117 protein-coding genes and 2 tRNA genes (2 of these 119 running past the window's edge) are annotated in these 111,512 nt (G+C 67.3%); 48 read left to right on the plus strand and 71 right to left on the minus strand.

Features of this window, described 5'->3' with window-relative positions:
* On the plus strand, positions 1-165 hold the end of the coding sequence (locus tag ACAG24_RS05520; protein ID WP_370471643.1) for a KasA/KasB family beta-ketoacyl-ACP synthase. Its footprint begins 1,071 nt before the window's first position; 165 of the gene's 1,236 nt are visible here — the last part of the coding sequence; the start codon falls outside the window, past its left edge; its stop codon occupies positions 163-165.
* Between the two features lie 30 nt (positions 166-195).
* On the opposite strand, the gene ACAG24_RS05525 is transcribed toward ACAG24_RS05520, so the two are convergent.
* Together ACAG24_RS05525 and ACAG24_RS05530 are read right to left on the minus strand one after the other, a co-directional pair.
* Positions 196-1,095 carry a cyclopropane mycolic acid synthase family methyltransferase gene (locus ACAG24_RS05525; RefSeq protein ID WP_370471644.1) on the minus strand — a complete coding sequence of 300 codons (900 nt, stop codon included), beginning with the start codon at positions 1,093-1,095 and terminating at the stop codon, positions 196-198.
* A gap of 58 nt (positions 1,096-1,153) precedes the next feature.
* On the minus strand, positions 1,154-2,086 hold the full coding sequence (locus tag ACAG24_RS05530; protein WP_370471645.1) for a cyclopropane mycolic acid synthase family methyltransferase: 933 nt from the start codon (positions 2,084-2,086) through the stop codon (positions 1,154-1,156).
* A 225-nt stretch (positions 2,087-2,311) separates the two neighbouring features.
* Here ACAG24_RS05530 and ACAG24_RS05535 point away from each other — a divergent pair, with 225 nt between their 5' ends.
* A complete protein-coding gene (locus tag ACAG24_RS05535; RefSeq protein ID WP_370471646.1) occupies positions 2,312-3,058 on the plus strand; it encodes a 3-keto-5-aminohexanoate cleavage protein in 747 nt (248 codons plus the stop codon).
* Here the strand turns inward: ACAG24_RS05535 and ACAG24_RS05540 are convergent.
* Positions 3,048-3,494 carry a cupin domain-containing protein gene (locus ACAG24_RS05540; RefSeq protein WP_370471647.1) on the minus strand — a complete coding sequence of 149 codons (447 nt, stop codon included), beginning with the start codon at positions 3,492-3,494 and terminating at the stop codon, positions 3,048-3,050. The genes ACAG24_RS05535 and ACAG24_RS05540 overlap by 11 nt on opposite strands.
* 26 nt (positions 3,495-3,520) lie before the next feature.
* On the opposite strand from ACAG24_RS05540, the gene ACAG24_RS05545 reads away from it, so the two are divergent.
* Positions 3,521-3,940 carry a hypothetical protein gene (locus ACAG24_RS05545; protein ID WP_370471648.1) on the plus strand — a complete coding sequence of 140 codons (420 nt, stop codon included), beginning with the start codon at positions 3,521-3,523 and terminating at the stop codon, positions 3,938-3,940.
* On the plus strand, positions 3,925-4,539 hold the full coding sequence (locus ACAG24_RS05550) for a GNAT family N-acetyltransferase (RefSeq protein ID WP_370471649.1): 615 nt from the start codon (positions 3,925-3,927) through the stop codon (positions 4,537-4,539). Before ACAG24_RS05545 ends, ACAG24_RS05550 begins: the two co-directional genes overlap by 16 nt.
* Before the next feature lies 1 nt (position 4,540).
* On the opposite strand, the gene ACAG24_RS05555 is transcribed toward ACAG24_RS05550, so the two are convergent.
* Genes ACAG24_RS05555 through ACAG24_RS05570 form a run of 4 tightly spaced genes read right to left on the minus strand, consistent with a single transcriptional unit; the run spans position 4,541 to position 8,743 of the window.
* Positions 4,541-5,095 (minus strand): isochorismatase family protein, encoded by a 555-nt coding sequence (locus ACAG24_RS05555; protein ID WP_370471650.1) that lies wholly within the window; start codon positions 5,093-5,095, stop codon positions 4,541-4,543.
* 11 nt (positions 5,096-5,106) lie between these two features.
* Complete coding sequence (locus tag ACAG24_RS05560; RefSeq protein WP_370471800.1) at positions 5,107-5,964, minus strand: winged helix-turn-helix transcriptional regulator; 858 nt, start codon at positions 5,962-5,964, stop codon at positions 5,107-5,109.
* A 23-nt stretch (positions 5,965-5,987) separates the two neighbouring features.
* Positions 5,988-7,520: a carotenoid oxygenase family protein gene (locus ACAG24_RS05565; protein ID WP_370471651.1), complete on the minus strand. Its 1,533-nt coding sequence runs from the start codon at positions 7,518-7,520 to the stop codon at positions 5,988-5,990.
* On the minus strand, positions 7,517-8,743 hold the full coding sequence (locus ACAG24_RS05570; RefSeq protein WP_370471652.1) for an acetyl-CoA acetyltransferase: 1,227 nt from the start codon (positions 8,741-8,743) through the stop codon (positions 7,517-7,519). Before ACAG24_RS05570 ends, ACAG24_RS05565 begins: the two co-directional genes overlap by 4 nt.
* 192 nt (positions 8,744-8,935) lie before the next feature.
* Here ACAG24_RS05570 and ACAG24_RS05575 point away from each other — a divergent pair, with 192 nt between their 5' ends.
* The gene (locus ACAG24_RS05575) at positions 8,936-9,622 is read left to right on the plus strand and encodes an ANTAR domain-containing protein (RefSeq protein ID WP_370471653.1); all 687 of its coding nucleotides are present in this window, start codon (positions 8,936-8,938) and stop codon (positions 9,620-9,622) included.
* A gap of 21 nt (positions 9,623-9,643) precedes the next feature.
* Here ACAG24_RS05575 and ACAG24_RS05580 read toward each other — a convergent pair whose 3' ends face one another.
* Together ACAG24_RS05580 and ACAG24_RS05585 are read right to left on the minus strand one after the other, a co-directional pair.
* Complete coding sequence (locus tag ACAG24_RS05580) at positions 9,644-10,486, minus strand: helix-turn-helix transcriptional regulator (RefSeq protein ID WP_370471654.1); 843 nt, start codon at positions 10,484-10,486, stop codon at positions 9,644-9,646.
* A 232-nt stretch (positions 10,487-10,718) separates the two neighbouring features.
* Positions 10,719-10,791, minus strand: a tRNA-Arg gene (locus tag ACAG24_RS05585).
* A 152-nt stretch (positions 10,792-10,943) separates the two neighbouring features.
* Here ACAG24_RS05585 and ACAG24_RS05590 point away from each other — a divergent pair.
* Genes ACAG24_RS05590 through ACAG24_RS05600 form a run of 3 tightly spaced genes read left to right on the plus strand, consistent with a single transcriptional unit; the run spans position 10,944 to position 12,465 of the window.
* Positions 10,944-11,615 (plus strand): hypothetical protein, encoded by a 672-nt coding sequence (locus ACAG24_RS05590; protein ID WP_370471801.1) that lies wholly within the window; start codon positions 10,944-10,946, stop codon positions 11,613-11,615.
* Positions 11,612-12,196: a cytochrome c oxidase subunit 3 family protein gene (locus tag ACAG24_RS05595; protein WP_370471655.1), complete on the plus strand. Its 585-nt coding sequence runs from the start codon at positions 11,612-11,614 to the stop codon at positions 12,194-12,196. The genes ACAG24_RS05590 and ACAG24_RS05595 overlap by 4 nt, the downstream gene beginning before the upstream one ends.
* Positions 12,196-12,465, plus strand: a complete 270-nt coding sequence (locus tag ACAG24_RS05600; protein ID WP_370471656.1) for a cytochrome C oxidase subunit IV family protein — start codon at positions 12,196-12,198, stop codon at positions 12,463-12,465. The genes ACAG24_RS05595 and ACAG24_RS05600 overlap by 1 nt, the downstream gene beginning before the upstream one ends.
* On the opposite strand, the gene ACAG24_RS05605 is transcribed toward ACAG24_RS05600, so the two are convergent.
* Entirely contained in the window at positions 12,414-13,286 is an 873-nt protein-coding gene (locus ACAG24_RS05605) for an LLM class F420-dependent oxidoreductase (RefSeq protein ID WP_370471657.1), read from the minus strand. The genes ACAG24_RS05600 and ACAG24_RS05605 overlap by 52 nt on opposite strands.
* A gap of 131 nt (positions 13,287-13,417) precedes the next feature.
* On the opposite strand from ACAG24_RS05605, the gene ACAG24_RS05610 reads away from it, so the two are divergent.
* Positions 13,418-14,515, plus strand: a complete 1,098-nt coding sequence (locus tag ACAG24_RS05610; protein WP_370471658.1) for a glutamate--cysteine ligase 2 — start codon at positions 13,418-13,420, stop codon at positions 14,513-14,515.
* A gap of 24 nt (positions 14,516-14,539) precedes the next feature.
* Here the strand turns inward: ACAG24_RS05610 and ACAG24_RS05615 are convergent, their stop codons facing one another.
* The 13 genes from ACAG24_RS05615 to ACAG24_RS05675 all read right to left on the minus strand — a co-directional run bounded on the left by ACAG24_RS05615 (position 14,540) and on the right by ACAG24_RS05675 (position 25,046).
* The gene (locus tag ACAG24_RS05615) at positions 14,540-15,265 is read right to left on the minus strand and encodes an anti-sigma factor (protein ID WP_370471659.1); all 726 of its coding nucleotides are present in this window, start codon (positions 15,263-15,265) and stop codon (positions 14,540-14,542) included.
* Positions 15,262-15,846, minus strand: a complete 585-nt coding sequence (locus ACAG24_RS05620) for a sigma-70 family RNA polymerase sigma factor (RefSeq protein ID WP_370471802.1) — start codon at positions 15,844-15,846, stop codon at positions 15,262-15,264. The genes ACAG24_RS05615 and ACAG24_RS05620 overlap by 4 nt, the downstream gene beginning before the upstream one ends.
* Positions 15,847-15,943: 97 nt before the next feature.
* A complete protein-coding gene (locus tag ACAG24_RS05625) occupies positions 15,944-16,705 on the minus strand; it encodes a DUF1365 domain-containing protein (RefSeq protein ID WP_370471803.1) in 762 nt (253 codons plus the stop codon).
* A gap of 51 nt (positions 16,706-16,756) precedes the next feature.
* The gene (locus ACAG24_RS05630; RefSeq protein WP_370471660.1) at positions 16,757-17,848 is read right to left on the minus strand and encodes a serine hydrolase domain-containing protein; all 1,092 of its coding nucleotides are present in this window, start codon (positions 17,846-17,848) and stop codon (positions 16,757-16,759) included.
* Positions 17,848-18,918, minus strand: a complete 1,071-nt coding sequence (locus ACAG24_RS05635) for a poly-gamma-glutamate hydrolase family protein (RefSeq protein ID WP_370471661.1) — start codon at positions 18,916-18,918, stop codon at positions 17,848-17,850. Before ACAG24_RS05635 ends, ACAG24_RS05630 begins: the two co-directional genes overlap by 1 nt.
* Positions 18,919-20,142: an Nramp family divalent metal transporter gene (locus tag ACAG24_RS05640; protein WP_370471662.1), complete on the minus strand. Its 1,224-nt coding sequence runs from the start codon at positions 20,140-20,142 to the stop codon at positions 18,919-18,921.
* Between the two features lie 96 nt (positions 20,143-20,238).
* The gene (locus ACAG24_RS05645; protein ID WP_370471663.1) at positions 20,239-20,478 is read right to left on the minus strand and encodes a hypothetical protein; all 240 of its coding nucleotides are present in this window, start codon (positions 20,476-20,478) and stop codon (positions 20,239-20,241) included.
* Between the two features lie 22 nt (positions 20,479-20,500).
* Complete coding sequence (locus ACAG24_RS05650; RefSeq protein WP_370471664.1) at positions 20,501-20,749, minus strand: hypothetical protein; 249 nt, start codon at positions 20,747-20,749, stop codon at positions 20,501-20,503.
* Positions 20,750-20,868: 119 nt separating this feature from the next.
* Positions 20,869-21,114 (minus strand): hypothetical protein, encoded by a 246-nt coding sequence (locus ACAG24_RS05655; protein ID WP_370471665.1) that lies wholly within the window; start codon positions 21,112-21,114, stop codon positions 20,869-20,871.
* A 21-nt stretch (positions 21,115-21,135) separates the two neighbouring features.
* On the minus strand, positions 21,136-22,224 hold the full coding sequence (locus ACAG24_RS05660; RefSeq protein WP_370471666.1) for an NAD(P)H-dependent amine dehydrogenase family protein: 1,089 nt from the start codon (positions 22,222-22,224) through the stop codon (positions 21,136-21,138).
* Between the two features lie 11 nt (positions 22,225-22,235).
* A complete protein-coding gene (locus tag ACAG24_RS05665) occupies positions 22,236-23,027 on the minus strand; it encodes an SDR family oxidoreductase (protein WP_370471667.1) in 792 nt (263 codons plus the stop codon).
* 130 nt (positions 23,028-23,157) lie between these two features.
* Positions 23,158-24,114, minus strand: a complete 957-nt coding sequence (gene ku, locus ACAG24_RS05670) for a non-homologous end joining protein Ku (RefSeq protein ID WP_370471668.1) — start codon at positions 24,112-24,114, stop codon at positions 23,158-23,160.
* Positions 24,114-25,046 (minus strand): carbohydrate kinase family protein, encoded by a 933-nt coding sequence (locus tag ACAG24_RS05675; RefSeq protein WP_370471669.1) that lies wholly within the window; start codon positions 25,044-25,046, stop codon positions 24,114-24,116. The genes ku and ACAG24_RS05675 overlap by 1 nt, the downstream gene beginning before the upstream one ends.
* Positions 25,047-25,087: 41 nt before the next feature.
* On the opposite strand from ACAG24_RS05675, the gene ACAG24_RS05680 reads away from it, so the two are divergent.
* Positions 25,088-27,355, plus strand: coding sequence for an ATP-dependent DNA ligase (locus ACAG24_RS05680; RefSeq protein WP_370471670.1), 2,268 nt, complete (start codon positions 25,088-25,090; stop codon positions 27,353-27,355).
* Between the two features lie 18 nt (positions 27,356-27,373).
* On the opposite strand, the gene ACAG24_RS05685 is transcribed toward ACAG24_RS05680, so the two are convergent.
* From ACAG24_RS05685 to ACAG24_RS05695, 3 genes are all read right to left on the minus strand, one after another.
* Positions 27,374-28,300: an alpha/beta hydrolase gene (locus ACAG24_RS05685; RefSeq protein WP_370471671.1), complete on the minus strand. Its 927-nt coding sequence runs from the start codon at positions 28,298-28,300 to the stop codon at positions 27,374-27,376.
* A 75-nt stretch (positions 28,301-28,375) separates the two neighbouring features.
* Entirely contained in the window at positions 28,376-29,080 is a 705-nt protein-coding gene (locus ACAG24_RS05690; protein ID WP_370471672.1) for a GOLPH3/VPS74 family protein, read from the minus strand.
* Between the two features lie 41 nt (positions 29,081-29,121).
* Positions 29,122-29,865, minus strand: coding sequence for an SDR family NAD(P)-dependent oxidoreductase (locus tag ACAG24_RS05695; RefSeq protein WP_370471673.1), 744 nt, complete (start codon positions 29,863-29,865; stop codon positions 29,122-29,124).
* Positions 29,866-29,964: 99 nt separating this feature from the next.
* Between ACAG24_RS05695 and ACAG24_RS05700 the strand changes: the two genes are divergently transcribed.
* Positions 29,965-30,579, plus strand: coding sequence for a TetR/AcrR family transcriptional regulator (locus ACAG24_RS05700; RefSeq protein WP_370471674.1), 615 nt, complete (start codon positions 29,965-29,967; stop codon positions 30,577-30,579).
* 120 nt (positions 30,580-30,699) lie between these two features.
* Here ACAG24_RS05700 and ACAG24_RS05705 read toward each other — a convergent pair whose 3' ends face one another.
* The 9 genes from ACAG24_RS05705 to ACAG24_RS05745 form a co-directional block, all read right to left on the minus strand.
* Positions 30,700-31,299: a DJ-1/PfpI family protein gene (locus ACAG24_RS05705; RefSeq protein ID WP_370471675.1), complete on the minus strand. Its 600-nt coding sequence runs from the start codon at positions 31,297-31,299 to the stop codon at positions 30,700-30,702.
* Between the two features lie 19 nt (positions 31,300-31,318).
* Positions 31,319-31,960, minus strand: a complete 642-nt coding sequence (locus tag ACAG24_RS05710; protein ID WP_370471676.1) for an SRPBCC family protein — start codon at positions 31,958-31,960, stop codon at positions 31,319-31,321.
* Between the two features lie 15 nt (positions 31,961-31,975).
* Positions 31,976-32,323, minus strand: coding sequence for an ArsR/SmtB family transcription factor (locus tag ACAG24_RS05715; RefSeq protein WP_370471677.1), 348 nt, complete (start codon positions 32,321-32,323; stop codon positions 31,976-31,978).
* A 53-nt stretch (positions 32,324-32,376) separates the two neighbouring features.
* The gene (gene rnhA / locus ACAG24_RS05720) at positions 32,377-32,850 is read right to left on the minus strand and encodes a ribonuclease HI (protein WP_370471678.1); all 474 of its coding nucleotides are present in this window, start codon (positions 32,848-32,850) and stop codon (positions 32,377-32,379) included.
* Positions 32,847-33,500, minus strand: coding sequence for a glyoxalase (locus ACAG24_RS05725; RefSeq protein WP_370471679.1), 654 nt, complete (start codon positions 33,498-33,500; stop codon positions 32,847-32,849). The genes rnhA and ACAG24_RS05725 overlap by 4 nt, the downstream gene beginning before the upstream one ends.
* 8 nt (positions 33,501-33,508) lie before the next feature.
* Positions 33,509-33,991, minus strand: a complete 483-nt coding sequence (locus ACAG24_RS05730; RefSeq protein ID WP_370471680.1) for a nitroreductase/quinone reductase family protein — start codon at positions 33,989-33,991, stop codon at positions 33,509-33,511.
* A 71-nt stretch (positions 33,992-34,062) separates the two neighbouring features.
* The gene (locus ACAG24_RS05735; protein WP_370471681.1) at positions 34,063-34,404 is read right to left on the minus strand and encodes a hypothetical protein; all 342 of its coding nucleotides are present in this window, start codon (positions 34,402-34,404) and stop codon (positions 34,063-34,065) included.
* A gap of 28 nt (positions 34,405-34,432) precedes the next feature.
* On the minus strand, positions 34,433-35,674 hold the full coding sequence (locus ACAG24_RS05740) for an MFS transporter (protein WP_370471682.1): 1,242 nt from the start codon (positions 35,672-35,674) through the stop codon (positions 34,433-34,435).
* Complete coding sequence (locus tag ACAG24_RS05745) at positions 35,671-36,333, minus strand: ketohydroxyglutarate aldolase (protein WP_370471683.1); 663 nt, start codon at positions 36,331-36,333, stop codon at positions 35,671-35,673. The genes ACAG24_RS05740 and ACAG24_RS05745 overlap by 4 nt, the downstream gene beginning before the upstream one ends.
* Before the next feature lie 86 nt (positions 36,334-36,419).
* On the opposite strand from ACAG24_RS05745, the gene ACAG24_RS05750 reads away from it, so the two are divergent.
* Complete coding sequence (locus tag ACAG24_RS05750; protein ID WP_370471684.1) at positions 36,420-37,604, plus strand: ROK family transcriptional regulator; 1,185 nt, start codon at positions 36,420-36,422, stop codon at positions 37,602-37,604.
* A 6-nt stretch (positions 37,605-37,610) separates the two neighbouring features.
* Here the strand turns inward: ACAG24_RS05750 and ACAG24_RS05755 are convergent, their stop codons facing one another.
* From ACAG24_RS05755 to ACAG24_RS05805, 11 genes are all read right to left on the minus strand, one after another.
* A complete protein-coding gene (locus tag ACAG24_RS05755) occupies positions 37,611-38,666 on the minus strand; it encodes a DUF5914 domain-containing protein (protein ID WP_370471685.1) in 1,056 nt (351 codons plus the stop codon).
* Positions 38,663-40,195 carry an FAD-dependent oxidoreductase gene (locus tag ACAG24_RS05760; RefSeq protein ID WP_370471804.1) on the minus strand — a complete coding sequence of 511 codons (1,533 nt, stop codon included), beginning with the start codon at positions 40,193-40,195 and terminating at the stop codon, positions 38,663-38,665. The genes ACAG24_RS05755 and ACAG24_RS05760 overlap by 4 nt, the downstream gene beginning before the upstream one ends.
* Positions 40,192-40,902 carry a class I SAM-dependent methyltransferase gene (locus ACAG24_RS05765; protein ID WP_370471686.1) on the minus strand — a complete coding sequence of 237 codons (711 nt, stop codon included), beginning with the start codon at positions 40,900-40,902 and terminating at the stop codon, positions 40,192-40,194. Before ACAG24_RS05765 ends, ACAG24_RS05760 begins: the two co-directional genes overlap by 4 nt.
* A complete protein-coding gene (locus ACAG24_RS05770) occupies positions 40,899-41,225 on the minus strand; it encodes a lycopene cyclase domain-containing protein (RefSeq protein ID WP_370471687.1) in 327 nt (108 codons plus the stop codon). The genes ACAG24_RS05765 and ACAG24_RS05770 overlap by 4 nt, the downstream gene beginning before the upstream one ends.
* Complete coding sequence (locus tag ACAG24_RS05775) at positions 41,222-41,563, minus strand: lycopene cyclase domain-containing protein (protein ID WP_370471805.1); 342 nt, start codon at positions 41,561-41,563, stop codon at positions 41,222-41,224. The genes ACAG24_RS05770 and ACAG24_RS05775 overlap by 4 nt, the downstream gene beginning before the upstream one ends.
* A 3-nt stretch (positions 41,564-41,566) precedes the next feature.
* Positions 41,567-42,511 carry a phytoene/squalene synthase family protein gene (locus ACAG24_RS05780; protein WP_370471688.1) on the minus strand — a complete coding sequence of 315 codons (945 nt, stop codon included), beginning with the start codon at positions 42,509-42,511 and terminating at the stop codon, positions 41,567-41,569.
* Positions 42,512-42,522: 11 nt separating this feature from the next.
* Entirely contained in the window at positions 42,523-44,034 is a 1,512-nt protein-coding gene (crtI, locus tag ACAG24_RS05785) for a phytoene desaturase family protein (protein ID WP_370471689.1), read from the minus strand.
* On the minus strand, positions 44,034-45,188 hold the full coding sequence (locus ACAG24_RS05790) for a polyprenyl synthetase family protein (protein WP_370471690.1): 1,155 nt from the start codon (positions 45,186-45,188) through the stop codon (positions 44,034-44,036). Before ACAG24_RS05790 ends, crtI begins: the two co-directional genes overlap by 1 nt.
* A gap of 502 nt (positions 45,189-45,690) precedes the next feature.
* Positions 45,691-46,566 (minus strand): LLM class flavin-dependent oxidoreductase, encoded by an 876-nt coding sequence (locus tag ACAG24_RS05795; protein WP_370471691.1) that lies wholly within the window; start codon positions 46,564-46,566, stop codon positions 45,691-45,693.
* A gap of 66 nt (positions 46,567-46,632) precedes the next feature.
* Positions 46,633-47,367, minus strand: a complete 735-nt coding sequence (locus ACAG24_RS05800; protein WP_370471692.1) for a DUF4873 domain-containing protein — start codon at positions 47,365-47,367, stop codon at positions 46,633-46,635.
* Positions 47,364-48,266 (minus strand): AurF N-oxygenase family protein, encoded by a 903-nt coding sequence (locus ACAG24_RS05805; RefSeq protein WP_370471693.1) that lies wholly within the window; start codon positions 48,264-48,266, stop codon positions 47,364-47,366. Before ACAG24_RS05805 ends, ACAG24_RS05800 begins: the two co-directional genes overlap by 4 nt.
* Before the next feature lie 126 nt (positions 48,267-48,392).
* On the opposite strand from ACAG24_RS05805, the gene ACAG24_RS05810 reads away from it, so the two are divergent.
* From ACAG24_RS05810 to ACAG24_RS05835, 5 genes are all read left to right on the plus strand, one after another.
* Positions 48,393-48,776 carry a phage holin family protein gene (locus ACAG24_RS05810; RefSeq protein ID WP_370471694.1) on the plus strand — a complete coding sequence of 128 codons (384 nt, stop codon included), beginning with the start codon at positions 48,393-48,395 and terminating at the stop codon, positions 48,774-48,776.
* Between the two features lie 5 nt (positions 48,777-48,781).
* Positions 48,782-49,645: an Fpg/Nei family DNA glycosylase gene (locus ACAG24_RS29555; protein WP_445206167.1), complete on the plus strand. Its 864-nt coding sequence runs from the start codon at positions 48,782-48,784 to the stop codon at positions 49,643-49,645.
* A 45-nt stretch (positions 49,646-49,690) separates the two neighbouring features.
* On the plus strand, positions 49,691-50,440 hold the full coding sequence (locus ACAG24_RS05825; protein WP_370471695.1) for an SDR family oxidoreductase: 750 nt from the start codon (positions 49,691-49,693) through the stop codon (positions 50,438-50,440).
* A gap of 144 nt (positions 50,441-50,584) precedes the next feature.
* Positions 50,585-50,866 (plus strand): helix-turn-helix transcriptional regulator, encoded by a 282-nt coding sequence (locus tag ACAG24_RS05830; RefSeq protein WP_370471696.1) that lies wholly within the window; start codon positions 50,585-50,587, stop codon positions 50,864-50,866.
* Complete coding sequence (locus ACAG24_RS05835; protein ID WP_370471697.1) at positions 50,859-51,386, plus strand: hypothetical protein; 528 nt, start codon at positions 50,859-50,861, stop codon at positions 51,384-51,386. Before ACAG24_RS05830 ends, ACAG24_RS05835 begins: the two co-directional genes overlap by 8 nt.
* 49 nt (positions 51,387-51,435) lie before the next feature.
* Here ACAG24_RS05835 and pgi read toward each other — a convergent pair whose 3' ends face one another.
* The gene (gene pgi / locus ACAG24_RS05840) at positions 51,436-53,085 is read right to left on the minus strand and encodes a glucose-6-phosphate isomerase (RefSeq protein ID WP_370471698.1); all 1,650 of its coding nucleotides are present in this window, start codon (positions 53,083-53,085) and stop codon (positions 51,436-51,438) included.
* 49 nt (positions 53,086-53,134) lie between these two features.
* Here pgi and ACAG24_RS05845 point away from each other — a divergent pair, with 49 nt between their 5' ends.
* Positions 53,135-54,592 (plus strand): NAD-dependent succinate-semialdehyde dehydrogenase, encoded by a 1,458-nt coding sequence (locus ACAG24_RS05845; RefSeq protein ID WP_370471699.1) that lies wholly within the window; start codon positions 53,135-53,137, stop codon positions 54,590-54,592.
* 83 nt (positions 54,593-54,675) lie between these two features.
* Positions 54,676-56,691, plus strand: a complete 2,016-nt coding sequence (locus tag ACAG24_RS05850) for an acyltransferase family protein (protein WP_370471700.1) — start codon at positions 54,676-54,678, stop codon at positions 56,689-56,691.
* Between the two features lie 3 nt (positions 56,692-56,694).
* Here ACAG24_RS05850 and ACAG24_RS05855 read toward each other — a convergent pair whose 3' ends face one another.
* Positions 56,695-56,988, minus strand: a complete 294-nt coding sequence (locus tag ACAG24_RS05855) for a chorismate mutase (protein WP_370471701.1) — start codon at positions 56,986-56,988, stop codon at positions 56,695-56,697.
* A 1,007-nt stretch (positions 56,989-57,995) separates the two neighbouring features.
* On the opposite strand from ACAG24_RS05855, the gene ACAG24_RS05860 reads away from it, so the two are divergent.
* Together ACAG24_RS05860 and pcrA are read left to right on the plus strand one after the other, a co-directional pair.
* On the plus strand, positions 57,996-59,468 hold the full coding sequence (locus tag ACAG24_RS05860; RefSeq protein WP_370471702.1) for a hypothetical protein: 1,473 nt from the start codon (positions 57,996-57,998) through the stop codon (positions 59,466-59,468).
* Positions 59,469-59,591: 123 nt separating this feature from the next.
* The gene (gene pcrA, locus ACAG24_RS05865; RefSeq protein ID WP_370471703.1) at positions 59,592-61,946 is read left to right on the plus strand and encodes a DNA helicase PcrA; all 2,355 of its coding nucleotides are present in this window, start codon (positions 59,592-59,594) and stop codon (positions 61,944-61,946) included.
* Between the two features lies 1 nt (position 61,947).
* Here the strand turns inward: pcrA and ACAG24_RS05870 are convergent, their stop codons facing one another.
* On the minus strand, positions 61,948-62,562 hold the full coding sequence (locus ACAG24_RS05870) for a hypothetical protein (RefSeq protein ID WP_370471704.1): 615 nt from the start codon (positions 62,560-62,562) through the stop codon (positions 61,948-61,950).
* On the minus strand, positions 62,563-63,627 hold the full coding sequence (locus tag ACAG24_RS05875) for a M23 family metallopeptidase (RefSeq protein WP_370471705.1): 1,065 nt from the start codon (positions 63,625-63,627) through the stop codon (positions 62,563-62,565).
* A 263-nt stretch (positions 63,628-63,890) separates the two neighbouring features.
* Between ACAG24_RS05875 and sucC the strand changes: the two genes are divergently transcribed.
* Together sucC and sucD are read left to right on the plus strand one after the other, a co-directional pair.
* Positions 63,891-65,054: an ADP-forming succinate--CoA ligase subunit beta gene (gene sucC, locus ACAG24_RS05880; protein ID WP_370471706.1), complete on the plus strand. Its 1,164-nt coding sequence runs from the start codon at positions 63,891-63,893 to the stop codon at positions 65,052-65,054.
* Between the two features lie 14 nt (positions 65,055-65,068).
* A complete protein-coding gene (gene sucD, locus ACAG24_RS05885; protein ID WP_370471707.1) occupies positions 65,069-65,971 on the plus strand; it encodes a succinate--CoA ligase subunit alpha in 903 nt (300 codons plus the stop codon).
* Positions 65,972-66,115: 144 nt separating this feature from the next.
* Here sucD and ACAG24_RS05890 read toward each other — a convergent pair whose 3' ends face one another.
* Positions 66,116-67,981 (minus strand): alpha/beta fold hydrolase, encoded by a 1,866-nt coding sequence (locus ACAG24_RS05890; RefSeq protein ID WP_370471708.1) that lies wholly within the window; start codon positions 67,979-67,981, stop codon positions 66,116-66,118.
* 210 nt (positions 67,982-68,191) lie between these two features.
* On the opposite strand from ACAG24_RS05890, the gene ACAG24_RS05895 reads away from it, so the two are divergent.
* Positions 68,192-69,721: an acetyl-CoA acetyltransferase gene (locus ACAG24_RS05895; RefSeq protein ID WP_370471709.1), complete on the plus strand. Its 1,530-nt coding sequence runs from the start codon at positions 68,192-68,194 to the stop codon at positions 69,719-69,721.
* Here the strand turns inward: ACAG24_RS05895 and ACAG24_RS05900 are convergent.
* The 3 genes from ACAG24_RS05900 to ACAG24_RS05910 all read right to left on the minus strand — a co-directional run bounded on the left by ACAG24_RS05900 (position 69,718) and on the right by ACAG24_RS05910 (position 72,721).
* Positions 69,718-70,215: a hypothetical protein gene (locus ACAG24_RS05900; RefSeq protein ID WP_370471710.1), complete on the minus strand. Its 498-nt coding sequence runs from the start codon at positions 70,213-70,215 to the stop codon at positions 69,718-69,720. The genes ACAG24_RS05895 and ACAG24_RS05900 overlap by 4 nt on opposite strands.
* Positions 70,216-70,277: 62 nt before the next feature.
* A complete protein-coding gene (locus ACAG24_RS05905) occupies positions 70,278-71,801 on the minus strand; it encodes a DUF5005 domain-containing protein (protein WP_370471711.1) in 1,524 nt (507 codons plus the stop codon).
* A gap of 71 nt (positions 71,802-71,872) precedes the next feature.
* The gene (locus ACAG24_RS05910; RefSeq protein ID WP_370471712.1) at positions 71,873-72,721 is read right to left on the minus strand and encodes an LLM class F420-dependent oxidoreductase; all 849 of its coding nucleotides are present in this window, start codon (positions 72,719-72,721) and stop codon (positions 71,873-71,875) included.
* 133 nt (positions 72,722-72,854) lie between these two features.
* Here ACAG24_RS05910 and ACAG24_RS05915 point away from each other — a divergent pair, with 133 nt between their 5' ends.
* The 10 genes from ACAG24_RS05915 to ACAG24_RS05960 all read left to right on the plus strand — a co-directional run bounded on the left by ACAG24_RS05915 (position 72,855) and on the right by ACAG24_RS05960 (position 84,620).
* Complete coding sequence (locus ACAG24_RS05915; RefSeq protein WP_370471713.1) at positions 72,855-73,391, plus strand: hypothetical protein; 537 nt, start codon at positions 72,855-72,857, stop codon at positions 73,389-73,391.
* Complete coding sequence (locus ACAG24_RS05920; protein WP_370471714.1) at positions 73,360-74,514, plus strand: type III PLP-dependent enzyme; 1,155 nt, start codon at positions 73,360-73,362, stop codon at positions 74,512-74,514. The genes ACAG24_RS05915 and ACAG24_RS05920 overlap by 32 nt, the downstream gene beginning before the upstream one ends.
* 66 nt (positions 74,515-74,580) lie before the next feature.
* Complete coding sequence (gene sfnG, locus ACAG24_RS05925; protein WP_370471715.1) at positions 74,581-75,711, plus strand: dimethylsulfone monooxygenase SfnG; 1,131 nt, start codon at positions 74,581-74,583, stop codon at positions 75,709-75,711.
* Positions 75,712-75,893: 182 nt separating this feature from the next.
* Positions 75,894-76,745 carry a DUF5336 domain-containing protein gene (locus tag ACAG24_RS05930; RefSeq protein WP_370471716.1) on the plus strand — a complete coding sequence of 284 codons (852 nt, stop codon included), beginning with the start codon at positions 75,894-75,896 and terminating at the stop codon, positions 76,743-76,745.
* Positions 76,746-76,805: 60 nt separating this feature from the next.
* Complete coding sequence (locus ACAG24_RS05935; protein ID WP_370471717.1) at positions 76,806-78,302, plus strand: cell division protein PerM; 1,497 nt, start codon at positions 76,806-76,808, stop codon at positions 78,300-78,302.
* Between the two features lie 9 nt (positions 78,303-78,311).
* Entirely contained in the window at positions 78,312-78,941 is a 630-nt protein-coding gene (purN, locus tag ACAG24_RS05940; protein WP_370471718.1) for a phosphoribosylglycinamide formyltransferase, read from the plus strand.
* Positions 78,938-80,515, plus strand: a complete 1,578-nt coding sequence (purH, locus tag ACAG24_RS05945) for a bifunctional phosphoribosylaminoimidazolecarboxamide formyltransferase/IMP cyclohydrolase (protein WP_370471719.1) — start codon at positions 78,938-78,940, stop codon at positions 80,513-80,515. The genes purN and purH overlap by 4 nt, the downstream gene beginning before the upstream one ends.
* 13 nt (positions 80,516-80,528) lie before the next feature.
* Positions 80,529-81,206, plus strand: a complete 678-nt coding sequence (locus tag ACAG24_RS05950; protein ID WP_370471720.1) for a hypothetical protein — start codon at positions 80,529-80,531, stop codon at positions 81,204-81,206.
* A gap of 56 nt (positions 81,207-81,262) precedes the next feature.
* Positions 81,263-82,654 carry a sigma 54-interacting transcriptional regulator gene (locus ACAG24_RS05955; protein WP_370471721.1) on the plus strand — a complete coding sequence of 464 codons (1,392 nt, stop codon included), beginning with the start codon at positions 81,263-81,265 and terminating at the stop codon, positions 82,652-82,654.
* A complete protein-coding gene (locus tag ACAG24_RS05960) occupies positions 82,647-84,620 on the plus strand; it encodes a VWA domain-containing protein (RefSeq protein ID WP_370471722.1) in 1,974 nt (657 codons plus the stop codon). The genes ACAG24_RS05955 and ACAG24_RS05960 overlap by 8 nt, the downstream gene beginning before the upstream one ends.
* On the opposite strand, the gene ACAG24_RS05965 is transcribed toward ACAG24_RS05960, so the two are convergent.
* The 7 genes from ACAG24_RS05965 to ACAG24_RS05995 form a co-directional block, all read right to left on the minus strand.
* Complete coding sequence (locus ACAG24_RS05965; protein WP_370471723.1) at positions 84,617-85,198, minus strand: DUF1707 SHOCT-like domain-containing protein; 582 nt, start codon at positions 85,196-85,198, stop codon at positions 84,617-84,619. The two genes, ACAG24_RS05960 and ACAG24_RS05965, sit on opposite strands and share 4 nt — an antisense overlap.
* A 93-nt stretch (positions 85,199-85,291) precedes the next feature.
* Complete coding sequence (locus tag ACAG24_RS05970; protein WP_370471724.1) at positions 85,292-86,059, minus strand: enoyl-CoA hydratase family protein; 768 nt, start codon at positions 86,057-86,059, stop codon at positions 85,292-85,294.
* Between the two features lie 95 nt (positions 86,060-86,154).
* Entirely contained in the window at positions 86,155-87,315 is a 1,161-nt protein-coding gene (locus tag ACAG24_RS05975) for an acyl-CoA dehydrogenase family protein (RefSeq protein WP_370471725.1), read from the minus strand.
* A complete protein-coding gene (locus ACAG24_RS05980; protein ID WP_370471726.1) occupies positions 87,312-89,276 on the minus strand; it encodes an acetyl/propionyl/methylcrotonyl-CoA carboxylase subunit alpha in 1,965 nt (654 codons plus the stop codon). The genes ACAG24_RS05975 and ACAG24_RS05980 overlap by 4 nt, the downstream gene beginning before the upstream one ends.
* Positions 89,277-89,358: 82 nt before the next feature.
* Positions 89,359-90,951, minus strand: a complete 1,593-nt coding sequence (locus ACAG24_RS05985) for an acyl-CoA carboxylase subunit beta (protein WP_370471727.1) — start codon at positions 90,949-90,951, stop codon at positions 89,359-89,361.
* Complete coding sequence (locus ACAG24_RS05990) at positions 90,948-92,096, minus strand: acyl-CoA dehydrogenase family protein (protein WP_370471728.1); 1,149 nt, start codon at positions 92,094-92,096, stop codon at positions 90,948-90,950. The genes ACAG24_RS05985 and ACAG24_RS05990 overlap by 4 nt, the downstream gene beginning before the upstream one ends.
* Complete coding sequence (locus ACAG24_RS05995; RefSeq protein WP_370471729.1) at positions 92,093-93,829, minus strand: acyclic terpene utilization AtuA family protein; 1,737 nt, start codon at positions 93,827-93,829, stop codon at positions 92,093-92,095. Before ACAG24_RS05995 ends, ACAG24_RS05990 begins: the two co-directional genes overlap by 4 nt.
* Before the next feature lie 271 nt (positions 93,830-94,100).
* Between ACAG24_RS05995 and rpmF the strand changes: the two genes are divergently transcribed.
* The 7 genes from rpmF to mspA all read left to right on the plus strand — a co-directional run bounded on the left by rpmF (position 94,101) and on the right by mspA (position 100,004).
* A complete protein-coding gene (gene rpmF, locus ACAG24_RS06000; protein WP_370471807.1) occupies positions 94,101-94,274 on the plus strand; it encodes a 50S ribosomal protein L32 in 174 nt (57 codons plus the stop codon).
* Between the two features lie 72 nt (positions 94,275-94,346).
* A complete protein-coding gene (locus ACAG24_RS06005; RefSeq protein WP_278039361.1) occupies positions 94,347-95,036 on the plus strand; it encodes a response regulator transcription factor in 690 nt (229 codons plus the stop codon).
* A gap of 17 nt (positions 95,037-95,053) precedes the next feature.
* Entirely contained in the window at positions 95,054-96,478 is a 1,425-nt protein-coding gene (locus tag ACAG24_RS06010) for a HAMP domain-containing sensor histidine kinase (protein ID WP_370471808.1), read from the plus strand.
* A 210-nt stretch (positions 96,479-96,688) separates the two neighbouring features.
* Complete coding sequence (locus tag ACAG24_RS06015; protein ID WP_370471730.1) at positions 96,689-98,074, plus strand: S1C family serine protease; 1,386 nt, start codon at positions 96,689-96,691, stop codon at positions 98,072-98,074.
* A gap of 77 nt (positions 98,075-98,151) precedes the next feature.
* Positions 98,152-98,649, plus strand: coding sequence for a MogA/MoaB family molybdenum cofactor biosynthesis protein (locus tag ACAG24_RS06020; protein ID WP_445206168.1), 498 nt, complete (start codon positions 98,152-98,154; stop codon positions 98,647-98,649).
* 159 nt (positions 98,650-98,808) lie between these two features.
* Positions 98,809-98,967: a hypothetical protein gene (locus ACAG24_RS06025; RefSeq protein WP_370471732.1), complete on the plus strand. Its 159-nt coding sequence runs from the start codon at positions 98,809-98,811 to the stop codon at positions 98,965-98,967.
* A 389-nt stretch (positions 98,968-99,356) separates the two neighbouring features.
* Positions 99,357-100,004 carry a porin MspA gene (mspA, locus tag ACAG24_RS06030; protein WP_374150761.1) on the plus strand — a complete coding sequence of 216 codons (648 nt, stop codon included), beginning with the start codon at positions 99,357-99,359 and terminating at the stop codon, positions 100,002-100,004.
* Between the two features lie 85 nt (positions 100,005-100,089).
* On the opposite strand, the gene mscL is transcribed toward mspA, so the two are convergent.
* Positions 100,090-100,521 (minus strand): large-conductance mechanosensitive channel protein MscL, encoded by a 432-nt coding sequence (mscL, locus tag ACAG24_RS06035; protein WP_370475509.1) that lies wholly within the window; start codon positions 100,519-100,521, stop codon positions 100,090-100,092.
* A 307-nt stretch (positions 100,522-100,828) separates the two neighbouring features.
* On the opposite strand from mscL, the gene ACAG24_RS06040 reads away from it, so the two are divergent.
* The gene (locus tag ACAG24_RS06040) at positions 100,829-101,194 is read left to right on the plus strand and encodes a hypothetical protein (protein ID WP_270719517.1); all 366 of its coding nucleotides are present in this window, start codon (positions 100,829-100,831) and stop codon (positions 101,192-101,194) included.
* Positions 101,195-101,256: 62 nt separating this feature from the next.
* Here ACAG24_RS06040 and ACAG24_RS06045 read toward each other — a convergent pair whose 3' ends face one another.
* The 3 genes from ACAG24_RS06045 to ACAG24_RS06055 all read right to left on the minus strand — a co-directional run bounded on the left by ACAG24_RS06045 (position 101,257) and on the right by ACAG24_RS06055 (position 103,038).
* Complete coding sequence (locus ACAG24_RS06045; RefSeq protein WP_370475508.1) at positions 101,257-101,910, minus strand: SAF domain-containing protein; 654 nt, start codon at positions 101,908-101,910, stop codon at positions 101,257-101,259.
* A gap of 70 nt (positions 101,911-101,980) precedes the next feature.
* The gene (locus tag ACAG24_RS06050; protein ID WP_370475507.1) at positions 101,981-102,325 is read right to left on the minus strand and encodes an FmdB family zinc ribbon protein; all 345 of its coding nucleotides are present in this window, start codon (positions 102,323-102,325) and stop codon (positions 101,981-101,983) included.
* Between the two features lie 131 nt (positions 102,326-102,456).
* On the minus strand, positions 102,457-103,038 hold the full coding sequence (locus ACAG24_RS06055) for a 5-formyltetrahydrofolate cyclo-ligase (RefSeq protein WP_370475506.1): 582 nt from the start codon (positions 103,036-103,038) through the stop codon (positions 102,457-102,459).
* A gap of 65 nt (positions 103,039-103,103) precedes the next feature.
* On the opposite strand from ACAG24_RS06055, the gene ACAG24_RS06060 reads away from it, so the two are divergent.
* From ACAG24_RS06060 to ACAG24_RS06085, 6 genes are all read left to right on the plus strand, one after another.
* Complete coding sequence (locus ACAG24_RS06060) at positions 103,104-104,075, plus strand: UTP--glucose-1-phosphate uridylyltransferase (RefSeq protein ID WP_370475505.1); 972 nt, start codon at positions 103,104-103,106, stop codon at positions 104,073-104,075.
* 63 nt (positions 104,076-104,138) lie between these two features.
* Positions 104,139-105,425 (plus strand): molybdotransferase-like divisome protein Glp, encoded by a 1,287-nt coding sequence (gene glp, locus ACAG24_RS06065; protein WP_370475504.1) that lies wholly within the window; start codon positions 104,139-104,141, stop codon positions 105,423-105,425.
* Positions 105,426-105,444: 19 nt separating this feature from the next.
* Positions 105,445-106,098 (plus strand): GNAT family N-acetyltransferase, encoded by a 654-nt coding sequence (locus ACAG24_RS06070; protein WP_370475513.1) that lies wholly within the window; start codon positions 105,445-105,447, stop codon positions 106,096-106,098.
* 152 nt (positions 106,099-106,250) lie between these two features.
* Positions 106,251-107,297: a divisome protein SepX/GlpR gene (gene sepX / locus ACAG24_RS06075; protein ID WP_370475503.1), complete on the plus strand. Its 1,047-nt coding sequence runs from the start codon at positions 106,251-106,253 to the stop codon at positions 107,295-107,297.
* 53 nt (positions 107,298-107,350) lie between these two features.
* A tRNA-Ala gene (locus ACAG24_RS06080) sits at positions 107,351-107,426 on the plus strand.
* A 69-nt stretch (positions 107,427-107,495) separates the two neighbouring features.
* Positions 107,496-107,753, plus strand: a complete 258-nt coding sequence (locus tag ACAG24_RS06085; RefSeq protein ID WP_370475502.1) for a DUF3297 family protein — start codon at positions 107,496-107,498, stop codon at positions 107,751-107,753.
* 36 nt (positions 107,754-107,789) lie between these two features.
* Here the strand turns inward: ACAG24_RS06085 and ACAG24_RS06090 are convergent, their stop codons facing one another.
* The 6 genes in view from ACAG24_RS06090 to ACAG24_RS06115 are tightly spaced (at most 47 nt apart) and all read right to left on the minus strand, a layout consistent with a single transcriptional unit that may run on beyond the window.
* The gene (locus tag ACAG24_RS06090) at positions 107,790-108,113 is read right to left on the minus strand and encodes a nuclear transport factor 2 family protein (RefSeq protein WP_370475501.1); all 324 of its coding nucleotides are present in this window, start codon (positions 108,111-108,113) and stop codon (positions 107,790-107,792) included.
* The gene (locus ACAG24_RS06095) at positions 108,110-109,348 is read right to left on the minus strand and encodes a cytochrome P450 (RefSeq protein ID WP_370475500.1); all 1,239 of its coding nucleotides are present in this window, start codon (positions 109,346-109,348) and stop codon (positions 108,110-108,112) included. The genes ACAG24_RS06090 and ACAG24_RS06095 overlap by 4 nt, the downstream gene beginning before the upstream one ends.
* A 46-nt stretch (positions 109,349-109,394) precedes the next feature.
* Positions 109,395-109,829: a DUF5313 domain-containing protein gene (locus ACAG24_RS06100; RefSeq protein ID WP_370475499.1), complete on the minus strand. Its 435-nt coding sequence runs from the start codon at positions 109,827-109,829 to the stop codon at positions 109,395-109,397.
* A gap of 19 nt (positions 109,830-109,848) precedes the next feature.
* On the minus strand, positions 109,849-110,337 hold the full coding sequence (locus tag ACAG24_RS06105) for a MarR family winged helix-turn-helix transcriptional regulator (protein WP_370475498.1): 489 nt from the start codon (positions 110,335-110,337) through the stop codon (positions 109,849-109,851).
* Positions 110,338-110,384: 47 nt separating this feature from the next.
* Positions 110,385-111,263: an NAD(P)-dependent oxidoreductase gene (locus tag ACAG24_RS06110; RefSeq protein ID WP_370475497.1), complete on the minus strand. Its 879-nt coding sequence runs from the start codon at positions 111,261-111,263 to the stop codon at positions 110,385-110,387.
* Between the two features lie 3 nt (positions 111,264-111,266).
* Positions 111,267-111,512, minus strand: partial view of a carboxymuconolactone decarboxylase family protein gene (locus ACAG24_RS06115; RefSeq protein WP_370475496.1) — the 3' portion only. Its footprint extends 135 nt past the window's final position; the window shows 246 of its 381 coding nt (coding positions 136-381); its start codon lies beyond the right edge, outside the window; it ends in the stop codon at positions 111,267-111,269.

Below are 111,512 nucleotides of genomic sequence, written 5' to 3' on the forward strand. Positions count from 1 at the left end.
CGGGACGGCATCATCCCCCCGACCCGCAATCTGAAGAATCTCGATCCCGAGATCGACCTGGACGTCGTCGCGGGTGAGCCGCGCCGCGGAACCTTCGAGTACGCGATCAACAACTCGTTCGGGTTCGGCGGGCACAACGTCTCGCTGGTGTTCGGCCGGGCCTGACAGCCGCGGTCACCCGGCCGGCGAGGGGGGTCAGGCTTTGACGAGTGTGAACTGCCCCAGCTCGCTGATGCGGCGGTTGAAGAAGTCGCTGCATCCGGTCAGGTACTTCATGTACCGCTGGTAGACCTCTTCGGAGGTGGCCGCGACGGCCTCCTCATGGTGGGCTTCCAGGGCCTCGGCCCAGGTGTCCAGTGTCCGCACGTAGTGCTCGTTGAGGAACTGTGTCTGCTCCAGTGTGAAGCCGGCGTCGGCGGACAGCGCGACGATGTTCTCCTCGCCCGGCACCGAACCGCCGGGGAAGATCTCCTTGGCGATGAACCGCATGAACTTGAGGTCGGACATCACGATCGGAATGCCGAGCTCAGGCCACTTCTTGAGCGGGTGCCCCAGGATCGCCTGGAGCAGGAACCGCCCGCCGCTGGGCAGCACGCTGCTGCACATCTTGAAGAACGGCGCATACCGCTCCTGTGGGAAGGCCTCGATCGCCTCGATGCTGATGATGCGGTCGACCGGCTCGTCGAACTGCTCCCAGCCGCGCAGCAGGATCCGGCGGGACCGCTCGGTGTCCATGCCGTCGAGCAGTTCTTGGGCGTACTTGCACTGGTTGCGGCTCAGCGTGAGGCCGACGACGTTGACGTCGTACTTCTCGATCGCGCGCTTCAGCACCGAGCCCCAACCACAGCCGATGTCGAGCAGGGTCATGCCCGGCTCCAGGTTCAGCTTGGCAAGCGACAGATCGATCTTCGCGACCTGTGCCTCGGCCAGCGTCATGTCGTCACGCTCGTAGAACGCGCAACTGTACGTCCGGGACGGGTCCTGGAACAGACCGAAGAAGTCGTCCGAGAGGTCGTAGTGAGCTTGGACCTCCGCGAAATGAGGCTTCATGTCGTCGCCACTTTCGGGCGGCTGCTGCACCCTGCTCCCGGTCATCCCCGGCCGACCTCCATATCAGGTAACGCGTGTGACCAAATTACTACACGGTCGTCAGTTACTGCTTCTCCATGGTGAACTGGACGACGTCGGTGTAACCGTCGCGGAACAGGTCTGCGCACCCCGTCAGGTACTTGTAGAAGCGCTCGTAGATCTCCTCCGAGGTGATCTCGATGGCCTCGTCCTTCTTGTCCTTCAGGTTCGCGGCCCAGGTGTCGAGCGTCTTCACGTAGTGCGGCTGCAGGTGCTGCTCGCGCGTCACGGTGTAGCCGTTCCGGGTCGCGGCGTCGGTGACCTGCGCGGCCAGCGGCAGACGCCCACCGGGGTAGATCTCGTCCATGATGAACTTGATGAACCGCACCTTCGACATGGTCAGCGGCAGCTTCTTGGCTTTGATCTCTTCATCGCTGGGGATGATGATCGTGTGCAGCATCTGCACGCCGTCCTCGGGCATCCAGCTGTACGTCTTCTTCATGTAGTCGTCGTACTTGTTGAATCCGAAGTGCTCGAAGGCGCCGATCGACACGATGCGGTCGACCTTGCCCTCGAAGTCCTCCCACGGCTGCAGCCGGACTTCCATGCTGCGGGTGGTGTCGATGTTCGGGAACCGGTTGGTCTCGATGTGCTGCTTCTGGTTCTCCGAGAGCGTCAGTCCGATGACGTTGACGTCGTACTTTTCCACGGCGCGCTGGATGGTCGAGCCCCAGCCGCAGCCGATGTCGAGCAGCGTCATGCCCGGCTCCAGGCCGAGCTTGCCCAGCGACAGGTCGACCTTCGCGAGCTGCGCCTGCTCGAGCGTGTAGTCGTCCTTCTCGAAGTACGCGCAGCTGTAGGTCTGCGACGGGTCCTGCCAGAGCTTGAAGAAATCGTTGGAGATGTCGTAGTGGAACTGGACTTCCTTCTTGTCCGAACCACGCGTGTCCGACGCCGACTTCGACAGCCACGCGGACTTGGCGGTGGCGTTCGGATCTTCGGTTGAAGTATTCGGCATGCGACCCATCCTGTCTGCAAAGTTCTGTTGCGACGCGACACGGCCCGGCTGTGTGTTCAACTCGGCCTTGACCCGCTCTAGGGGTGTGCACTCCGTGAAGCGAACACCGCGGCTTCGCCGACCATACCCGCCTGGCGCCGACCGGGTCGAGGCGGCTCGCGCGGGCTTCGGGTACTGATCCGGCTTCCCGCGCGGGGCCGTCCGCTGCAGACGAGGATGGGGGCCATGCCCAGCGACGACCACGACACCGAAACCCCGATGACTTATCTGAAGGCGTGCATCAACGGCGCGCGGACGCCCGACCGGCATCCGAATCTGCCCGTCACGCCCGAGCAGCTCGCAGCCGAGGCCGTCGCCGCTCACCGCGCCGGCGCGAGAGCGGTTCATGTGCACCCCAAGGACGCCGACGGGGTGGATTCGCTGCTGGCACGCGAGGTGGACGCTGCTGTCGCCGCCGTGCGGGAGGCGTTACCGGGTTTGCCGCTGGGCGTCACCACGGGGTACTGGGCCCTGTCCGATGCGCAACAGCGTCTGGACGCGGTCGCCGACTGGACGGTGCTGCCGGACTTCGCGTCGGTCAATTGGCACGAGCCGGGATCGCCTGAGCTGGCCCGCCTGCTGCTGAGCCGCGGAGTCGGGGTCGAGGCCGGCATCTTCCACGCGGAGGCGGCACGGTCCTGGGCGGCCTCCGACGTCGCGGCGCACTGTCTGCGCGTGATGATCGAGCTGGACGCCGACGGCGACACCGCGACGGCCGACGACCTTCTCGCGCTCGTGGGCGCCGCGGGCTCACCCGCACCGGTCCTGCTGCACGGGCTCGACGAAAGCTGTTGGCCGCTACTGGAACATGCGGGTCGGCGCGGTCTCCAAACCCGCATCGGCCTGGAAGACACCCTGGTGCTGCCCGACGGAACGGTCGCGGCAGGCAACGCGGAGCTGGTGTCGGCGGCTGCCGAACTTCTCAGTCGGTAGGGGGCGCAAGCTCGAAGTCGGCGAAGTCGAAGCCGGGGACGACGACGCAGCTCACCAGGCAGGGCTCGTCGCCGCGCGGTCTGGCCCGCTGCCAATGTCCCGGCGGCACCACGAATTGCGGGCTCTCGCCGGCCATGATGTCGGCGCCGAGAACACGGGTGGTGGCGCTGTCCTGGCGTGGGCCGACTTCGAGCAGCAGCGGCCCGCCCGAGTGATACAGCCACAGTTCGGCACTGCGAACGGTGTGCCATGCGGACTGCTGCCCCGGCATGAGCAGAAACAGGATCGCGGTCCCCGCGTTACGTGGACCGGTGTAGTCGGGCGGCAGCGCAGACTGCGGAACCATCAGTTCGCTGCGCCAGGTCTCCCGAAACCAGCCGCCTTCGGGGTGCGGCGAGAGGTCGAGACGACGCGCCCATTCGGGGAGATCGCTCATCGGCTCACCCTAGTAGTCTTCTGCGCATGGCTCGCGCGCTTCCGGGGTGGCTGGTCGCGCTGTGCGCGCTCGCCGTCGCCGTCAGCGCCTGGCTGCCGTGGTTGACGTCCCCCGACAGTGGCGGACGGGCGAGCGCCATCGGTGGCGTGGCCGGCGCCATGCCGGTACCTCCACCCGGATTCGGGGTGGGTCAGTTGATCGTCCTGCTGGCGTCGACGCTGGTGGTCGCGGGCGCGATGGCGGCGCGCGGTATCTCCGGGCGGCTGGCATCGTCGGTGGCGCTGGCGATTTCGCTTGTGCTTGCGGCGCTGGCGGTCTGGTACTACCGGCTGTACGTCTACCCGCCCGTGTCCGCGGGTTACGGCCTCTACGTCGGCGGTGCGATAGCCCTGGTGGCCGTGTTGCTGTCGGTGTGGACGATGGTGGCGGCATGGGGACGGTCGTGACGACGGGTTTCGTCGAACCCGTGTCACTGACGGGTGAGCGCTGGGTGGCGCTGGAACCCCTTACCCGAGAGCATCTTCCGGAGATCGAGGCGGAGGTGGCCGGAGGCGCCCTGGATTCGCTGTGGTTCACCGGGGCGCCGACATCGACCAGCGCGGGGGACTGGGTTGACGCCCGACTGGCCGCGCAGACGCCCGAGACCGGGCTGACGTTCGTGGTGCGCGATCACGCCGGCGCACTGATCGGATCCTCGAGTTACTTCAACGTCGACGGGCCCAACCGGCGGCTGGAGATCGGCTACACCTGGTATCTCGACCGGGTGCGGCGCACCGGCGTCAACACCGAGTGCAAGCTACTGCTGCTCGGCCACGCCTTCGACGAGTTGGGTTGTGTCGCTGTCGAATTCCGCACCCATTTCTTCAACTCGGCGAGCCGGGCGGCGATCGAGCGCCTGGGCGCAAAGCTCGACGGCATTCTGCGCAGCCACCAGATTCAGCCGGACGGATCGCGCCGCGACACCGTCGTCTACTCGATCCTGGACATCGAGTGGCCCGCGGTCCGCAACAACCTGCGCTACCGGTTGGACCGACACCGACTCTGACTCACCGGCGCAGGGCGACGTCGGTAGTGGACTCGACACCTGCGGTCCGGCCCGGAGCGGCCTGATGTTTCCAGTAGAGGTTCGTATGGGCGATCACCGCCTCCACCGGCGGGGCGCCCCACTGGGTCTTGTCCCCGGCGGTGTGCGCGTCCCCGACCAGGGTGACGTCGTAGCCGCGGGTGAACGCGCCGTGCAGGGTGGAGCGCACGCAGGCGTCGGTTTCTGAACCGGTGATGACGAGGCGGCCGACCTGCCGGTCGGCCAGCACATCGTCGAGGTTCGTGGCCTCGAACGCATCGCCGTAGTTCTTGTCGACCATCGCCTCGTCCGCTCTCGGCGCGAGTTCCGAGACGATCTGCCAGCCGTCACTGCCCCTGACCAGAGCCTCGTCGCTGTGCCGCACCCACACCACGGGAACGCCTTCGCTGCGTGCCCTGTCCACCAATGCGGCGATGTTGGCGATGACGTCGTCACGCCGGTACGCGCCATCGACGACGAGGTTCTGCACGTCCACCACGAGAAGTGCGCTGCGGGGCCTGTTTTCGAGTGTGGTCATGACGCCATTGTCTACGAGACGGGGTGGATCTGGGAGCCGCGCAGGCGTCCGCGGCACTGGTCGCAGACCAGGACGGGCGTGAACCGCCGCGCACACGCCGTATGGGTCAGGATCACGGCCGGGCCCTCGGGGGACGGGAACCACCGCTGTGCCCACGCCAGCGCGCACACCAGAACCGGGAAGAACGCCCGACCTTTCTCGGTGAGCCGGTACCGGGCCTCGCTGTTCACCAGGATGCCTTCCTCGGTGAACACGGTCAGCCTGTCGGCGATCGTCACAGGCGGGGCACCCAGTTGGGTCTGGAAATCCGTGAACCGGCTGACACCCACGAATGCGGCGACGAGCAGGGCGAACGCCCACCGGTCGCCGATCACGCTCATCGTCTGCGGGAACATCTCGGCGGCGCCGGACCGGCGCGCGGCGGAGCGCCTGCGGGTGCCTGCCGCCGGGATGGAACGCTCCCACGAGCCGCTCGGTCCCCATTGTGCGGCAACGCTTTTGTCGTCGGCGAACTCCTCGCAGGCCCGACATGTGACCAGGGGCGTGAACTCTGTCCCGCAGGCCGTGTGCCGCATCCTGGGCAGGGGCTCGGGGTGGTCGGGTATCCAGCGTCGTTCCCACTCCCAGATCGAGGTCAGCATCGGCCACAGCGAACGGCTCGTCGACGTGGCCAGGTACTCGAACCGCGGAGGGTTGCCTTGATACTCGCTGCGGGACAACAGTTCCTGCTCGGTCAGGTTCTGCAGACGGTTCGACAGCACGGCGTTCGACACCGGCAGCGCCGCGACGAAGTCGCGGTAACGGCGCGCGCACAGTAGGGCTCGTTGCACGATGAGCAGCGTCCACTCATCGCCGAGCAGGCCGAGCATCCGCGCGACGGCGTTGGGTTCACTCACAGGCCGATCGCAGCGGCTGCGTTGTCGTCCAGACGCCACCGGGGCAGGTCCGCGCCGGGCGCCCACGTCGAATGTGTTCCGCTGGAGATTCGTTCGGGCAATCGAATCGTGCAGACCGGACCGTCCTCGACACGCGCCGCGTCGAACACCAGACAGTACGATGCGTCGGCGTTCATGTCGGTCGTCAGTGTGATGAGGTAGCCGTCGTCTTCGCCGGAGCCAGTTTCGGTACCGCCCGCGCGGGGCGCCATCGCGGCCTCGCTGCCGTAGACGCCGTCGGCGAACGCATACCGCTGCTCTGAGCCGGTGTGCAGGTCGTGCTTGACCAGTCCGTCGAACAGGAACCAGGCGGCCTTACCGGTCGCGGCATAGGTGTAGCGGTAGGGGCGGCCGGTGTTGGCCGGGTTGATCATGCCGAATTCACTGATGGTGTCGGTCAATTGCTCTTCGCGGACCGCTCCGGTCTTGGTGTTGAACCGCCACCGGTGCAGTCGGGCCTGCATGCGGTCGAGCGCCAGGAACCGGAAGGCGCGCTGCCACCTGTTGCCCATGCCGTTGTCGGCGGGCTCGGGGTCGCCCTGGAAGAAGCCGTCGAGCACGACTTCGTCACCGTCCTCGTAGGCGTTGGGGAAGTGCAGCACGTAGGTCGGGTCGGCCTCGAACCACATGATCTGCGAGCGGTCGCCCCTTCGAGGGATCACTGCGAACCGCGACGGGACGTCGCGATGGAATCTGGGCAGGTGGATGTTGTGGTCGAGCAGCTCGGTGTCCCAGAAGAGCGGAAGGTCGTTGAGGATGACGTAGTTGTCGGTGAACGCCATGTCGTGCGGCAGTCGCGGTCCGGGCAGCTCTACGTCGACACCGTGCACCACCGCGCCGGCATCGTCGACCACACCGTAGCGCAGGTACGGGGCTTGCTTGCTGTAAGAGAAGAACAGCAGTTCGCCGGTGCGGTCGTCGACCTTCGGGTGCGCCGACACACCCCAGTCGGTGGGGAAGCCGCCGTTCCACGTTTCCTTGCCGAGATTCTTGCCGGTGCAGGGGTCGACGCGGTACAGGTCACCGCATTGGTAGTGGCTCGTCAGTGCCACTCCTCGGTGCACGATGACGTCGGTGGACGAGGCGTCCTTCATGAGTGTGCGTGCGCCCCAGCCGTAATCGCGACGCGCGAGTTCGATGGGCTCGGCGATGCCGGGCCACAGCGGGCCGCCCGCCTCGTTCTCGGCCAGGAAGCCGTCGGTGCGCACGAATCGGTTGCGATAGAACGCTTTACCGTCGCGGAAGCCGACGATGTGCAGCATGCCGTCGCCGTCGAACGGGTGATAGTTCTTCAGCGCGGGGTGCAGGGGGTTCTCGGTGTTGCGGAGGTAGACACCGTCGAGATCGTCCGGGATCTTGCCGGAGACGACGGCCAGATCGTCGGCGTCCCACTCGGTGGTCTGCGGGCGCCAGGGGCCCGTGCGGTAAGGGTGATCGTCATCCTCGGGAAGCGTCGACAGGTACTTGCCGACGATTTCGGTGATGCTCATGGTGTCCTCCCGACGACGAAGCTGACGGTGGTGGCGGTGCTGCCGCCGAAGTTCAACGTGGCGAACGTTTTTGCGTCGTCAACCTGATAATCGCCGGCTGTGCCGCTGACCTGCCGGGCCGCGTCGACCAGCATTCTGACCCCGGTCGCGCCGACGGGATGTCCGCCGCCGATGAGACCGCCGCTGGGATTGATCGGCAGGCGGCCGCGGGGCTCGATGTCGCCCGCTTCGACGGCTTTCCACGATTCGCCCGGCGCGGTGAGGCCGATGTGGTCGATGGCCAGATACTCACTGGGGGTGAAACAGTCGTGGACTTCGAAACCGTCGACATCGTCGAGCGTCACGCGGGCGCGGTCGAATGCGTCGAGGACGGCGGTTCGGACGTGGGGGAGGACATAGTCCTCCGCGGGGTCGCGCCGCGAACGGTCCAGCTTCTGATGCAGGCCGAGTCCGACGGTGCGGTGGCCCCAGCCGTCGATCCGGCCGAGAGGCCGCGCGCGGGGGTGGTCGCGCAACCAGGTGTCGGTGACGAGGACGACGCCTGACCCGCCGTCGGTGATCTGGCTGCAGTCGAAGCGGCGTAGGCGGCCCTCGATGACGGGATTCTGGATGTCGTCGTCGGTCAGTTGCTCGGGTATCGACCATGCGCGGGTCTGAGCCCGCGGGTTGGCGCGCGCGTTGGCGAAGTTCAGTGCTGCGATGGCGCGCAGATGCAGTGGATCGAGCCCGTAGCGGCGGTCGTACTCGGCGGCGACGGCGTCGAACATGTGGGGCCACAGGTACTTCGCGTCACCGCCCTCGTGGCCGGTCCACGCGGCGGCGCCGAGGATCGAGGTCGCGGTGTCGCCGGGCACTGTCTTCTCCAACTCGACCCCGAGCACCAGCGCCGACTGGTACGCACCGGACCGCAGGTCGGCGATGGCGGACACGATGGCGACGCCGCCGGATGCGCACGCGGCCTCGTGGCGTACCGACGGGGTGCCCCACAGCCCGTCGTCCACGGTGGCGGGCATCGCGCCCAGATGTGCCTGACGGGCGAACAGTTCACCGAAGGCGTTGGCCACGTGCACGACGCCGATCTCGTCCGCGTCGACATGGGCCGCGTCGAGTGTCGAGGTCACGATTTCGGCCGTCAGGCCGGCGAAGTCCATGCCCTCGCGGTCGAAGTTGCGCGCGAAATCGCTCTGGTAGCCACCGAGGATCCAGACGCCTGTGGAGCCCACTCCGGCACCGTACTACAACTGACAGAGTGACTACAGACGGGCGGCCCCGCCGGCTCGCAGTCTGAACCGACGAGACCTCGACAAGCGCCACTGTCGACCGTCGACGCCTGTCTCACGGCTGCATTGCCCTCGATATTGATGCGCAAACCCCCTGACGTGTACGAAGGAGCCCTCATGGGGGATTCTGTAGCCATGACAGAACCGTCCGGTCACGAGCTCGCGCGACGCATGGCGGAGTTGGCCCGCTCGGTGGCGGCGCCACGCAAGGTCGAGGATGTGTTGTCCGACGTCACCGCAGAGGCCCAACGCTTGATCCCGGGTACCGACACCGCCGGTGTCCTTCTGATCGGCAAGTCCGGGAAGTGGGACTCGGTGGGGGCCACCTCGGACCTGCCGCACCGGCTCGACGCGCTGCAGATGAAGTACCGCGAAGGACCCTGCTATCAAGCTGCGGTCGACGATCTGATCGTGCGGACCGACGATTTCCGCGCCGAGAAGCGGTGGCCCCTGTACTCGGCGGCCGTCGTAGAACTCGGGGTGCTCAGCGCGCTGTCCTTCAAGCTGTACACCAGCACGCAGACCGCGGGGGCACTGAACCTGTTTGCGATGAAGGCCAACGCGTTCAACGGTGACGCCGAGACGATCGGCGCGGTGCTTGCGGCGCATGCGGCCGCGGCCATCATGGCGAGCCGGGAGAGCGAGCAACTGGAGTCGGCGTTGTCGACCCGGGACCGGATCGGTCAGGCCAAAGGCATCATCATGGAGCGCTTCGACATCGACGATGTCGCGGCGTTCGAGATGCTGCGCAAACTGTCGCAGGACAGCAATGTCAAGCTCGTCGAGGTCGCACAGAAGGTCATCGAGACCAGGGGCACCTGAAGTCAGGCCGCAGCACCGCGGTCAATGCGAGTCGACGGCCTGGTCGCCGACGACGCGCAGCAGATGTAGGTCGTCGAGGGCCGACGAGCCGGCCGGGGGAGTGAGCACCACGAGGTTCTGACCGTCATAGGTCGCCAGTACTTCGCAGTCGAGCGTGATCGGCCCGACCTTCGTGACGAACGTCTTGCGCTGCATCCGGCGTACCGCGACCTCGTGGCGTGCCCACAGCTGCGCGAACTCGGCGCTGTGGGCCAGCAGCGCCTCGATCAGGTGGCACACGTCGCTGTCGTTCCGGCGGCGCGCCCACGTTGCGCGAAGATCGGCGACCGTCACCTGGCTGTGTTCGGCGTGGTCGTCGGCGGGGACGTTCGACCGGCTGTCCGGATCGGTGAACCACTGCCACGCGATGCTCTCTTCGAGCGCACCGGTGACGGAGGTGCGGTGACCCATGAGCCGTTTCGCCAGATCGTTCTGGGCGAGCACCTGATAGGTGTCCGAGCAGATGAAGGCCGCCGCGTCCCGCATCTGGTCGAGGACGAACATCAACGCGGGCCGCACGTGCATCGACGTCGCGTCGCGGTCCGGGACGGCATGGCCGGCCAGTCGGTAGAGATGGTCGGTTTCGTCGTCGGTCAGCCGAAGGGCGCGCGCCAGTGCGCGCACCATCTGCGGCGACGGCTGCGTGCTGCGTGACTGTTCGAGTCGGCCGTAATAGTCGACAGACATGCCGGTCAGTTGGGCAACTTCTTCACGGCGCAGACCGGCGGTGCGCCGCGGGCGCGGGCCCGTCGGCAGGCCGACGTCCGCGGGCCGCATCGCCTCGCGGCGGCGACGCAGAAACTCTGCCAGCGCGTCACGATCCATCCGGTCATTGTCGCCGCCGTCGACCTCGTCAGCCAGGGACTCGGAATCCCTGCCTCGTGAACCGAATTCAGGCGTCCGGCATGCCGGCGGACGGAAGTCCGCAACGGACGCGGAAGTCGGTCATCGGCTGGCGGATCCCCTTGAATCGGGGGTCGAGCGTGGGGCTTACGCACGGATATGACCGAAAGAGCGTGCGTGGCCCCCACGTTCGGTGGCGAATACGCAGACGAAGTGCCCCCGGCATGATTCGAACATGCGACACCGGCTTTAGGAGAGCCGTGCTCTATCCCCTGAGCTACGGGGGCGGCAACCGGGGGAAGCTTACCTGGATCTGGCGCCCGGCCCACAACGCCGATTCTGAGTTATGTCAAAAGTGTCAAAACTTTGGGCTGGGGCCGGTAGCGTGCCTGCCGTGGAGCTGACACTGCAACGCATCGGCGCCTGGTCGGGCACCGTCATGATCCTTCTCTACGGCGCCAGCTTCTCCGGTATCGCCCAATTGTTTCCGCCGCTGTCCCCGGCCGCCCCGGCCGACGAGATCGCCGCGTTCTTCGTCGACCACAAACTGTGGATCCGGTTCGGGGTCTCGGGCGCACTGCTCAGCGCCGTCCTCGCGTTGCCGTTCCTCGCGACGATCGTGCTGCGCATCCGCAGGGTCGAAGGCCACTTCGGCATGCTGTCCATGACCCAGCTGATGGCCGCGACGGTGTTTGTCCCGGCTCTGCTGTTCCCGCAGTTTTTTCTCGGCGTCGCCGCGTACCGTCCCGAGGAGCGCTCCGCCGAACTCACCCAGGCTCTCAACGACGTGTTCTGGCTGTGGTTCATCGGCATCGTCGGCACCATCATCATCCAGAACCTCACGCTGGCCGCCGCGGCGTTCACCGACAAGACCGACCCGCCGACCTTCCCGCGGTGGTATGGCTACCTCAACCTGTGGGTCGCCACCCTGTCGCTGCCGGGCTGCGTCGTGGTGGTTTTCAACGACGGGCCACTCGCATGGAACGGCGTATTCGCCTTCTACATACCGGGTCTCGTGCTCGTGGTGTGGCTGTTCTCCACCACCGCGGTGATGCTGAAGTCGATCAAGGCCGAGCAGAAGGCCTTGTCGGTCGAGCCCGTCGCCGCGTGACGGCCACGGCTCATCCGCCGCGCGACGCGCGGCGGATCCCCGGTGAGAGCGGCACCTGGGTCTTCCTGTTCGGCGACATGCTCGTGTTCGGCGCCTTCTTCGTCACGTTCCTGGTCGAACGTGCCAAGGCGCCGGACGTTTTCGACGCCGCCAGGGCCACGCTGCACGTCGGCGTCGGCGTCGTCAACACTCTGGTGCTGCTGACGAGCTCGCTGTGTGTCGTGTTGGCGCTCAACGCAATACGTGCAGGCGCTCGGCAGATGGCAAGCCGCGCGGTGGCCGTGGCGATGCTTTGCGGGCTGGCGTTCATCGCGCTCAAGGTCTACGAGTACGTCTCGCTCGCCATGGCCGGCCACGGGCCCGGCGCCAACGACTTCTACCTTTACTACTTCATCCTCACCGGGCTGCACCTGTTCCACGTCTGCATCGGCCTCGGCGCGCTGTCGTTCGTCCTGAGCCAGACGCGCAGGCCCGAGCTCAGCGTCACCCGCACCGCGCTCATCGAAGGGGCAGCCTGCTTCTGGCATCTGGTCGACCTGCTGTGGATCTTCCTGTTCGCGCTGCTCTACCTGGTGAGCTGATGAGAGTTCTCGAGCTGTTGAAGAACCGCGCCGGCGCAAGCTGGCTGTTCCTCGTCGCCGCGACCGTCGTGTCGTGGGCCGTCGGGGCCGAGCACGGCACCGGTTCGATGGTGGCCGTCCTCGTGCTCGGCATCGCCGCGATCAAAGTGCGTCTGGTCGGGCTCGACTTCATGGAGCTGCGCCACGCGCCCATCCCGTTGCGCGCGGCGTTCGAGGGCTACTGCGTGGTGATGTGGGCGGTGCTGTCCGGGCTGTATCTGTGGCTCTGACGCAGTAGCTCGATCACTTTGCCGAATGCCTCGGCGTGGCGCATCTGCACGATGATGTAGCTGATCCCGTAGACGTCGCGATAGCCGCGGATCCGCTCGGCGATCTCCTCGGTCGACCCCGACAGCACGCCGGGGTGCCGCAGCAGCTCCTCGTCGGACAGGCCCGGCAGCGAGATCCGGGGGATCGTCAGGTCGGGGTGACCGGAGTCGTCGACCGGCATCGCGGTGATCGCGATGTTGAGCTCGAGCTCCTCGAACCGGTCACCGGCGGCGTCCCGCACGAACGAGATGCGGTCGGCCAGCGGGTCCTCATCGGGCGTGGCCGCCCGGTCGCCTCCCGTCAGGCCGATGATATCGGCGTTGCGCGCGGCGATCCGCAGGACGCGGTCACCGTTTCCGGCGATCATGACGGGCACGTCGGGAAGGTGTTCGCCCATGTACTCGGTGGTGGCCTTGAGGTGGTCCACGCGCTCCCGAGCGCTGGGATACGGGATGCCGGCCGCGTCGAATTCCTCTTTCACATAGCCCGTACCTAGACCCAGCTCAAACCGCCCGTCGCTCAGGTCGTGGAGTGCTCCTACATCGCGGGCGAGCAGCGCCGGCCGGTAGAACGCCGAGTTGATGACGAACGTGCCGACCCGCAACGTCGAGGTCGCCCTCGCGATCGCCGTCAGCACCGGGAACGGGGCGGGCCCACCGAGATGATCTGGAACGTGCAGGACGTCGAAGCCGAGGGCCTCCGCGCGGCGGGCGCTGTCTTCGAGTTTGGTTCGCGAACCGGCCCGCGTGACGCCGACGCCGAACCGGAATTCCGTTGCCACATCGTGATCGTAGAGCCAGGTTTGAACCGTATTGGGCTGGGGCATATACGCAATCGACTTTCATCACCCCGATCCGGCCCGTCGTCGAAATATCCGACGGGCCGGATCAATATTTTTCGTTCGTTGGAGCCATGGCAGACATCCCGACCCTCGGCGTCGAAGAAGAATTTCTTCTCGTCGATCCCGAGTCCGGCGCTCCCGTCGCCCTCAACCGGGAGGTCGCCGACCGGGCTGCCGAGCTGGAGGTCGAACTGCAGCTCGAGCTCACCAGCTGTCAGGTCGAGACGGCCACAGGGGTCGTCCGGGATGTCGACGACCTTCGTGAACAGCTCGTCCGGCTGCGCGGCAACTCGGCCGAGGCGGCCGACCGCGCCGGCGCCCGGCTACTCGCCGTGGGGCTGCCGCCGACCCTGCCTCACGACTTCCCGATCACCGACACCCCGCGCTACCGAGACATCGGCGAACGGTTCGGCATGATCGCCCACGAACAGGGCATCTGCGGTTGCCACGTGCACGTGGCCGTGCCCGACCGCGACACCGCGATCGTGGTGAGCAACCGGCTGCGCCCCTGGCTGCCGCTGCTGCTCGCCCTCACCGCGAACTCGGCGATCTACCGCAACGCCGACACCGGGCACGCCAGCTGGCGCAGCGTGCTGTGGGCACGGTGGCCCAGCGCCGGTCCGCCGCCGCACTTCGATTCGGCCGATGAGTTCGACGCTGCCGTGCAGATGCTGTGCCACAACGACGTGATCCGCGACGACGGCATGGTCTATTGGGATGTGCGGCCGTCGAAGAACTTCCCGACGGTCGAGGTGCGAGTCGCCGACGTGCCGGCGACGGTGGCCGACACCGTGCTGTTCGCCGCGCTCGTGCGCGGGTGCGTGATGACGGTGCTCGACGAGGAGCGGCGCGGCGACTCCGTCATGCCGCTGGCTCCGCACGCGCTCAAGGCCGCGTACTGGAAGGCGGCCCGCAACGGCATCGACGGTGACGGCCTCGACCTGGAGAACCACGTCGCTGCGCCGATGCTCGGTCTGCTGGACGGGCTCGTCGAGCAGGTCCGGCCCGCGCTGGAGGCTTCGGGTGACCTCGCTCTGGTCACGACGGGGTTGGCGGAACTGGCGCAGCGCGGCAACGGTGCGACCCGGCAGCGACGCGCATGGGGCGCGCGGCACGACGTCGGCGACGTGATCGCCGAGGCGGCGACGGCGACCCTCGAAGCGCCCTGACGTCCGGGAAAAGACCCTGACGGATCAGACGAGGGGCAGTTGCGCGAACACCGGGCTTGTGGGCTGCTGCGACCCACCCGGCGGCTCGACGGTGAAGGCCAGTGTCTGCGACGTCCCGAGGTCCGACAGCACCGCCGTCGTCGACGGCGCGACCTGCTCGGAATCCATCGTGCCCGCAGGATGCGGGCCCTCGGAGTCGATGAGCCACATCTGGTACACGGTGCCGGTCTGCGGCGGCGTCACGTTGTTCATGACGAGCACGCCGGCATTCTCCTCGCGGGAGAACACGACCGTGGCGGTGCCACCGCCGGGGATCTCCCCCGAGACGGTGCGCACATCCGGCGCGGCGAAGATCTCTTCCGCCGTCGTCGGTGTCGGCGCCGGACGCAACGTATAGCCGACGAACACGGCGCCCAGGCCGATGAACACAGCGGCGGCGCCGGCGAGCACCGCCCTTGTCCAGCGCCGCTGCCGCGGCTGCGTGGGCGGCAGTGTCCTCACGTTGTCGTCAGAGATCTGCTGCAGAATCTCAGAGCGCAGATGTGCCGGTGGTTCGACGGCGGTGGCGGCGGAGATGACGGCCATGGTCTCGCGGACGGCGCGCACCTCGGCGGCGAATGCCTCGGCGATGTCGGGCGAAGCGTCGGCGAGTTGACGATTGATCTCGGCGGCATCGCCGTCGGTCAGGGCGTGCAACGCATACGGGGTCGCCAGCGACAGCAGGTCGTCGGCGGAGTGCGGATTGGTCATGCGACCCCCAGGCATCTACGCAGGCCGCGGATCGCGTCGCGCATCCGGGACTTGATGGTCGCGAGGTTGGCTGCCAGGCGCTCCGACACCTGCACGTAGGTCAGGCCGTCGTAATACGCGAGCTGGATGCATTCGCGCTGAGTCTCGGTGAGAGTGTCCAGGCAGGCCGTCACCTGCTGCCGCTCGTCACCGCTGATCACCGCATCGGCTACGTGGTCGGCCGGCGGCTCGACCGTCGCCGCGCCGTAGCGCGACTCGCGGGAGCTGGCCGCCTCCTCGGAACGCACGCGGTCCACCGCGCGCCGATGGGCCAAGGTGAGCAGCCAGGCCAGCGGCGAACCGGCCGACGGGTCGTAATTGCCTGCGTTGCGCCACACCTGCAGGTAGATGTCCTGCGTCGTCTCCTCGCTGTAGCCGGGATCGCGCAACACCCTGGTGACCAGCCCGAACACCCGTGAGCGCGTCTGGTCGTAGAACGTGGCGAACGCTTCGGCGTCGCGACGGGCCACCTGGCGCAACAATGCGTCGAGTTCGGCGGTCACGAGCCGTAGCCTAACGCCCACCAGCGCCGATGCCGTCAAGGTCAGCGCACCTTGTGAAGCCGTGGCGCGAAGAAGGCCGGGCTGCAGCCCGCCGACCGCAGTCACGTCGCCACTGTCGGGGTGGATGTCGGACCACTCACAGCTGGTCCACTTTCTCGCGGTCCTCGTCACTGCGGGGGGAGGTGTGCGGGACCATGGGCACCCGCTTCAGCCACAGCAGCATGCTCTGGATGCGCATGCTCAGCACGTTCATCTGCGGCGCCATCGGAGCCGTCATCTGCAGCGCGACGATCTGCCGAAGGGTCGCGGGACGCCGGGTGCCGCGCATCGTCGCGACGAACGCCGGCTGATTGTCGCGGTGCAACGAGATCCGCACATCGAGCTCGTCGCCGGGTTGCGGCGCCTGCACCAGGTAATGCCCGTCGACGTCGTTGAACGGCGACACGTAGAGCTTCTTGTCGACCATCGTGGGCTGGACACCCGAGGGGGGAAGAAGGTACGCGTGCCGCTGGCCGTGGGTGTTCTGCACCTCGGCGATGACATAACGGAGCACCCCGTCCGCGTCGTGGCACCAGTACAGACTCAGGGGGTTGTACACGTAGCCGAAGACGCGGGCGTGCAGCAGGGCGGTGATCCGGCCACCGTGGAGTTCGATCCCCTTGCCCGCGAGGAACGCATCGACGCGACCACGCATCGTGTCGACAGCGCTCTCCCACAGGTGGTCTTGTGCCTCGAACCTGGCGAAGGGGCGTAGCCAGCGAGGAAGCTGCGGCAATGCGTCCAGGTCGACGAACCAGCTGTAGCTGCGATGCTCGAAATAGTGGTGCACGGGAGCGCGCCGCAGATGCGTGATCCGGGTGCGGTACAGGGCAGAGGTCGTCCGGTCCCCCGCACGTATGGCTTTCACATCCCGTATTCGGAGCCGCGCCCCGTCTGGATGGGAGGGCCTCTACGTGGGGCAGTACACCGAGGTCAGGACCGCAAAGCGGGGGTCGTTCGCGATGGAGGTGGCGTCGGGCGATCCCTGGGTGAACGTGGCCGCGACCGCAGGCCGGCCGGGGGCCTTGGCCATCACACTGTGATAGCCGGCGAGATCGCCGCCATGACCCCACACGGTGACCCCGCACCCCAGGTCGATGCTGGTCAGTCCGAGGCCGTAACCGAATCCCGGCCCGTGCAGCGGCCACGGCACGGTGTCGGTCATCTGCGCGAGTTCGGCAGCCGCAACGACCCGGCCGTCGAGCAGCGCCGTGATGAACGACGCGATGTCCTCGTTCGTGGAGATCAGGGATCCGGCCATGTACTCGCCGGAAGGTTCCGCGGCGGTGACGTCCTCGCGACGCCCGTCGACGATCTCGTAGCCGTGCGCCATCGGCGCGCGAAGACCGGTATCGCCGGCAGCGGGGAAATAGGTGTGGGTCAGCCCGAGCGGGGTGATGATGCGCCGGGTGATCTCGTCCGCCGCGGTGCTGCCGGTGACAGCCTCGATGATCAGCCCGGCGACGACGTAATTGGTGTTGGTGTAGACCGGCACCGGTCGACCGGGCGGTGCGCCCGGCTTGGCCAGCGCCCATGACAGCAGTTCGCGGGGCGAGACGGGCTGCACCGGCGGTTCTGTGGTGTCGTCGAAGTATTCGGGCAACCCGCTCTGGTGGCGTAGCAACTGGCGGACGGTGATGGCGCGCCCGTCGATGCCTTGGCCGCGGATCAGGTCCGGCAGGTAGGTTTCGACGGGGGCGTCGAGCTCGATCTCGCGCTCGCCCACGAGCTGCAGAATCGCAGCCGCGACAAAGGTTTTCGTGATGCTGGCGACTCGGACGTACGTGTCGGGCACGAACGGCGCACCGGTGGAGGCGTCAGCGTGGCCCGCCGCCGACAGCCGCCCGGCGGTGCCGTCATCCACGACGGCGACCGCTCCGGAAAGCCCGTTCGCGGCGACGGTCCGGGCCAGAACGGCATCGAGTCCGGCAGGTTGCGCGAACGCCGGCGGTGCGGCGAGGCCGATGATCAGCATGCCCGTGAGACCGGGGACGAGGCGCATCAGTGCGAGGGTAGTTTCCACGACCGGGCGGCGCTCGCCAATCCTTGGACCAGTGCGGAGGTCGCCGGCGAGAGCCCGTCGTCGGCGGGTACCGAACTGCGGGGGCTGATTCCGCGCACCCGCGCCGGGAGTTCCAGCTGTGCGCCGCCGCCACGGACGAGGTTGACCGGATTGGCGGGGTGCAGGCCGCGCAGCTCCTTCGGGATGGATTCCAGATCGGTCACCACCCGGTAGCCGGGGATGTCGATGTGGTGTGCCAGGTGCTCGGCCAATGCACGGTGATGGCCGCCGGCGAGCAGATGGGTGCTGCGGCCGATCCGGCCGTAGCCGTGCAACGAGACAGCGACGTCGACGTGGGCGAGGAACTCGGCGAGCCGGGCCGATTGCGCCGGATCGTAGAGCGCCGACGGCAGATGGTGCGGGTAATCGTCGGGGTGCCGGATCGCGTAGAGGGACGCGCCCGCCGCATCCGCGGCCCGTTCGGCGATGACATCAGTCATCTTCTCGAGGCCGCCGCCGTGGATCGCCAGGAACCCGAACCCGGACCGCAACGTCGACTCTTCGACGACGGCAGGGTCGGCGAGCAACTCCGAAAGTGACTGTGGCGCACCGGAATCAGAATCCTGACGACGTTGCGGCCAGTGGGCGGGGTCCCAGCGCTCGAGGAACTGGATCCACCTGCCGGGCAGGCCGTGATGGTGAGCGCCGTCGAGGATGCGCTCGAGGTAACCGGGGCGCGGCGGTCCGGGTTCCACGCGGTGGTCGATGTAGACCCACGCGGTCGACGGGCCCGCTTCGGTGAGGACGGTCATCTCGTCACGGCGGTAGCGGACCGGTACCCCCTCCGCGCTGTCGAGCGTGGCGAGATCGCGATCGGACACCTGCCACACCACGCCGTGCACCTCGCTCCCCGAGAACGGCTCGACGGTGGCGACGCCCCGCTCGTTGATCAGCCAGTCGTGGTCGGCCAGCGTGGCCCGCCTGGGGTCGGTGGCGTCGGGGCAGCGCAGCGCCATCTGCTGCACGCACAGGTTCGACCCGTACGCGAAGTAGTTGTGCCGGCGTCCCATTCAGCCGGCGAGCGTCAGATAGATCAGCACCACGTTCAGAAGGGTAATCAAACCGGCGACAACCCAGCCCAGTGCGGTGGTGACGCGGTGGTTGACATCGGCGCCCATGAGCTTCGGGTCGGAGGTCAGCCGCACCAGCGGTATCAGCGCGAACGGGATGCCGAAGGACAGCACGACCTGCGAGAGCACGAGGGCCCGGCTGGGGTCGATGCCGATGGCAAGGATCACCAGAGCGGGCAGCAGCGTGATGAGGCGTCGTGCCAGCAGTGGAACCGAACGCCGGAGCAGTCCCTGCATGATCATCGCGCCCGCGTAGGCGCCGACCGATGACGAGGCAAGGCCCGAGGCGAGCAGGCCGATCGCGAACAGCAGTGCGACGCCGGCGCCGAGGGTGCTCTGCACCGCGGCGTGCGCACCCTCGATGGAATCGGTGTTGTCCATCCCCTGCAAGTTGGTGGCCGCCACCAGGAGCATCGACAGGTTCACCGCACCCGCCACCAGCATCGCGATGCCGACGTCCCAGCGGGTGATTCGCAGCAGGGCACGCCGTGCCGGCCCCGGCGCCGGATGGCCGTGGCGGTCACGCGCCAGGCCGGAATGCAGATAGACCGCGTGCGGCATCACGGTGGCGCCGAGCATGGCGGCGGCCAGCAGGATGCTCTCGGCGCCGTCGAACCGCGGAATGAGCCCTTCGGCGGCCGCCCCGGCCGACGGCGGGGACGCGAACAGGCTTGTGAGAAAACCGATTGCGATGATCATCAGCAGCCCGGTGATGACTCGCTCGAAGAGTCGTTGGCCGCGACGGTCTTTCACGATCAGCAGGATCAGCGACACCACCCCGGTGATCACGCCGCCGACCACCAGCGGAAGATCGAACAGAAGGTACAGCGCGATGGCGCCTCCCACGACTTCGGCGAGATCGGTTGCCATCGCCACCAATTCGGCCTGCACCCAGTAGGCCAGCCTGGCCGGCCTCCCCATCCGTGCACCGACGGCTTCCGGTAGTGAGGAGCCGGTGACCAGTCCCAGCTTGGCGGACAGGAACTGCACGAGGCAGGCCATCAGGTTCGCGACGACGATGACCCAGACGAGGAGAAATCCGAATTGCGCGCCCGCGCTGACGTTCGCGGCGACGTTGCCGGGGTCGACGTAGGCGATCGCAGCGACGAACGCGGGGCCGAGCAGCAGCCAGCCGGGCCGCGATTGCGGTTGGACGTGCGTCACGACACCCCCCTTTTCCATCCGGCTCCACGAATAGAAAAGTTAGGCTAGCCGAAACCTTCGGGGTGGGCTACTGCCGGGGTCGGATACGCTCCGGTGTCACCAGGGCCCGAGGCCGTAACCGCCGACCAGGGGCCAGTAGCCGATGCCCTGCCAGCCGCCGTAATTCCACGGCGGCGGCGTCGTCGTCAACTGGGTGCTGCCATTCGTCTCGCAGAACGTCACCGTCTGGCCGACGTCGGTGCACTCCGGTGCGGCCGCGGCGCCAGGCGCCGCGAACAGGGCCAGGGCGGTGAGGCCCGCAAGGAGCCCGCCGATGCGCCGTAGGACGGTGTTCATGATGAGGCCCGATCGGAAGGGGTTAGAAGATGTAGGGGCCGTAGCCTTCCCACGGGAAGAAGCCGCCGCCGTACCACGGCTGTGCGTACTGACCCGGGGTCGAGCTGATCTGGGCATTGCCCGGCGACTCGCACACCTCGGTCGCGCCGCCGGCACCGCGAGAAGTCGTCGAGCAGTTCGGCTGTGCAAGCGCAGCGGGGGCGGCGGCGATCGCCACGGCAGCACCGCCCGCGCAGAGGAGGGCAGCGAGAGCGCTCAGTCGAGCCTTCATTTTCAGGATCCTTCCAGCGAGTGTCATCGCTCAGCGTACAGACCTTTGCCAGATTCGGGAGGTAACTCTTCGGCTGTCACTATTCCGGCGACAGAGTCGATTACGCGCCGAGAGGACGGTCAGAAGGTGACGGGACCGTAGTTCTCGAACGGCAGGATCCCGCCCCAGTACGGTGTCGCGTTCTCCGGCGGGATGGTGCTGATCTCGGCGTCCCCGGGCGACTCGCACACCTTCGTGGAACCGCCCTCGGGGCCACCGCCCTGAGACGTCGTGCTGCAGTGCGGCTGGGCGATCGCGACGGGGGCCGCGACAGTCGCCGCGCAGGCGGCGCCCACGGCGAGGAGTGCGGCGAGGCGAGCCTTCATGGGGGAACCTTCCCTGCAGAGTCAGTGGCCAGCGTACAAGCCTTCGCCGGTGACCAGGGGGAGCTCCCGCGTGGTCACAATTCCTGGCGCAGAATCGATTACGGCCGGAATCGCGTTTACCACGCGGGCGGCCGTCGCCACCAGGCCCGCGTGGTTGTGATCACCGTTGGGACTGCTCAGGCAGAGGTCAAGGGTGTAGGACGGTTCGCCGGTGATCTCGATCCGGTAGGAGCCGCCGTGCTGGGCGGGCTGCGGCCAGTCGGGGCAGAGGTCGTCGCGCAACCGCGTGACGTGCTCGAGAACGACCGCGATCTCACCGTCTTTCATGCCGCGCACTTCGAAGCGGATCGCCGCGGTGGTGCCCTCGGCGATGGGGCCCGCAGCGATGTCGAAGTCTTCCGGTGCAGGGATCCGCTCGTGGGTCTCGGTGACCTCGTCGAGTTCGATGCCGAGCCCGGCGGCGAGTTGGCGCACGACCGAGCCCCAGGCCAGGCTCAGCACTCCGGGCTGCAGCAGCATGGGCGTCTCGTCCAGGGAGCCGCCGAACCCCATGACATCGAACATGACCGCCGCGCTGTCGTAGGTGTCGTAGTTGATGATTTCCATGCAACGGATCTGCTGGATGTTCTGGCAGGTGCCCGCCAGGGCCATGGGCAACAGGTCGTTCGCGAAGCCCGGATCGATGCCGTTCACGAAGATGCTGGCGTTGCCGGCTTTCGCGGCGTCCTCGATGGGGGTGATGAGTTCTGCGGGCAGCACCTGCCAGGGATGCTGAAGGAACACCGCGCTGCTACCGACGATGTTGACGCCCGCCTCGAGGATGCGGCGGTAATCCTCGAGCGCATCGGGGAGGCGGTTGTCGGCGAGTGCGGTGTAGACCACGCACGCGGGCTGGGTGGCCAGCACCGCGTCGAGGTCGGTGGTGGCCAGGATGCCGGTCGAATTCTCAAGTCCCGCAAGCTCTGCCGCGTCTTTACCGGCCTTGGATTCCGAGGAGACCCACACCGCGGTCAGTTCGAAACGGGGGTCGGTGATCAGTTGGGTCAGCGCGTGCCTGCCGACGTTTCCTGTGCCGATCGCTGCGACGCTGATTGGGGAGGAGTTGGCCATGTCGACATCCTTTACAGATCGGGGATGGGGAGATCGAGGTTCGGGAACGTGATGCCGCCGTCGACCTCGAGGGTCTTGCCGGTGAGGTAGGAGCCCGCGGGGGAGGCGAGATAGACGGCGGCAGCCGCGATGTCGAGCGGATCGCCGAGGCGCTTCATCGGTGTGGCCTTCTCCATCGGGTCGCGCAGATCGTCATTGCTGGCGACAATCTCGAGTGCGGAGGTCAGGATCGAACCCGGCGCGATCGCGTTGACGCGGATGCGCGGCGCGAGGTCGAGCGCCGAGAGCCGCGTGTAGTGCGCCAGTGCGGCTTTGGCGGTGCCGTAGGCGGCGAACCCGCGGCCGGCGAGGCGTCCCATCGTCGACGTGATGTTGATGATGCTGCCGCCGCCTGAGCCCTCGAGCATCAGAGGCACAGCGGCGGTGGTGAGTGCGTGCGCGGTCGCGACATTGAACGCGAAGGCGTCGCGCATGTCTTTGGCGCTGGTGTTCAGGAGCGCGTTCGGCATCGTCCCACCGACGTTGTTGACGACGATGTCTAGTCTGCCGAACGCCTCGTTCGCCTGGGCTGCGAGAGCGGCGGTGTCCTCGGAGCGGGCGAGGTCGGCGACGACGATGCGGGCGCGCCGTCCCGTGCCGGCGATCTGCTCGGCGACCTCCTCGAGCTGCGACTGTGTGCGTGCCGCAATCAGCACGTCAGCGCCTGCTTCGGCGAAGGCGAGGGCCATCGCGGCGCCCAGTCCGCGCCCCGCCCCGGTCACCACTGCCACCTGATCGTCGAGCCGGAACCGGTCCAGAATCACGCGCGCCTCCATTCGTTGACGCGGGAAACGCTAGCAAGCCGAACGGATGCGTGTGGCCAGTTTTTGGAACACGTTCTAATCAGTTGTCGAGCGCCGCGGGTGCACGCTCGACGCAGAAGGCGGTACGAGGCTAGCTCTTCTTCGCCGCTGCCTTTTTCGCTGCCTTCTTGGCTGGGGCCTTCTTCGCCGCGGCCTTTTTCGCGGGGGCCTTCTTGGCAGCGGCCTTCTTCGCCGGAGCCTTCTTGACGGGCTCGTCGTCGTCAGAATCCGACCTGCTCGACGACGACTTGCTCTGCTCCTTGCGCGCCTTCACGCTGGCTTCGAGTTTGGCCAACAGGTCGGAGACGTCCTCGGTCTCATCGAGTTCCTGCGGCTGCTCTTCGGTGGTGAACGCTTCGCCGCCTTCGAGTTTCGCCTGGATCAGCTCGTGCAGTTGCTCCTGGTAGTCGTCGTGATAGCGGTCCGGGTTGAAGTCGTCGGTCATCGAGTCGACGACCTGGCTGGCCATCTTCAACTCGGCGGGTTTGACGTCGACTTCCTTGTCGAGCACCGGGAAGTCGGGGTCGCGGATCTCGTCGGGCCACAGCAGCGTGTGGATCATCATGACGTCGCGCTTGCTGAAGTCCTTGACCCGCAGCGCCGCCAGCCGGGTCTTGTTGCGCAGCGCGAAGTTCACGATCGCCACACGGTCGGTCTCCATCAGGGTCTTGGCGAGCAGCACATACGACTTCGACGACTTGCCCTCCGGCTCCAGAAAGTACGACCGGTCGTACATCAGCGGGTCGAGGTCGCCGGCGGGGACGAACTCCAGCACCTCGATCTCGCGGCTGCGCTCTTCCGGCAGCGTGGAGATGTCGTCGTCGGTGATGATCACGGTCTGACCGTCGTCGGATTCGTAGGCTTTGGCGATGTCGCGGTACTCGACGACCTCGCCGCACACCTCGCACACCCGCTTGTAACGGATGCGGCCGTTGTCCTTCTCGTGCACCTGGTGGAACTTGATGTCGTGGTCCTCGGTGGCGCTGTACACCTTGACCGGGACATTGACCAGCCCGAAGGCGATGGAACCCTTCCAGATGGACCGCATCAGCTCAGTATGTCCGATACCGGGGCGTGATCGACGTCGACGCGGTCGGGCAGATCGGCCCCGGCTCTGGCCACCGTGAGCGCCGAGGTGAGCGTCGCGGCCCGCGTAGCGACGGTCAACTCCTCGGTCCCGATCGCTCTCAGCTGCGGCCGGCGCTCGGCGCCGAGCAGGTCCATGGACCACAGGGCGTCGATGAGCCCCGTCATGAACGCGTCTCCGGCGCCCACGGTGTCCACCACATCGACATTTCCCGCAGGTACCCGCACGGTCCCCGCGGCACACATGGCCACCGCGCCGTCCGCCCCGTACGTCACGACGACGATGGACGGCCCGAGCGCCAGCCACGCCGTCGCAATCTGTTCGGGCGTGCGAGTGGGGTCGATCCAGTGCATGTCCTCGCTGCTGGCCTTGACGACGTCGGCCCGCTCGAGCAGACGATCGAGGCGGGAGCGGGCGGCATCGGCGTCGGTCACCAGTGCTGGTCGGATGTTCGGGTCGAACGTGAACGTCGCCGAGAGGCGGTACGTGTCGACGAGTGCCTTCGTCGCGAGGCAGCCGGGCTCCAGTACTGCGGCGATCGAGCCGGTGTGCACGACCAGGGGAGGTGCGGCCTCAGGGGTGCCTGCCAGCGCCCACTCGATGTCGAACGAATACGTCGCCGAGCCCGACGCATCGAGCGCGGCGCGTGCGGTGCCGGTCTTTCCGGCGCTGGTGCTGCCCGAAACCAATTGCACTCCCGAGGATTTCACGTACTCGGCGATGTGGCGGCCGTAGCCGTCGGTGCCGATGTGGGTCAGAAAGTCGACGCTGCGACCCAGCCGCGCCAAGCCGACCGCGACATTGAGCGGGCTGCCCCCCACGTGCTCGCCCAATACGTTCCCGTCGCGCTCCACGATGTCGATCAGCGCTTCCCCGATCACCAGTGCCCGCACAGGTTTGACGCTACCCGGCGGATTGTGGGTAATACGGTGAAGTGGTGGACCGTTATGACCGGGTGAGGCTGACCAACCCGGACAAGGTGCTGTACCCGGCGACGGGCACGACCAAGGGTGAGGTCTTCGACTACTACGTCAACGTCGCCGAGGCCATGCTGCCCCACATCGCAGGGCGCGCGGTGACCCGCAAGCGCTGGCCCAACGGCGTCGAGGAGTCGTCGTTCTTCGAGAAGCAGCTGGCGTCGTCGGCACCGGATTGGCTCGATCGCGGGACCATCGTGCACAAGTCGGGCACCACCACCTATCCCGTCATCGACACCGTCGAGGGTCTGGCCTGGATCGCGCAGCAGGCCGCACTCGAGGTCCACGTGCCGCAGTGGCGGTTCGTCGACCAACAGGTGGGACCCGCGACGCGAATCGTGTTCGATCTCGACCCCGGGGAGGGCGTGACGTTCCGTCAGCTGTGCGAGGTCGCCCACGAGGTCCGGGATCTGATCACCGACATCGGCTTGACGACGTTCCCGTTGACCAGCGGTAGCAAGGGGCTGCACCTCTATGTGCCGCTGGAGGATCCGATCAGCTCGCGGGGCGCCTCGGTGCTGGCCAAGCGGGTGGCCCAGCAGCTCGAGCAGTCCATGCCCAAGCAGGTCACCGCGACGATGACGAAGAGTCTGCGGGAAGGCAAGGTGTTCCTGGACTGGAGCCAGAACAACGGCAACAAGACCACCATCGCTCCGTATTCGCTTCGCGGGCGCGAACATCCGACCGTCGCCGCGCCGCGGACATGGGACGAGATCGAAGACCCGAAGCTGCGGCACCTGAAGTTCGACGAGGTGCTCGAGCGTTTGGACCGTGACGGTGACTTGCTCGCCGAGCTCGACGAGCCGCTGCCGGCCACCGACAAACTCACCCGCTATCGCAGCATGCGCGACCGCACGAAGACTCCCGAACCTGTGCCCGCCGAACCGCCGAAGACCGGAAGCAACGACAAGTTCGTCATCCAGGAGCACCACGCCCGCCGGCTGCACTACGACTTTCGTCTGGAACGCGACGGGGTTCTCGTCAGCTGGGCGGTGCCCAAGAACCTGCCGGACACTCCTTCGGTGAATCACCTTGCGGTGCACACCGAGGACCACCCGATGGACTACATCGACTTCGCCGGCGAGATCCCGAAGGGTGAGTACGGCGGCGGCGAGGTCTACATCTGGGACACCGGAACCTACGAGACCGAGAAGTTCAACGACCACTCACCCGACGGGCCCGCCAAGGGCGGCGAGGTGATCGTCACGCTGCACGGCACGAAGATCGAGGGCCGATACGCGCTGATCCAGACCGACGGGAAGAACTGGCTCGCGCACAGGATGAAAGACCAGCAGAGGCCGACGGCTGCCGACCTGGCCCCGATGCTGTCGACGGAAGGATCGGTGGAGCGACTGACCAAGGCGCAGTGGGCATTCGAAGGCAAATGGGACGGTTATCGACTGCTGGTCGATGCCGACCACGGCACGCTCACGCTCCGATCGCGGCGCGGCCGCGATGTCACCGGCGAATACCCACAACTGAAGGCGCTTGCCGCCGACCTCGCCGACCATCACGTGATTCTCGACGGCGAGGCGGTGGCCCTCGACGAGTCGGGAGTACCCAGCTTCAGCGAGATGCAGAACCGGGCTCGCTCAACACGATTGGAGTTCTGGGCATTCGACATCCTGTTCCTCGACGGCCGATCGCTGATGAAGGCGAAGTACACCGACCGGCGAAAGATACTGGAGGCGCTGGCCGACGGCGGCGGGCTGATCGTGCCGGACCCCCTGGAGGGCGACGGTCCGGAGGCGCTGGAGTACGCGCGATCCCGGCGCTGGGAAGGTGTGATCGCGAAGAAGCGGGACTCCACCTATCAGCCGGGCCGCCGGTCGTCGTCCTGGATCAAGGACAAGATCTGGAACACCCAGGAGGTGGTGATCGGCGGCTGGCGGCAAGGCGAAGGCGGACGTACGAGCGGCATCGGCGCGTTGATGCTCGGGATCCCCGACGAGGACGGTCTGCACTTCGTCGGTCGGGTGGGGACCGGCTTCACCGAGAAGCAGTTGGCGTCGTTGAAGAAGACGCTGGCACCACTGGAGGTCGACGAATCACCGTTCGCCGCAAGGCTTGCCGGCCCGGACGCGAAGGGCGTCACGTTCGTCCGCCCGGAGTTGGTAGGGGAGGTGCGCTACAGCGAGCGCACGTCGGACAACCGGTTGCGGCAGCCGAGCTGGCGCGGCCTGCGCGACGACAAGACGCCTGACGAAGTCAGGTGGGAAGACTGACGGGACAAAGGCCGTTGCTCACCGGAGATGCTCTCGGTAGAAGTCGGCCAGGCGGCCGACGGCCTGATCCACGTATTCGGGAACGTCGTACATCTCATAGTGCCCGGCGCCTTCGACGATCAGCAGATCGACAGGGTTCGGGGCGAGCTGCCACAGCTTCATGCCGGCCTCGTACGAACCGGTGACCCCCTTCCGGCCTGCGAGAATGACCTGCAGGGGTTGGGTCAACAGCTGGTCGACGAGGTGGAATGCGTCGAAGCCCATCAACAGAGCGTCGCTTCGCGCCAGTCGGCGGTTGGTGGAACGCGGGTGCTTTCCGCGCGGCGTGCGGTAGTACTCGATCGCCTGGGTGTTGTCGATGTCGGTGACACCAGCCGCGCGGGCGTCCTCGGCAGTGTCGGGCAACCAGTTGCGGCGGCCGAGTTCGCTGTTGCGAACTTCGTCGGTCCGCTCGACGGCCAGGCGGTCCAGTGCGGCGGCCGGGCCCTCGGGGGCAAAGGCTTCCGAACGCCACGTGTCCCCCATGTTGCCCGCGACCACGGTGCCCACGGCGCGGATTCGATGGTCGGTGCGCGCGGTGTGCACGGCGTATCCGCCTCCGGCGCAGATGCCGAGCACGCCGATGCGGTCAGGGGCGATGCCAGGAACGGTCTGAAGGGTGTCGATGGCGTAGGAGATGTCCTCGCCCCGTCGGTAGGGGTCTTCCAAGTCGCGCGGCTCACCGCCACTGGCTCCTTGGTGCCCTGGATCGAAGACGAGTGCGGCGACACCGCGCGCAGCCAGTCCGGACGCGTAGTTCGCGCCGATCTGTTCCTTGACGCTGCTACCCGGCGTCGAAAGCACGACTGCTGGGACAGCGCGCGTTTCGGCGAAGTCGTCTGGTAGGTGAAGGAGGGCCGCGAGGTCGAATGGCCCGCGGGGAATCGTGAGTGGCGTGGTGGTCATCGGATGGATGCCTTTCGGTTGCCTAAAGCTCTGCCGCTGAGCGGGATTGGGGCCGTCGCCCAGAATGTTCGTACTTCATTGTGGCGGTGGCGCGGTGGTCGCGACGATGACGCTGTTGACCACGATCGCTGTCATCGTGCGGCTCACGGCCTCGCCCGCGGCCGCGGCGCCGAAATTTCCGCGCCCGAGTTCTTGGGCGCGGGTGATGACGGCGGAGTTCCACGGAATCTCCTGACTGAACTGCGGGAGTGTGCCGCTTCCCCACAGCAGAGCCGCGAGCGCGGCGGTTCGCGCAGTGGGCTCGGCGTTCTCGACCAGCACCGCGCGGACGTCCTGCAGGAGGCCTGCGCGGCGGTCGGTCTCGCCCAGGCGCACGGTGGTGATGCTGAAAATGCCGAGCCTCTTTCGTTTCTCCTCGCGGACGTCACCACGCTGGATCAGCCGATTCAGCACGGGTCGGCGCAGCGTGGGACCGATCGCGGCGAGACTGGCCTGAAGTCCGCGAGGTCGTTCGGACAGATACGTCCATGCCTCGTGGAACAACTCGTCCGTCGGTTGGCGCCCTTCCACCGCGGCGACAGTGACTGTCCCGTTGCGTGCCGTCGTCGCGGTGACGTCACCGGCGAGTGCAAGCTCGGCGAGCACCGCTGCGCCGAGCACGTAGAAGAGCGTGTTCTCGCCGGCGATGGTGCCGAACCGTGGTTGGAAAAGCAGCAGTAGCAGGTCCTCGGCCACTGTCGGTGCGTGTGCCTTCGGGGTCGAGTAGGACTGGAAGTTCAACGAGGACAATCCTTTCGGTGGTGATCCAGGGGAGCGGTCACTCAGAACTGACTGACACCGCCGTCGACGTAGACCTCTGCTCCGGTCATGAACGAGCTGGCGTCGGACGCCAGGAAGGTGACCACGTTGCCGATCTCTTCCGGGCGGGCACGGCGTTTCATCGGCACCGTGGACGTCAGATCGTCCAGGGCGCCGGCGCTTTCGGAGAACAGGTCTGCCAATCCCGGAGTCTGGGTGAGTCCGGGCGCGACGACGTTGACGCGAATCTTGCGGTCGACGAGCTCGGCGGCCCAGCTGCGGGCCAAAGAGCGGATCGCGGCCTTCGACGCCGCGTAGACGCTGGCTCCCGGAGCTGCTTTCACGTCGCCGTTCGAGCCGCACAGAATGATCGAGGCACCCTCGTTCACCAGCGGAAGGGCGGCCTGCACCGCGAAGGTCACCCCTCCGACGTTGGTGTCGAAGATCTTGGTGTGGTGTTCCCAGGTGAGATTGCCGAGCGTCGCGAACTCGTTGATGCCCGCATTGGCGAAGACGATGTCCAGGCGGCGCCCGCTCGCCTCGATGGTGGCCGCGACCCGATCGAGATCGGCCTGGTCGGTGACATCGGCCTGAATGGAAGTAGCTCGGTCAGAACCGATATCGGCTACGGCGTCGTGAAGGGCATCGAGGCGTCGACCCACCAGGAAGACGAATGCTCCTTCCTGGGCGAGTGCCTGCGCGCCGGCGAGCCCGATACCCGATGTGGCTCCGGTGACGAGTGCGGTTTTGCCTGTGAGGTTCGGCATGAGTTCCTTTCAGTTTTGTACCGATCGGTCAGATACTTACCGTACCAGTTTTGTACCGATCGGTTAGATCGCTCGGGAATCGGGACTAAGATCACGAGCATGAGCGCAGGGCAGCGGCACGCGGGCGGCCGGCCGCGTGCCTTCGACGAGGAGCGCGCGCTCGACGGGGCCACGGAGGTTTTCTGGCGCCTCGGCTACGAAGGCGCGTCGCTGGCCGAGTTGACGAACGCGATGGGCATCAACAAGCCGAGTCTGTATGCCGTGTACGGAAGCAAGGAAGAACTTTTCGTCCGTGCTCTACAGCGGTACGGCGAGTCGTACCACGAGCATCTGAGGGAGCTTCTCGCGCATCCGCGCGCTTACGACGTCATCGAGTCGTATCTTCGGGCCACGGCAAAGTCGGTGCGCGCGGGGACGCTGCCGGGGTGTCTTTCGATCCAGGGCGGACTCTCGTGCGCCCCGAACAACGCACGCATACCGCAACTCCTCGCCGACTACCGCCGCGGCATCGAGAACGCCGTCGAAAAGGCTTTGGCGGCAACCGAGGACGCATCTCACCTCGACGTGGCGGCTCTGGCGGGGTACGCGGTCACCATCGGGCAGGGGCTGGCGGTGGACGCCGCGGCGGGAGTCCCCCAGGCAAGGCTGGATGCCGTCGTCGAGGTGGCGCTCGCCGGCCTCGCGGTGTCGATGGACCGCCCCGCGGCGAGGTGACGGGGGACCGCCGAATTCGTCGGTGGTCGAATCTCGGCGCTGATTACCGCGATCGGGGGGCTGGCGGCGTGCGAGGTTCACCCCGCGCCAACCGGCCGGCCAGGTCGGCTGAGGAGCGACTCATATCGGCGGCTCGGGGTCGTACTGGATGCCGCGGCGTACCTCTCGTGCGCGCTCGACGCCTGCGAGGCGAGCCACCAGGTGTAGTGCCATGTCGATGCCGGCGGACACCCCGGCCGAGGTGATCACGTCGTCGCAGTCGACAAAGCGCGCCTCGGCGCGCACGTCGATGGTGGGATCGAGCTGTGTCAGCACGTCAAGGGACTTCCAATGCGTGGTGGCGGCCCGCTCGCGGAGAATCCCGGCTGCCGCGTACACCAACGCGCCCGTGCACACGCTGGTCATCAATGTGCCGTCGTCTCGGCGCCGGCGCACCCACGCGAGCCGCTCTTCGTCGTGGAGCTGCGGGCGAGTTCCCTGTCCGCCGGGATAGATCAGGATGTCAAGGCCAGGACGATCGGCCTCGCTGTGGTCGACGCGGACCCTCAACCCTTTGGCGCACACCACTTCTCCGCCGGACTGGGCGAAGGTGTACACCTGCCAACCGTCGTCGGGCCACGTCCTGGTCCAGTACGACAGAACTTCCCACGGTCCGATCGCGTCGAGTTCTTCGACGTCGGGGAAGAGGAGGATCCCGATGTGCTTGATGTCGTCGGCCATGACTCAACGATGACATCGATCACGACGGAGGAGGGTCGCCGCGGAAGAATGCGATGGAATTGTCGGCCGATCGCCGTGCGACGCCCTCGTCCTCGCCGGACGCGAGCTGTGCCACGTACCAGCCCTCACCGGCACCACGGATGTAGTCTCGGCCCTCGCCTGTGGTGGACCATTCTTCCTCTCTGAATTCGTCAGGCACCGCTGCGCCGCTCACCAGGTGAATGGCCAGGCCCAGCAGCGCCAGATCCCAACCGATACCTACCGCGCCCGGCCCGTACTGCGGCCACATGTCGTCGTCCACCAAAGCGATATGGTCGAGCTGCATGCGTGCGTTGTCGGAGCCTTCGGCGGTGATCGTCAGCTCGATCCAGCTCACTCGGCCACCGAATTCCCAGGTGGCGGTGAAGGAGCGGGGCGGGTCGCACGTCAGGATCGTGCCTGAGGCGTTCCCTTCGACCTGGTACCTGCCGTCCAGCCGCAGATCGCCGTGCACGGGCGCGAACCATCTCGGCAGCCGTTCGGCATTGGTGCAGGCGTCCCAGAGGTCGGCGGCATCGGTGGGGTAGCAACGGCTGAGCGTGACGACGCGCGCTTCTCCGGCGTCCAGGGTGCGGTTGCCGACCGTTCGTTGCACTGCATTGACCTGATCGCTGAGGTCCATGGCTTCTGCTCTCCTTCAGTGCTTTTCGGGTCGCTCGGTGCGGCGCTGCCGTTTGCCTCTGGCGATCTCGGTGGACAGGGCGTCGAGGCGGGGTGCCCAGAATCGGCGGAAGTTGTCCAACCATTCGTCGACACCCCGCAGGGCGGTAGGGTCCACCGCGTACATCCGCCGCTGGCCTTCCGGGCGTACGGTGGTGAAGCCGTTGTCTCGCAGGACTTTCAGGTGCTGCGAGACTGCGGGCTGGGTGATCGAGAACTCGGCCTGGATCTCCGAGGTGAGCGCCCCTGCGGACAACTCGCCCTGCGCGAGCAGCTCGAGGATCCGGCGTCGCACCGGATCGCCCAGGACGTCGAAGGCGTGCACGCCCTAAAGCTAAAACGCTAGACTTATATAAGTCAAGTGTTATACAAAGCCTGTCACGCCGTCGCCGCAACCGCTTCCTGTAGGCCGCGGGTGGCCAGCACGTCGGCCAGTTCGTTGTCGGCGACCCCGGAGTGGCCCTTCACCCAGAACCACTCGACCTGGTGCTGTGCGCACGCCGAACGCAGCCGCCGCCACAGGTCGGCGTTCTTCACCGGCTGCTTCGCGGCGGTCATCCATCCGTTGCGTTCCCACCCGAGTACCCATTTCGTGATGCCGTTGCGAACATAGGTGCTGTCGGTGTACAGGTGCACCGTCACGGGCCGCGTGAGCGCTTCGAGCGCCATGATCGGCGCCGTCAGCTCCATGCGGTTGTTGCTCGTCAATCCGGGCTCGCCGCCGCACATCTCGCGGACATGGTGACGCTGCCGCAGCACGGCACCCCAGCCACCAGGGCCGGGATTGGGGCGGCAGCCGCCGTCGGTGTGGATCACCACGACGTCGTGATCGGCGGAGCCGCGGTCGGTCATGTGCTGAGGATAGGGGAGGAGATGAGCGCCGTACGGACCGACATTCCGAGCTCGCGGTGGTGGAGCGTCGTGATTCGACGGCCGGGCTGTACCGCGTCCTTGACCGCGGTGGTGCGCTCGCCGAAGAACGCCGCGCTGGCCTCGATGTCGGCGACGGTGAACGTGACGCCCCACAGCGTCGACGGTGCGTCGCCGGCTGCTCCGGGCGAACCGACGACCTCGACGATCACCGCGCCGAACCGGAAGAAGATCTGGCGGATGGGTCTGCCGCCCAGTTCGGCGACACGTTCCCGGCGCGGAACCGCGCCGACCGCACCCAACGATGCGACAGTGCGGTCGAGGTTGGGGGACATCAGCACGACATGGTCTATCGCGACGACGCCGTTGGCGTGCGAACCGTCGGTGTGCGCCTCGGATTCCGACGCCCCGAAGTCAGAAGCAGCGGTGGGTATGCCGTCGAGATCGGGCGGAGCGTCCGGCGGAAGCCCGCGAAGAGACCACCCGACGATTCCGGTTCCCGAGCTGTGACCGGCGAGGTGAATGCGGACGCCTCCGACGTGACACCGATGGTCGGGGCCGACCCCGAAGCCGGCCTGCACCCATGCGTCCGCAGGATCGGCGACGACCAACTCGTCGACGGAAAGGCTCACCGCCGCGCTCAGGAGGTGAAGACGTCGATGGACTTACCGAGTGCCAGCATCACCAATGGGATTCGGCGGCTCGTGGACTGCTGGTAGGTGATGTACGGCGGGTACAGATGGGTCATGTACGACCAGACCTCGTGGCGTTCCTCGTCGCTGGGCTCACGCCACGTCGCCTGATAGGCCTGCGTTGCGATCTGCACGTCGATCGTGGTGCTCGCCTGGATGTTGAGATACCACTGCGGATGACTGTCGGCACCGCCCTTCGACGCGACGATCACCAACTCCCCGCCGAAGTTGCCGTATATCAAGGGGTTCACATACTGCCTACCCGACGTGCGACCACGCAGCCTGATCAGGCAGTGCGTGGTGAACGTGCGGCCGCCGACGCCGGCGAGGTCCAGGATGTGCCCGCGCGTACCTCCGGATTGCAGGTATTCGGCGCGATGGTCGCTGACCCAGTCGTTGCGTTCTGCCCGGATTTCGTCAGCGTCACCCATCGGCAGTCCCTTCGTGTTGCGTCCGTACCCGCTGCTGACTGTATCGCTACGTCAGCGGGGGACGCGAAGGGTCAGTCGTCGTCCTTCTTGTCGGCGTCCTTCTTGTCGTCGTCCTTCTTGTCGGCGTCCTTCTTCTCGTCGTCCCCGTCGTCCTTGTCGGACTTCTCGTCGTTGTCCGACTTCTCGTCCTTGTCGGACTTCTCGTCCTTGTCGGACTTCTCGTTCTTGTCGGACTTCTCGTCACCGGAGGACGAGCCACCGAGTTCCAGGACAGCCCAGTGGCTCGGCGACAGATACACCGACCACTTGCCCTTTTCGCGACCTAGCTTGAGAACACCGTCGTCGATCTCCCAAACAGTGTCGTCGTCGTGCTGAGATTCCTGTCCATCTGAATACGTGAGTTTGAAGGCCATGGTGTCGAATGCCCGCAACTCGCCAGCGCTAATCGCGCCGTGGTCGGTGCGGCGCCGCGCTGCCACGCCTCTGCAGCAGAACCGACACCGTGAGGATCGTGATCCCGGCGACGGCCAGGGCTGCACCCGCTGCCGCCGGCGCCGTGTAGCCGAACCCGGCCGCGATCACCAGACCGCCTATCCAGGCCCCCGTCGCGTTCCCGATGTTCAGCGCCGAATGGTTCAGCGCCGCAGCCAGAGTCTGCGCATCATGGGCGACGTCCATCAGCCGGGTCTGCAGCGCGGGTCCGACGGCGGAGCCCGTCAGTCCGATGCAGAAGAGCACCAGCAGCGCGGTCCACGGAGTGCGCGAGGCCACCACGAAGACGGCGAGCGTCATGGCCAGCGCACCCATCGACAGGTACAGCGCGCGGACCACCGACCGGTCGGCCAGCCGCCCGCCCACCAGATTTCCGAAGAACATGCCGAGGCCGAACATCATGAGCGCCAACGGAACCAGCGATCGCGGCAGCCCCGCCACGTCGGTCATCGTCGTGGTCACGTACGTGTAGACGGCGAACATGCCGCCGAATCCGATCATCCCGACCATGAGGGCGAGCCAGACCTGCGGACGGCGCAGCGCACCCAGCTCGGTGAGCGGGCTGGAGGTGCGCATCGTCTTGAGCTGGGGCGGCAACCAGAACCACAGCGCGGCAAGCGTGATGGCGCCGACCGCCACCACGAGGCCGAAAGCTGCTCGCCATCCCAGGGATTGGCCCAGCCACGAGGCCACCGGCACGCCCAGCACCGTGGCGACGGTCAGCCCGGTCAACACGTGGGCGACGGCCTTCGCCCTGTTCTGCGGCCCCATCAGGTGGGCGGCCACCAGCGCGGCGACACCGAAGTACGCGCCGTGTGGCAGCCCGGCGAGGAATCTCGCCGCGATCAGGGATTCGTAGGTCGGAGCCATCATGCTGGCGAGGTTGCCGATGGTGAACACCGCCATCAACGCCAGTAGTAACGTGCGGCGCGCCATCCGGGCCGTCACCGCGGCGATCAACGGGGCGCCGACCACTACACCGAGCGCGTAGGCCGAGATGACGTGCCCGGCAGCGGGTTCGGAGACGCCGAGGCCCTGCGCGATGTCGGGCAGCAATCCCATGGCAACGAATTCGGTGGTGCCGATACCGAATCCGCCGAGCGCGAGCGCCACGACGGCGAGCCGGCGCACGACAGGATCGGGGGCCACCACCGACACAGGGCCGGACGGCCGGTCGAGGGTCACCGTCATAGCGCTCGGACGGCGGTGACGGTCGGCTTGCTCAGCTTGACGGCGACGTCGGCCAGCCTGCGGATGCGGTCCCAATCGCGGCGGCGCACCGCCTCGGCCGGGGCGAGCCAGTCCGCGCTGACGCAGCCGACGTTCGGGGAGGCGAGGTAGCCGGACAGGTCCCCGGCGGTGAGGCCGCCGGAGACGCAGAAGCGGGCGGCGGGCACAAACGCGGCGAGTGCCTTCAGGTGACGCAGCCCGCCCGCTGCCGAGGCCGGATGCAGCACCATGTCCGTGTACCCGTCCGACATGAGCTCTGCGGCCTCGTCGGCGGTGTTCGCGCCCGGAAGGTGGGGCAGCTCGGTGGCGCACATCGCGTTGCGCAGAGCGGCGGGACCCTCGGTGGCCACAAGGAACTCCGCGCCGGCTGCCCGCGCCAGCTCTGGCTGTTCGATGTGCGTGATCGCTCCCGCGCCCACGATGACCTCGGGGGCGTCCGCGACGATGCGCGCGATGGCCTCCAGCGCCAAGGGTCCGTCGAGTGCCACCTGGACCAGGGGCAGCCCGGCGTCACTGATCGCACGTGCGACAGAGGCGGCGGCCGACACCGCGGATGCGCTGTGCACGCTGATGATGGGCATCACCGGGGCGACGTCCAACAGCGACCGTGGCTCTCTCATGAGTTCGACGGTAGCCCTGGTTTAGGTACTTCTCAATCTTACTTATGCACTTGAAGTGCATAAGTGGACGCGGTTACGCTGCTCTCATGGTCTCGTTCAGGGCATCGTCAGCAACCACGGTGGGGGATCTCTACGCCCTCATCAGGCACAAGCGAGACCTGACCCGCACCGAAATCGGCAAACTCACAGGGATGTCTCGAACGGCAGTGACTGCCAGGGTGACCCAACTCACGACGCGCGGGCTCGTCGTCGAACACGAGCAAGCGCCCTCCACCGGGGGCCGCCCGGCGGCCCTACTCAGCTTCAATGCCGCCGCCGGGGTGGTACTGGCGGTGGCGGTCGGCGGTAGTCGCACCCGCCTGGGCGTGTGCAACCTCGCCGGTGACGTTCTCGCGGCCGCCGACGTCGACCAGGAGCCCGGACTGGCGCCGGGCGATCTGATGCCGGACGTCGTCGCCCGCCTCGGCCGGCTGCTCGCCGAGTCCGGGCACCGAGGCGATCAGGTCTTCGGTGTCGGGCTGAGCCTGCCCGGCACGGTGGACCAATCACGGGGCAGCAGCGTCGACACCCCCGTGCTCAGCGGCTGGGACGGCGCGCCGCTCATTCCGTACTTCCGCGAGCTCACCGACGCACCGGTCGTGCTCGGCAACGACGCCAACGTCATCGCGCTCGCCGAATGGCGAGCAGGAGCGGGCCGCGGTTTCGACGACATGCTTGCCATCAAGGTGTCCACCGGACTGGGAGCGGGCATCATTGCGGGCGGAGCTCTGCAGCGCGGCGCCAATCGCGCTGCGGGAGAGTTCGGCCACAACAAGACCTCGGCCGCTGCCGAGTTGGCCTGCCGCTGTGGAGACGTGGGTTGTCTCGAGACCGTGGCCGGCGGCTGGGCGCTGACCCGCCTGCTGCGGGATGCAGGCAGGCCGGTGCAGAACCTGCGCGACATCGTCAGGTTTGCGCACACCGGAGATGCATTGGCGCGCAGGCTGATCCGCGACAGCGGTCGGCACGTCGGCGAAGTGCTGGCGGGCGCGGTGAACCTCCTCAACCCCGCTGCGCTGGTGATCGGCGGTGACGTTGCGGGGGCCTACGACATCTTCGTCGCCGGCCTACGGGAGACCTTGTACGGCAACGCGACCACGCTCGCGACGCGGGTCCTCGAAATCGTGCCTGCCGATTTCGGCGACCGGGGCGGCGTCATCGGCAGCGCGATGATGGTGCTCGATCACGTCCTCGACCCGCAGGCCGTCGACGCCCTCGTCGCGGCGGCCTGACGCCCCTCAGTTCGTACGCTCGTCGACCGTTGTGAGAAGGTCCGCGGTCCCGTCGGCGTCCTGGCGCCGCACGGCGTGCAACCGTTCCGCATAGAGCAGGTCGTCCCGCCACAACCGGTTGGCGGCCATCTTCATGAACGGCGTGATCAACGGGGCCGCCCGGAGGCCCCGCGCGAAACCGGGTCGATCCGAGTGCGCGATCACCGCCTCGGTGACAGTGCTGCGCGGCTGTCCATCAGGCCCGTAACCCGTTGGGGTGGCGTGGGTTTCGACGACACTGCCGGCGCCTTCGCCCTCGACGATGCGCATGGTGAGGGTGCGGGGTTCCGGGCTGGTGAACTCGGCGATGACGGGAATGCCGAGTCGCCCGACCCGGAAGGTCACTGCGACGAGGAACCGGTCGAGCTCCTCGGGGACGTCCTGCGATTCCGGCGGTGCGCTGAGCACTTCCAGACGGGTGAACGAGTACGGATGGAACCAGGCGCCGTGCCACGGGTCCATCCGGTTGGCGACGATGTCGGCTGCCTCGCACGCACCGCTGAGCTGGGTGACGGCCGCGATCTGCGCACCCTCGGGCCGGGCCGGCAAAATCGGCTCGGCGGTGGGGGTCTCACCACCGACACGGTCGAGCCGGGCCCAGACCAGAACGCCGTCGTCGAATGCGGGCACCGCCGGCCAGTCGGGACGGGACCGGCCGGTGAGCCGCAATCCGTGCCACGGGCACACGAGATGGCCGCGGTCCACGGTCCCGGTGCACAGGTCCGCCCCGAGATGGGGGCACCGCGCAGGTCCGATGTGCAGGACGTCGTCCATGTCGCGCCAGCAGACCAGTTCTGCGCCCGCCACCGTGGCCGCATGGGGTTTCGACGTGATGTCGGTGCTGGCCGCCACGACGAACCAATTGCCGCTGGGGCGGGCCTGGGACCGGGCCAGCGCCGCGGCGATCACCTGCGGTGAGGCCTGCCGGTAGGTGGGTGGCTGCCGTGCCCACGCCGTGCGCGGCAACAATTCGAACGGCGATGCCTTGCTGACCGATGTCGTCAGCCGGCTCAGGAAACTCATCGCGATGTCCGCCTTTCCACGCGTCCTGCAAGGTGCCGCAGGACGCGTGACCGTCCGCGCACCGGCACGGTGTACATATCGTGCCCCTTCACGCCGAATCGGTCGAGTTGTGCATTGGCCGCCGCGATCCCGGTCGTGGCCGCCCGCTCCATCAGCGCCACCGGCAGGTCGATACGGATGCCGTCGCCTGCCAGGGTGAGGCCCGGTGTCGGCGTCCGCACCACGGGTCGGGTAGCGAAATCGCCCGGCGCCAGGCGTGGGCAGTCGTCGCGGGTGAGCGTCTTCTCGGCCACGATCGACGCTGCCGCCGTCTCCGGATACAGCTCGCGCAGGCGTTCGAGCATGTCAGCACGCAGGTCCGGGGTGTGCTCGGGCACGGAGTAGGCGTGCAACTCGACCACCGACCCGCCGGTGCGTCGGGCCCACTCGGAGGCCTCCCGTTCGTATCTGTCGAGCACGCTGATGTTGTCGAGGGGCGGCAGCCCGCCGGTGCCGAGGAACGCGGGCCGATCGGAGCGCACGGGCCGGTCCAGCCAGAGGCGCTGCACGACGAACGGCGCAGCGCTACCCAGCATTTCGATCCGCGCTCGCCACTCGGAGTCCCCGATGCCCTCCGAGTTCGCGACGATGGACCGCAACGGGCGGACGTCGGTGGCCAGCACGACCCCGTCGGTGTGGAGGGGGGTACCGGACGCGGGGGTGACCGTGAAACGCCCATCCTGTTGCGAAACACTGTGCACCGCGGTGCTCAGGTGCACCCGCACACCTTCCTCCTGCAGATGCTCGCACAGCGGATTCCACAGTGCCACATCAAAGTTCGACGTGGCAACGTCGAAGACCAGCCCTTCGCTCGAACCGAGGAAATAGATGTGGAACATCGTGGCGAGCTCGGCTGCCGACAACGCGGCAGGCCGGGTGAAGAAGCTCCGCGAGAACACCTCGAACGCCAGGTGACGGGCGGCCACCGGAAAGTTGATGTCGTGCAGGAACGTCTCGGCGTCGAGGTGGTCGAGTTTGTCGTAGGTCTGCGGAACCGAGACCTCGGCGAGGGGCGCGGCGGCGCGGGCATCGAGGCGCACCAGGTCGCGCACTCGGAAGGTGGGGCTGCGCAGAGCGAAGACGACCGCGTTGAGCGGTGGAGTGCTGGGCAGCCCGCGGAAGGTGTCACGGCGGCCTTGCGCATCGACGAGGGGATAGTCGTCGAGGGGCGCGAGCATCGCGAGGTCGGGGTCGATGCGGCGAAGCAGGTCACGCAGGTTGTAGTACTGCCGGAAGAACGCGTGGAAGCCCCGGTTCATGGCGAGGTGGGCACCGCCGGAACCGTGTTCGGTCCATCCGCCGACCCGGCCACCGAGGTAGGTCTCCCTCTCGAACAGGTCCACGTCGACGCCGCGTTCGACGAGCGCCGTGGCCGCGGACAGCCCGGCGATGCCACCACCGATGACCGCGACCCGCGGCCGGGTGGGCAGACCGGCCGCCGTCGGGAGCCCCGGCTTGGCGGGATGGCGAACCCGGCGGGGATCGGTCACCGCGGCGCCCGGCCGAGGAACGTGTGCACGATGTTGCGCTGCCACCCCGAGACGGTCTCACTCCGCACGTCGGTGAACCCGATGCGCTGCAACCGATCCCGGAACTCCGAGGCGCCATCGAACTCGTTCACGCTTCGGCGCAGATAGCGGTAGAGGCCGGCGTCTCCGTCGCGAAGACGTCCTGACGGGATGATGATCGCCGTCGCCACCAGGTTCCAGATCGCGGCGGCGGCACGGGAATCCCGCACCGAGTATTCGTGGGCGGCGAAGATGCCGCCCGGGCGCAGAAACGAGAGCAGGGAGCGCAGAACCGGGTCCGGATCGCTGAGGTTGCGCACGAGGTATGCGGCGAGGATGCCGTCGAACGGTCCGCTCACGCCCGCCTCGGCAAGATTCTCCGCGCGGCTGTGGACGAACGTGACCGCCTCGGGCCACGACTTCTCCCGGGCCTTTTCCAGCATCCCCGCCGACCCGTCGACGGCAACGATTTCGGCGTGCGGTGCCGCCTGCACCAGTGCCGCAGTGGAAGCGCCTGTGCCGCAGCCGATGTCAAGGAGGCGGAGGCCACGCCCTCCGTCGGGCAACCCCATCCGCTGTGCCGAGAGCCGGAGGTGATCGTGGTATCCGGGATTGGCGCCGACGAGTCGGTCATAGTGTTTCGCGCCCGCGTCGAATGCGTCGGGAACGTCGTAGCGTCGCAGGTTCATGCCGTCTCACGTTTCTGTCTGTCGCCGTTGCGCACCCAGAGGAGGAGCACGGCGGTCACCATTGCCCAGCCGAAGAGGAAGTCCTCCACGGGGATGTCCCACGGGAATCGGATCCCGGTCGAATGCTGCTCGTTGTACACGACGATCGGCGCGCTGAGTTTGGTGAGCCAGCCGTCCACCGGGATCTGGAAACCGAGCACGATGGCCATCGAGATCCAGTAGGCGGGACGGCGGAACAGGCTGGTGCGCAGTACGCGCAGCTCCCACGCGATGACCGCCAGCACGGCGACCACTGCGGGCAGGGTGTAGCCGAGGCCCGTCATCGGCTCACACGATGTTCGCTCCGCCTGCGCGACATCCAGCCCAGGATGGTGCTCACTGCCGAGTAGGTGAGCAGGCCGCAGAGCGGGACCACGAAGAAGAACATGAGCTCTTCGACCGGCATGATGCCGATGTCGATGCCCGACACGAAGCGTGGGTTGTAGCTCCAGACATCGCCGGCGATCGCGATCAGATCCCACCCTATGAACACGAGCGCCACCGGGATGATCGCCGCCGCCGTTCTCCTGGCCTGGCGGTAGACACCGGCGCCGAGGATCTCCAGCGGCGCGGTGAGGATCAGACACCCGACCATGAGCAGCAGGTACTCGTAGCGCTCGATGGTCTACACCCCCCGGCGGCGGGCCCGCGCGAGGAGAGCTTTGGCGAGACCCGCCGAGGCCACCCGGAGGCGGCGCGCCGTCGACACCGTGGCTCGCTGGGCGAACACGGCGTAGTCGATGTCCTCGATGCGCTCCAGGATTCCGGAGTACAACGTCAGCGCCGCGCTGATGCACGGCCGGGACTTCGGTGCCAGCAACGCGATTCCGCGTTCGGCACTGCGGTAGATGGTGCGGGTGAGCGCGAGCTGTTCGACCAGCGCCGCCCGCAGCCGCTGGTCGGTGCGCCTGTTCTGCTGGCACCAGGTCAGCACGTCGCGGTCGACGCCGTGTGCGGCGAGTTCGTCGGCAGGCAGATACACCCGGCCGCGCGTCAGGTCTTCATCCATGTCGCGCAGAAAGTTGGTGAGCTGGAAGGCTTTTCCGAGCGCGGCGGCATGGGGCGCTGCCTCCTCGCGGGGGACGACGGTGCCGAGGATCGGGAGCATCTGCAGCCCGATCACTTCGGCCGAGCCGTACATGTAGCGATCCAGCGCCGCTCGGTCCTGGTAGTCGGTGACCGTCAGGTCCATCCGCATGGATGCCAGGAAGTCGTCGAAGAGCTGCCAGTCGAGGTCGTACTTGCGGGCGGTGTGCACGACGGCGTCCAGTGTCGGATCGTCTCCGCTCGGCTGGTTCTCGACCATTCTGGTGAACAGCGCCGTCGACAACCTCTGCAATTCGTCGGCGCGTTCTGCCGTTGTGCGCGAATCGAATTGGTCGAGGACGTCGTCGGCACGCCGCGCGAAGCCGTACAGGGCGTGCACGGCGGGCCGCTGTTCGGGCGACAGCAGGCGAGTCGCCAGGAAGAACGTTCGGCCGTGCTGTGCGTTGATCGCGCGGCACTTCTGGTAGGACTCCCTGAGCGCAACATCGTGGACGCCCGCGGCGTCCAGCTCCGAGCTGATCATCGTTGCTCCGATCATCGCGACATTACCTGTGACTGTGTCCGGGTCGAGGTCCCGGTGACGCGGTCCGCGGCGAGGCGTCCCGAAACGATGGCGGTGGGGATACCGACTCCGGGCACCGTCGAGGATCCGGCGAGCACCGCGTTGTCGATTCCGCGCACGGTGTTCCCGGGCCGGAAGGGGCCAGTCTGCCCGAACGTGTGTGCCAGCGCGAACGGCGTGCCGGCGGCCATGCCCTGCCGGGCCCAATCCTGGGGTGTCACGACGTGAAGGAGTTCGGCGTCCTGGCCGAGGTGTGGCAGACGTGCGGTGACGGCTTCGAGCATGTGGCCGGTGTAGTCGTCGCGGTCTGCATCCCAGTCCTTGTGCCCCACATCGGTGTTCGGCGCCGGCGCAAGAACGTACAACAGTTCCCTCCCGTCCGGTGCGAGCGTGGGGTCGCCCAGCGTCGGCCTGGTCACCAGCAGCGACGGGTCGACCATCGGTCGGCCCTGATCGATGATCTCGTCGAAGGTCCGGTCCCACGCATCCCCGAACAGGATCGTGTGGTGCGACGGATCGGACTCGGCCGCTGCCGCGCGGCATCCGACGTGCGCGACGACGGCTGACGGGGCGGGGCGCAGCTTCAGCAACCGGCGGGGGGTGCGGCCGAGCAGCCGGTAGGTGTCGGGCAGCTCGGTCGTCAGGATGACAGTGTCGGCGGGGAAGCGCTCACCGTTGATGGTGCGGACCGCGGTGACCCGCGAACCCGACCGTTCGAGCGTGGAAACCGGTGCGTTGTAGTGGAATTCGACGCCCGCATCGGCCGCTGCGGCGGCCATGGCGTCGGGTAGCGCCCGCATTCCGCCGCGGGGGAAGTACACACCCGATACCGTGTCCATGTAGGCGATCACCGCGTACGCGGCCAGTGCGCGCTTGGGGGGCACCCCGACGTAGAGCGCCTGGAACGTGAACACCCGCAACAGGCGCTCGTCGGAGAGGAAGCGCCGCACCATCGGTTCCCAGCTGCGGAAGCCACCGATCGCGGCCAGCTTGGCGAGCTGCGGGGTGAGCAGCGACAGCGGGGAGTCGAAGTTCGCGTTGATGAACCCGTCGAACTCGAGCTCGTACAGTCGCGTCAGCCACCGGCGCAGTTCGGTGTAGCCCTGCGCCTCCTTCGGGCCGGCGAAGCGTGCGATCTCCGCGGTCATGGCCTCGGCGTCGCTGTGCACGTCGAGGCTGCTGCCGTCGGCGAACGAGGCGCGGTAGGCGGGCAGCACCGGTTGCAGGTCGAGCCGCGACGCCGTCGATTCGCCGACCGCGGCGAACGTCTCGTCGATGATGTCGGGCATCGTCAGCACGGTCGGCCCGGTGTCGAGGCGATATCCGGAGACGTCGGCCCGGCCGACCCTGCCTCCGGGGTGTGCGCCGCGCTCCACGACGGTGACCTGACGTCCACGCCCGGCGAGGTGCAGTGCCGCGGACAGACCCGCCAGCCCGGCGCCGACGACGACCACCCGGTCGGTCGCGCCGGTGACGGTGCGCATCAGGCCACCCGCTCGGTGCACGCCGCGGCCATCGAGGCCAGTGCCGATCGGACGTCGTCGTCCAGCGATGCGCTGTCGAGGCGGTGCAGGGCCCACGCGAGGCGTCGGTCGATCAACTGTTCCATCCATTCCACTGTCCCGATCTCTGCGATCAGGCACTGCCAACGTGTGATGTCGTCGTCACGGAGATCCGTGCTGGTCATCAGGCGTTCGAGCTGACGTCGATGTGCGCTGCTGCCCAACTGGTATGCGGCTACCACAACCGTAGTCGCCTTCCGCGCGGCCAGGTCGGATCCTGCCGGTTTCCCGGTCGTCTCGGGCCGGCCGAAGACGCCGAGCAGGTCGTCCCGCAGCTGGAATGCCTCGCCGACCGCGACACCGTAATCGCCCAGGGCGCTCAGCGTCCGCTCGTCGCAGCCCGACAGCGCCGCGCCGATCTCCAGCGGTCGACGCACGGTGTAGTTGCCGGACTTGCGCCGAGCTACGTCGAGGACGTCGTCGAGCGACGGGAACACCGATGTGTCGTTGACCAGGTCGGCGAACTGCCCGACCGCCAGTTCGGTGCGCATGGCGTCGTAGCGTGGCCATGCGCGGGCCAGGGCGTCCTCGGCCAGCCCGCTCTCGCGCAGCATCTGCTCGGCCCACACCAGGCACAGGTCGCCGAGCAGGATGGCCGCCGATTCACCGAACCGTGCCGAGGACCCCGGCAGCCTGCGACGGTGGTGCCAGTCTTCGAACGCGCGGTGGGCGCTGGCTCTTCCCCGGCGCATCGGGGACCCGTCCATCACGTCGTCCTGCATCAACGCGAACGCGTTGAGGAACTCCAGGCTTGCCGCCGCCCTGATCGCGGCAGATTCGGCGTGCGCGCCCGCCAACCAGCCCAGATAGAGGAACGTCGAGCGTAGACACTTTCCGTCGGCAAGCAGTGTGCGCAGCACATCCTCGGCGATGTCGACGCGGCTGCCGGGAAGCGCCTGTGTGCAACGGGAGTCGAGGAACTCGGCGACCGCGGCCAGCACCGCCTCGCGAACCGACGCCTGCCAGGGCCCGTCCAGTCCGTCCGCCAGTCCGAGCGCCTGGGTCCGCGTCGTCGTGCCGTTCCTACCCGCGGGCATATCGCCCCGGTCCCTGGTGAGCCTGGCGCCGGTGGTCATCGAATCGAGCCATTACCCATTTCTAATGCGTGTATGCCTTCCCGACACTGTTTATGGGCCTCGTTTGCCTGTCGCGACGCCGGGTAGCCGGGTCGAGCGAGCGACGCGGCGTAACCGGCGGGGGCGATGCGGGCGTTGCCCGGGCGCTCATGCCGGCGTGTCGAACATCTCGACCATGCGCCAACAGCCCTGTCCTGCAGGACAATTCAGATATTCCCGGTCAGCATCGGCTTGGCGGAGCTGCTTGCGGGACGCGGTCGCGCGGCTCGGTCCGACAACCCGCGGGTCGCTTATTACATGTCTATGACAATTGGCGGTGTGCGCCTCTTCGCCGGTCGTACTCGGCCGTCCGGGACGGCGCCGCGGAGTGGGTGCACTTCGGCAGGGCCGGGCAGCCGCCCCCGCGGCCCACTGTTGGGGGCCGCGCGTTCGGCCGTTGTCGAATTCCTGACAAGGCGAGGAATATCCCTCTGCAGGAGGGGGATTGGCGCCTTCGCCGCCGTCAGACCTTCGCGATGACGTTCTCGGCGAACCACTCCAGGTTGCGGATCTTATCGTCGAGCGGTTCGGTGTCCTGGCCCATGATGTAGGGGATGCGGAAGCCGACGATGACGTCGGTGACGCCTTTGTCCTCCAGGCGCTTGACGCCGTCGAGGGTGAATCCGTCGATCGAGATGACATGGATCTGGAATTCGTCGGCCAGGCCGATGCGCTCCTCGGACTCCCGGTACTGCTGCAACTTCTTGAGCAGCGGGTCGAGTTCTTCGGGATCCCCGCCGCCGTGCATCCAGCCGTCGTTGCGGGCGGCGCGCCGCAACGCGGCGTCCGCGTGACCGCCGATCAGGATCGGGATCGGCTTGGTGGGTGCGGGCGTCATCTTGAAGGTGGGGAAGTCGTAGAACTCGCCGTGGTACTCGAAGTACTCGCCGGAGGTGAGGCCTCGGACGACGTCGATGCACTCGTCCATCCGCTTTCCGCGTTTGGCGAACGGCACGCCCATGATGTCGTAGTCCTCCGGCCACGGGCTGGTGCCGACGCCGAGGTTGATGCGGTTGTCGAACAGCGCGGCCAGAGAGCCGGCCTGCTTGGCGACCAGCGCGGGTGGGCGGATCGGCAGTTTGAGCACGAAGATGTTGAACTTCAGCCTGGTGGTCACGGCGGACAGGGCGCCGATCAGCGCGAAGGTCTCGATGAACGGCTTGCCGTCGAGAAACTCGCGGTTGCCGTCCTCGGTGTACGGATACTTCGAGTCCGACACCTCCGGATAGGCGACGCTGTCGGCGATCGTCATCCCGTGGTACCCGGCCTCGTCGGCGGCCTTGGCCAACGGAATGTAATTCTTGGGGTCGGTCATGGCTTCCGCGTAGGTGAATCGCACGTCGTCTCCTGCTCGTCGGTGACCGAATACTAGAACACGTTCTAATATGCCGGTGACCGTTTGGCCTCAGAGAAGCGGGACGTCCACCACGACGGGCTCCAGCGCAAAAGGCGGCGCACCGAGGCCGACCACCGAGAACGTCGACCACGGGGTGCGTTCGGTCAGCCGCCCGCGCGCGGAGCGCTCGCCGACCACAACTGTCACCTCCTGCGGGAGCCGCACGTCGATATCGGTGGCCAAAACTGTTCCCTGCCAGTGGTAGTGGCCGTCGATCGGATGGATCTGACCCGTCAGGCGCACCTGCACATCGTGTATGCGATCGCCCACGACGACTGTCGCCGCACCGTCGAAGACCGTGCCGTCGGGGCCCTCGTCGAAGCCCGGGGAACGCACCTCGAACGCCGACGGAATCCGTCTGCCGACCTTGCGCCAGTAGTGGCCGCCGCGGCGGGTCTGCCCACGCGAACGGTCGTCGTAAAGACGCTGCGTGCCGGCCCGCACCTCGATGCGGGTGGCGTCCGAGCGACCCATATGGTCCAGACACTTCGCGATATAGCTCTTCTGCGCCGCCACGTCGGGTCCGGTGACCAGGAACCAGTTCGGTACGCCGTGCACGGCGACGCCGAGATAGGGCCGCGGACCGTCCGTCCGGCCCACCGGTGGCAGCGACCCGTCGGTCGCGATGACGACCCGTGCCTGGTGTCCGCCCACCGTCCATGTGTGGCTGGCCTCGTCGAACTCCGCGTCCCGCGTCGCCTCGGCGTCGATATAGGCCACCGCGTCGACGGCCCCCGAGGTCACAGAAACCCGCCGCGCTTCCACAGCCGCCGCGCCACCGGCCCCAGCAGGCCGACCTCGTCGAGGAACGCCGCCAGCGGGGCGAACCCGCTCACCTGGACCTCGCGCCGGTGGGCGCTGGCACGCGCGATCCGGCGAGCCTCGGCGGCGTCGAGCCCGACTCGGGCGTACTGAACGCGATTGGTGAACAGGTGTCGGAAGAACAGGCCGCCGACACCGTTGATATTGGCCAGGACGAACTTCGGGACGCGCCGCAGGTGCGGTGCACGCTTGCGCAGGCCGTCGCGCGCGAACTGGATGTGACGCGCTTCCTCGGTGACGTGAATGCGCATCAGCCGCTGCACCATCGGCTGCAGCTCGGGGTCGTCCATCATCTGGCGCTGCAGCGAATCGAAGATCTCTTCGCCGATCAGCGCCGCCATCCACAGCATCGATCCTTGGAACGCGAATGGCAGCGCATTGATGACGACTCGTTGATAACGCCTGGGCCGCACCGGTTTTGCGCCGATACGATCGATGGCTTTACCGAACATCACCATGTGCCGGGTCTCGTCACCGAGCTCGGTCAGCTCGTAGTGCGTCGCCCGTGCGGTGGGATCCTGATGCATGATCTTGCGCAGCAGTGCCTGGTTGAGGATGTTCTCGAACCAGATCCCCGCCGACAGCGTGTTGGCCAGCTCCTGCCGGGACAATTCGATCTGTTGTTCCCTCGTCATCGTCTCCCACAGCGGCGTGCCGTACAGCGACACGGTCTTCGGGGGCAAGAAGAACTTGTCCGGGTCCAGTGGCGCGTTCCAGTCGATGTCGACGACGGGGGCGTAGGACTTCCTGACCGAACCCTTGAGGAGACGCTCGGCGAAAGCTTGACGCGTTGTCGCTTGTGACTTCGCAGGAGCCGTCATCAGGGTCCTTCCGCCGACCGGGTGTCCCTCGACGGTAGGGAGGTTCTTGGCGGGCTGTCAATACCTCCGGTATCGGATACTTGCGGTAATGCCAACTTGTGACGTGCGGGGTGGATCATGAGCGGCATGGGATCGTTTCTGCTGCGCGCCGGCCTGACCGGGCTCGCGCTCTGGGTGGTCACCCTGCTGGTGCCAGGCATCGAATTCGTCGGCGGCGACTCGACGGCGGCACGGATCGGCATCATCTTCGTCGTCGCCGTGATATTCGGGGTGGTCAACGCGATCATCAAGCCGATCCTGCAGATCATCTCGATACCGCTCTACATCCTCACGCTGGGCCTTTTCCACATCGTCATCAACGCGTTCATGCTCGTGCTCACGTCGTGGATCACCGAGCACACCACCCACTGGGGCCTGTTCATCGACGACTTCTGGTGGACGGCCATCTGGGCGGCCATCGTGTTGTCGGTGGTGAGCTGGCTGCTTTCGCTCATCGTGCAGGCAGACTGAGTGGTATGCCTGAACTTCCCGAGGTCGAAGCGCTCGCCGATCATCTGCGTCGCCACGCCGTCGGACTGACCGTCGGCCGCGTCGACGTCTCGGCGCTGTCGGTGCTCAAGACCTTCGACCCGCCGGTGACGGCCTTCGCCGGGCACGAGGTCACCGGAGCCAACCGGTGGGGCAAATACCTCGGACTGCAGGCAGGCGACCTGCACCTGATCACCCACCTGTCGCGGGCAGGCTGGCTGCGATGGTCGGACAAGCTGGCAGCCATGCCCCTGAAACCGGGCAAGGGGCCCATCGCACTGCGCGTCCATCTGGGCACCCCCGGTGACGCGCCCGGTTTCGACCTCACCGAGGCCGGCACCCAGAAGCGGCTGGCGGTGTGGCTCGTCACGGACCCGATGGCCGTTCCACAGATCGCCGCGCTGGGTCCCGACGCCCTGTCCCTGGGCATCGACGCGTTGGCCGATGTGCTGAAGACGCAGGGCGGACGGATCAAGACCGTGATCACCGACCAGAAGGTGGTCGCCGGTATCGGCAACGCCTACAGCGACGAGATCCTGCACGTCGCGAGGCTCTCCCCGTTCGCGACCGCCAACAAACTCACCGAGGCTCAGCTCGCGGCGCTGCACGACGCGATGATCACCGTGCTCACCGACGCGGTGAAGCGGTCCGTCGGCCAGCAGGCCGCGACCCTCAAGGGGGAGAAGCGGTCGGGGCTGCGCGTGCACGCGCGCACCGGGCTGCCGTGCCCGGTATGTGGGGACACCGTGCGCGAGGTGTCATTCGCCGACAAATCGTTCCAGTACTGCGCGACGTGCCAGACCGGCGGCAAAGTGCTCGCCGACCGGCGGATGTCGCGCCTTTTGAAGTAACTGCGGCGATTAACAGGACTTGTCTAACTCGGTTATCCTTCCGGCATGACTCGGCAGAAGATCCTGATCACCGGCGCGAGCTCCGGCCTCGGCGCCGGGATGGCCCGCCAGTTCGCCGCCAAGGGACGAGACCTCGCCCTGTGTGCACGCAGGCTCGACAACCTCGACGAGCTGAAGACCGAACTGGTTGCGCGCTACCCGAACATCAAAGTCGCCGTCGCCGCACTCGACGTCAACGACCACGAGCAGGTGCCGAAGGTCTTCAACGAGCTCAGCGACGAACTCGGCGGTATCGACTGCGTCATCGTCAATGCCGGCATCGGCAAGGGCTACCCGCTCGGCGGGGGAAAGCTGTGGGCGAACAAAGCCACCATCGAGACCAATCTCGTTGCGGCCCTTGTGCAGACCGAGACGGCGCTGGAGATGTTCAAGGCCGCGGGCGCAGGGCATCTGGTGCTGGTCTCGTCGGTACTCGGCAACGTCGGCGTGCCCGGCTTCAAGGCGGCATACTCGGCGAGCAAGGCCGGCGTGACGTCACTCGGCCAATCGCTGCGCGCCGAGTATCCGTCGGGGCCGATCAAGATCACCGTGCTGGAGCCCGGCTACATCGAGTCCGAGATGACGGCGAAGTCCAACTCGACGATGCTCATGGTCGACAACGAGACCGGCGTCAAGGCCATGGTCGATGCCATCGAAAAAGAGAAGGGGCGCGCGGTGGTCCCCGGCTGGCCGTGGTGGCCGCTGGTCGAGGTCATGAAGCTGCTGCCGCCGCGTTTCACCAAGTACTTCGCGTAGCAGCCCCTCTTCACCGCGAGCGTGCGTGTCTGCGGGCGAAACGCCGCGGAATCCTGAAACTTTGCGCACGCTCGCGCTGCTCACGCTTGCGACCGCCGATCGCCAACCTTGACAAACTGTTGGGTTTTCCTAACGATTGGTTAGGTGAGTCCGGTACGGCGCGGGGAAACATTCCCCATCCACAACCGCATCGGCGTACTGCGCGCCGAGCGGCGACTGACCAGGGCGCAGCTCGCTGAGTTGATCGACGTCAACCCGCAGACTGTCGGGGCGCTCGAACGGGGCGACCACTACCCAAGCCTCGATCTCGCATTCCGCATCTGCGACGTCTTCGACCTGCCCGTCGAGGCGGTGTTCTCCCGCGAGCCCTTCGCGCCGTTGTCGACGGAGCTCTACCGAAAGCAAGGAGGAAAAGCTCATGCCTGAGGCCACCCTGATCGACCGCTATCAGACCTATCGTGCCGGCCGGTTCCTCAAACACGAACAGACATACGCAAATTGGCTGCCCGGCTGGCGTACGCAACACCGGCGCCGCATCCTGGTCGCCGGGCTGGCGTCGACGTTCGCCCTCATGTTCGCGGTGAGTGTGGTGTGCGCGTTCGGCATCAGCTGGGCGCCGCTGCTGTGGCTACCGGCCTGCCTGATCTTCTTCCCGCTGTGGACCGTGCTGCAGATCGTGTCCGGACGCCAAGGCGACGCGCCGAACGCCACGCTCGACGAATACGAACTCGCGCAGCGCAACAGCGCCCGCTCGATCGGTCTGACCGTCACGCAGAACCTGATGATGCTGCCGATCCTGTACCTGATCTTCGGTGCGGTGTTCACCGGTGGTACCGACACCGATATGGCCTATGCCGGCGGGCTGATGGCGCTGACGGTGCTACTGATCGGCGGTTGCACACCGGCCATGATCCTCGGCTGGACCCGTCCCGACCCCGAAGCGTGAGCGATTTCGGCGTGCTTTTCGCCGCTCAGCGACGAAAAGCACGCCGAAATCACGCGGTGCGACCTCGCTCCGCTCGGTAGTGCCGCACGAGGGCATCCGTCGACGAGTCCGACTGCTCGGCCGGCGACTCGTCGGACGTGATCACCGGCAGCAGCGCCTTGGCCTGAGTCTTGCCGAGCTCCACACCCCACTGGTCGAACGAGTCGATGCCCCAGATGACGCCCTCGACGAATACCTGATGTTCATAGAGCGCGACGAGCTGGCCCACCACCGAGGGTGTCAGCTTTGTCGCGAGGATCGACGTCGACGGTCGGTTACCCGGCATCACTTTGTGCGGCACCACATCTGAGGGTGTTCCCTCCGCGGAGATCTCCTCGGCGGTCTTGCCGAAAGCCAGCACCTGCGTCTGCGCGAAGTAGTTGCTCATCAGCAGGTCGTGCATGCTGCCGGTGCCGTCGGCGGTGGGCAGGTCGTCGGTCGGCTCGCTGAACCCGATGAAGTCCGCGGGGATCAGGCGGGTGCCCTGGTGTAGCAGTTGGTAGAAGGCGTGCTGACCATTGGTGCCCGGTTCGCCCCAGAAGATCTCACCGGTGCTGCCGGTGACGGGCGTGCCGTCGGCCTGCACCGACTTGCCGTTCGATTCCATCGTCAGCTGCTGAAGGTAGGCCGCAAACCGCGCCAGGTCATTCGAATAGGGAAGCACCGCACGGGTTTCCGCGCCGAAGAAGTTGTTGTACCAGAGCCCGATCAGGCCAAGAAGCACAGGCGCGTTCGCCTCCAGGGGGGCGGTGCGGAAGTGCTCGTCGACGAGGTGGAACCCGGCGAGGAACTCGGCGAAGCGTTCCCTGCCGATCACTGCCATCACCGACAGCCCGATCGCCGAATCCACCGAGTAGCGGCCGCCGACCCAGTCCCAGAAGCCGAACATGTTGTCGGTGTTGATGCCGAACTCGTCGACGAGCTTGGCGTTCGTCGACACCGCGACAAAGTGCTTCGACACCGCCGCGTCGCCGAGCGCATCGGTGAGCCAGCGCCGCGCCGCCGTCGCGTTGGTCAACGTCTCCAGGGTCGAGAACGTCTTCGACGCGACGATGAAAAGTGTTGTCGCAGGGTCGAGTCCGTCGAGCTTTGCCACCAGGTCCGCGGGGTCGACATTCGAGACGAACCGTGCCGAGATGCCCGCGTCGGCGTAGTGGCGGAGCGCCTGGTCCACCATCACCGGCCCGAGATCCGAGCCGCCGATGCCGATGTTCACCACCGTCGTGATGCGTTCGCCCGACGCGCCGCGCCACTCACCGCTGCGCAACCGGTCGGTGAAATCGCCCATCCGGTCCAGAACGTCGTGTACGTCGGCGACGACGTCCTGGCCGTCGACGGTGAGCTCCGCATCCCGCGGAAGCCTCAGCGCCGTATGGAGCACGGCGCGGTCCTCGGACGTGTTGATGTGCTCACCGGAGAACATCGCATCGCGCCGCGCGGGCACGTCCGCGGTACGCGCCAGATCGAGCAGCAGCGCCAGCGTCTCGCGTGTCACCCGGTGCTTGCTGTAGTCGATGTAGAGGTCGCCGACCGTCAACGCCAACTCGGTTCCGCGGGCCGGATCCTCGGCGAAAAGTGTGCGCAGATCCGTGGCGCCGAACTCGTCATGGTGCCGGGACAGTGCCTGCCAGGCGGGCGTAGCGGTGATGTCGGTTCCCATGTCAGAAACACTAGTGCGGCCAGATAGACAGGGGTGGAAGACTTGGAGTATGGATGCTTCCGCTGTCTCTGCACTGCTCGCGTCGGTCCCTACCGGCCTGTGGATCGGCGGTGAGGAACGCCGAGGATCGTCGACGTTCGATGTGCTGGACCCCAGCGACGACGAGGTACTCGTCGCTGTCGCCGATGCCACCGCCGATGACGCCCGCGCGGCCCTCGAGGCGGCGTGTGCCGTGCAGGCCGAATGGGCAGGAACCGCGCCGCGCAAGCGCGGTGAGATCCTGCGGTCGGTGTTCGAGACGATCACCGCGCGCGCCGACGACATCGCCGCGCTGATGACGCTCGAGATGGGCAAGGTGGTCGCCGAGAGCAAGGGCGAGGTCACGTACGGCGCCGAGTTCTTCCGCTGGTTCGCCGAAGAGGCCGTCCGCATCGACGGCCGCTTCACGCCGAGCCCCGCGGGCACCGGCCGGATCCTCGTCACCAAACAGGCCGTCGGCCCCTGCTATGCGATCACACCGTGGAACTTCCCGCTCGCCATGGGCACCCGCAAGATGGGCCCCGCCTTCGCGGCAGGCTGCACGATGATCGTCAAGCCCGCACAGGAGACGCCGCTGACGATGCTTCTGCTGGCCAAGCTGATGGACGAGGCGGGCCTGCCCAAGGGCGTGCTGTCGGTGCTGCCGACCAGCAATCCCGGCGCGGTCACGGAGGCTCTGATCGACGACGGCAGGCTGCGGAAGCTGACCTTCACCGGATCGACAGGCGTCGGCAAGGCGCTGGTGAAGCAGTCGGCGGACAAGCTGCTGCGCACCTCGATGGAGCTCGGCGGCAACGCCCCGTTCGTGGTGTTCGACGACGCGGACGTCGACGCCGCGGTGGAAGGCGCCGTGCTCGCGAAGATGCGCAACGGCGGCGAAGCGTGCACCGCCGCCAACCGCTTCCACGTCGCCAACGCGGTGCGCGAGGAGTTCACCGACAAGTTCGTCAAGCGGATGAGTGAGTTCACGCTCGGCAAGGGCCTGGACGAGAAGTCGACGCTGGGTCCGTTGATCAACGCCAAGCAGGTGGCCACCGTGACGGAGTTGGTCTCCGACGCCGTCTCGCGCGGTGCGACCGTCGCCGTCGGCGGCGTCGCTCCTGGCGGTCCCGGCAACTTCTATCCCGCCACCGTGCTCACCGACGTCCCTGCCGACGCACGCATCCTCAAGGAGGAGGTCTTCGGACCCGTGGCGCCCATCGCCGGCTTCGAGACGGAAGAAGAGGGCATCGCGGCCGCCAACGACACCGTCTACGGGCTGGCCGCCTACGTCTACACGCAATCACTGGATCGTGCGCTACGGGTGGCCGAGGGCATCGAGTCGGGGATGGTCGGTGTCAACCGCGGAGTCATCTCCGACGCCGCAGCGCCGTTCGGCGGAATCAAGGAGTCCGGCTTCGGACGCGAAGGCGGCACCGAAGGTATCGAGGAGTACCTCGACACGAAGTACGTCGCTTTCACCAAGTAGTCGACGCCGCGCGCGCCTTCCCGATCGGGAGCGGGCCCGCCCATAGACTTCCTTGCTCGGACAGGTAGGGAGGGCGCTCGACTGTGACTGCCGTGAGTGCGGCGCCAACCCGGGTCGGGCCGCGCCGTTATGTCGGTCCGGGACAGTCGATCCCGGCCCTCGACGGCGTCAGAGCCATCGCGGTCGCGCTGGTGCTGGCCGACCACGGCGGCGTCCCCGGACTGTCGGGCGGCTTCCTCGGCGTCGACGTCTTCTTCGTGCTCAGCGGCTTCCTGATCACCTCGCTGCTGCTCGACGAGATCGGGCGCACCGGTCGGATCGGTCTGAAGGGGTTCTGGATCCGCCGCGCACGCAGGCTGCTGCCCGCGCTGCTCGTGATGGTCCTGGCTGTGGTCGCGCTGCGCGAACTGTTCTCCGAGGAGTCGACGGCGACGCTGCGCGACGACGCCGTCGCCACGTTCTTCTGGATGTCCAACTGGATGTTCGTCGCCAACGACACCGACTATTTCGCTCAGGGCGCTCCTCCGTCCCCGCTGCAGCACACCTGGTCGCTGGCTGTGGAGGAGCAGTACTACGTGCTCTGGCCGGTGGCGATCGCCGCCGTCGTCGGGGGGATGGCCGCGATTGCCTACCGTCGCGGCGTCACGCTGTCCCGACGCGCGGTGCGTGTCGCGGTGTTCTGCCTCGCCACCGCAGGCGTCGCCGCGTCGGCAACCGCAACGTTTCTGCTCAGCTCACCCGGCAACCTCAACCGCGTCTACTTCGGCACCGACACCCGCGTGCAGGCGCTTCTCGTCGGCGCGGCCGCGGCAGCCCTGGTGGTCCGTGACTGGCGGGGCTTGACCGCCGGCCTGGTGATCTTCCGTGGGCGGTGGACGCGCTGGCTCGCCTGGGCGCTTCCCGTGGTCGGTCTGCTGGTGCTGTTCATGGCGGCCCGCATCGCGACCGGCAGCGCCGAGGAATTCCGCAGCGGCCTACTCATCGTGGTCGCACTCGCCGCGATCCTCGTCATCGCTCCGGTGGCTCTCGCGCAGGACGGTCCCGTCGCCCGGCTGCTCTCCGTCGGGCCGCTCGTCGGACTCGGCGCGATCTCCTACGGCGTGTACCTGTGGCACTGGCCGATCTTCCTCGTGCTCAACGGGGAGCGCACAGGCACGGACGGGTGGCAGTTGTTCGCACTGCGGTGCGCGGCGACGGTCGCGGTCGCCGCGGTGTCGTGGTGGCTCATCGAGCAGCCGATCCGCGAGTGGCGGCCCGCCTTCGTGCCGATGCTGCCGCTCGCGGGAGCGACGGCCGCGACTGCCGCCGTCGTGACGATGACCGTGCTGCCGGTCAGGGTCCTCCCCGAGAGGCCGGAGCCCGGTCCACTGGTCGACACCGCAGCTCTGGTCGGGCCCGAGGTCCCGGTCGCGGTGACGCAGGCGCCACGTCCGCGCGCCCCAGGCGACCTGCGCGTCGCGGTGTTCGGCGACTCGATCGCGTGGACGATGATGCGCTACCTGCCCGACACCCCCGGGATGGACTTCGCGGACTTCACCACGATCGGATGCGGAATCGCGCGTGGCGGGCCCTATGAGTACGTGGGCCAGGAGTTGCAGCAGAAGCCCGAATGCGATGCGTGGCCGGCGCGGTGGGCGCAGCGGATCGGCCACGAGAAGCCCGACGTGGCGCTGCTGATCGTCGGTCGCTGGGAGGTCGTCGACCGGATGAGCGAAGGCCAGTGGACGCACATCGGGGAGCCCGGCTACGACGCGTACCTGCGCGGCGAGCTCAACCGCGCGCTGGACATCCTCGGCTCGACGGGTGCCCGGATCGTCGTCACGACCGAGCCGTACAACCGGCGTGCGGAGAAGCCGGACGGCAGTCTCTACCCGGAGGATCAGCCTAAGCGCGTCGAGACCTGGAACGCCCTGCTGCGCAGCGTCGTCGAGGAGCGGCCGAACGCCTCGGTGCTGGACCTGAACAAGAAGCTGAGCCCGAACGGCTACTACCAGACGAGGGTCGACGGCATCAGGGTCCGCAGCGACGGCGTACACCCGACACCTGAGGCGGTCGAATGGCTGACGCCGTGGCTGGTCGAGGCCCTCAAACCCGAATAGAGGCTAGTGGCCGAGGCGGCCGCGGCCGAGACGCAGCAGCAGCATCGCGAGGTTCTTGCCCTCTTCGCCCAGGACGCTGTAGCGCTCGATGACCTTCATCTCGCGGCTGTGCACCAGGCGGGTGCCACCGGAGGCCATGCGGGCCTTGCCGATCATCTGCGACACCTCGGTGCGGCGCTGGATGGCTTCGAGGATGGCGGCGTCGAGCCGGTCGATCTCCTGACGGAGTTCGTCGATATCAGGCATCGTCGATGACCCCGTGGCTTCTGTGTGCTTCGTGGTTTCCGTGTGCGTCATGTTCGTTCTCCGTTCTCGTTGTGTCGGAGGCCTTTTCCGGATCTCGGGCCTCACACAAGAGACGAGCCCCGGATCGCCGAAGCGGACCGCGGGGCTCTGGGAAGCAGCTACACCACGGGCACCGCTGGCCGGTACCCGTAGAAAAATCGGCGATGAGCCCCTCGGGCGAAGAGCAGAAGGCCGGGATGCGCAATGAGCACGTAGCGAGTGTGCCATCACTGACCAGCGCTGCGCAAAGACTCCGGCCCGGCCGGCAACAACGCCCGGAGCCGGCGGATGTCCCCGACCGGGGGCGTGGATTTGCCGGAGCGCGCGGCGCGCTGAGCGCGCAGCCGATCCCGTCGGGTGCGGAGGCGCTCGGGGATCCGCGCCTTCCGCAACCCCGTGCCGGGCAGTCGCCGGTCGAGGACGGCCGGGCGGTTGTATGTCCCGCTGTGCGTTCCAAATGCGAGAACAGCGGGAAAATCCTGTCGCAACCACCGGGTATTGACGCGGGGGTGGATATACAGTGGCTACGAGGCGCGAGTCGGAAGCGCACGGACGGGGGATCGGCGCCGATGCCGATCGGTGAACGCGAGGTCGATGGCATTTCAGATTGCTGAGCGCGGTCACGTGCTGATGCGGGCCCGGTGACGTCGTAAAGGCGCCGCCACCCATTCGTGTTTGCTGTGAGCGTGACTTCCGCTCGGGTGCGGCGTGGGGTCACGCCACTGTCCGGAGTTGCGGATCCCGATGGCGCGCGCCAGCGGTTGCCGGTGTTTGATGTCCGAAAAAGCTACTGGCAGAACAACTTTGGCGGCCTGACGATTGGTGCGGGCCTTCATGCGTCCAATGCCTTTTACTCGGTGAAGGCGCGTTCACACGCATTTCGGACAAGCTGCAGCCATATTGACGACGGTTCTTGACACGTTGCTGGACGCAACCATAGATTGCGCTTGCCCAGGAAATTCTGGGTCTCACAGCAGTCGCCGGCACGGGGCGAACAAACTCCGGAGGGGGAGTCATTCATGGCGAGGCATCGCAGTACGCAAACGACAGCACCGGGTTCAGCGCTTCGCTACCTGACAGCGGGGGTGTTCGGAACGGCGATGGTCGGGGCCGGGGTCGCCCTGGCCGTCACTCCTGACGCCGAGTCCCCGTCCACGGTGCGGATGGATGTGCGACTGGCCTCGACGGACTCGACGCTGCCGCCGGAGTGCCTTGCGGGCGCGGGCGCAGGCGACGGCTGTGCCACGTTCGTCGGTTCCGGCGGTGCGGCGCCGCTCGCGCTGATCTCCGCCAACCCGGCGCTGCGCCCGATGATCGGACCCGGCGGGTGGCTGATCGGCGACGGCCTCGACGCCGCGGAGGATTGCGAGGGCAACGCGTGCCGCGGCGGCAACGGCGGGCTGCTCTGGGGCAACGGTGGCGACGGGCTCTACGGCTACGACGGCGGCAATGCCGGGCTTTTCTTCGGTGATGGCGGTGACGGAGGCGACGGACTCGATGCCCAATACCGCCCCGCCGCCGGCGACAAGCTGGCAGCCACCGACGGCGGCAACGGAGGCCGCGGCAGCCTCTTCGGCAACGGCGGTAACGGGGGTCGCGGCGGTGACGACGACAACACGCTCGATTCCGACGTCGCCGAGAACAACGACGCCGAAGCCGGCTGGGGAGGCGACGGCGGCCGCGGCGGACTGTTCGGCGGAACCGGCGGAACCGGCGGCGCCGGCGGAAACGCCACCTCCGACAACGGCAATGCCATCGGCGGCGACGGAGGCTACGGCGGTGACTCCAGCAACAGCCGGGGTGGCGACGGCGGCGCGGGTGGCGAAGCCATCTCGCTGGGCGGGAACGCCGACGGCGGCTGGGGCGGTGACGGCGGCAACTCGGCCGGCGGCGACGGCGGCACCGGCGGCGATGGCGGTCAGGCTACGGGTCTGCTCGAAGGCACCGAGGCGATCGGCGGCCGGGGCGGTGACGGCGGCTCGACCATCCTCGGCGACGGCGGTGACAGCGGCAGAGGCGGCGACGCGAACAGCCTGGACGGCGACGCGGCAGGCGGTCAGGGCGGTGACGGCGGAACCGCGTCGACCGGCAACGGCGGCGCAGGCGGTCAGGGCGGCAACGGGGAGTCCGTCGAGGGAGACGCGTACGGCGGCGACGGTGGCGCCGGCGGAAATGTGGGCACCCTCGGCACCGGCGGGCAGGGCGGCGACGCGGGCGACGGCCGGGTGAACACCGGCGGTCTCTCCGATTCGGGCGGCGACGCCGTCGGGGGCACCGGCGGGAACGGCGGCCGTGGCGGGATCGTCCTCGGCAACGGCGGTGACGGCGGCGACGGCGGCGACGCCACCCTGCCGAACCTGCCCGGCGGTAAGGGGGACGCGACTGCGGGCCTCGGCGGCATCGGCGGCTCCGGCGGCATCGGCGGGCAGGCCGGAGAGGATGGCGAGGACGGGACGACGAACCGGTCCGACGCCTCCGAATCCGACGGGTAAGGGCTGAACGACGCCTCCGGGCGAAGGGCGAAACCCCTTCCCCGGAGGTTTCGTCGTGACCCGGCCCGTGTGCATCGCGGTGGGGAGAATCTGTCTGCCGGCAGCGGTAAGTTTGGGTGCGACATGAGTGTGCAGGTGACCTTGAACGACGCGAACGTCCTCAACGAGGACGCCAGGCCGATGTCCGGCGACGACCTCCTCGAAGGACTCAACCCGCAGCAGCGCCAGGCGGTGCTGCACGAAGGCTCGCCGCTGCTCATCGTGGCCGGCGCGGGCTCGGGGAAGACGGCGGTACTGACCCGCCGGATTGCTTACCTGCTGGCATCCCGGGATGTCGGTGTCGGCCAGGTGCTGGCGATCACGTTCACCAACAAGGCCGCCGCGGAGATGCGCGAGCGGGTCGTCGGCCTCGTCGGTCCCCGGGCGCGCAACATGTGGGTCTCCACCTTCCACTCGACGTGCGTGCGGATCCTGCGCAACCAGGCCTCGCTGCTGCCCGGCCTGAACTCGAACTTCTCGATCTACGACGCCGACGATTCGCGGCGGCTGCTGATGATGATCGGCAAGGACATGGGCCTGGACACCAAGCGGCATTCACCCCGCCTGCTGGCCAACGGCATCTCGAACCTGAAGAACGAGCTGATCGGACCGGAACAGGCCGCTGCCGAGGCGTCCGAGGCCGAAGACGACCTCGCGCGCATCATCGCCGACGTCTACGGCGAGTACCAGCGCAGGCTGCGTGCCGCGAACGCGCTCGACTTCGACGACCTCATCGGCGAGACAGTGGCTGTGCTGCAGGCATTTCCACAGATCGCCCAGTACTACCGGCGTCGGTTCCGGCACATCCTGGTCGACGAATACCAGGACACCAACCACGCCCAGTACGTGCTGGTGCGCGAGCTGGTGGGGACCGAGACAGTCGACGGTCTCGCACCCGCCGAGTTGTGCGTGGTCGGCGATGCGGACCAGTCGATCTACGCCTTCCGCGGCGCGACAATCCGCAACATCGAGGACTTCGAACGCGACTTCCCCAACGCCACAACGATTCTGCTCGAACAGAATTACCGGTCCACGCAGAATATCCTGAACGCCGCGAACTCGGTGATCGCCCGCAATGCCGGCCGCCGGGAGAAGCGGCTGTGGACCGACGCCGGCGAAGGCGAGCTCATCGTCGGGTACGTCGCCGACAACGAGCATGACGAGGCGCGCTTCATCGCGCAGGAGATCGACGCGCTGTCGGACTCGATCGCCGACTTCTCCTACAACGACGTGGCGGTCTTCTATCGCACCAACAACTCGTCGCGCGCCATCGAGGAAGTCTTCATCCGTGCCGGCATCCCGTACAAAGTCGTCGGGGGAGTGCGCTTCTACGAGCGCAAGGAGATCCGCGACATCGTCGCCTACCTGCGCGTCCTGGACAACCCCGGCGACTCGGTGAGCATGCGGCGCATCCTCAACACCCCGCGCCGCGGTATCGGTGACCGCGCCGAGGCATGTGTGGCCGTGTACGCGGAGAACACCGGCTCCAATTTCAACGACGCGTTGGCCGCGGCCGCCGAGGGCAAGGTGCCGATGCTCAACACGCGCTCGGAGAAACAGATCGCCGGGTTCGTCGCCCTCCTCGACGAACTCCGCGGCGGCCTCGACGGTGAACTGGGCGATCTCGTCGAGACCGTTCTCGACCGCACCGGCTACCGCGCCGAACTCGAGGCGTCCAACGATCCCCAGGACCTCGCCCGGCTCGACAACCTCAACGAGTTGGTCAGCGTCGCACACGAATTCAGCACCGACCTGGCGAACGCCAAGGCCCTCGCTGAAGACGACACCGATCTGCAGGACGAGGACGTTCCCGACACCGGTGTGCTCGCGGCGTTCCTGGAGCGGGTGTCCCTGGTCGCCGACGCCGACGACATCCCCGAGCACGGCTCGGGCGTGGTGACGATGATGACGCTGCACACCGCCAAGGGGCTGGAGTTCCCCCTGGTCTTCGTGACCGGATGGGAGGACGGCATGTTTCCGCACATGCGCGCTCTCGGTGACCCGCTGGAACTGTCCGAGGAACGGCGCCTGGCCTATGTGGGTATCACCCGCGCCCGCCAGCGCCTGTACCTGAGCCGCGCCAAGGTCCGCTCGTCGTGGGGCCAGCCGATGCTGAATCCCGAATCCCGGTTCCTGCGCGAGATTCCGCAGGAGCTCATCAACTGGCGCCGCACCGAGGCCCCGCCATCGTCGTACTCGGCTCCGGTGGGCAACGCGGGCCGGTACGGCACGCCGCGTCCGTCCCCGTCGCGGCCGGCAACGGCGAAGCGCGCACTGATCGTGCTGGAGCCCGGCGATCGGGTCACCCATGACAAGTACGGTCTCGGCAGGGTCGAGGAGGTGTCGGGCGCCGGTGAGTCCGCGATGTCGCTGATCGACTTCGGCAGCGCGGGCCGGGTGAAGCTGATGCACAACCACGCGCCCATCAGCAAGCTCTGAATCAGTCCGTGCGGCTCCACCGCGCCGTCGCGGGCAAGGCCGCGAGGACGACGGACGTCAGCGGCAGCAGCGGCAACGCATAGACCGGCGGGGGGAGCTTCGCGCCTGCAACGAACAGGCTCGCGAAGATGAGCAGCGCGATGACAGCCCCGACCGCGATCAGCAGTCGCGCGGTTCGGCGCCGCAGGAGCAGGGCGATCACGCCGCTGATGGAGGCCGCAGCCGAGACCGCGGCGAGGAATCCGACGGCGACGCAGAAGAGAGGGTCGGTGGCCCACCACCCGGTGATCAGGTCCGTGGCGATCACGCCGCTGGCCCAACCGGACAGGATGCTCAGCACCGCGGTCGCGATCGCCGACCGCGGATCGGCCCGCGGGCTGCGCGTCGGTCCGACCGCGATGGGTTTGGCGCGCGGGAAGAACTGGGTATCGGGTTCGGAGACGACAGGCTGGGCGCCGGTGGGATGGCGGCGCAGGATGCTTGTCGGTGGATCGGCAGAGGCGACGGCGGGATTGGATCCGGTGTGCGAGGGGGCACGCCGCAGAATGCGCGTACTGGTGTCTTCCTCTTCCGGATCTACCGGCGGGACGAGTTCAGGAGGTGGGTCGCTGGCCACTCAGCCAACGTAGCCGCCGGGGGACAGCCCCCGCTTGGCCAGCCAGCCGACAGGGTCGACGCGGTCGGTGCCGTTGAGGTGCACCTCGAAGTGGCAGTGCGGCCCGGTCGAATTGCCGGTGTTGCCCATCTTCGCGATCTGGTCGCCTGCCATGACACGCTCGCCGACCGAGACCATGATCGAGCTGTTGTGACCGTAGAGCGTCACCGTGCCGTCGGCGTGCCGGAGTTTCACGAGGTTGCCGTAGCCGCCCTCGGATCCGGCGGCGATGACGACGCCGTCTGCAGCCGCGAGGATCGGTGTACCGATGGCGTTGGCGATGTCGATGCCCGCGTGCAGCACGCCCCACCGGAATCCGAAGCCCGAGGTCCACACGCCCGTGGTCGGCATCACGAACTGCGGCTTCGTCAGCCGGGCTTCGCGCTCGGCGCGCTCCTGCGCGAACGCGGCGGCCTTCGTGATCTCCTCGGCGTGAACCGTGGAATTGGCGGCCGGGGCCACCGAAACGATCTGCATGCCGTCGACCGAGCCGGTGACGACGGTGCCGTCGCCGAGCGTCGTCTGGTCGGAAGCGAGCACGGTCTCGGCGGGCGCCTTCGACGTGTTGTTGGTCATTGTGTACGCGCCCGCGGCGGTTGCTCCGACCGCCATCGCCGCGACGACCAGGCGACCCCTGACCGGCACTTCAGGCTTGCGATGCGCGCCTTTCCGGCTACGCATATCGATGATGTCTGTCTTTGCTGTGCCGTCGCTGACGTCGGTGTGGCTGTCGCGATAGGCGCGAGCGGATGAACGGCGCTCGGCGCTCGGCTCAGCACGGAACTCGGTCGGAACGACGAGACGCAGCGGCGTCAGATCGTCGGTGTCGTGGAGATCGTCGAGCTCGGGCGCATGGATGACTTCGGTGTCGCGGTCAAAAGCCGCGTGGGACAGGAACTCTAGATCGCCGGACGTTGCAAGTTCACCGAACTCGTCGAACGGGATGATGTCGGTGACTTCGGTGATTCCTGGGAGGCCAGGCGCCGCTACGGCCTCGCGGGAACGAGGCAAACGATGCTGAGGCAACCTGAAACGTCCTTAATGTCCGGGGAGTCGTCGTGACCAGTCCGTTATCTAGACCACAGGACGTTAACCAAAATCCAATCCTGGTGGCAACCCGAGAGGTTATTCCACTCGCAAATGTGACTTGAATCACGACTCGGCCCGCGGTGAGATCGACCACATGATCGGGATGCGATGGCAACGGTTTGCACTCGTGTCGATACAGTCACCCGGAGCCCATCGGGCCGTACCTCTAGCCGCTCACAGACAGGGATGTTCCGGATTCCATGGACCTCTTCGAGTATCAGGCGAAAGAGCTGTTCGCCAAGCACAACGTTCCCACCACTCCCGGCCGGGTGACCGAATCCGCCGAGGACGCGAAGGCCATCGCCGAGGAGATCGGCAAGCCCGTCATGGTCAAGGCGCAGGTCAAGGTCGGCGGCCGCGGCAAGGCCGGTGGCGTGAAGTACGCCGCGACCCCGGATGACGCCTTCACGCACGCGCAGAACATCCTCGGCCTCGACATCAAGGGCCACGTCGTCAAGAAGCTGCTGGTCGCCGAGGCCAGCGACATCGCCGAGGAGTACTACATCTCCTTCCTGCTCGACCGCTCCAATCGCACCTACCTGGCCATGTGCTCGGTCGAGGGCGGCATGGAGATCGAAGAGGTGGCCGCCACCAAGCCGGACCGTCTCGCCAAGGTGCCCGTCGATGCCGTCAAGGGTGTCGATCTCGCCTTCGCGCGCGAGATCGCGGAGAAGGGCCACCTGCCCGCCGAGGTGCTCGACGCCGCCGCGGTGACGATCCAGAAGCTGTGGGAGGTGTTCACCAAGGAGGACGCCACCTTGGTCGAGGTGAACCCCCTCGTCCGGACGCCGGACGACCAGATCCTCGCTCTCGACGGCAAGGTCACCCTGGACGCGAACGCCGACTTCCGCCAGGAAGGGCACAAGGAGTTCGAGGACAAAGAGGCCACTGATCCGCTGGAGCTCAAGGCCAAGGAGAACGACCTCAACTACGTCAAGCTCGACGGTGAGGTCGGCATCATCGGCAACGGCGCGGGCCTGGTCATGTCCACGCTGGACGTGGTGGCCTACGCCGGTGAGAAGCACGGCGGCGTCAAGCCCGCCAACTTCCTCGACATCGGCGGCGGTGCCTCGGCCGAGGTGATGGCCAACGGTCTCGACGTGATCCTCGGCGACAGCCAGGTCAAGAGCGTGTTCGTCAACGTGTTCGGCGGCATCACCTCGTGTGACGCGGTGGCCAACGGCATCGTCAAGGCGCTGGAGATCCTCGGCGACGAGGCCAACAAGCCGCTGGTCGTGCGTCTCGACGGCAACAACGTCGACGAGGGTCGCCGCATCCTGGCCGAAGCCAACCATCCGCTGGTCGTACAGGCCGAAACCATGGACTCCGGGGCCGACAAGGCCGCCGAGCTGGCCAACAAGTAAGGGAGCCAACTCAAATGTCTATCTTCCTGAACAAGGATTCCAAGGTCATCGTCCAGGGCATCACCGGCGGCGAGGGCACCAAGCACACCAAGCTGATGCTCAAGGCCGGCACCCAGATCGTGGGCGGCGTGAACGCCCGCAAGGCCGGCACGACCGTCAAGCACGAAGACAAGGATGGCAACGAGGTCGAACTGCCCGTCTTCGGCTCGGTCGCCGAGGCGATGAAGGAGACCGGCGCCGACGTGTCGATCGCCTTCGTGCCGCCTGCCTTCTCGAAGGACGCCATCATCGAGGCCATCGATGCCGAGATCCCGCTGCTGGTGGTCATCACCGAGGGAATCCCGGTGCAGGACAGCGCGTATGCGTGGGCCTACAACGTGGAAAAGGGCGAGAAGACCCGCATCATCGGGCCGAACTGCCCCGGCATCATCACCCCCGGCGAGTCGCTGGTCGGCATCACGCCGAACAACATCACCGGCAAGGGCCCGATCGGTCTGGTCTCCAAGTCCGGCACGCTGACCTACCAGATGATGTACGAGCTGCGCGATCTCGGCTTCTCGACCGCCATCGGCATCGGCGGCGACCCGGTCATCGGCACCACCCACATCGACGCCATCGAGGCGTTCGAGAAGGATCCCGAGACCAAGCTGATCGTGATGATTGGCGAGATCGGTGGCGACGCCGAGGAGAAGGCCGCCGCCTACATCCAGGCCAACGTCACCAAGCCGGTCGTCGGCTACGTCGCGGGCTTCACCGCTCCTGAAGGCAAGACCATGGGTCACGCCGGCGCCATCGTCACGTCCGGCGCGGGCACCGCCGCGGGTAAGCAGGAGGCGCTGGAGGCTGCGGGTGTGAAGGTCGGCAAGACGCCGTCCGAGACCGCCGCCAAGGCACGCGAACTGCTGCAGAACCTGTAGAACTCGCACCGCGAGCGCGCGCGTCTGCACGCCGACACACCGTCGGAACACGTGCAGATGCGCGCGCTCGCTGCGTTTTCGACCGCGCCTCGAGCGCCACGATGCCCCCGGAACGTGTTCGTCCGGGGGCTTTTCGGGCGCGGGCTACAGATGCGTGGCGAGGAACTTCTCGACGGCGCGATACATGTCGATGTTGTTGTCGGGGTTGACGAAGCCGTGGCCCTCGTCCTCCTTGACCATGTACTCGACCTCCACGCCGCGCCCCCGCAGCGCCGCGACCATGTTGTCGGACTCGGCCTGCACGACGCGAGAGTCGTTGGCGCCCTGCACCACCAGCAGCGGCGTGCGGATCTGGTCGACCCTGGTGATCGGCGAACGCGCCAGCATGTCGGCCTCCTGCTCGGGATCCGACGGATCGCCCACATAGAGCCTCCAGTTGTTGGCCAGAAACCGGCGGCCGACATCGGGGAGGGTTCGCATGAAGTTGGGCAGGCTGGAGATCCCGACGTAGTCGATCGCGGCGGCGAAGACGTCCGGGGTGAACGTGACGCCGACCAGCGTGGCGTAGCCGCCGTAGGAGCCGCCGAAGATCGCCACCCGATCACGGTCGGCGTAACCCTGCTTGACGGCCCAGTCGACCGCATCGATCAGATCGTCGTGCATCTTGCCCGCGAACTCGCCGATGGCGGCCTGCGTGAAGGCCTTCCCGTATCCGGTCGATCCGCGGAAGTTGACCTGGAGCACCGCATATCCGCGGTTGGCCAGCAACTGCACGTCGGGTTGATACGACCAGACGTCGCGGGCCCAGGGCCCGCCGTGCACGAGCAGAACGAGCGGAAGGTTCTCCGGCTCCCGTCCGACCGGCAGAGTCAGGTATCCGTGCACCTGGAGTCCGTCCCGGGACTCGAAGTTCACCGGCGTCATCGGCGCCATCGCCGCGGGGTCCAGCTGCGGATACGGCCGGAACAGCAGCCGGCTCTCGCCGGTGGTGCGGTCCCAGAAATAGGTGACGCCGGGCTCGCGGTCGTGAGTGAAGCTGACCACCCAGCGTTGTCCGCTGTCATCGGTGGAGATCTTCGACAGGTCACCGTCGGAAAGGTCGGTCAGCGCATTCAGCACCTGGGCGAAGTCCGGGTCGAGCGCGTGAATCACCTGACGCTCACCGTAGTAGCGGGCACCGATGAGTTCCCCGGTCTGCTCGCTGAGGATGAACGGCGACGGCAGCATGATCTGGGCGCCGAGATCCAAGCTGGGGTGGCTGTCCACCTCGGCTTCGGTGCCGGTCGCCACGTCGAGGCGGACCAGGCGCAGCCGATCGCTGCCGTCGTAGGAGCCCAGCCAGATGCCGGTGCCGTCGGGAGTCGGCGCGACGGGATGGATACCGAGCGGGTAGTCGCGGCCGGTGTAAACCTTGATGGGGCGCAGCGTCTGGGTCGCCGGATCCCACTGCGAGATCTCGACGTCGCCCTCGGCGGTCAAGGTGTTGGTGAACAGGTCACCGCCCGGGCCTGCGATCCAGGAGACGACGTTGCCGGGGTTTTCGGCGAGCAGGGTGAGCTCGCCGGTGGCGATGTCGAGTTCGAAGGCGTCGACGAGCTCGGCGTTGCGGGCATTGTGTTGGACGATGGCCTTGCCCGGTCGCGCCTTGAGCAGCTCGAAGGATGCGCGGACACGAGGAAACGGGGTGAGGTCGACGGCGGACACCTCGGGGGCGTCCGGATCGACCCGATACAGGTGCCAGTGTTCGTCGCCGCCACTGTCCTGCATGTAGAGCAGCCACCGCGAATCGTGGGTCCACGAGTAGATGTACACGCTGCGGGTTTCGTCGGCGGTGACGCAGCGGGGCTCCTCGGTGCCGTCGACATCCTGCACCCAGACGTTGAGCCGGTTCTTCCACGGTGCGAGGTACGCGATCCGGGTGCCGTCGGGCGAGATCGTCGCGCCGGCGCGGACGGGAGGGCTGAAGAACTCCTCGACGGGGATGATCGGGGGCGGGGCGGTGCCGGTCATGTCGTCCTTCCTCAGGCGCGTGTCATCAGCGGACCGGACTGCGTCGGCCCGCTGCGTTTCGTCGTGAGTCTCTGTCACTTAGTGACAACCCCACTGTGTCACTAAGTGACAAAGCGGTCAAGCGGCGCATGTCCCGATTGGCCTTGCTGGAACGTGTTCTATTAGCCTCCCGAAGTAACTCGGAGAGCCGAGGGGTGAAGGGACGGGCGCATGGCAGTTGACCCACGCACGCCGGTGATCGTGGGCGTCGGGCAGTTCACCGAACGGATCGACGACCCCGCCTATCGCGGGATGTCGGCCGTGGAGTTGGCGACCGCCGCGGCGGAGGCGGCGCTGAGCGACACCGGGGCGGATTCCGCGGCGGTGGCCGCGGCGATCGACACCGTCTTCGGGCTGCGGCAGTTCGAGATCTCCGGTCCGATGCCCGCGACGCTCGGCAAGTCGAACAACTATCCGCGGTCGGTCATGAACCGGTTGGGCGGCAACCCGGCCCGCGTGGTTCTCGAACCCGTCGGAGGTCAGAGCCCGCAGAAACTCGTCACCGAGGCGGGCAATCTGATCGTCGGCGGCGACGCCGACGTCGTCATGATCATGGGTTCGGAGCCAGGGTCCACCGCCAAGTATTTCGCGAACCGCGACGACAAGCCCGACTTCACCGAGAACGTCGACGGCCAGCTCGAAGACCGTGGACATCAGATCTACAGCTACATCGACGAATACACCGTCACGCACGGACTCACCGGCGCTCCGGTGCAGTACGGATTGCTCGACAACGCGCGCCGCTCCCGCCTCGGTCTCGGCGTCACCGAGTACCGCCACCAGATGGCGCAGCTGTTCGCTCCGATGTCGAAAGTTGCTGCCAAGAACCCGTTCTCGTCATCGCCGGTCGAACGGTCGGTGGAAGAGGTGGAAACAGTCACCGACGAGAACCGGATGATCTGTGATCCCTACCCTCGGTTGCTGGTCGCGCGCGACACCGTCAACCAGGGCGCCGCGGCGGTGCTGATGTCTGTCGAGGCGGCACGCGGACTCGGTGTGCCCGAACAGAAGTGGGTTTTCGTGCACGGGCACTCGGACCTCATCGAGCAGCCCCTGCTCAAGCGCGTTGATCTCGGCGCCAGTCCGGCGGCAGTACATGCGGGGCACGAAGCGCTGCGAGTGGCCGGCCTCGGTGTCGACGACATCGCCACGTTCGACCTCTACAGCTGCTTCCCGTTCCCCGTCTTCGTCATGTGCGAAGCGCTCGGGCTGGCCGCCGACGATCCGCGTGGCCTCACGCTCACGGGCGGTCTACCGTACTTCGGTGGTCCCGGGAACAGCTACTCGCTGCACGGGATCGCCGAGACCGTCACTCAGATGCGGGACAGACCAGGCAAGTTCGGCTTCGTCGGCGCCAATGGCGGCATCATGAGCAAGTACTCGGTGGGTATCTACTCGACCGAGCCGGCGCCGTGGCCGACCTCGCGCAGCGCCGAGTTGACCGCGCAGGTTGCCGAGCTCCCCACGGTCGAGGTGACGAAGTCGCCGGACGGCGCGGGAACGGTCGAGACGTATTCGGTCCGCCACGATTGGCCGGTGCGTACCGGGATCATCGTCGGCCGGCTCGATTCCGATGGTTCACGGTTCATGGCGACCACTGAGGACGCTGACCTTGTGGCATTGATGTCCGAGGGAGATCCGTTGGGCGCGAAGCTGACTGTGACGCCGACCGACTCCGGCAACAGGGCCGTCCTGCGCTAGAAGATTGTCGTCTCGGCCGGGGTGATCACGAAGCCGTGGTCGTCGACCCGGCAGGCTACGGTCCCGGCGTCATCGACGCCGCACACAGCCACGCCATCGAGTGAGGTGACCTTGTGCATCGGTGCCAGCGTGGGCGGTGGCCGCTTCTTGTCGGCGGCGAAATCTGGGTCACCGGCCAGGGATTCGATCGTTCCCGACTCCGCGTATCCCGCGCCGACCGACCAGTCGCCGGGGCCTTGTGACGGGATCGGCCCGCGGCATCCAACGTGCTCGAACTTCGGCTCCGGGTAGGCGTTGCTCGCGCAGATGAGCCCCGTGGGCGTCGAAAAGGCGAAACCCTGCACACGCGGCACCATCTGCTGGGCGAATTGCTCGCCACTCTCGGTATAGCCCGACAGATCCGGAAAGCCCTCCGGCGCAGCGTCGGCAGGGCTCGTCGCGGTGGCGGATTGTCGAGACACATCGCTGCTCTCGGTGGATCCGGTGTCCGGCATCGGCGAACACCCCGTGAGCGTTGTTATCGACAATGCAACGGCGGCAATGCATCTCGCGATCATCAGTAGGCTCCTAATCCGCGTGTGTCAGAGTTCTGGATCTGGACAAGGTGCGTGCCGTACGGCTTCCATAGCGAGATCGACGCATCGATCGAATCACCGCCGGACAGCGGGGATTGAAAGACGCCGTATGCGCCGGGCGCAGCGGTGACGAGTTGGGGTGGCGACCAGGTGACGCCGTCGGTCGACGAACTGGTGAACACGTTGCCCATGTTGTCGTTGAACGTCACGAGCGCCCTGTTGTCGTAGAAGTGCACGCTCGGCTCACCCACACCGTCGTAACCGCTCGGCGGGGCCAGGATCGCGGGGCTCGTTTCCGGATACTGGTCGGCGTCGAAACCCGAGCCGTTCCAGTATTCGTATGCGGCGGGATTCTCGATCTGGTCGGTCGGGACGCGTGCCACGTGCATACCGTCGTTGACGCGCCCGTCCTGCGTTCCATACATGTAGGTGTAGCCGTCATCGCTCGGCGCGAAGCTCTGCACCTGGAACGGATTATCGTGTGCGGCTTCACCGTTCGTCCACACGAGGGGTTTCACCGGCTCCCAGGTGCGTCCGCCGTCGGTGGACTTGTACAACTGCGAACTGCGGGTCTGCCAGGTGCCGTCGTCCCAGTTCTTCACATTCATCACCGACGTGTACATCGTGTCGCCGTTGTTGAAGGTCGAGGTCGGGATGGTCGAGATGTCTTCGGCCTGTTTCGGTAACCGGCCCGGGGTGTTCGGGAACGGGTCGTTGACGACCTCGTCGACCACCCATTTCCCGTGCTCGTCCATCCTCCAGAAGATGATGTTGTTGTGGCCACCCTCGGCGGGCCGGGGGCCTGGACCGCCTGTCTCACCCATGCCCACACCGGTGTCGCCCTGAATCGTGAACAGGCGTCCGTCCGGCGTCATACCCATGATCGACAGGTCGGTGTTGGGTACACCGACCCCGCCTTCACCGGTAGTGGGATCGCCTGACCCGGCCAGACTCTGCATCCATTTCAACTGTTCACTGTTCAAGCTGTCAGGGTCGATGTTGCCCGGCAGCGGGTTGTTGCCCGGCAGCCACCCGGCGTTGATGGCGCTGATGCCCGTGGACACCGTCTGATCCGTCGTGACGAACGACTCGATGAGCTGCTGGATGATCTTTGTGTAGGACGCGGCGATCGCGACCCATGGCGCCGTGTCGTTCGGCGCCCGCGGCGTGACCACTCCGGAGTCCGAGACGTCGAACAACGTCGATGCGATGTCGACCCAGGCCAGCAGGACGTCGCGGACCGCGACCAGGGCGCCGCCGCCGGACTTCATCGCGTGGGCCAGTGCCGCCAACTTCTCGTGCTGCCAGTGCTGCTGCTGGATGTTGCGGTACGCCGTGGCGACCGCCGCATTCGCCGCGCTGCCCGACCAGTCTAGTTTCAATTGGTTCAGCGCGCGGACCTGCTCGCCGACCAGCTCGTCGAGCGCCGATGCTTTGGTGGCCAAGTCACCGCCCGCGTAGACGACCTCCTGCGGGTTCTGCGCGCGGATCATGGAAATGGACATGCGACGGACGGGGCTCCTAGCCGGGGTTGCTCACCAGCCTAAGTCGTCCGTGCGGACCCGCCACGCACGATTTACGCCAGGGCGCTGAGCTTCCCGGCCAGCCGCTCGACGTAGGCGGCGACGTCGGACTCGGACTTGTCGGGCAGGCCGAACAACACCTCGGTGACGCCCAGTTCGCGCCAGTGTGCCAGCTTTTCGGGGTCCGGCTTGAAATCCAGCGCCACGATCTGCGGGGCGCCGTCACGACCCGCCGCGGCCCAGGTGTCCTGCAGGAGCTTGACCGGCTCGTCGATGTTGAAATCGCGCGGGGTGGTGATCCAGCCGTCGGCCGACTTGGCGATCCACTTGAAGTTCTTTTCGGTACCTGCGGCGCCGACGAGGACCGGGATGTGCGCCTGCACCGGCTTCGGCCAGGCCCACGACGGTCCGAACTTGACGAACTCACCGTCATACTCGGCCTCTTCCTCGGTCCACAGCGCGCGCATCGCCTCCAGGTACTCGCGCAGCATCGTGCGTCGGCGACCGGGCGGCACGTTGTGATCGGCAAGCTCGTCGGTGTTCCAACCGAAGCCGACGCCGAGCGAGACGCGGCCACCGGAGAGGTGATCGAGCGTGGCGATCGACTTCGCGAGCGTGATCGGGTCGTGCTCGACGGGCAACGCGACAGCGGTAGACAGCCGGACGCGGGACGTGACAGCCGCGGCGCCGCCGAGTGAGACCCACGGGTCCAGGGTGCGCATATAGCGGTCGTCGGGCAGCGACTCGTCCCCGGTGGTGGGGTGCGCAGCCTGCCGCTTGATCGGGATGTGGGTGTGTTCGGGCACGTAGAACGTCTCGAATCCGTGCTCGTCGGCCAGCTTGGCGGCCGCGGCGGGCGCAATCCCGCGATCGGAGGTGAACAGCACCAATCCGTAGTTCATGCCGAGAATTAGAACGTGTTCCAATCCGCGGCCGCAAGGGGGGTACCTGCTCGGCCTCGTGCGGCGTCCGGTGGCGAATACGCGTAGCCCGCTACTCAGGACTGCCGTACCGGTGGCGACGAAGGTTTCGGGCATGTGGGAAACAACGTCACAGTGGTCGAAATTCAAAGAATGGGTGCGGCGGTACTTGCCCTGCGAAATCGCGGGGACCGCAGCGGAGTTCGGCGCCGCAGCGCTCGTCTACGTCCAGACCGGCTCGCTGGCGATGGCGGCCGTCGCGGCGACGGTCGGCGCGTCGATCGGGTACTACGCCGCCGCTTACATCAGCGCGCTGCGGTGGACCTACCGCGACCAGGCGCACCGGCGGGGCGCCCCGCGCGTCGCGGTGGCCAATCTGCTCGCGCTGCGCAGCGTTGCGGTCGAGTTCGGTCCGGCCGAACTGATCGACAGCGTCGCCGTCCGTCCGTTGGCGTTCTATATCGGGCCGATGATGTTCGGAGATGTCCTCGCCGGCTGGATCTTCGGAAAGTTGGTGTCGGATGCCGCGTTCTACACCTGCGCCATCTTCAGCTACGAGCGATTCACTTCGCTTCTCGCGCATCGCACGCCCGAAGCTGATCTCGCAGAGGAGGGCGGCCATGAACCCACAGTGGCGGTCTCGATTGCGTGACGAGCTTCGGGACCGCGGCCCGCGCTGGGAAAAGTTGGCGCGTAAGTACGGCACGCCGCTGCTCGTCCTCGAGCCGCACATAACGGCCCGCCGGTTTCGGGAGCTTCAGGCCGCACTTCCGGGTTTCGGGCTGCACTACGCGGTCAAGGCGCTGCCGCATCCGATCGTGTTGTCGACCATCGCCATCTGCGGCGGTGGGTTCGACGTGGCCACGCGTGGAGAAATCGAGCTGATCCAGCGCCTCGGATTGCCGCTGCATCGGTGCATCCACACCAATCCGATCAAGAAGCCCGTCGACATCGAGCACGCCTACAGCGCGGGGGTGCGGACATTCGTCGTCGAAAATGCCTGCGAGGCCGAGAAATTCACCGGAATGCCTGACGATGTAGAAATACTGGTGCGCTTGGCGTTCCGCAATCCGACCGCGAAGTCGGACCTGTCGGCGAAGTTCGGCGCCCCACCCGCAGATGCCGAGCTGCTCGTCAAACATGTGCTTTCGGCAGGAGTGCGCTTCGCCGGCTTCAGCTTTCATGTCGGTAGCCAGGGAACCTCGATGGCGCCCTATCGCCGAGCTCTGGAGGAGACGCTTGAGCTGATCGCGCATCTGCAGACCGCGGTCGGGGTGCAGACGCGCGTGATCGACATCGGTGGCGGTTTCCCGGTGAGCTACCGGGAGTGTGCGCCGCCGGTCGGCGACGTCGGGGCGATCGTCGCCGACGTCCTCGGAACGACGCACGACTTCACGCTGCTGGCCGAGCCGGGCCGCTTTCTGGCCGCCGACTGCATGACGTTGCTGACGAGCGTGGTGGGGACAGCGGTGCGGGAGGGGCAGGTCTGGTACTACCTGGACGACGGGCTCTATGGCAGCTACTCGAACGTGATGACCGAGGACGTGCACCCCGCGATTCTGGCTCTCGGCGAGCTCTCTGGGGCCGATGCGGCCCTCGAACCGGTCGTGTTGGCCGGGCCGACCTGCGACAGCGCCGACGTCATCGCCCGCGGGTATCCCATGCCGACCCTCGGAGTCGGTGACCTCCTGATCAGTCCGGCCATGGGTGCTTACACCAGCGTCACCGCTTCGCCGTTCAACGGGATAACCCCGACACCGATCGTGATGGCCTGACGGCCCTTTCCTTCACCGCGATCCATACCGATGACCGCGGCGCGCGCCGGCGGTTCCATGGCGTTCATGACGACCGAACGCATCGCCGACCACGTCACGTTCGCCTACTGGGTGCCCAATGTCAGCGGTGGGCTGGTGACCAGCGACATCGAGCAGCGCACGGACTGGAACTACGACTACAACAAGAAGCTCGCCCAGACCGCGGAGAACAACGGCTTCGAGTACGCGCTGTCGCAGGTGCGCTACGAAGCCAGTTACGGCGCGGAGTTCCAGCACGAGTCCACGAGCTTCAGCCTGGCGCTGCTGCTGGCCACCGAACGACTGAAGGTCATCGCCGCGGTGCATCCGGGCCTGTGGCAACCCGGGGTGCTGGCCAAGCTCGGCGCCACCGCGGACCACCTGTCCGGGGGCCGGTTCGCCGTCAACGTCGTCAGCGGATGGTTCAAAGACGAGTTCACCCATCTGGGCGAGCCGTGGCTCGAACACGACGAGCGCTACCGGCGCAGTGCCGAGTTCCTCCAGGTGCTGCGCAAGATCTGGACCGAGGACGACGTGGACTTCCGCGGCGACTTCTACCGCATCCACGACTTCACGCTGAAGCCCAAGCCGCTCAACACGCCCGAGCGTCCCAACCCGGAGATCTTCCAGGGCGGCAACTCCACGGCGGCCCGACGCAACGGCGGCCGCTACTCGGACTGGTACCTGTCCAACGGCAAGGATTTCGACGGGCTCACCGAGCAGGTGGTGGAGGTGCGTGACCACGCGCGCGACGCGGGCCGGGAGGTGAAGTTCGGGCTGAACGGCTTCATCGTCGCGCGCGACACCGAGAGAGAAGCGAAAGAGGTCGTCCGAGAGATCATCGCGAAGGCCAACAAGCCCGCGGTCGACGGGTTCCGTGGCGCCGTGCAACAGGCGGGCGATTCCACGTCCGACAAGCGCGGCATGTGGGCAGATTCCTCCTTCGAGGACCTGGTGCAGTACAACGACGGCTTCCGCACGCAGCTGATCGGCACTCCTGAGCAGATCGCCGAACGCATCGCCGCCTACCGCAAGCGCGGTGTGGACCTGATCCTCGGCGGTTTCCTGCACTTCCAGGAGGAGATCGAGTACTTCGGCGCGCGCGTTCTGCCGCTGGTCCGGGATATAGAGGATTCGGAGCGCGATTCCGCCGAGTCCCCGGTGCTCGTCTCGGCCTAGCTCCGGGTAGTGCCTCACCGAGGCGGCGGCTGGGTGTGCCGGCGCTTCCCGGAGGTGCGCTAGCGTGGTTCATCGAATCGCTCAGGCGGATCTATCGACCGTCGCCGTCGACAGTGTCGTCATCAACGGCGTCACCGGCGGCGTCACCGCCGGTTCCGATGCCGCACAGCACAGGAGAAGTCATGTCGTACCCACAAGGCGCGCCCGGGGGTCCTGGATTCCCGCCCGCTCAGCAGCCGACCAACCAGTTCAGCGCCCCCACCCAGCAGTTCAGCAAAGTGCCTGACTCCGAGCCGGCCGGCGACGGACCGAGCAAGCTCCCCCTCTACCTGAGCGCGGCCACCGCCGCTCTCGGCCTGCTGGTGTTCCTGTCCAGCTTCGGCCCGCAGTTCGCCGTGGGATCCGCCGACCTGGCCGCCGCGGCCGCACTCGGCGGCATCTCACTGTGGGGCCTTCTCGTCGTCGTGGCGGCACTGCTCGCCGCGCTCTTCGCGGGCGTCGGCCTGCTTCCCCGGCAGGGCAACTACAGCGCACTGGCCGCCGTCGCGGCGGTCCTGGGATTCCTGCTCGTCCTCTACGTCGTGATCTCGACCCCGAGCGGCGTGTCGATCGACTGGGGTCTGTACCTCGTCATCGCCTTCTCACTGCTGCAGGCGGCCGTCGCGGTCGTCGTCCTGCTCTTCGACTCAGGGATCATCACCCCGCCGGTGCCGCGACCCAAGTACGAGCAGCAGCCGCAGTACGGCCAGTACCCGGGCGGGTACTACGGCCAGCCGCCCACCCAGCAGCACGGCGGCCCGCAGCATCATCAGGGCCCGCAGCAGCGTCCCGGCTACCCGACCCCGTACGGCGGATATCCCAGCACCGGCCCGAGCACCGGCGGTTTCCAGGCCGCAGACCCGCAGTCCGGTCCGCCTACGCCGCCGACGGGCTTCCCCACCTACGGTCAGCCCCCGGCAAGCAACACGCCGACGACACAGGTTCCGGCGCAACACCAGTCGCCGCCAACCTCGCAGCCGGGTCAGTCGTCGTAGTCTGAGCCGCGCGTGCGCGAACGTCGCGCGCCCGAGCGTCTGCGAGGAGCGGCCCAACCCGTGAGCACCCGGCCCGTCGGTACACGCCAGGCGCGTGAACTGCTGCGGGTTGCGTTCGGCCCGTCGGTCGTCGCGCTGGTCGTGATCGCCGCTGTCGTCTTGCTGCAGCTGCTGATCGCCAACAGCGACATGACAGGCGCGCTCGGCGCGATCGCGAGCATGTGGCTCGGGGTGCATCAGGTTCCGGTGTCGATCGCCGGCAGTGCGCTGGGCGTGATGCCGTTGTTGCCGGTTCTGCTGATGATCTACGGCACCGCGCGCACGACGGCAGCGGCGACGACGAGTACCTCCTGGTTCGTCACCCGGTGGGTGGTCGCGTCGGCGTTGGGCGGTCCGGTGCTGATCGCCGCGATCAGCCTGGCGGTCATCCACGACGCCGCGTCGGTCCTGACCGAGCTGCAGACCCCCGATGCCCTGCGCGCATTCGGGGGCGTGTTCGCTGTCCATGCGATCGGCGCCGCTCTGGGCGTCGGGTCGCGGATGGGTCGACGACTTCTGATCGCCTCGCCACTGCCCAACTGGCTGCTCGACGTGTTCCGGGCGGCCACGGCCGGGGTGCTCGCCCTGATGGGCTTGTCCGGGGTGGTGATCGCGGGGTCACTGATCGTGCACTGGTCGACGATGCACGACCTGTTCTCCATTACCGACTCGATGTTCGGCCAGTTCAGCCTGACCGTGTTGTCGGTGCTGTACCTGCCGAACGTGATGGTCGGCACCGCCGCAGTGGCCGTGGGCTCGAGTGCCCACGTGGGCCTTGCGACGTTCAGTTCGTTCACGGTGTTCGGCGGTGACATTCCTGCACTGCCGGTGCTGGCGGCGGTTCCGACGCCTCCGCTCGGGCCGGTCTGGGTGGCCTTGCTGATCGTGGCCGCGGTCTCCGCCGTCGCGCTGGGGCAGCAGTGCGCGCGCCGACCGCTACCGCTCCCCACGGCTATGGCCAAGGTGCTGCTGGCCTCGGCGGTCGCGGCGGCGGCGATGGCACTGCTGGCGTACGCGGGCAGCGGGCCGCTGGGCAACTTCGGCGACGTTGGTGTCGATCAGGCGACGTTCGCGCCCGCGGTATTCCTCTGGTTCGCAGGCATCGGTGCACTGACGACCGCGATGTCGGATGGCATCCGGCCCCGGGTGCGCAAGCCCGAGCCCGAGCCGGTCGCCGACGCCGTGATCGCGGAGGAGACCGTCGAGGACCCAGACGAGGACCGAGAGCCGGTGACCGAGGAGATCTCCACGGACGTCACTGCCCCTGAGCGACCAGAGCCGGTTTTCGACGACGCGCCTGCCGCGGAACGTGTCGTGGTGGACAGGGCCCCGGCCGAGGAGATGGACCCGGAGGAGCACTTCGTCGTAGACGAAGAGAGCAGCTGGAGCGTCGTAGACGAAGAGAGCAGCTGGAGCGTCGTAGACGAAGAGAGCAAGCCCTTCGTCGGAGACGAAATAAACGGGCCCAGCGTCGTAGATGAAGACGGCCGCGACGATGCTGATCGTCGTAACCACTAGGCTCTCAGCGTGCAGCCCGAGGTCCACGTCGCCCCGAGTGCGCCGTCGCGGCTCGTGGTTCTGGCTTCGGGGACCGGTTCGCTGCTGGCCTCCCTGCTCGACGCCGCCGTCGGCGACTTCCCGGCGCGGGTTGTCGCCGTGGGCACCGACCGTGGGTGTGCGGCACTCGATATCGCCGCTGCCGCCTCGATTCCGACCTTCACCGTCGCGCTGGCCGACCATCCTGATCGCAGCGCGTGGGATGTCGCCGTCACCGATGCCGCTGCTGCCCACAGCCCGGACCTCGTCGTGTCCGCCGGTTTCATGAAAATCCTTGGTCCGGAATTTCTTTCGAGGTTCCCCGGCCGTGTGCTCAACACGCATCCGGCGCTGCTGCCCGCATTTCCGGGCGCTCACGCGGTGCGCGACGCATTGGCCTACGGGGTGCGGTTGACCGGGTGCACCGTGCACGTGGTGGATGCGGGCACCGACACCGGCCCGATCGTGGCCCAGCAGGCCGTGCCAGTCCTCGACGACGATGACGAGTCGACCCTGCATGAGCGGATCAAGGTGATCGAGCGACAGCTTCTGGTGGACGTGGTGGCCTCGGTGGCCACCCGCGGTATGACCTGGACAGGACGAAAGGCGATTTTAGGATGAGCGACAACGACTTCCGGCGGCCCATCCGCCGTGCGCTGATCAGTGTCTACGACAAGTCCGGTCTCGTACCGCTTGCGCAGGGGCTGCACGCGGCGGGCGTCGACATCGTCTCCACCGGGTCGACCGCCAAAACCATTGCCGGCGCAGGCATTCCCGTAACCCCGGTCGAGGACGTCACGGGGTTCCCCGAAGTGCTCGACGGCCGGGTCAAGACGCTGCACCCGCATGTGCACGCCGGTCTGCTCGCCGATCAGCGTAAGCCCGAACATGTTTCGGCGCTCGCCGACCTCGGCGTCGCGGCGTTCGAGCTCGTCGTCGTCAACCTCTACCCGTTCACCCAGACCGTCAACTCTGGTGCGGGTGTCGACGAATGCGTGGAGCAGATCGACATCGGCGGGCCGTCGATGGTGCGCGCGGCCGCCAAGAACCATCCCAGCGTCGCCGTCGTCGTCGACCCACTCGGATACGACGGGGTGCTGGCCGCGGTGCGGGCGGGCGGGTTCACCTATGGCGAGCGAAAGAAGTTGGCGTCGTTGGCTTTCCGCCACACCGCTGAGTACGACGTGGCCGTGGCCTCCTGGATGGGGTCGGTACTGGCGCCCGAGGAGGGAACGGACACGGCCGAGCTGCCGCCGTGGCTGGGGTCGACGTTCCGGCGCACCGCGGTGCTGCGGTACGGCGAGAACCCGCATCAGAAGGCCGCGCTGTACAGCGACGACGGTGGCTGGCCCGGGCTGGCGCAGGCCGAACAGCTGCACGGCAAGGAGATGTCGTACAACAACTACACCGACGCCGACGCGGCCTGGCGCGCCGCGTTCGACCACGAGGACACCTGCGTCGCGATCATCAAGCACGCCAACCCGTGTGGCATCGCGATTTCGTCGGTGTCGGTGGCCGACGCCCACCGCAAGGCGCATGAGTGCGATCCGCTGTCGGCCTTCGGCGGGGTCATCGCGGCCAACACCGAGGTCACCGTGGAGATGGCCGAAACCGTCGCAGGCATCTTCACCGAGGTGATCATCGCCCCGGCGTACGAGCCCGGTGCCGTCGAGATCCTGCAGGGCAAGAAGAACATCCGCGTGCTCGTGGCGTCCGAGCCGCAGCCGGGCGGCACCGAGTTCCGGCAGGTCAGCGGCGGGCTGCTGCTGCAGCAGCGCGACGCGCTCGACGCGGCCGGCGATGACCCCGCCAATTGGACGCTGGCCACGGGCACCCCCGCCGACCCGCAGACGCTGGCCGACCTGGTGTTCGCGTGGCGCACATGCCGGGCGGTCAAGTCGAACGCGATCGTCATCGCCAGGGATGGCGCCACCGTCGGAGTCGGTATGGGACAAGTGAATCGGGTCGACGCGGCACGGCTGGCCGTGGAGCGGGCGGGTGATCGCACGCAGGGCGCCGTCGGTGCCTCCGACGCGTTCTTCCCGTTCCCCGACGGGCTGGAAACGCTGACCAAGTCAGGAGTCAAGGCCGTCGTCCACCCCGGCGGCTCGGTGCGCGACGACGAGGTCACGGCCGCAGCGGAAGCAGCCGGCATCACGCTGTACCTGACCGGCGCACGACATTTCGCGCACTAGGAGCGATGCACCGATGACGATCCGGACACCTCGACGTCGACGTGCGGTCGCGCTCGTCGCGCTCGTCGCCGCCACGCTGCTGTCCTCGTGCACCCGTGTGGTCGACGACGCGCGGGGCGTGGCCGCACAGCCCGGCCAGCTGTTCGGGTCCGCCGCATCGGCGGAAGATTGCACACCTGTCGACGCCGAACTCGTCGATGTGCCCACCCCATCGGGTGTCTCAGCCGACGCCGATCCGGTGCTGCGGATCCCGCAGCCCGACGGGTGGGAGCGGATCTCGGCGCTCGATTCGGACATGATCCGCTTCGTGATGCGCAACGACGAGCTCGCCAGCGATGGGGTGGCGCCGACGGCGGTGGTGACGCTGGAGTCGCATCGGGGTGAACTGTCCGCGCAGGCGTTCTTCGACGAGCAGCGAGACCAGGTGTCACAGCTGGGCGTGACCGAGCTCGAGCTGACCGACACCACCCTGTGCGGTCTGCCCGCTGTGCGCGGTAGCTACATGTCACCGCTGCTGGGCACCGCGGGGCCACGGCGCGCCGAACTGCTCAGCGCCGTCATGTTCACCGAAGGCCGAACCTTCGGCGTCGCGCTGACGCTGCAGAGCGCCGACGAGGAAGACCCGGAGTATCAGCGCGACTCGCAGGAGATCCTGGACGGCTTCCAGATGTTGCCTCCGGGCGCCCGCTAGACGGTGTTCGCCGGGGGCGCAGTGCCTAAATCGTGCGGCAGTCGTAGCTTGGAGTGGTGACATCACCTAACGACCTGCCCCGCACCGTCGGCGAGCTGCGGGCATCCGGGCATCGCGAACGCAGCGTCAAGGCCGAGATCAGGGAGAACCTGCTGGCGGCACTGGCGTCGGGCGCCCCCGTCGACGAGGTCTGGCCCGGCATTCTCGGTTTCGAGGACACCGTGATCCCGCAGCTCGAGCGGGCGCTGATCGCCGGGCACGACATCGTCCTGCTGGGCGAGCGCGGCCAGGGAAAGACCCGTCTCCTGCGCGCCCTGACCGGAATGCTCGACGAGTGGACCCCCGTCATCGCGGGCTCCGAACTCGGCGAGCACCCGTACAGCCCGATCACCCCGGAGTCGATCCGCCGGGCCGCCGACTCGGGCGACGACCTGCCTGTCGAGTGGCGCCACCGCAGCGAGCGCTACACCGAAAAGCTCGCCACGCCCGACACCAGCGTCGCCGACCTGGTCGGTGACATCGACCCGATCAAGGTGGCCGAGGGCCGCAGCCTGGGGGACCCCGAGACCATCGCCTACGGCCTGATCCCGCGCGCGCACCGCGGGATCGTCGCGGTCAACGAGCTGCCCGACCTCGCCGAGCGCATCCAGGTGTCGATGCTCAACGTGATGGAGGAGCGCGACATCCAGGTGCGTGGCTACACGCTGCGGCTGCCGCTGGACGTTCTTGTCGTCGCGAGCGCCAACCCGGAGGACTACACCAACCGCGGGCGCATCATCACTCCGCTCAAGGACCGGTTCGGCGCCGAGATCCGCACCCACTACCCGCAGGAACTCGACGCCGAGGTCGGCGTCATCGTCCAGGAGGCGCACCTGGCCGCCGAGGTGCCCGAATACCTGCTGCAGATCCTGGCCCGGTTCGCCCGCAGCCTGCGCGAATCGAGTTCCATCGACCAGCGGTCCGGTGTGTCCGCGCGGTTCGCGATCGCCGCGGCCGAGACCGTGGGGGCCTCCGCCCGGCACCGCGCGGCGGTGCTGAACGAGCAGGAGCCCGTCGCCCGCGTCGTGGATCTGGCGTCTATCGTCGACGTGCTGCGCGGAAAGCTGGAGTTCGAATCCGGCGAGGAGGGTCGCGAGCAGGCGATCCTGGAGCATCTGCTGCGGCGCGCGACCGCCGAGACGGCACAGCGGCTTCTCGGCGGCATCGACGTCGGCCCGATCGTCACGGCGGTCGAAGGCGGCTCGCCCGTCACCACCGGCGAGCGGGTTTCGGCGCGCGACGTTCTGGCGGCGCTGCCCGAGGTGCCCGCCGTCGCCGAGATCCAGCAGCGCCTCGGTGCGCAGTCGGAGGGGCAGCGGGCGGCCGCGATCGAGCTCGCGCTCGAAGCGCTCTACCTCGCCAAGCGAATCGACAAGGTGTCCGATCAAGGCGAAACGGTCTATGGCTAAAAGGCTTTCGCGGTACTCGCGCTACACCGGCGGGCCGGATCCGCTGGCGCCTCCCGTCGACCTGAGGGAAGCGCTGGAGGCGATCGGGCAGGACGTCATGGAGGGCACGTCACCCCGCCGCGCCCTGTCCGAGCTGCTGCGCCGCGGCACGAGGAACATGCCTGGCGCCGACAAGCTCGCCGCCGAGGCCAACCGTCGCCGGCGAGAATTGTTGCAGCGCAACAACCTCGACGGGACGCTCGCCGACATCAAGAAGCTGCTCGACGAGGCGGTGCTCGCCGAGCGCAAGGAACTGGCACGGGCTCTCGACGACGACGCCCGCTTCGGCGAGCTGCAGCTGGAATCGCTGTCGCCGTCGCCGGCCAAAGCCGTTCAGGAGCTCGCCGAGTACGAGTGGCGTTCTCAGGAGGCCCGCGAAAAGTACGAGCAGATCAAGGATCTGCTCGGCCGCGAGATGCTCGACCAGCGGTTCGCCGGGATGAAACAAGCGCTGGAGAACGCGACCGACGAGGATCGGCAGCAAGTCAACGAGATGCTCGACGACCTCAACGACCTGCTCGACAAACACGCCAAAGGCGAAGACAGTCAACAAGACTTCGACGACTTCATGGCCAAGCACGGCCAGTACTTCCCGGAGAACCCGAAGAACATCGACGAACTGCTCGACTCGCTGGCGCAGCGTTCGGCTGCGGCGCAACGCTTCCGCAACAGCCTCAGCGAGCAGCAGCGCGCCGAGCTGGACTCATTGGCGCAGCAGGCGTTCGGGTCGCCGTCGCTGATGAACGCGCTCAACCGTCTCGACAGCCACCTGCAGGCCGCCCGCCCCGGCGAGGACTGGTCGGGCTCGCAACGGTTCTCCGGTGACGACCCTCTGGGCATGGGGGAGGGCGCGCAGGCGCTCGCCGACATCTCCGAACTCGAGCAACTCGCCGAGCAACTGTCGCAGAGCTATTCGGGCGCGACGATGGACGACGTCGACCTCGACATGCTGGCCCGTCAACTCGGTGAGGACGCCGCCGTCGACGCCAGGACCCTGGCCGAGCTCGAACGCGCGCTGATGAATCAGGGCTTTCTCGACCGCGGTTCCGACGGGCAGTGGCGTCTCTCGCCCAAGGCCATGCGTCAACTCGGCCAGGCAGCCCTACGCGATGTGGCCCAACAGTTTTCGGGCCGCCATGGTGAGCGCGACACCCGACGTGCCGGGGCCGCGGGCGAGCTGACGGGCGCAACCAGGCCGTGGCAGTTCGGTGACACCGAACCGTGGAATGTGACCCGCACCCTCACCAACGCCGTCCTGCGTGAGGCGGGCACCGGTGAGGCCGCCGGCCCGATCACGATGACGGTCGAGGATGTCGAGATCTCCGAGACCGAGACCCGCACGCAGGCGGCGGTCGCGCTGCTGGTCGACACGTCGTTCTCGATGGTGATGGAGAACCGTTGGCTGCCGATGAAGCGCACCGCGCTGGCGCTCAGCCACCTCGTCAGCACCCGGTTCCGCTCCGACGCCCTGCAGATCGTCGCGTTCGGCCGCTACGCCCGCACGGTCACCGCCGCCGAGCTGACCGGGCTGGAGGGCGTCTACGAGCAGGGCACCAACCTGCATCACGCGCTTGCGCTGGCCACCCGGCACCTGAGGCGTCACCCCAATGCGCAGCCGGTGATTCTCGTCGTCACCGACGGCGAGCCGACGGCGCACCTGGAGGACTTCGACGGCAACGGAAGTCCCGCGGTGTTCTTCGATTACCCGCCGCATCCCCGGACCATCGCCCACACCGTGAAGGGGTTCGACGAGGTGGCGCGGCTGGGGGCGCAGGTGACGATCTTCCGGCTCGGCAGCGATCCGGGGCTCGCGCGTTTCATCGATCAGGTCGCGCGCCGCGTGGGTGGGCGCGTGGTGGTGCCGGACCTCGACGGCCTGGGCGCCGCGGTGGTCGGCGACTATCTGAGCGCGAAACGACGCCGCTAGTCGGCGCGCTTGCGCTTCTTGCGGCGGACGGTGACGCTGCCCCAGACGGAGAACCCGCTGATGTGCACATGCGGGGCGCCGGGGGAGCCCTCGCCGTCGACGCTGTGGTCGAAGCTGCCCATCACCGCAACGCCGTTCAGATCGACGTTGACCTCCGGCGGCACCAGGATCGTCTGACCGCCCATGATCGAGTAGGTGCGGATGTGGACTTCGGGTGAGGTGAAATCGGCGTAGCGCAGGTCGACGACGCCGCCGCCCCAGAACGCGAACGTGGTGAGGCGACGGGGGACGTTCCACCGTCCCCGGCGCTCGTAGCCGCTCAGAATCGCGAGCAGCAGGCTCGACGGCGCGGGCCGGCACGGGCCGCCGCGGCCGCGGGTGACAGCGCCGGGAAGGTCGGCCGCCAGCCGGTCCAGTTCGTCGAAGGTCTGGGCGGCATACGCCCTGTTCAGACGGTCTTCGTATTCCGAGATGCCGAGCGTGCCCGACGCGGCCGCATCGGTGAGTAGCTGGGCTACCTGAATACGGTCGGTGTCTCCAGCACGCGTCGACCCGCTGCGGAAGGCGGGGGTGCTCATCGTGACCTTCTGGTCGTGACACATGCGCGCATCGCCAACGAGCCTACGACGAACGTCGGCACATGCAAGTATCTTGGCCAAACTGTGAGCTGGTCAGCCCACCCAGCGGGGCGGTCGCTTCTCCAGGAACGCCAGCATGCCTTCCCTTGCCTCGTCGGAGACGAACAACTCGGCCGACTCGCGCGTCAATTTCTCTGCGCGACGCTCGAAGTCGTCGATCACCGCCGCCGTCGTGAGTGCCTTCGACGTCGCCAGCCCCTGCGGCGAACCCAAGGCGATCGAGGCCGCGAGTTCGGAGACGGTCGCGGCGACGTCGTCGGCGGCCACGGTGATCAGCCCGATGTCCGCCGCCTCTGCCGCACCGAACTTCTCCCCGGTGACGAAGTACCGGCCCGCGGCCCGCGCCGACATCTTCGGCAGCAGTGTCAGCGAGATGATCGACGGCGCGACTCCGATGCGCGCTTCGGTGAGCGCAAACGTGCTGGCATTGCCGGCCACCGCGATGTCGCACGCGCCGACCAATCCCAGTCCACCGGCTCGGACATGGCCGTCGATCGCAGCGATGACGGGTAGGCGTAGTTCCAGGATCCGGCGAAGCAGGCGGGTCATCTCGTGTGCGCGGGCGACGGCGAGTTCCGATGGGTCGCGGCCGGCCGCCTCGCTCAGATCGGCGCCGGCGCAGAACGTTCCACCGGTGTGGCCGAGCACCACCACACGCACGTCCTGATCGGCGGACGCGCGGGTCAATCCCTCGTGCAGTTGTTCCACCAGCGCGGTCGACAGCGCGTTGCGATTGTGCGGCGAGTCCAGGATCAGCCGCGCCACCGCGCCGTCACGCTCATAGCCGACCAGGACGCTCATCAGGCCCCTCGCTTCTTCGCGCAAGCGCTCATCAGGCCCCTCGCTTCTTCGCGCAAGCGCTCATCAGGCCCCTCGCTTCTTCGCGCAAGCGCTCATCAGTAAGACCTCGGGAGGCCCAGCGACGTCTGGGCGATGAAGTTGAGGATCATCTCGCGGCTCACCGGCGCGATGCGGGCCAGCCGCGACGCCGTCAGCAACGAGGCGACGCCGTACTCCTTGGTCAGCCCGTTGCCGCCGAGTGACTGCACCGCCTGGTCCACGGCGCGCACCGACGCCTCGCCCGCCGCGTACTTGGCCATGTTGGCCGCCTCGGCTGCTCCGCCGTCGTCGCCCGAGTCGTAGAGCGCGGCGGCTTTCTGCATCATCAATTTGGCGAGTTCGATCTCGATGTGGTTCTGCGCCAGAGGATGTGACAAGCCCTGGTGCGCACCGATCGGGGTCTTCCACACCTGACGGGTCTTGACGTATTCGACGGCCCTGTCGAGCGCGAAGCGCCCCGTGCCGATCGCGTTTGCCGCACCCATGATGCGTTCGGGATTCAGCCCGGCGAACAGCTGCGCGATGGCCGCGTCCTCGGACCCGACCAGCGCGTCACCGGGCAGTCGCACCTCGTCGAGGAAGACCTGGAACTGGAACTCCGGGCTGATGATCTCCATCGGGATCTTCGTGAACGTGAATCCAGGTGTGTCCGTGGGCACCACGAACAGGGCCGGCTTGAGGTTCCCGGTTTTGTGGTCTTCGGTTCGACCCACGACGAGCACCGCCTGGGCCTGGTCCACACCCGAGATGTAAACCTTCTGGCCGGACAGGATCCAGTCATTGCCGTCACGGCGGGCGGTCGTGGTGATCTTGTGCGAGTTCGAGCCGGCGTCGGGCTCGGTGATCGCGAACGCCATCGTCAACGATCCGTCGGCGATACCGGGGATCCAGCGCTTCTTCTGCTCGTCGGTGCCGAACTTCGAGATGATCGTGCCGTTGATCGCGGGGGAGACGACCATCATGAGCAGTGAGGCCCCGCCGGCGGCCATCTCCTCCATCACCAGGCTGAGCTCATACATTCCCGCGCCGCCGCCGCCGTACTCCTCCGGCAGGTTCACCCCGATGAAGCCGAGTTTTCCTGCCTCGGACCACAATTCGTCGGTGTGCTGGCCGGCGCGGGCTTTCTCGAGGTAGTACTCCTGCCCGTAGTTGGCGACCATCGCGGCCACCGCCTTGCGCAGTGCCTGCTGTTCCTCGGTCTCGATGAAGCCGCTCACTGTTCGCCCTCTCCTGAATCGACGCGTGCCAGCACGGCGCCCACTTCGACTTGTTGACCTGCTGTGACGTTGAGCTCGACGAGAACGCCGTCGGCAGGCGCGGCGATGGTGTGCTCCATCTTCATCGCCTCCAGCCACACCAGCGGCTGGCCTGCCCTCACCGAATCGCCTTCGGATGCTCCGACACGCAGCACCGACCCCGGCATCGGGGCGACGAGCGACCCGTGTGCGAGTGCCGCATCGGGATCGGGGAACCGGGATACCGCGACGAGATGCACCGACCCCGTGGGGGAGTCGACATAGACGTCGTCGCCGTAGCGCGCCACGTCGAAGGGGCGGTCCACGCCCGCGACGGCGAGGACGACCCGCTCCGGCGTCGCCGCGACGAGCTGTACGTCGTCGTGGCCCTCGACGGTGACGCCGTCGCGGGTGAACCGATAGCGGACGTCGTGGCTCTCGCCGTCGGCGTCGCGGTAGGTCCTGGTCTGGTAGCCCGACGGGAGATTGCGCCATCCGCTGGGTGCCGACCGGAAAACCGTTGCGCTGCTGCGGTTGTGGGCGGCAGCAGCCAGCGCCGCGGCCACGGCCGACAGGGCCGCCTGCTTCTCGCCGGCAGGTGCGGCGAGTTCAGGGAGCCCGTGCACCTCGAAGAACGCGGTGTCGGTGGCGCCGTCGAGGAAGGCTCGGTGGCGCAGCACGTTGACGAGCAGATCGCGATTGGTCTTGACGCCATGCAGCTGTGTGCGGGCCAGCGCGTCGGCGAGCAGCGCCGCGGCCTTGTCGCGCGTCGGCGCGTACGAGATCACCTTGGCGATCATCGGGTCGTAGAACACCGAGATCACCGACCCGTCGGCGATGCCGGAGTCCAGGCGCACCCCGGCGCGGCCGACGGGCCCGAACTGCGTTCCCGCGGCCGGGACGGCGAAGCGGTGTACAGGGCCAGCCTGCGGCTGCCAGTTCTTGGCAGGATCTTCGGCGTAGAGCCTCGCCTCGATCGAAAAGCCCTGTGATGACGGGGGTGTGGGACCGAGTCGTTCGCCGTCGGCGACGGCCACCTGCAGTTCGACCAGATCCAATCCCGAGGTGAGCTCGGTGACCGGATGCTCCACCTGCAGCCGGGTGTTCATCTCCAGAAAGAAGAAGCCGCCGTCACCGTCGGCCATGAACTCGACAGTGCCCGCCCCGGTGTACCCGATCGCGGTGGCCGCCAGCCGGGCCGCCTCGAACAGCTTGTCCCGCATTCCCGCGGTGCGTTCGACGAGCGGCGACGGAGCCTCTTCGATGATCTTCTGGTGCCGGCGCTGGATGGAGCATTCACGCTCACCCACCGCCCACACGGTGCCGTGCGCGTCGGCCATCACCTGGACCTCGACGTGGTGGCCCGCATCGAGGTAGCGCTCGCAGAAGACGGTGGGGTCGCCGAACGCCGATTGTGCCTCGCGCCGTGCGGCTTCCACCTGCGCGGGCAGCTCCGCGAGATCGCGCACCACGCGCATGCCGCGGCCACCGCCGCCGGCCGACGCCTTGATGAGCACGGGAAGCATGTCGGGCGTCACGGACTCGGGATCGAGTTCCTCCAGGACCGGGACACCTGCCGCGGCCATGATCTTCTTCGCCTCGATCTTGGAGCCCATCGCCGCCACGGCCGCCACCGGCGGGCCGATCCAGGTCAGATCCGCCGCCTGGACGGCCTGCGCGAACTCGGGGTTCTCCGAGAGGAACCCGTAACCGGGATGGACGGCGTCGGCTCCCGCGGCCCGCGCCGCGGCGATCAGCTGCGCCGCGTCCAGATAGCCGCGGGTTCCTTCGAGGCGCACGCGGGCGTCGGCCTCGGCGACGTGCAGTGCATCGGCGTCCGGGTCGGTGTAGACCGCGACGGTACCGATCCCCAGGCGCCGGCACGTCGCGAACACCCGCCGGGCGATCTCGCCTCGGTTGGCGACCAGAACTCGCGTGATCATCGGCGCCCCTTCTGAGCGGTTTCGGCGTGATTTCGGTCGCTCAGCGGTGAAAAGCACGCCGAAATCGCAGACATGCGGGCGCTCACATCCGGAAGACGCCGAAGTTCGACGTCCCCTCGATCGGACCGTTGGCGATGGCCGACAGGCACATTCCCAGCACGGTGCGGGTGTCGCGCGGATCGATCACACCGTCGTCGTAGAGGCGTCCGGACAGGAACATCGGCAGTGACTCCGCCTCGATCTGGGCCTCGACGGCGGCGCGCAGTGCGGCGTCGGCCGCCTCGTCGACCTGCTGACCCCGTGCCTCGGCGGCGGCGCGGCTGACGATCGAGAGCACACCGGCAAGCTGCGTGCCACCCATGACCGCCGATTTCGCGCTGGGCCAGGCGAACAGGAAGCGCGGATCGTAGGCACGGCCGCACATGCCGTAATGCCCGGCGCCGTAGGAAGCGCCGATCAACAACGAGATGTGGGGCACGGTCGAATTGGAGACGGCGTTGATCATCATCGAGCCGTGCTTGATCATCCCGCCTTCCTCGTAGTCCTTGCCTACCATGTAGCCAGTGGTGTTGTGCAGAAACAACAGTGGGGTGTCCGAGCGGTTGGCGAGCTGGATGAACTGCGTCGCCTTCTGAGACTCCTCGCTGAACAGCACGCCCCGCGCGTTGGCGAGGATGCCCAGCGGATAGCCGTGCAGCGTGGCCCAGCCGGTGACCAACGATCCGCCGTAGAGCGGTTTGAACTCGTCGAACTCCGAGCCGTCGACGATGCGCGCGACGACCTCGCGCGGGTCGAACGGGATGCGCAGATCCGGCGGCACCACACCGATCAACTCGTTCTCGTCGAACAGCGGTGCGGTGAACGGCTGGGGCGCCGGACCCTTCTTGCGCCAGTTGAGCCGGGCGACGATGCGCCGCCCGATGCGCACCGCGTCGAGTTCGTCGACGGCGAAGTAGTCGCCGAGACCCGAGGTGCGGGCGTGCATCTCGGCGCCACCGAGCGACTCGTCGTCCGACTCTTCGCCGGTGGCCATCTTCACCAGCGGCGGGCCTGCCAGGAACACCTTGGAGCGTTCCTTGATCATCACGACGTGGTCGGACATGCCGGGGATGTAGGCGCCGCCCGCGGTCGAATTGCCGAACACCAGCGCGATGGTGGGGATTCCCGCCGCCGACAGGCGGGTGAGATCGCGGAACATCTGCCCGCCCGGAATGAAGATCTCTTTCTGCGTCGGCAGGTCGGCGCCGCCCGACTCCACCAGGGAGACGACAGGAAGTCGGTTCTGCAGTGCAATCTGGTTGGCGCGCAGAATTTTCCGCAATGTCCACGGATTGCTGGTACCACCCTTGACAGTGGGGTCGTTCGCGACGATCAGACATTCGACCCCGCTGACCGCGCCGATACCCACGACGACGCTCGCGCCGACGGTGAAGTCGGTGCCCCAGGCCGCCAGCGGGCTCAGCTCCAGAAACGGTGAGTCGGGGTCGAGCAGCGCCTCGATGCGCTCACGCGCGGTCATCTTGCCGCGGGCGTGGTGGCGGGCCACATACTTCTCGCCGCCACCGGCAAGGGCTTTCGCGTGCTCGGTCTCCAGTTCCAGCAGTTTCACCGCCATCGCATCGGCGGCCTCGGCGTAGGAGGGCGAGCGGGTGTCAAGGGTGGACTTGAGGCTCATGCCTGGAATCCCAGCGTCTTGGCGGCCAACGAGGTGAGGATCTCGGTGGTGCCGCCACCGATGCCGAGGATGCGCATGTCGCGGTACTGCCGCTCGACCTCCGACTCGGCCATGTAGCCCATACCGCCGAAGAGCTGCACCGCCTGGTTGGCCACCCACTCGCCGGCCTCGACGGCGGTGTTCTTCGCGAAGCACACCTCGGTGATCAAGTTCGGGTCACCGGCAATCTGCCGTTCGACGAGGGCGTGGGTGTACACGCGGGCGACGTCGATGCGGCGCGCCATCTCGGCGAGCGTGTTCTGTACCGACTGGCGGGCGATGAGCGGCTTGCCGAACGTCTCGCGGTTGCGGCACCAGTCGACGGTCAGGTCGAGGCAGCGTTGTGCGCTCGAATACGCCTGGGCGGCAAGGCCGACGCGCTCGGAGACGAACGCTGCGGCGATCTGCAGAAAGCCGCTGTTCTCGACACCGACGAGGTTGGCGACGGGCACCCGCACATCGGAGTAGGACAGCTCTGCGGTGTCCGATGAGCGCCAGCCCATCTTGTCGAGCTTGCGGCTGACCTCGAAACCGGGTGTCCCCTTGTCCACCACGATCAGCGAAACGCCCGCGGCGCCGGGGCCGCCGGTGCGTGCTGCGGTGACGACATAGTCCGCCCGCACGCCGGACGTGATGTAAGTCTTGGCGCCGTTGAGGACGTATTCGTCGCCCTCCCGCACCGCGCGCGTCGTCAGATGGCCGACGTCCGAGCCGCCGCCGGGTTCGGTGATGGCCAGCGAGCCGATCTTCTCGCCGCGCAATGTGGGGCGCACGTACTCGTCGATCAACCGCTCGTCACCGGAGGCGATCATGTGCGGCACGGCGATGCCGCAGGTGAACAGCGACGCGAACACGCCTCCGGGCGCGCCGGACTGATGCATCTCCTCGCAGATGACGACGGCGTCGGCGCCGTCGCCGCCCTCGCCGCCAACCGCCTCGGGAAAGCCCGCGCCCAGCAGGCCGGCCTGGGCGGCCTTGCGATGCAGGTCGCGCGGCAGCTCACCGACACGCTCCCACTCGTCGACGTGGGGCAGCACCTCACGTTCGGCGAAGGCGCGCACGGTCTTTCGCAGATCCTCGCGTTCGGGTGTGGTCCAGATGCTCACGGCAGCAGCTCCTCGGGTATGTCGACATGCCGGCTTCGCAGCCATTCGCCGAGTCCTTTGGCCTGGGGATCGAAGCGCGCCTGATAGGCGACGCCCTTGCCCAGGATCCCGTCGATCACGAAGTTCACGGCCCGCAGATTCGGCAGGACGTGACGGGTGACGGGAAGGTCTTTCGTCTCCGGGAGCAGCTCGCGCAGCTTGTCCACGGTCAGCGCGTGGGCAAGCCACGCCCACTGGGCATCGGTCTGCACCCACACCCCGACGTTCGCGCTGCCGCCCTTGTCGCCGCTACGCGCCCCGGCGATGGTGCCCAGCGGAAGCCGCCGCGTTGCACCGACTACGGGCGGTGCCGGAAGGTCGGGTTCGCCGACGGCAGCGAGTTCGACGGTGTCGGCCGCGACCGGGATGTCGTTGCGGTTCCCGTCGGCGTGCACGGCGACGTGGGGCACCTCGATAGCAGGCACGAACGCGGCGGTGAACACGCCGTAGACCTGACCGTCGCCGGGAGGTGCCGTGCTGGTGAATCCGGGATAGCTCGCCAGCGCGAGTTCGACGGCGGCCGAAGAGAACTGCCTGCCTACGATGTTGGGGTCCGCGTCGCGGACCACGCAGCGCAGCAGCGCGCTCGCCGTCTGCTCGGTGTCGGCGTCGGGGTGGTCCGTGCGCGCCAGCGTCCATTCCAGTTCGGCAGGTTTGACCGACAAGCTCGTTTCCAGCTGGTGGCGCACCAGCTCGGCTTTGGCCACGATGTCGAGTCCGGTGAGCACGAACGTGACCTCATTGCGGAAACCCCCGAGGCTGTTCAGCGACACCTTCAGCGTCGGCGGCGGCGCCTCACCCCTGACCCCGCTGATCCGCACCCGGTCCGGGCCGTGGCGTGTCAGCTCGATGCTGTCGACGCGCAGTGTGGCGTCGGGGTTGGCGTACCGGGCGCCGCCGATCTCGTAGAGCAGTTGTGCGGTCACGGTGTCGACCGTGACCGCGCCGCCGGTGCCGGCGTGCTTGGTGATCACGGACGAGCCGTCGGCGTGGATCTCGGCGATCGGAAAACCCGGATGGGTCAGGGCCGTGAGGTCGGGGAAGTCGCGCGCGAAGAACGCGAAATTGCCGCCGCTGGCCTGTGTGCCGCACTCGATCACGTGGCCCGCCGCGACCGCACCGGCGATCTGGTCGTAATCGGTTGACTGCCAACCGAAGTGGGCCGCAGCGGGTCCGACGATGACCGATGCGTCGGTGACCCTGCCGGTGACGACGACGTCGGCTCCCGACGCCAGGCAGTCGACGATGCCCCACGCGCCGAGGTAGGCGTTCGCGGTCAATGGAGTTCCGAGGCCGAGTGCGTCTGCGCGGGCGAGCAGGTCGTCGCCCTCGACGTGTGCGACGGAGATCGCGACGCCGAGCTTGTCGGCCAGCGCCCTGACGGCGTCGGCCAGCCCCGCGGGATTCAAGCCCCCCGCGTTGGTGACGATGCGGACACCGGCGTCCTTGGCCAAGCCGAGGCAGTCCTCGAGCTGGCGGAGGAAGGTCTTGGCGTAGCCGCGGTCGGGGTTCTTTATGCGGTCGCGGCCCAGGATCAGCATCGTCAGCTCGGCCAGGTAGTCGCCCGTGAGGTAGTCCAGCTCACCGCCGGTGAGCATCTCCCGCATTGCCGAAAGGCGGTCGCCGTAGAAACCGGAGCAGTTACCGATGCGGACCGAAGCTCCCGCCGGCGTGTGGTCCGGCCCAGTCGTCACGCGCACTCCTCACCCGGCGTCGTTGCGTCGAAAGGCTCGACCAACCAACCGGTAGGTTAATGGGTACCGGCGGTATCAAGTCAAGGGTTCGGCGGGGGTCGCCGTTTCCAGTGTGCGGGTGACGCCGGGTCCGCGGGCCGATGTCGCGGTTTCGGCCGACCGGCATAGTTTGGAACGGGCCCAGCCCACCGGCTATCCTGGTCAGCAATTGTCAGCGCCCGGCCTGTCCAGGCTCGTAGGCAGACACCCCGATGAGATGGAGAGCTCGATCATGGCTGTGCCGAAGCGCAGGATGTCGCGCGCGAACACCCGTAGCCGGCGCGCGCAGTGGAAAGCAGAGGCCACCGGCCTGGTCAACGTGACCGTCGCGGGTCAGCCCCATAAGGTGCCCCGCCGCCTGCTTAAGGCCGCCCGTCTCGGCCTCATCAACCTCGACCGCCGCTAACTCTCAGGGAAACCGTCGGATTGGCGGCGCGCCTCTCAGGTCACTCTCAGACACTGGGTTGAGACTGTGGCAGTGCGCATTCTTGTCGTTGACGACGATCGCGCCGTGCGCGAATCCCTGCGACGGTCACTCTCCTTCAACGGTTATTCGGTCGAGTTGGCCCAGGACGGCCGCGAAGCACTCGACCTGATAGCCAGCAGCCGCCCCGACGCCGTGGTGCTCGACGTGATGATGCCGCGGCTCGACGGTCTCGAGGTCTGCCGGCAGCTCCGCAGCACCGGCGACGATCTGCCGATTCTCGTGCTCACGGCCCGCGATTCCGTCTCCGAGCGGGTTGCCGGCCTCGACGCCGGGGCCGACGACTACCTGCCAAAACCGTTCGCACTCGAAGAGCTGCTCGCCCGTATGCGGGCACTGCTGCGCCGCACCGGCCCCGACGACGGAGAAGCCGAGTCGGCGGCGATGACGTTCTCTGACCTGTCGCTGGACCCGGTGACCCGGGAGGTGACCAGAGGCCACCGCGCGATCAGCCTTACCCGCACCGAGTTCTCGCTGCTCGAAATGTTGATCGCGAATCCACGCCGGGTGCTGACGCGCAGCCGGATCCTCGAAGAAGTCTGGGGCTTTGATTTTCCGACCTCGGGTAACGCGCTCGAGGTCTATGTCGGGTATCTGAGGCGCAAGACCGAAGCCGAAGGGGAACCGCGGCTGATCCACACGGTGCGCGGTGTGGGTTACGTGCTCCGCGAGACGCCGCCCTGATGGCGTCGGAGCTGAGGATGGGCCCGTGGCCGGGTCAGACGTTCACCATGCAGCCCGCGAGTTCGGTGTCGCTGCGCTGGCGGGTCATGTTGCTCGCGATGTCGATGGTGGTCATCTCCGTGGTGCTGATGGCCGTCGCGGTCTACGCGGTGGTGTCCCGCGCGCTCTACGACGACATCGACGACCAGCTGCGAACCAGGGCGCAGATGCTGATCGAGAGCGGCTCGCTCGACGCCGACCCCGGCAAAGCCATCGAGGGCACCGCGTACTCCGACATGAACGCGATGTTCTACATTCCCGGCCGCAGCAAATACACCGCCAACCACCAGGGCCAGACACTGCCGGTGGGGGGACCCGAGCAGGACGTCATGGACGGCACGCTCTGGATGTCGCTGCGCACCGTCGACCGGCAGCGGGTGCTGGCGGTCCGCCTCGACAGCGGCAACTCCCTGCTGCTCTCCAAGAGCCTGGCCCCGACCGGGCAGGTGCTCAAGCGGCTCGGCACGGTCCTGCTGATCGTCGGCGGGCTCGGGGTCGCCGTCGCCGCCATTGCGGGCGGTATGGTGGCCAGCGCCGGTCTGAGACCGGTGGCCAGGCTCACGCAGGCCGCCGAACGGGTCGCGCGCACCGACGATCTGCGCCCGATACCGGTCGTCGGTAATGACGAACTCGCCCGCCTCACCGAGGCTTTCAACATGATGCTGCGGGCGCTCGCCGAATCTCGGGAGCGCCAAACCCGTCTGGTTGCCGATGCCGGCCACGAGTTACGCACCCCGCTGACGTCGATGCGCACCAACGTCGAGCTCCTGATCGAGTCGATGAAGCCGGGGGCGCCGCGCCTCCCCGAGGAAGACATGGTCGAGCTGCGCGCCGACGTCATCGGTCAGATCGAGGAACTGTCCACGCTGGTGGGCGATCTCGTCGATCTCACCCGCGAGGATGCAGGTGCTGCGGTGCACGAATCGGTCGAGATGACCGGGGTCATCGAACGCTCCCTCGAGCGGGTTCGCCGGCGACGCAACGACATCGAGTTCACGGTGTCGGTCACCCCGTGGCAGGTGTACGGCGACGCGACCAAACTGGGCCAAGCAGTGCTGAACCTTCTCGACAACGCGGCCAAGTGGAGCCCCCCGGGAGCCTCCGTCGGTATCAGGCTCACCCAGATCGACTCACTGCACGCGGAATTGGTGGTCTCCGATCACGGGCCCGGAATCCCGCCCCATGAACGCGATCTCGTCTTCGAACGGTTCTTCAGATCCACCTCGGCGCGGGCGATGCCGGGATCGGGTCTCGGGCTTGCCATCGTCAAGCAGATCGTCGTCAAACACGGCGGCAGCCTGCGCGTCGAAGACACCGTGCCCGGGGGGCAGCCGCCAGGAACGTCGATGCATGTGGTCCTGCCGGGACGCCTCCCGGCCGCCTCCGGACAGGACGACGAGTAACCGCGACACGCGCAACCGCTGCGTCGGTGACCTGTGTCACCGCCAGGGATGATTGAGACGGGCTTTCGGCGGATGCGGCCCGGCACGCTCAAATTTGTCTCAAAGGAAATCGATCTCTAAGGGGTTTCTCAGTACGTTTGGGCACGCTGACAAGGCAACGATCGTTGAACGACACGTCAGAACCGACTCGAGGAAGAGCACTGCAGCGATATGACCAACCACCCGAGGTACTCGCCGACTCCGCAGCAGGGTCGTCAGTCCGGTTATCCCGGGCAGGTGCCCCCTGGCCCCGCCGGGCCGCAGCGGTCAGGTTCCTATGAGCAGCAGCAGGGCAGCGGCAGTTGGGACTGGCGCTACGCGACCGAGCAGCAGCGCCAAGCGTTCCGGCCATCGTACGACCCGTATCCCGGCGCGCCCATGCCTGGCGGTCCGGGCCAGTATCCCCGTCCGGGGATGCCGCCCGCCGCACAGCCTCAGCCCGGAAAGCGTTCTCGCGCATCGGCTCTGATCGCAGGCGCCGTCGCGCTCGCGCTCGTCTCGGCCGGAATCGGTGGCGGGGTCGCCACGCTCGTCCACCCCGACCACAGCCTGAGCGGTATCAGCGCATCGGGAGCCGCGCCCTCGGTGCCGGCGGCCAGCGTGCCGGGCGGATCGGTCGAGGCCGTCGCCACCAAGGTGGTGCCCAGTGTCGTCAAGCTCGAGGTCAATCAGGGGCGTGCGACCGAAGAGGGATCGGGGGTCATCCTGTCGACCGACGGGCTCATCCTGACCAACAACCACGTGGTCGCCGCCGCGGCGGGCGATGCCGGCCCCGCAGGTGTCCCGGGAGGTCCCGCAAAGACGAAGGTCACGTTCGCCGACGGCAAGACCACGTCGTTCACGGTCATCGGCACCGACCCCGGCAGCGACATCGCCGTCGTCAGGGCACAGAACGTGTCGGGGTTGACGCCCATCGCGGTCGGCTCGTCGGCGGATCTGCGGGTCGGGCAGGACGTCGTGGCGATCGGCTCGCCCCTCGGACTGGAAGGCACGGTCACGACCGGCATCATCAGCGCCCTCAACCGGCCGGTGGCCGCGGGCGGCGACGCCAAGAACCAGAACACCGTCCTCGATGCCATCCAGACGGATGCGGCGATCAACCCGGGCAACTCCGGTGGCGCACTGGTCAACATGAGCGGGGAACTGGTCGGCATCAACTCGGCAATCGCCACCATGGGCGCCGATGCAGGCGGTCCCCAGGGCGGTTCGATCGGGCTCGGCTTCGCCATCCCTGTGGACCAGGCCAAGAGGATCGCCGACGAGATCATCCAGACCGGAAGCGCCTCCCGAGCGTCGCTGGGCGTTCAGGTCGGCAACGACGCGGGCGTCGACGGCGCCAAGATCGTCGAGGTGACCGCGGGCGGTGCGGCTTCGGCGGCCGGGCTCCCCAGCGGTGTGGTGGTCACCAAGCTCGACGACCGGGTGATCAGCAGCGCTGACGCGCTGGTGGCCGCTGTCCGCTCCAAAGCCCCGGGCGACAAGGTGACGCTGACGTACTTGGACCCCTCGGGTAAATCGCAGTCGCTGGAGGTCACGCTCGGAAAGGCAGCCCAGTGAGGTCCTCGATCGGGGACGATCGCGCCGTGCTCCGTGTGGCTGCACCGATGTCCGTACCGAGATATACGGTTGAGCTCATGGAGCAGCCCCACGCCTTGGTAGGTCGTGCCTTGGTAGTTGTCGTCGATGACCGCACCGCCCATGGAGACGAAGAAGATCACAGCGGTCCGTTGGTCGCCGAACTGCTCGGCGAGGCCGGGTTCGTTGTCGACGGGGTAGTCGTCGTTTCCTCGGACGAGGTGGAGATCCGCAACGCGTTGAACACCGCGGTCATCGGTGGCGTCGACCTTGTGGTGTCTGTCGGGGGCACCGGCGTCATGCCGCGCGACGTCACCCCCGAGGCCACCCGTGACCTGCTCGACAGGGAGCTGCTGGGTATCGCCGAGGCGCTGCGGGCGTCCGGCCTGTCGGCGGGGACCATCGACGCGGGCGTTTCGCGCGGTCTCGCGGGAATCTCGGGAAGCACACTGGTGGTCAATCTGGCGGGCTCGCGCGCCGCGGTGCGCGACGGGATGGCCACGCTCGGTCCGCTGGCGGGTCAAATCATCGCCCAGTTATCCAGTTTGGAGATCTAAACGCCGGTCCTCCCCTGGGACTTGTTCAGAATCCGCCGGTACGGGCATCCTGTACCGGCGGATTCGGCCTTTTGTAAACCGGGACCTGCCTGCAAGGTTAAGTACAGGTGAACAAACCTACCCGTCAGATAGTGATGTTGATCACAGCGAGGTGACACTGTGGCTGAACCATCCCGCGAGTCCCGTGAGCTAGTTAACCGAATCTTCGGTGACTCGATCCCGGACGTCACCCGTGATGAACTCGAACCCACCTCGCCGGACGACCGATCCGAGCGCGACCGGTGGCTGCGGGACAACGTCCCGCCCCACCACGATTGACCTGTGATTTCGCTTAAGCATCCGTAAACACCGACTGGTAACGGATTCACTCCCATTGACGAATACGTCGATACGGGGTCCCGAACTGCGGCGTTTTCTCAGACCACGCCCCGTCGCCGCGCGGAAGGGGTCAAGAACCGTCGGGGAACGTTCAGCAAATGACGCACACGCGCGCGTCTCGGCTCACACCACCGAAGCCACGCGTTGCCGGTCAGATGCCTCCCCGTTATGTTCCTCGTGTCAACGATGAGCGAATCGTAAGAACGGACTGTGGGATTTTTAATTCGTCTCACATGAAGGCCTTGCGAGGTGTGTGGTGTAGCGGTAGGGCCAGGCACGGGCACTCGGAACCCCGCCCGGGGTTACGAGAAGACATAGCTAGGGAGATCATGAAGGCAATCACTCGGGTGCTGATCGCGATGGTGGCGTCCATCGCGGCATTGTTCGTGAGCACTGGCACCTCACATGCAGGGTTGGACAACGAGCTCAGTGTGGTCGACGGCCAGGGCCGCACCCTGACCGTGCAGCAGTGGGACACGTTCCTCAACGGTGTGTTCCCGCTCGACCGCAACCGCCTCACCCGTGAGTGGTTCCACTCGGGCAAGGCCACCTACATCGTGGCCGGCGAGGGCGCCGACGACTTCGAGGGCACCCTCGAGCTGGGCTACCAGGTCGGCTTCCCGTGGTCGCTGGGTGTGGGCATCAACTTCAGCTACACCACCCCCAACATCGCCTATGACGGTTACGCCTTCGCCCCCACCGGCGATCCCGACTTCGGCTTCTTCGACTCCATCGTGACCCCGCCGCTGTTCCCCGGTGTGTCGATCTCTGCAGACCTCGGTAACGGCCCCGGCATCCAGGAAGTCGCGACCTTCTCGGTCGACGTGGAGGGCCCCGGCGGTTCGGTGGTCGTGTCCAACGCACACGGCACCGTGACCGGTGCCGCCGGTGGCGTGCTGCTGCGTCCGTTCGCTCGGTTGATCTCCTCGACCGGTGACAGCGTCAGCACCTACGGCGCTCCCTGGAACATGAACTGACACAGGGTTTTTCCTGGTTCCACCTGGTTTGAACGAATCAGCCCCCGGCTTCGGCCGGGGGCTGATTTCGTGTCGGAGCTGCGCCTCACTTCTCGGTGTCGGGCTTGTCCTCGGTGTGGTCCGCGGCGGCCGCGGTGCCGGTGGATTGCGCCTGCAGTAGATCGCGGATCTCGGTCAGCAGCGTCAACTCGGTCTCCTCCGAGACCACCTTGGCGTCGCGCTCTTTGAGCTTCTTGAACGGGACCACGATGACGAAGTAGATCACCGCCGCGACGATCAGGAAGTTGATGGCCGCGGAGAGAACGGCGTTCAGGTCGACGAATTGGTCGGCGCCCAGCGGGATCTTGAGAATGCCGTACTCGGCGTCGGGGCCCGCGCCGATGCGATCGACCAGCGGCTGCACCACGTTCTGGGTGAAGGCGGTGACCAGACCGGTGAATGCGGCGCCGACGACGACCGCGACGGCGAGGTCGATGACGTTGCCCCGCGAGATGAATTCTTTGAAACCCTTCAGCATGGCGATGACCCTTCTTCTTCGTAGTCCTGTCAGGGCAATGAACCTATCGCCTGCAGCTGTGCAGCGGGCCGACTGTGAACATTCTGTGAGGTCCTCGCGAAGCCTTTTCGATCACTTGTCATAAGTGTCAAACGTGAAGTGGGCGAGCGGGTTTCGAGCTTGTGCCGGCCGGTTCGAAACGGCCGGGGCGATGTAATTAAGAATCTCTGATTGGGTGAGCGCTTGGAGGTTCCGGCTGATACGCTGTGAAAGCCTGAAAACGTCAAGCAGGACACTTGTGTCCTCACTCTTAGTGAAGGGGAAGCTGATGGCTAAGCACGCCAAAGCGCCCGCTCGTAGTGCGAAGAAGCTGGGTGCCGTGGGCTTGGGCTCGTTCTTTATGGCCGCAGCATTCTCCGGACTGAGCGCAGGAACCGCCAACGCCGAGGTGGAGGAGATCGCACCGGCTCCTCAGGTCACCAGCCGGCAGGCCTCCGAGAACGCGGTCATCCGTATCAACGACTTCGGTGTCGCCCGCGGCATCTCCGAGGCGCGCCTCGCGGATGCCGGTGTGGTCCACGCCGGCGGAAGCAGCTCGACCGAGGTCCGCGACTCCACCAAGGCAGTCGCAGGCACCACGGCCTCGGCCTTCGAGGGTGAATACCCGGTCGGCCCCGCCATCGGCGACTGGTGATCTGACCAGAACCAAACACTGCCACCCCCGGGATATCCCGGGGGTGCTTTGTTTTCGCGTGGTCAGTGCAATGTCAGCGTGACGGCTTGCACGAGTGCGATCCCGGCGACCGTCTTCGCCGCGGCGGCGGGAAGCGCCACGAGCACCACCCGTCCGCCGCCGCGGGCACCCACTCCAGTTTCTTTGGCGGACACCAGAACTACGACCCCGTCCGTCGCCACCAGGCGCGCCTCGGCGGTGCCGTCGGCGGGCGCCGCGACCACGTCGACAACATCCCCGGGCCTGACGAGGTCTGTCAGCGCGGCGTCGGCGAGCGGGATCGGGACGATGCGTGCATCAGGGCCTGCCGCCGAATCGGCAAGGCGCGGCCCGAGCAGGCGGACGTCGGTGAGCACTTCACCGCGACGAGCGGGGCCCGCCAAGGTGGTTCCGACGATGGCGTCGACGTCCCTGCGCGCACCCTCGGGAACGGTCGGCACCGAACGCGCCTCCATGCGCACATCGGCTGCGGTGAGCTCGGTTCCCGGAGAAAGGTCGCGAACGGTGACGACGACCTCGGCGTAATCCGCGCGGGGGTCGCCACGCCACGCAGCGATCGCGGCCAGTATCACCAGGGCGGCGGCAACCGCCCGCCGCGCCGCCGGCGTCCTGGACCAGTCGGGCCGCAACGCACGGCCGAGCCGATCGAAGGGCGACGGATCAAGCGAATCCCCCATGGCGCCACGCTATGCAGCGCGGCACCCCGCCGTCAGCCTTTGATTCGGCGGCTGTGGATAACGATGAGAATCAGCTGGACGCGGCTGCAGCGGGGGTCGAAGAGCTGCTCGTTGAGCTCGACGAGTCCGAAGACCCGGACTTCTCCGACGATGAGCTCGACGAGGACGATTCCGACGACGACGGACTCGACGACTCGGTGCTGCTGCTGGAGCTGCCGGTGCTCGTCTTCTTCCCGGATTCACGGCTGTCGGTGCGATAGAAACCGCTGCCCTTGAAGACCACGCCGACCTTGCCGAATACCTTGCGCAGCCGTCCGTCGCACTGAGGGCACTCGGTCAGAGAGTCATCGGTGAACGCCTGCACCACGTCGAACTTGTTGCTGCATTCGGTGCACGCATAGGAATAGGTGGGCACACAAACCTCCGAAGTGGTCAAACTGGTTAGCACTCTACCGGCTCAAGTGCTAGAACCGCCAGCGGGCTCGGCTCATTCCCCCCGTGGCGTTCGTCGCACAGCAGACCCGCGGCACGACTGTCGTCCGAGGCTCAACCCAGCGGGACAAGACCTCGACCCGGCGTGAGCGCATGCGTCATCCGGACGTCGTGGGCCTCCGACGGCAGCCGATCGACGAGTTCGTCGTCGCGGACCACGGCGACCAAAAGCGCGCCGCCGGCCGCCCGCGGCAACGTCCGGTCGTAGTATCCGGCGCCCCGACCCAATCGGGCCCCTTGCCTGTCGACCGCGAGAGCCGGAACGAAGACGACGGCGGCAGTGGCCACAGTGTCCGCGGGCAGCCACGGCGGCCGGGGCTCGCGCAATCCGAACGGGGCGTCGACCAACTCGCCCGGAACGTGACGCCCCCACTGCAGCGGCAGGGGAGTGCCCAAGCCGTCCTCCCTGGCGACGGGCAGCAGAACCGTCACCCCGCGCGCCGCCAGCCGGTCGATCAGTACGAGCGAACCTGGTTCGGATCCGACCGGGACGTACGCGCAGACGGTCGTCCCCGGCTCGACCGAGGCTTCGAGGTGACCGCCCAATAGAGCCGTTTCGTGCTCGCGTGTTTGCTGACTCAATGATCGCCTGACAGCCAGGATTCCGGCTCGTACCTGTGATTTGGTGGGCGCCACCGAGTAGTCCTTCGAAGCTCGGGTATGGGGAGAACAACCGACGCAGAGAGGTTAGTGTGTGAACGATGAATCGGCCTGAAGTTCCCATTCCGTACACCGCGGTGGTTCCCGCAGCGGGACTGGGAACCCGTTTCCTACCTGCCACCAAGACGGTGCCGAAGGAGTTGCTGCCGGTCGTCGACACGCCCGGGATCGAGCTCGTTGCCGCCGAAGCCGCCGAGGCCGGCGCCGAGCGGCTGATCATCATCACCTCCGAAGGCAAAGACGGCGTCGTTGCGCACTTCGTCGAGGACCTCGTCCTGGAAGGGACGCTGGAGGCCCGCGGCAAGAAGACCATGCTCGAAAAGGTCCGCAGGGCACCGGCCTTGATCAAGGTCGAATCCGTCGTCCAGGCCGAACCGCTGGGCCTCGGGCACGCCGTGGGTTGCGTCGAAGCAAGCCTGTCGCCCGACGAGGACGCGATCGCGGTGCTTCTGCCCGACGACCTGGTTCTGCCGACCGGCGTGCTGGAGACGATGTCTAAGGTGCGCGCCAAGCGTGGCGGAAGCGTGCTGTGCGCCATCGAAGTTGACCGCGAGGACATCGGCGCCTACGGCGTCTTCGATGTCGAAGAGGTGCCCGACGCGGCCAACCCAAATGTGCTGCGGGTCAAGGGCATGGTGGAAAAGCCCAAGCCCGAAGACGCGCCGTCGCTGTTCGCCGCCGCAGGCCGGTACGTGCTCGACCGGGAGATCTTCGACGCCTTGAGGCGGATCCCCAAGGGCGCCGGAGGCGAATTGCAGCTGACCGACGCGATTGCCCTGCTGATCGAGGAGGGCCACCCGGTCCACGTCGTCGTCCATCGCGGATCTCGACACGACCTGGGAAATCCCGGGGGCTACCTGAAGGCTGCGGTTGACTTTGCGTTGGAGCGGGACGACTACGGGCCCGAACTTCGCCGGTGGCTGGTCGAACGGCTCGGTCTCGCTCCGACAGGGTCGGTTGACGCCGTCCCGGCAGGGTCGGTTGACGCCGTCCCGGCGACGACCGAAGGGTAGCCACGGCTGCACCGCCGAGCGAGCCGGTCGACGCCAGCCGGATCAACGGAAGAAAGGCGTGCAGTGCGTTCGGTGGAGGAGCAGCAGGCTCGGGTGGCAGCTGCCGCGGTGGCGCCGCGGCCGGTGCGCGTCGCGATCGCCGAAGCCCAGGGCCTGATGTGCGCCGAGGAAGTGGTGACCGAACGTCCGCTGCCCGGCTTCGACCAGGCAGCGATCGACGGCTACGCGGTGCGCAGCGTCGACGTGCTCGGAATCGGTGGCGCGGGTGACGGGCCCGAGGAGGGTGGCGACGCCGACCGCGACGAAGGCAGGCCGCGAGAGATCAGCCTGCCGGTGATGGGTCTGATCGAGGCGGGCAGCCGCACACCCAGCCGGCTACAGCCCCGCCAGGCCGCCCGGGTCCAGACCGGGGCGCCGATGCCGACCCTGGCCGACGCAGTCCTGCCATTGCGCTGGACCGACGGCGGCGACGCGCGCGTCAGGGTTCTGCGAGGCGTGCGGTCGGGTGCCTACGTCCGGCGCACGGGTGACGACGTCCAGCCCGGCGACGTGGCGGTGCGGGCAGGCACGATCATCGGCGCGGCCCAGGTGGGCCTGCTCGCAGCCGTCGGACGTGAGCGGGTGCTGGTGCATCCGCGGCCCCGGGTGTCGGTGTTGAGTGTCGGTGGCGAGCTCGTCGACATCTCCCGTACCCCCGGCAACGGCCAGGTGTACGACGTCAACTCCTATGCGCTGGCGGCGGCAGGCCGCGATGCCGGTGCCGAGGTCAACCGGGTCGGCATCGTGCCGACCGACCCGAAGCAGCTGCGCGAGGTCGTGGAAGGCCAACTCAGCCGCTCAGAGGTCGTGGTCATCGCCGGTGCGGTCGGCGGGGCGGCGGCCGAAGGGGTGCGGGCCGTGCTCGCCCAGCTCGGTGACATGGAGGTGACCCGCATCGCGATGCATCCCGGGTCGGTGCAGGGGTTCGGTCAGCTCGGTCCGGATGGCGTGCCCGTCTTCCTGTTGCCCGCCAATCCGGTGAGCGCGCTCGTGGTTTTCGAGGTGATGGTGCGGCCGCTGATCCGCCTGTCGCTCGGCAAACGTCAGGCGATGCGGCGTGTCGTGCCCGCCCGCACGCTGTCGCCGATCAGCTCGGTGGCCGGCCGCAAAGGTTTCCTGCGCGGGCAGCTGATGCGCGATCAGGACACCGGTGAATACCTCGTGCAGGCCCTTGGCGGCGCGCCCGGCGCGTCGTCGCATCTGCTCGCGACGCTGGCAGAAGCAAACTGTCTGGTGATGGTCCCCAGTGAGGCGGAGCAGATTCGCACCGGTGAGGTCGTCGACGTCGCGTTCCTCGCGCAGCGCGGCTGAGCAGTCGGTCGGCGCCCTGATGAACCTGTTGAGTTCCCGTTCGCAGCACCCGGGGTGGCCGCAACCGGTCGGGCCGCTCGTGGTGCCCGCGGGCAAGGTTCGGTTACGCCCTATCCGGCTGCGCGATGCCGCGCAGTGGAGCAGGATCCGGCTCGCCGACCGCGCGCATCTGGAGCCGTGGGAGCCGTCGACCGACATGAACTGGGAACTGCGGCATTCGGTTTCGGCCTGGCCGTCGGTGTGCTCGGGTCTGCGCTCAGAGGCCCGCAAGGGTCGGATGCTGCCGTATGCGATCGAACTCGACGGCCAGTTCGCCGGACAGCTCACGATCGGCAACGTCACGCACGGCGCGCTGCGGTCGGCTTGGATCGGGTACTGGGTGGCCAGCGACTCGACGGGCGGCGGTGTCGCCACGGCCGCGCTGGCCCTCGGGCTCGACCATTGCTTCGGCCCGGTGATGCTGCATCGCGTCGAGGCGACCGTGCGGCCGGAGAACGGGGCGAGCAGAGCAGTGCTGGCAAAGGCCGGATTCCGCGAAGAGGGCCTGCTGAAGCGCTACCTCGACGTCGACCGCGCATGGCGGGACCACTTGCTGGTGGCCATCACGATCGAGGAATTGAACGGGTCGGTGGCCTCGGCGTTGGTCCGTGCGGGGCACGCCTCCTGGGCCTGACGGTCGTTTGCCGAACCCCACTTGTTACTCCTGTGACACGTGTGGCGTGTGGTGCTTGTCTCCAGCGAATTACAGGTGTGTAATTGTGTCGGCGCGCCGCCCATGGATGCGCTGGTCACAGACCTAGCCTGATGGGGAAAGGAGCAGGCGCCATGCCAAGCATCCCCCAATCTCTCCTCTGGATCTCGCTCGTCGTCCTCTGGCTCTTCGTGCTCGTCCCGATGCTGATCAGCAAGCGGGACGCAGTGCGGCGAACCAGCGACGTCGCGCTGGCGACCCGCGTACTCAACAGCGGCGCGGGTGCGCGGCTGCGGCGTCGTCGCGGGCCCGCGTCCGGTCACCGCAGCGATCCGGACTGGCAGCCGTCCGCCGAGGACGCCGACCTCGACGACGAGGACGCGCCGAGTCGCGCGGTCGTCATGGTCGCCACCGAGGCCGACGATGTCGACGGTGAACCGGACTATCTCGACGTCGACGTGGTCGAGGACTCAGGGGCGCTTCCCGTCGCCGACATCGCAGAGCCGGTCGCGGCCGAAAGCGACGAGCTCACCTTGGATTTCGACGGTGCCGCCGAGAGTGCCGACGCGCGCGCTCCGAAGGTGGAGGCCGCCGTCGAGGACGACAAGCGCGACACCTCCGAGGACACCGGCGTCTACTCGGTCATCGAGGACGAATACGAGTACGACGGCGACGCCGATGACGCCGACGGTTCCGAGGATGCCGATGAGCCCGCGCAGCCCCAGGCGCGGATCGCGGACTCGCTCAGCGATGCGCGCCGCAGGCGCCACGAGTCGACGACCGCAGCCGCGGTGTCGGCGCGCAAGTATCGCTTCCGCGCCCGCACGATCGCGGTGATGGCCGTGCTGATGCTCGCCAGCGCCGTCGCAGCGTTCACCTGGTCGTCGACGATGTGGTACGCCACCACCGCGACCGCCACGGTGACGCTGCTCTATCTGGCCTATCTGCGCAGGCAGACCCGGATCGAGGAGCAGCTGCGCCGGCGCCGCGCGCAACGGATGGCACGGTCGCGTCTCGGCGTCGAGAACACCAGTGACCGCGACTACGACGTGACGCCGTCGCGTCTGCGCAGGCCGGGTGCGGCCGTGCTGGAGATCGACGACGAGGACCCGGCGTTCGAGCACCTCGACTACGTGCCGTTCTCGCGTCACTATGACCTGCCGCGCGCGGCCGGGCAGTAGCCACCTCGCGATTTCTGGCGGTGCCCACCGGCTGATAGCCTGTACCGGCACTAGGGGCTATAGCGCAGTTGGTAGCGCGTCTCGTTCGCATCGAGAAGGTCAGGGGTTCGATTCCCCTTAGCTCCACCAGTACGGCACTTCAGGGAAGTGGCCGTGTCGATCGGCTGAAGATCGACGCAGCATCTAACGAAAGCCATTATGTCCGAGGACCAGATCGCCGACGTTCCACCGAATCACCTCTCCATCGATCCGAACAGCCCCTTCTACAACGAAGAGGCGCTCCTGCGGGATGTGGGTATCCGCTTCAACGGCGCCGAGAAGACCAATGTCGTCGAGTACGACGTGGCCGAGGGCTGGGTGCGTGTCGAAGTGCCCACCGCCAAGGATCGCCGTGGCAATCCCATGGTCATGAAATTCAACGGCACGGTCGAACCGTACTTCCGCACCGCGAAATAGCGGCCGTTCATCGACACGGCCCGCAGGCGCTGATGCCTAGCGGTAGTAGATGTCCAGGCGCTCGATGAATCCGTCCCGCAGCGTGAAGACGTCTGCGGCATAGACGAACTTGCCCGGCTCCCCGAGCGGGCTGGACGCCTTGATCTGAAGAATCTCGGTATCGCCGTCGCTGAACGAGGCGTCGATCTCGGTTACCGCCCGCCCGGCGAACACGACCGTCTCGTAGAAATTCCTGATCGCGTGCGGGTCGGCGAATGTCCCGGCGGGGTGATTCAGACATGCCGACGGCGCGAACAAGCCCATCAGTGCCTCGATGTCGGCACGATTGACTGCGTCGATGTACTGCCACGCGACGGTCACGGGCGGCCCTCGAGCGTGACGGGCATGTGGCGAACTCCGCTGTGCTTGTTGCTTCGAACGTATTCGATGGGCCCGGTCCGCGTGACGGTGGCGACCCGGTCCAACAGGACGTCGAACATCACACGCATCTCCATCCGCGCCAGTGACGCCCCGAGGCAGAAATGCACCCCACGGCCGAACGCCAAGTGCGGGTTAGGGTTTCGATTCACGTCAAAGGTATACGGTTCGGCGAAGACCGCTTCGTCACGGTTGGCGGACGCCCACCACAGACTCACCTTGTCGCCGGCCCTGATGCGCTGGCCGTGCAGCTCGACGTCCCTGGTTGCGGTTCGCCGGTTGTACGGGGTGGAGGACGCCCACCGCAGCATCTCCTCGACCGCGGTCGGCAGTAGAGCTCTGTTGTCTCGCAGGCGTTCCCAGACTCCGGGTCGCTCGCTCAGCGCCGACATTCCGAGGGCGATCGAATTGCGGGTCGTCTCACTGCCCGCGGCGATGATCAGGCTCAGAAACAGACGCTGCTCGTTCTCGCTGAGAGGTGCACCGTCAATCGTCGAATGGGTGACGAGCGACAGCAGGTCCGCTGCCGGAGGTTCACCGCGCTTGCGTTCCAACAGTTTTGTGCCGTAGGTGAACATCTGCGCCTGCGCCTGGGCGACGCGGTCGCTGACCTCACCGATCTCGCGTTCCTCGTAGTCGAGGGTGACGTTCGCCCAATTCATCAACTCGTGGCGATCTTCCTGGGGCACGCCCGCGAGCTCGGCTACGGCCTGCAGCGGAAGTTCGGCGGCCACGTCGATCAAGAAGTCGCACTCACCCTTGGCCAGCGCCGCGTCGACGATGTCGATCGCGCGGCTGCGCAGGTCGTCGGCGATGGCCTGCAGCGCACGGGGTGTCGTGCTGGGTGCCAGCAGCCGGCGAAACTGCGCATGGCGCGGGTCGTCCATCATGTTGAGCAATGCGCCGACCGCGAACTCCATCGGCATGTCCTCCAGCGTCGTGCCCCCGCCCTGGCGGTCACCGCCGGTCTCGGAGGAGAACGTTTCGCTGTCGGCGGCCGCCGCGACGATGTCCGCGTGCCTACTGAGCGCCCAGAAGCCTTCGCCGCCGGGGGAGTGTGCAGTCGGCGGGTGCCACCAGACGGGGGCGTCGCGCCGCAGGACATCGAAGACCTCGAACGGGAAACCGGTGGTAAACCTGTCCAGATCGGTCAGGTCGAAGTCGACCACGTTCGGCATACCGCGACGATACGCACGACCATACGTATGCCGTCAAGATGTCTTGTCAAAAGGGACTGCTGTTGGACTGCGACCGGGCGTCGTCGGGGCGGGGGCCGTACTTGCGGATGTAGTCGTCGTGCATCTTCGCGTCCTTCTTCCGCCTGATCACGTCGACGAGGTTCGGGTCGAGCCCGTGGCGTGCCAGCCGGTGCCTGCGCCACACCTTGTTGAGCGCCAGCGCCATGAGCAGCGCCCAGATGTAGATGGGCGCCGTCATCTCCAGACGCATGTAGATCGGCGCGGGAAGCAGCCACAGCGGAGCGAGGATGATCAGCGGTGGTATCGCGTACCGGATCATGTGCCGCCGCACCGCCCCCTGGCCCGCGAGATCCTCTGCGACCCAGCGGTTCATCGAGGCGGGGAGCTTCTTGCCGTAGCTGTAGAGCAGGTACTGCCAGAGGTTGGGCTTGTCGGTGCCCGCTGGCTCGTCGGGGGTCATCAGCGCTCCTTCGCGCGATTCAGGACTGCAGCGCCCCGGCTGCCAGCGCAGCCGAGTTGATGCGGGTCAGGACATGGTGGAGGTGTTCGAGTTCGGCGAGGTCTACACCGAGGCGCGCGACGACGGCGGGCGGAATGTCGAGCGCCTGAGCGCGCAGAGCTGCTCCCTTGTCGGTGAGCTGGACATCGGTGGACCGTTCGTCGGTGGCGTTGCGGGCCCTGGTGATGAGCCCGAGCGCTTCGAGCCGCTTGAGCATCGGCGACAGAGTGGCCGAATCCAATTGCAGCGCAGTGGCGATCGCCTTCACCGACAGCGGCGAGGGCGTTGACGACCTCTTCCGGTGATCCCACAGCGCCAGCATGACGAGATATTGCGGATGGGTGAGGCCCAGTGGTTCCAGCAGGGGCCGGTAGACAGCCAGCACGGCTCGGTTGGTCGTCGCCAGCGCGAAGCAGACCTGGCGTTCCAGCGCCAGTGGGTCCAGCTCGGTTGCGGTGGTGGCGGCCATAGTTAGATAGTGCACTAACGATTAGTGCCCAAGCAATATTGCGTGCGTCACCCGCCGTTGACGGTCACCCCGGCGGCCCGTTCCATCGGTTTGACGACGGAGGTGAAGTCCGAGGCGGATCCCTCCTCGTCCTGCGTCTCGCGCCACAATGCGGCCACCGACTCGGCAAGTGCGACCGGTGTGCCCAGCGACTGCGCCTCGTCGAGATACAGCAGCACGTCCTTGGTCATCAGCCCGGTGGCGAATCCGTAGTCGAAAGTGCGGGGAAGCACGGCCCTCGGAAACTTGTCCCGGCTGGCATGTGTGGCACCGGAACCGGTGTTGAGAACGTCGATCATGACCTGCGCGTCCAGTCCCGCCTTGGTTCCCATCACGACGGCCTCGGCCGTGACCGCCAGGGTCGTCGCCGCGATCAGGTTGTTGATCAGCTTCATCGTCTGCGCCGCACCGGGGCGCTCCGAGACGAACGTGACCCGGCCCAATGTTGCCCACACCGGCTCAAGGACCTCGAACTCGTCGCGCGGCCCCGACACCATCACGGCCAGGGTGCCCGCCTCCGCGCCGTGCACGCCGCCGCTGACCGGGGCGTCGAGCGCTGCGATGCCGCGGTCAGCGAGGATCTCGCAGTTACGCTGTGCCGCTTGCTGTCCCACCGTGGACAGGTCGACGAAGCGGCGCACGCGCGACCCGTCGGCGATCTGCGCGGCGACGGCGTTGGACACCTGCGGCGTCGGCAGGCTCGCCAGCACGGTCTCCGCGCGATCGGCGACCCCGCGGGCCGACTCGGCGGATTCCGCACCGAGTTGCACCGCCCGCGTGACTGTCTCGGCGTCGGTGTCGAACACCGTCACGCGCATTCCGGACGCCACCAACCGGCTCATCATCGGAAATCCCATGTTGCCCAGCCCGACGAAGCCAACGTCCATCGACTAATCACCCTCAATCTCGGCGAACGTCGCCCTCGCCACCCGGAAGCTGTCCACCGCGGCGGGGATTCCCGCGTAGATGCCCACCTGGAGGAAGATCTCCCGGATCTCGTCGCGCGTGACGCCGTTGGTCAGCGCGCCCCTGATATGCGTGGCCAGCTCGTGGGGCCGGTTCAGCGTCGCGATCATTGCGAGATTGATCATGCTGCGCGTCTTCAGCGGCAGGCCTTCGCGCCCCCAGACCGCGCC

The sequence above is a fragment of the Mycobacterium bulgaricum genome (assembly GCF_041287165.2).
Classification (GTDB): Bacteria; Actinomycetota; Actinomycetes; order Mycobacteriales; family Mycobacteriaceae; genus Mycobacterium; species Mycobacterium bulgaricum.

Coding starts and splice junctions, on each gene's coding strand:
- ACAG24_RS05525 (WP_370471644.1), bottom strand. CDS start 1,095: ATGACCGGGAGCAGGGTGCAGCAGCCGCCCGAAAGTGGCGACGACATG.
- ACAG24_RS05530 (WP_370471645.1), bottom strand. CDS start 2,086: ATGCCGAATACTTCAACCGAAGATCCGAACGCCACCGCCAAGTCCGCG.
- ACAG24_RS05535 (WP_370471646.1), top strand. CDS start 2,312: ATGCCCAGCGACGACCACGACACCGAAACCCCGATGACTTATCTGAAG.
- ACAG24_RS05540 (WP_370471647.1), bottom strand. CDS start 3,494: ATGAGCGATCTCCCCGAATGGGCGCGTCGTCTCGACCTCTCGCCGCAC.
- ACAG24_RS05545 (WP_370471648.1), top strand. CDS start 3,521: ATGGCTCGCGCGCTTCCGGGGTGGCTGGTCGCGCTGTGCGCGCTCGCC.
- ACAG24_RS05550 (WP_370471649.1), top strand. CDS start 3,925: ATGGGGACGGTCGTGACGACGGGTTTCGTCGAACCCGTGTCACTGACG.
- ACAG24_RS05555 (WP_370471650.1), bottom strand. CDS start 5,095: ATGACCACACTCGAAAACAGGCCCCGCAGCGCACTTCTCGTGGTGGAC.
- ACAG24_RS05560 (WP_370471800.1), bottom strand. CDS start 5,964: ATGCTCGGCCTGCTCGGCGATGAGTGGACGCTGCTCATCGTGCAACGA.
- ACAG24_RS05565 (WP_370471651.1), bottom strand. CDS start 7,520: ATGAGCATCACCGAAATCGTCGGCAAGTACCTGTCGACGCTTCCCGAG.
- ACAG24_RS05575 (WP_370471653.1), top strand. CDS start 8,936: ATGACAGAACCGTCCGGTCACGAGCTCGCGCGACGCATGGCGGAGTTG.
- ACAG24_RS05580 (WP_370471654.1), bottom strand. CDS start 10,486: ATGGATCGTGACGCGCTGGCAGAGTTTCTGCGTCGCCGCCGCGAGGCG.
- ACAG24_RS05590 (WP_370471801.1), top strand. CDS start 10,944: ATGATCCTTCTCTACGGCGCCAGCTTCTCCGGTATCGCCCAATTGTTT.
- ACAG24_RS05600 (WP_370471656.1), top strand. CDS start 12,196: ATGAGAGTTCTCGAGCTGTTGAAGAACCGCGCCGGCGCAAGCTGGCTG.
- ACAG24_RS05610 (WP_370471658.1), top strand. CDS start 13,418: ATGGCAGACATCCCGACCCTCGGCGTCGAAGAAGAATTTCTTCTCGTC.
- ACAG24_RS05615 (WP_370471659.1), bottom strand. CDS start 15,265: ATGACCAATCCGCACTCCGCCGACGACCTGCTGTCGCTGGCGACCCCG.
- ACAG24_RS05630 (WP_370471660.1), bottom strand. CDS start 17,848: ATGCGCCTCGTCCCCGGTCTCACGGGCATGCTGATCATCGGCCTCGCC.
- ACAG24_RS05635 (WP_370471661.1), bottom strand. CDS start 18,918: ATGGGACGCCGGCACAACTACTTCGCGTACGGGTCGAACCTGTGCGTG.
- ACAG24_RS05645 (WP_370471663.1), bottom strand. CDS start 20,478: ATGAACACCGTCCTACGGCGCATCGGCGGGCTCCTTGCGGGCCTCACC.
- ACAG24_RS05650 (WP_370471664.1), bottom strand. CDS start 20,749: ATGAAGGCTCGACTGAGCGCTCTCGCTGCCCTCCTCTGCGCGGGCGGT.
- ACAG24_RS05655 (WP_370471665.1), bottom strand. CDS start 21,114: ATGAAGGCTCGCCTCGCCGCACTCCTCGCCGTGGGCGCCGCCTGCGCG.
- ACAG24_RS05660 (WP_370471666.1), bottom strand. CDS start 22,224: ATGGCCAACTCCTCCCCAATCAGCGTCGCAGCGATCGGCACAGGAAAC.
- ku (WP_370471668.1), bottom strand. CDS start 24,114: ATGCGGTCCATCTGGAAGGGTTCCATCGCCTTCGGGCTGGTCAATGTC.
- ACAG24_RS05685 (WP_370471671.1), bottom strand. CDS start 28,300: ATGACCACCACGCCACTCACGATTCCCCGCGGGCCATTCGACCTCGCG.
- ACAG24_RS05695 (WP_370471673.1), bottom strand. CDS start 29,865: ATGCCGAACCTCACAGGCAAAACCGCACTCGTCACCGGAGCCACATCG.
- ACAG24_RS05700 (WP_370471674.1), top strand. CDS start 29,965: ATGAGCGCAGGGCAGCGGCACGCGGGCGGCCGGCCGCGTGCCTTCGAC.
- ACAG24_RS05705 (WP_370471675.1), bottom strand. CDS start 31,299: ATGGCCGACGACATCAAGCACATCGGGATCCTCCTCTTCCCCGACGTC.
- ACAG24_RS05710 (WP_370471676.1), bottom strand. CDS start 31,960: ATGGACCTCAGCGATCAGGTCAATGCAGTGCAACGAACGGTCGGCAAC.
- rnhA (WP_370471678.1), bottom strand. CDS start 32,850: ATGACCGACCGCGGCTCCGCCGATCACGACGTCGTGGTGATCCACACC.
- ACAG24_RS05730 (WP_370471680.1), bottom strand. CDS start 33,991: ATGGGTGACGCTGACGAAATCCGGGCAGAACGCAACGACTGGGTCAGC.
- ACAG24_RS05735 (WP_370471681.1), bottom strand. CDS start 34,404: ATGGCCTTCAAACTCACGTATTCAGATGGACAGGAATCTCAGCACGAC.
- ACAG24_RS05740 (WP_370471682.1), bottom strand. CDS start 35,674: ATGACGGTGACCCTCGACCGGCCGTCCGGCCCTGTGTCGGTGGTGGCC.
- ACAG24_RS05745 (WP_370471683.1), bottom strand. CDS start 36,333: ATGAGAGAGCCACGGTCGCTGTTGGACGTCGCCCCGGTGATGCCCATC.
- ACAG24_RS05750 (WP_370471684.1), top strand. CDS start 36,420: ATGGTCTCGTTCAGGGCATCGTCAGCAACCACGGTGGGGGATCTCTAC.
- ACAG24_RS05755 (WP_370471685.1), bottom strand. CDS start 38,666: ATGAGTTTCCTGAGCCGGCTGACGACATCGGTCAGCAAGGCATCGCCG.
- ACAG24_RS05765 (WP_370471686.1), bottom strand. CDS start 40,902: ATGAACCTGCGACGCTACGACGTTCCCGACGCATTCGACGCGGGCGCG.
- ACAG24_RS05770 (WP_370471687.1), bottom strand. CDS start 41,225: ATGACGGGCCTCGGCTACACCCTGCCCGCAGTGGTCGCCGTGCTGGCG.
- ACAG24_RS05780 (WP_370471688.1), bottom strand. CDS start 42,511: ATGATCAGCTCGGAGCTGGACGCCGCGGGCGTCCACGATGTTGCGCTC.
- crtI (WP_370471689.1), bottom strand. CDS start 44,034: ATGCGCACCGTCACCGGCGCGACCGACCGGGTGGTCGTCGTCGGCGCC.
- ACAG24_RS05790 (WP_370471690.1), bottom strand. CDS start 45,188: ATGACCACCGGCGCCAGGCTCACCAGGGACCGGGGCGATATGCCCGCG.
- ACAG24_RS05805 (WP_370471693.1), bottom strand. CDS start 48,266: ATGACGGCTCCTGCGAAGTCACAAGCGACAACGCGTCAAGCTTTCGCC.
- ACAG24_RS05810 (WP_370471694.1), top strand. CDS start 48,393: ATGGGATCGTTTCTGCTGCGCGCCGGCCTGACCGGGCTCGCGCTCTGG.
- ACAG24_RS29555 (WP_445206167.1), top strand. CDS start 48,782: ATGCCTGAACTTCCCGAGGTCGAAGCGCTCGCCGATCATCTGCGTCGC.
- ACAG24_RS05825 (WP_370471695.1), top strand. CDS start 49,691: ATGACTCGGCAGAAGATCCTGATCACCGGCGCGAGCTCCGGCCTCGGC.
- ACAG24_RS05835 (WP_370471697.1), top strand. CDS start 50,859: ATGCCTGAGGCCACCCTGATCGACCGCTATCAGACCTATCGTGCCGGC.
- pgi (WP_370471698.1), bottom strand. CDS start 53,085: ATGGGAACCGACATCACCGCTACGCCCGCCTGGCAGGCACTGTCCCGG.
- ACAG24_RS05845 (WP_370471699.1), top strand. CDS start 53,135: ATGGATGCTTCCGCTGTCTCTGCACTGCTCGCGTCGGTCCCTACCGGC.
- ACAG24_RS05855 (WP_370471701.1), bottom strand. CDS start 56,988: ATGACGCACACGGAAACCACGAAGCACACAGAAGCCACGGGGTCATCG.
- ACAG24_RS05860 (WP_370471702.1), top strand. CDS start 57,996: ATGGCGAGGCATCGCAGTACGCAAACGACAGCACCGGGTTCAGCGCTT.
- pcrA (WP_370471703.1), top strand. CDS start 59,592: ATGAGTGTGCAGGTGACCTTGAACGACGCGAACGTCCTCAACGAGGAC.
- sucC (WP_370471706.1), top strand. CDS start 63,891: ATGGACCTCTTCGAGTATCAGGCGAAAGAGCTGTTCGCCAAGCACAAC.
- sucD (WP_370471707.1), top strand. CDS start 65,069: ATGTCTATCTTCCTGAACAAGGATTCCAAGGTCATCGTCCAGGGCATC.
- ACAG24_RS05890 (WP_370471708.1), bottom strand. CDS start 67,981: ATGACCGGCACCGCCCCGCCCCCGATCATCCCCGTCGAGGAGTTCTTC.
- ACAG24_RS05895 (WP_370471709.1), top strand. CDS start 68,192: ATGGCAGTTGACCCACGCACGCCGGTGATCGTGGGCGTCGGGCAGTTC.
- ACAG24_RS05900 (WP_370471710.1), bottom strand. CDS start 70,215: ATGCCGGACACCGGATCCACCGAGAGCAGCGATGTGTCTCGACAATCC.
- ACAG24_RS05905 (WP_370471711.1), bottom strand. CDS start 71,801: ATGTCCATTTCCATGATCCGCGCGCAGAACCCGCAGGAGGTCGTCTAC.
- ACAG24_RS05910 (WP_370471712.1), bottom strand. CDS start 72,721: ATGAACTACGGATTGGTGCTGTTCACCTCCGATCGCGGGATTGCGCCC.
- ACAG24_RS05915 (WP_370471713.1), top strand. CDS start 72,855: ATGTGGGAAACAACGTCACAGTGGTCGAAATTCAAAGAATGGGTGCGG.
- ACAG24_RS05920 (WP_370471714.1), top strand. CDS start 73,360: ATGAACCCACAGTGGCGGTCTCGATTGCGTGACGAGCTTCGGGACCGC.
- sfnG (WP_370471715.1), top strand. CDS start 74,581: ATGACGACCGAACGCATCGCCGACCACGTCACGTTCGCCTACTGGGTG.
- ACAG24_RS05930 (WP_370471716.1), top strand. CDS start 75,894: ATGTCGTACCCACAAGGCGCGCCCGGGGGTCCTGGATTCCCGCCCGCT.
- purH (WP_370471719.1), top strand. CDS start 78,938: ATGAGCGACAACGACTTCCGGCGGCCCATCCGCCGTGCGCTGATCAGT.
- ACAG24_RS05950 (WP_370471720.1), top strand. CDS start 80,529: ATGACGATCCGGACACCTCGACGTCGACGTGCGGTCGCGCTCGTCGCG.
- ACAG24_RS05960 (WP_370471722.1), top strand. CDS start 82,647: ATGGCTAAAAGGCTTTCGCGGTACTCGCGCTACACCGGCGGGCCGGAT.
- ACAG24_RS05965 (WP_370471723.1), bottom strand. CDS start 85,198: ATGAGCACCCCCGCCTTCCGCAGCGGGTCGACGCGTGCTGGAGACACC.
- ACAG24_RS05970 (WP_370471724.1), bottom strand. CDS start 86,059: ATGAGCGTCCTGGTCGGCTATGAGCGTGACGGCGCGGTGGCGCGGCTG.
- ACAG24_RS05980 (WP_370471726.1), bottom strand. CDS start 89,276: ATGATCACGCGAGTTCTGGTCGCCAACCGAGGCGAGATCGCCCGGCGG.
- ACAG24_RS05985 (WP_370471727.1), bottom strand. CDS start 90,951: ATGAGCCTCAAGTCCACCCTTGACACCCGCTCGCCCTCCTACGCCGAG.
- rpmF (WP_370471807.1), top strand. CDS start 94,101: ATGGCTGTGCCGAAGCGCAGGATGTCGCGCGCGAACACCCGTAGCCGG.
- ACAG24_RS06010 (WP_370471808.1), top strand. CDS start 95,054: ATGGGCCCGTGGCCGGGTCAGACGTTCACCATGCAGCCCGCGAGTTCG.
- ACAG24_RS06015 (WP_370471730.1), top strand. CDS start 96,689: ATGACCAACCACCCGAGGTACTCGCCGACTCCGCAGCAGGGTCGTCAG.
- ACAG24_RS06020 (WP_445206168.1), top strand. CDS start 98,152: ATGGAGCAGCCCCACGCCTTGGTAGGTCGTGCCTTGGTAGTTGTCGTC.
- mspA (WP_374150761.1), top strand. CDS start 99,357: ATGAAGGCAATCACTCGGGTGCTGATCGCGATGGTGGCGTCCATCGCG.
- mscL (WP_370475509.1), bottom strand. CDS start 100,521: ATGCTGAAGGGTTTCAAAGAATTCATCTCGCGGGGCAACGTCATCGAC.
- ACAG24_RS06040 (WP_270719517.1), top strand. CDS start 100,829: ATGGCTAAGCACGCCAAAGCGCCCGCTCGTAGTGCGAAGAAGCTGGGT.
- ACAG24_RS06045 (WP_370475508.1), bottom strand. CDS start 101,910: ATGGGGGATTCGCTTGATCCGTCGCCCTTCGATCGGCTCGGCCGTGCG.
- ACAG24_RS06060 (WP_370475505.1), top strand. CDS start 103,104: ATGAATCGGCCTGAAGTTCCCATTCCGTACACCGCGGTGGTTCCCGCA.
- ACAG24_RS06070 (WP_370475513.1), top strand. CDS start 105,445: ATGAACCTGTTGAGTTCCCGTTCGCAGCACCCGGGGTGGCCGCAACCG.
- sepX (WP_370475503.1), top strand. CDS start 106,251: ATGCCAAGCATCCCCCAATCTCTCCTCTGGATCTCGCTCGTCGTCCTC.
- ACAG24_RS06085 (WP_370475502.1), top strand. CDS start 107,496: ATGTCCGAGGACCAGATCGCCGACGTTCCACCGAATCACCTCTCCATC.
- ACAG24_RS06095 (WP_370475500.1), bottom strand. CDS start 109,348: ATGCCGAACGTGGTCGACTTCGACCTGACCGATCTGGACAGGTTTACC.
- ACAG24_RS06100 (WP_370475499.1), bottom strand. CDS start 109,829: ATGACCCCCGACGAGCCAGCGGGCACCGACAAGCCCAACCTCTGGCAG.
- ACAG24_RS06105 (WP_370475498.1), bottom strand. CDS start 110,337: ATGGCCGCCACCACCGCAACCGAGCTGGACCCACTGGCGCTGGAACGC.
- ACAG24_RS06110 (WP_370475497.1), bottom strand. CDS start 111,263: ATGGACGTTGGCTTCGTCGGGCTGGGCAACATGGGATTTCCGATGATG.